A 115,343-nucleotide genomic window follows, 5' to 3' on the forward strand; every position below is an offset into this window, starting at 1 on the left:
CGAACCTCACCTGAGCGCGGTTTCGCAACCGGCTGTGGGTGAGTCAGCGGATGGTTCGGCGTGCGAGAAGTCGCTCCCAGTTGCCGGAGCCGATAGCGTCGCGCTGATCGGGGCTGATCGGGGCGTTGTCGAGGAACCGGCGGGCGGCGCCGCCGGAGTTGTCGATGTAGGGGTAGTCGACAGCGCTCATGATCCGGTCGGCGCCGATCACTTCGATGCTCCAGCGCAAATACCGGTCAGAGAGCAGCCCGCTGCCCGTCACCCACAGGTTTTCGCGGGCGTAATCCGCCAACGGTCGGTCGAGGTGTGCCCCCATGGCGTCGATCATCTGCTGAGTGCGCTCTAAATAGAACAGGATCACTTCGCCCCAGTGTCCGGTGACGACCTGCAGTTGGGGGTACCGGTCGAAGACGCCGGCGAAAATCATCCGCAGGATCTGCATCCCGGTCTCGTAGTGCCAGCCGATGCCGGGGTTTCCCAGAATGAAGTCGACTGCCTGTCCGAAGCCGGAGTAGTACGCCTCGAGCACAGGCTCGGACGGTGTTTGTGGATGGAAGTACAGTGGGACGCCGAGGCGTTCGGCCGTCGCGTAGAGGTTGTCGAACTGTCTCGCATCGGCGTTCGTCGTGCCGGTCCGACCGTTGATCAGGGCACCAACGAAGCCGAGCTCGGTAACTGCTCGCTCGAGTTCGGCGGCGGCCGCATCGGGGTCCGGGGTGGGCAGGGCGGCGAAGCCTTGGAAGCGGTCCGGGTGCTTGGAGATCGCAGCGGCGAGTGCGTCGTTGGCATCGCGGGCCACCGGGGTGGCGTTGGCCGGGTCGAGAGACTGCACGCCCGGGGAGTTCAGTGACAGCACTTGAACGTCGACACCCTGGTCATCCATCGCGGCGATGCGATCCTCCCCAATTTCGAGCAGGTGCAGGGAGATCTTGTCATCATCGGCGCCGCCGCTGATTGTCATTCGCCCAGGCGGCAACGCCTGCCAGGCCTTCACGACGTCGGGTGTGACGAAGTGCTCTTCCAGGGCGATGATGCGCGTCGCCGGGCGGGGTGGCATGTCGGTCATGGGGTGGTTCCTTTCGTGATGGTGTCGACGTCGTACAGACCGAACCAGGCTTCGGCGTTACTACGCGCATGCTCGGTGAGAGTCGAGTAGGGCAGCGGTATCAGACCGGCGGCGGCGACCACCCGGTCGAGGTAGTCGCGGACGAGCCAGACGTCGCGAGGGTCCGTGCCGGCGACATCCAACGCGGAAGTCGTCTGGATCGTGTCCCAGCCGAGAGCGCGGCCGACTTCCTCAAGGGTGAAGCGTGACAGGCGAAGGTTGGCGTGCAACTCGTCCCGTGTCTGCGCCTGTTCAGATCGGTTCAGCGACAAGAGGCCCTCTTTTCGGTCACCCTCAGTGTGCTCCCCACGGTCAGGCAGCTGCTACACGGATCAGGCAGCTGCAGCAACATTGCCAAAAGGCCGGGGGCTCGCCGCGCAGGGCATGTCTTATGACCGGTTCCAAGGTGCCGGGGGGCAGTGGGCTTGAGGAGATCTTGAGCGGCGCCTGACCCCGCGGCAAGGCAGTGCTATGTCAGACCCGAGGCGCCCCTGATACGGGAAAACGGGCTCTTGTGACGTAACCGTGGGTCGTTTCGGGGTGCCTTAACGGCCGCACGCCGCTGTCCGTCTAGGTTTCTGACTGTCAAAAGAACAGAGACTTTAGAACGGAAAAACGGCGTGCGATCTCTCACGATATGGCGGGCTCTGCTCGGTGTCGAGAAAACGATCGTGGAGGGCATCGATCTCGATGTGGTGAGCGGGATTCTGGTTGCCTCGGTGCGGCCGACCGTATCGATGCGGAACCGCTGCGGGTCGTGTCGAAAGCGCAGCCCACGATTTGATGGAGGTGCTGGGCGACGGCGCTGGCGGTCGTTGGATGCCGGGTCGATTCAGGTCGTGTTGGAGGCCGACGCGCCACGGGTGACGTGTTCCATCCACGGTGTGATCGTGGCGGCCGTTCCCTGGGCCAGGCACCAGAGCGGCCATACCCGCTTCTTCGACGATCAGGTCGCGTGGCTGGCCACGCAAACGTCGAAGACCGCGATCACCGTGTTGATGCGGATCGCGTGGCGCACGGTCGGGGCGATCATCACCCGGGTCTGGGCCGATACCGGCCAGCTCCATGACCAGTTCGCGGGGCTGACCAGGATCGGCATCGATGAGATCTCCTACAAGCGTGGACACAAGTATGTGACCTGCGTCATCGACCACGACTCGGGTCGGCTGGTCTGGGCGGCACCGGGTCAGGACAAGGCCACACTGGCGAGCTTCTTCGACGCGCTCGGCCCGGAACGCTCGGCGCAGATCACCCATGTTTCCGCGGACGGGGCCGCCTGGATCGCCGCTGTTGTGGCCCAGCGCTGCCCGAACGCGGTCCGCTGCGCGGTCCGCTGCGCGGACCCGTTCCATGTCGTGAAATGGGCCACCGACGCCCTCGATGAGGTGCGCCGGGCCGCGTGGAATGACGCCCGAAAAGCTGCCCGCACGAACGAGGCCCAGCGCCCTCGGGGGCGGCCCGCCAAAAACGCGCCAGCCCGCCCGGACAGCGCCCGCGCCGCCGGGGTGAAGAACTCCCGCTACGCGCTCTGGAAGAACCCGGAGAACCTGACCGAGAAGCAGAAGGTCAAGCTCGCCTGGATCGTGCAGACCGACCCCACCCTCGGCCGGGCCTACTACCTCAAGGAAGGTTTGCGCGTGATCTTCAAACTGCCCCACCACGAAGCTGCCGAAGCCCTCGACAAATGGGTGGCCTGGGCTCGCCGGTCCCGGATCCCCGCGTTCGTGACACTCCAACGCAGCATCGTCAAACACCGGGCCGCGATCCTCGCTTCCATCGAGCACGGCCTCTCCAACGGTCGCGTGGAATCCATGAATACCAAAATCCGACTGATGACCCGCATGGCCTTCGGATTCAAATCACCCCAAGCACTCATCGCCCTCGCCATGCTCTCCCTCGGCGGCCACAAACCAGTACTCCCCGGCCGGATTTAACCCACGGAAGAGTCAGGAGAGCCTCAAAAACGCTCAAATGCGACTCCTGGCTAGGATCTCCACTTTCCGCGGCGGCGACACCGACGGATTGAGATTGGGGTAACGTCCCCGGTTGTGGTGGAGTTTCTCGCACACCGTGTGGGGTGTGAACTTTACCGCTCTTTGGCGGTGTTCTGGGATCGCAATGTGACGGTCTGTCCCGAGGGTGCCAATTTCGGGGCGTGGCCGCGGGCATTCAGAGTTTGTGGTGTTTGGAGTCCGGTGCCTAGACGGTCGGTTTTTGTCCCTGACAGTAGAAAGTTCAGCCTGTGAAGGCGTCGCTGGCCGGCTGCGAGACGTGTAGGTCATCGGTCCTGGGCGTCACTGCCGTCAGCGGGACGTCCTCTACCTCGGCGAGCAACAATCTGACCGGCGATGATTCCTGCCGCGAGGAGGACGAGAGGTTTCAGACCAAGTTGCGGCGTGAGCAGGGTTAGGGCGAACGCGGCTGCGACGGATGCGGTGCTGATGCTGGCGCTGATAAGTCCGGGGCGGAGGTTGACGTTTTTAGCTTGGAGGGCGGGTGTGCGGTAGACGATCGCGTATTCGACGAGGAGGGCGCTAGAGGCCAGCAGGAGGGTGCCTGCGTATACGGCGGAGTTGGGGAAGATGACGTCGTTGACGGATGCCAGGACATCCATGGGGAAGGGGATGAAGACGATGCTGAGCAGCCAGACCATCTGTGTCCACAGGAGTGCCCCGGTGTAAGCGATGACGTCTCGGTAGAGGCGGTGACTTCCGACCCAGAGGATCGCGATGACGAAGAAGGTGATGAGGAAGGTGATGAATTTCGACTCGTGGTCGGTGATGATCGTGAGGACATTTTCGCCGTGGGACCCGGTGGCGAGGGCGGTGATGGGAAAGATCAGCAGGGTGATGGCAATGGCGACGACACCATCGCTGAGGGCGTTAAGCCTCTCGAATCCGCGTTCGAACACGTTTTGCGCCGGGTTCGGTGTCTTGGTCATTTTCGGAACTCTGGCGCATCCGGGCCGACGGTGAGGGCGTAGCGAACAGCGTCGCTGCGGGAATGCAGGTCGGCTTTAGTGAAAATGTTGTTGATGTGCGTTTTCACGGTGGCTTCCGCGACGGACAGGATCATTGCGATCTCCCCGTTGCGGAAGCCGGCGCCGACGAGATGCAGGATCTCCTTCTCTCGCTTCGTGAGCAGCGAGGGAACGGCGGGGGCAATGGGGGTAAGGGGAGCGCCGATGATGTGCCCGGCAGTCGTGTCGGGTGTTTTCTCGGCGAGTCGGAGCAGACGCAGTTGAACGTCGGTGTCGAGAACGGATTGGCCGAGGTGGGCGCTTCGGATGGCTTGGGCGATGTGCGCGTGGTCGGCGTCTTTGGTGAGGTAGCCGATGGCGCCGGCGCGGAGGGCTTGGAGGATCGATTCGTCGTCGTCGAACGTTGTCAGGACGACCACCGCAATGTCGGGGTGGTCCGAAAGGAGCAGTTTCGTCGCTTCGACGCCTCCCATGATGGGCATGTTGAGATCCATCAGGACGACATCGGGCGCGGTTTGTGCGCTCATGGTTTGCGCGTCGAGACCGTTGGTGGCTGTGCCGACGACTTCGAGGTCATCAACGAGATCGAGGAGAAGCTCGAGGGATTGTCGGATGACGGTCTGGTCGGGTCGGTGGGACCGGCGTTGACGCTGCCGCCTCGCAACCGTGCTCGTTCCCGCATACCTTCCAAGCCCATGCCTGTTCCTTCTCTCTCTTCGTCGATATGCCGAGATGGCCCTGTCGCGGGCCCGTTGCTGACTGCCAGCTCCACGGAACGTGTCTCGGCGTCGGCAGTGCCGAATCCGAGTGCCACGTTCAAGTTCGCGCCGGGCGCGTGCCGGTGGGCATTGGTCAACGCTTCCTGGGTTGCCCGGATCAGCGTCTGGGCGGTGTCTATCCCGACTGACACGGCCGTCCCGGTGACCACGAAGGATGCTCGGTACACCGCCGCGATCGCTTCGATGCTATCCGTGAGAGGGAGGGGGTCTTCCTGAAGTGCGTGGACTGCTCGGCGGGTTTCCCCAATACCGGCCCGTGCCAAAGCGCGTGCACGTCGGAGAGCTGCCACGGACTCTTGCATCCGGCCCTTGGACTGAAGAGTGTCGGCGACGTCGAGTTGCAAGGAGATGGCAGAGAGCGAGTGGCCGAGGACATCGTGGATCTCGCGGGCGATGCGTCCTCGTTCGATGAGGGCGCTTTCTCTGTTTTCGGCGGCTCGGGCGCGCTGTGCTTCCGCGGCGCCGAGGCGCGCTTCCAGCAGAGCCGCGATGCGGTCTCGTCGGGAGATGCCGACATAGACGGGGAGTCCTGCGGCCAGGCCGAGCCACCACGGCCATTCCGCGGGCAAATACTGGGATGCGACCAGGCTCGATCCGGCACAGGTGAGTGATGCGATGACGGCCACCGTGAGAGCGGCGCGGCGCGACTCCAGCAGGCGGCCGGCGGCCAGAGCGGCGATGAAGACGAACCCGGCAGAGAAGGTGCCTGCGGGCACACCGAACAGGATGCCTGCGAGGACGACGTAGAAGGTGAGCAGGGCAACGCGGACTGGAAACGGTTCCGGTTTCGCGGGGATAAGCGTCCAGAGGGCGAGGAGCGCCACCGGTATGAAAAGAAACCATCCCAGGGCGACGGCCGGCCCGTGGCTACCAATCAATTCGGCCGTGACGACGGCGATGTATGCCGCGACCAGGAACGGTTCCCAAAGGCGGTCGCTGTAAGCGGCACGAGACCGATCAGCTGCGGGAGTCGACTTCACCGGTGCCCCTTCGTGTACAAAGCAGCCTGCGAGGTTTTCTGCCAAACCTCACCGTACGGCCACCGCCGTCAGATGGCGTCCCCCGCCTGACCCACTTTTTGGGTGGAGATGAAGAAAGCACCAACGCACGTCACTTCTCCACCCAAAAAGTAGGTTCACTGCACCATGGCCCCACACCTCGCGCTCACCAGAGTTGACCTAGGGCCGAAACGCGGCCGACAGGAGGCAACTAGCATGTCCGATCCCATCGAGATCATTCTCGTCATCGCGTTACTTGCGTACACGCTCGTTCGCCGCTCCGCCGGTCAGCCAGCCCAAGGCAGACAGCTGCTGGTCGCACCCATCGTCTTCGTCGTGATTGGGCTGTTTGTCATCTCCCACACCTGGACAAGCCTGGGAATCGGCGTCGTCGTGGTGTCCACCCTCGTCAGCATCGTCTTCGGAATCGTCCGAGGGTTCAGCATCAAGCTCTACGACAAAAACGGCGTCGTCTGGATGAAATACACCAAGGTGACCATCGCGCTGTGGATTGCAAACATCGTCATCAAATTGGTCGGCGCCGCCATCATCGCCGGCATCGACCCGGCTGCCGCGTCTCAAGAATCCTCGGGACTCTTCCTCCGCCTGGGCCTCGGCGTCCTCATGGAGGGCATCGTCGTCGCCTCACGCGGGACGAAAACAGGTTCGCGTGTCATCTGGAGCCGCGGCAGAGACGGCCAAGCAAATCAAAGCTCCGCATTCTTCAACAACCACCAGCGGCGCGCCAACCGTTCCTCCAGGATTGAACGCCGCCGTGCTGGCCGCCGCTAAACGGGAGACAACTCCCGGCGTCCGGCCGCGCGGAGCGGCCTTGACTCGGCTCGTCATGGTCATCCCGCGGTGGATCCAGTCGCTGGCAATCACACGCGCTCCAGACGCAGTCTCCAATCGCCCGTCACCCAACCTTGTGCAAATACCACCTTCGGACGGGGCATCAGATGAGCGGACGAAGGCTTCATGGGACGCTGCCTCAGCAGAGGACTATCGACAGCGACAGAACAACCTGGGCCTTGTCATCCTCCTTACCGTCGGCACATTCGGCGTCGCATTCGCAGTAGTCGTCATCCTGGCAACCACCTGATTCGCTGCACACGCCAACGACGCGCGCGAGGCGGCAGGCAAACTCGACCAGGGCGATGGGCAAAGTCGGGATCGACACCGAACGCACGCCAATAAGCGGCCGTGCCGCGCTCGGCAAGTACCTCCCGTCCGCCTCTGCAGCCGTAATAGTCAGGCGGTTAACCCTTCCTCGTGCCGCAGCCGAGGAGGCGAAGACAGTCACCGCCCAGAACATGGTGCGGGCTCTCCTCGATCTCCCGCAGCCTGACCCGGCAGCCGCCATTCTGACTGCACTTGCCCTCAACCGGACCGCAATACGTCAGCGGTCGAGGGACGCCCCTAAAGGGCCCTGCGGCCCGCGGCATCACTCAATTCGCTTCTGTCTGGCTAACGGCATTCGGACAAAGTGACTGCCTTGACAACCTAAAGGTTTACAGACGTCTCACCGCGGTCTGACCCAGGGGAGCTATGGCCCGCAGCTAGGCGCATGTGTGGTGTCTTGTGAAGCCGTCTCGCGCCAGGCTAGTGATATCCGTGCGGGTCAGGCTTTTTCGAGACACGCCCATAGGTGGCAGCGAGTCTTCCCGAGGACAGGGACAGGGAGCGGTTGGCCCTACCCGGTCAGCGTTTGAGCATCTCGTGCCAGATCATGTAGCGGGCGCTGGCCGTCATGCCCGGGCTCGTCATGGCGGCGACTTTCCGGATGAACCGGTCATCGTCGAGTTGATCGAGGAGCATCGCGGCGAGATCCTCCCGCGAACAGATTCCGCCCTCGATCTGATCTTCCGCGACCGCGTATCCGATGCCCGGTTGGTTGGTCAGACCGGGCGGGCGGACGATCGTCCAGTCCAGGTCGCTGGCTGACACCGAGCTCTCCATCTCGGCCATGTCGTCATAGACCGTCTTTCCTACGTGGTCCCGCATCAGGACGCGGAAGAAATTGCCGATTACCCCGGAGTGTTGAGGCGGCCCGAGCCCTGACGAGGTCACGACGATCAGCCGTCGCTTCTCGTGGCGGCCGATCGCGTCGACGAGGAGACGGGCACTCGTTGAGTAGACCTTGACCGGCTGCCTGGTGAATGCGGCTCCGATGGTGCAGATCACGGCGTTGGTATTCGCCACGGCGGCATCGATGACGGCCGGATCGGTGGCGTCGCCGGCCGTGACGTGCAGTCGGTCGTGTCGGATAGGGAACGTCTCGGGGTGGCGCGTCAGGGCATTGACGTGATGGCCGCGCTCGAGGGCCTGCTCGACGGTCCGCCTCCCGGTCGGTCCGTTCGCGCCGAGAACAAGAAGCCGTGCGGGCTCCCCGGTCACAGTTCGACGGTGTCGTTGCGGATCGGGTCCTTGTCCGGGTTCTTCTGGACCGCAGCCCGGAGTGCGCCTGTGACGAAAGCGACGGTGCTATTCGGGCCTTCCCAGTAATCAGCACTGTCCGCTTCGACTTTGATCAGCGTGAGCCCTGGGGTGTCGAGACCCTCCGGGAACCAGGCCTGGAGCACCTTCGAATACAACTGCTCGGCCTTGGCACGGTCCTGGACGATGTGGGCGGTGCCGGCGATGGAGGTCCATGAGTGGTTCCCGTTGTCGGAGAAGGACACGTTGACCTCCGGCACGGTGCTGATCTGCTGAACCTTGGCCGAGTTCTCGTAAGCGAAGAACCACAGGTCGCCGTCCAATTCGGCTTCCTGAAGCGCCATCGGACGACTCACGTGCTTACCCGCCGGTGTCATGGTGGTGAGCATGGCGACCTTCGCCTTGCTGACGAGGTCCGCCACGTGCTGGCGGTCGGTGGAGGTTGTGTCGGACATAGCGCACCCTTCAAAGAAGAAACAGTTTTCTGCAAGTTACGCCTTGTGCCTACTGTTGGGACTCAGGAAAGCCGAAAGTTCCAGCGGGTAAACGAGAGGTGGCGCGGGTGCAGGCTGATGAAGACGGTGGACTTGACGACATAGTGACGTGGAACGTCGTCCGGGTGGCTCGATTTCTCGGCGGACGGATGTCCGCACGGCTGGCGGGGCACGGGTTGAACCCGATCCACTTCGGGGTGCTCGCCTACCTCGCCGAACAAGAGGAGATGACGACGGCCGACATTGCCCGCTCTGTCCTTGTGACACCGCAGAGCATGTCGCCCCTGCTCGATGGTCTGGAACAGCGCGGGATGGTCCGCCGGACGGGCGTCCGCGCTAGAGGTCAACGAAATCCCGTCCAAATCACGGCCTTCGGCCGAGAAGCACTCGCCACAGTGTGGGATATCGCACAGGCCACGAACGATCTCACGGACGCCGGCCTTACCGCCGGCGAGAGCACGCAGCTGAACCATCTCTTGAGGAAAGTCCTCGGCGCGACCAACGACAGCGGGCAGCCAGACACTCGATTCGACGCCTCAGCCCAGACGGGGCTTTGAGGGATCCGCGAGACGATGAGCATCACCTGTCGTTCCGAAGAGCGCACCCCTGGGCCTCAGCCCGTAGCGCGGGCAGGTAGGTCGTCGTAGTCAGGAAGGGCCCAGGCGCCGCCCCGGTCAGTCGACGCTCGTGCCGCGATACGTTCCGGAATCCTGAGGGCGCAGGCGACGCGGAATGCCACCTGAAGCACTGCGACGCCGATCCTCGGTTTCGGCAACCCGAGTGCAAGCAGACGCGGTTTGACAGCCGCCTGGATCTCGTCGACGAACGGCCTCAGAGCGGTGTCGTACCGGCCGAGGGCTCCGTCGACGTCGTCCGGCGTTGCAGTGATCTCGCCCGCGAGCACATACGCCCCGACGAGACCTCCGGAAATACCCATGCCGCTGTATGGGGATGCGCAGTGCGCGGCATCACCAAGGAGGACAACCCGGCCCTTCGACCAGGTATCGATCCGGACCTGCAGGACCTCTTGTGAGTAGAAGAACGGCGCCGTGGCCATCCCGTCGATAAAGCGCTGAGCCTGCCAGCCGACATCCCGGAACCGGTCACCCCAGAAACATTGCTGATCCTCGGTGGGGGCGCGGTGAATGGCGGATGCCTCCTCCGACGAGTCTCGGAGCACGAAGTACGCCTGCGTCTCAGAAGGATTGTGGCTGCGACGCATGATCTGCCGCCCCCCGGCCGCCGGGTAGGTCTCCCGAACGTCACCATCGGAAGCAACACGGGGCACAAACCAATGCGCCATGTGCAGCCCAGTCCGCCAATACGGGTCCTCCCCCTCCGGCCTAATGGACCGGCGGATCCGTGACCCCTGACCGTCGGCGCCGACGAGCAGGTCGAATGTCTCCGACGAGCCATCGGAGAAGTGCGCGGTCACGTCGCCACCGGTCTGATCGAAACCGTCAACGGACACCCCGAAACGATAATCGACGTTCTCTTTCGTCGCCCCGTGAAGGATGCGGACCAGGTCGCCCCGCATGATCTCGAACTCCGACGTGAGCGTTTGCTTACCCCGGCCCGTGGTGTTGGCCATGATCGTCCCCAACCTCCTACCCGCTGAGTCCACGAACGCGACACCCGGCTCGTGAACCAGATGCGCCCGGACCTCATCCATCAACCCCATTGCTTTGATCGCCTCAATCCCCTGGCCTCGAAGGTCAACCTGCGCACCCGTCGCTCGAAGCGCCGGGAACCGCTCGGCGACGGTGACCCGGTGCCCGGCCCGCGCCAACCAGAACGCCAATGCGGGGCCCGAGACCCCCCACCCGCAATAAGCACTTTCAGTGACTTCCTCTCTTGCATGACCACGACAAACCCTCTTCCCTATCAGTGATAGCTTCTGCGCACGCAGTCTTTGCCTATCGGTGATAGTTTGTCAACCATGGCGAAGATCGAGAGGGACACTGTTGTGAGCGAGGCACTGGCGCTGCTGGATGAAGTGGGCCTCGATGGTGTCAGCACGCGCGCCCTGGCACGCCGCCTCGGGGTGGAACAGCCTTCGCTGTATTGGCACTTCCACAGCAAACAAGAGCTGATAGCAGCCATGGCCGCAGCTGCTCTAGAGCCCCACGACGAAATGCCCCTGCCGGAGCAGGGGGACGAGTGGAGTTCATGGTTCCGCGACAACTACAGAAGCTTCCGAAGCGCTCTTCTCACCCGCCGAGACGGGGCAAGGCTGCACGCCGGGTCCGTCCCTGACAGTGCATCACGAGAACGTCTGCTGCAGAAGTTCGCGTTCCTTGTCGACTCCGGCGTCCCCCAGGCCGACGCCATTGCAGGGATGCTCGCCGCAAGCAGGTTCACCGTCGGCAGCGCACTCGAGCAACAAGCCAACCCCGATCTCGAAGATGAGAGCGAGATGAACCTGACCGTCCCCAGCCACGAGCAAGCGTTCGAAGCGGGACTAACCATGCTCCTCAACGGGCTCCAGCAAACCGCCTCACCAAAGAGCCCGGCCCGGAGCAAGGGTTTCGCCGGCCGATAGGTGCCAGCAAGATAGTGAACAAAAGCCGTTTATCACAGCTCCACCAGGTACCCCATCGCCCATCTCACTGAGCCCGTCTCGGACTAGACCTGGAAGGCGCGAGCCCGCCGGTAGAACGTCGACCGTGACAGCCCCAGGTCGCGAAGGACACCCTCCGCGGCCTCTCCCCCGTCGATGAGACGTATCGCGTTCTTGATCTGCCGGTCTGAGACCTTGTGCGGGCGCCCACCCAAATCCCCACCCAAGGCACGGCGCTTCGCGACCGAGTCGGTGATCCGTTCTCGTTTGATGTCGAGCTCCATCTGCGCCAGAGCCGACATCACCGTGAATACCATCGACCCCATCGGAGTCGACGTATCGACATCCCCTCCCCCGAGGTTCAACACTCGCAGCCCCGCCGAGCGCGCCCGGAGGCCTTCGGCGAAGTCGAGCATGTTCTGCGTCGACCGACCAAGACGATCCAAAGTCGTCACCACGAGAGTGTCACCGTCGTGAATCGCCTCGAGGGCGCGATCGAATGCCGGCCTCGACGCTCGAGCACCCGAGACACCCTGGTCAACGTAAAGGTCATCCCGACGGACGCCAGCCGCGAGAAGATCCGCTTCCTGCCGTTCAGTTGCCTGCTGCTTCATCGAGACCCGCGCGTAGCCGATCAGCTTCCCCAAGTAGAGCCTCCAAGTGTCCCAAAACTAACGATCAACACCGGAATCTAAGCAGACGCTTTCAGCACATAGATATGGGAACTTAGGTGTGGCGAAAAACTGTGGAGTTGATCGCTCAATGGCGGCGTTCTGTGATCGCTCCTTGGCGGGGCCGCTCACCCGGCGCTGCGTCGCAGCTCCCGGTAAATGGTCGTCCGCGACACCTGAAACAGGTCCGCCAGTTCGGCCTGGGTGTGCTCGCCGGCGTCGTGCACCTTCCGCAGGTGTTTCTGCTGCGCTGTGGTGAGTTTGGGCTGCTTGCCCTTGAGGCGGCCGTTCGCTTTCGCAACCGCCATCCCTTCCCTGGTCCGCATCCGGATCAAGTCGGCTTCGAACTCTGCCACCATGCCGAGGACGTTGAACAGCAGCCTGCCCACCGGGTCGGTCGGGTCGTAGGTGCTGCCGCCAAGGCTGAGGACGACACCCTTCTCGGTCAGCTCGTCGGCAATATCGCGAGCGTCGGGTAAAGACCTCGCGAGCCGGTCAAGTTTGGTGACGACGAGAGTGTCGCCGGCACGGGTCGCCGCCATCGCCTCCCGGAGACCCGGCCTTGCCCGGTTCGTCCCGGTGAGGCCGTGGTCGACGAAGATCTGCTTCTCACCCACACCAAGGGCAAGCAGACCGTTTCGTTGGGCGGTGAGGTCCTGGTCGTTGGTCGAGACCCGGGCGTACCCGATCTTCATTCCCGTCATGAAACCATTGTTGCAGTTATCCCCCCTTCACCGTGCATTTCATCGTACGGGTCATACGTACATGGGTCCACCCAGTACTTTCCTGGACTCCCAAAATGGGTTCGGTGGGAGCGGTGGTCGTCCGGCTTACGGGCACTGTCTGCACGCGCTGCTGCCCCCCGTTGGCCGCAGAGCATCGTCCTAACGACTCGCATAAGGACGCGCCTACGCACCCGGTCACAAGATGGGAGTCTGGCCCAATGACTGAGAAACCAAGCCGCGCGCGCCGCGCGCTGGACTACATGGGCATCACAGAATCGCCGGCCGACAAGGCTGCGCGAGCGCGGAAGTCACGCTCCTGGTGGATTTGGACCCTCGCGACCGCGATCGTCGTCGGAATCGTCATCGTGGCTCTACCTACGCTTCACGTCTTTTAGCTGAATTGGCCATCCGCCCTGGAGTGTCGCGGCAAGCGTTCCCCTCCAAACGCCGACCGAGACGGACGTTGAGGGTTTCCGGTCGTGCTCGGCGAGCGTCCTCCACGGTGCAGTCCGCACACTCCGGGGAACCAAGATGATCCGGACTCCTTGCGGTCAACTCCCGCAACACGGAGGCGGCCGTCTTGACGCCGTCTTCGACGGGAATCGCAGGTCGCCTCGGTCACGTCCTCGCTCCGGATCTTGTTCTGAATGATTGACACAACCAAAGAATCGCGCTTGTATTGGTGAACCGATACAAAAGGGGTTCATGTGATGCAGCCATGGTTTCTCGGGGTGATGGCGATCGTCGCAAGCGTGTTCGTCAGTGCGGGCATCATCCGCGTCCTTCGACGCGCCCACCAGGTGGGTGCCGCCCATACCGGCAGTGCCCTCATAATTCGGCGGGCTATGGCCGTGGGGTTGGCGGCGGGGTTGCTGGCGGCGGTGATATTCGGGATTGCGCAGGTCCGTTCCGACTCCGGGTCGAGCCCGTTCTATCTCCGCTTCTTAGATCAGGGCCCGCCCGATGTATTCGGCTTCAGCCAAGTGTTCGCTCCCCTGATCGGCACGGTCGCGGCCGTGCTGGTCGTGGTGTTCACCCGACCGGCTCAGGGCCGACAGCTCTCCGTCCGGACCACTGACCTCTCGCAACGCAGGCAGAAGCTGTTGTCCTTCGCGAACTTGCTCCCCGTGACGGTCGCACTGGTGCTACTGGTGCTTGTCATCGTGGCGTTGTGGACGACGATGGTCGGTGAGAGTGGGAGTACCTTCGCCTGGTCCCTGGACGTGACCCAGGGCGGCACCACCAACGAGGCCGAGGGATTCGATGGCTGGTTCACCACCGCGGCGATCACAGCCAGTGTGCTGGTCGCCGCCCTTGCTGTCCCCGCCTTGGTCCTCCTGGAACGGTCCCCGGGCCGTGGGAACGACGCCACCCAACACGAGGACGCTCTCCACCGCGACACCTTGGCCCGCGCAGTCGTCGCGATCACCATCACCGGATTGTGCATGGCCATGGGGTCCCTCCTCTGGCACGCCGGGGCCACAACCTGGACGGAGTCGTTCTTCCCCATCGTCGGCGACTGCCACAGCACCGGCCCCGGCTCATCGATGTGCAGGCAGGTCGGGATGAACTACGCCCAACCCGCCCACCTCATCGGCCTCATCGAGATCATCGCCGGCATCGAAACTTTCGGACTCGCCACCCTGATCCTCCTGCGACTGGCACGGGACCCGGCATGATCCAAGTCGACGACACCGACCCCACCCCCGTCTTCGAACAACTTCGGGTGCAGATCTCGAACCAAATCCGGTTAGGAACCCTTCCCACCGACGCTCGCCTCCCCACCGTCCGCCAACTCGCTGCCGACCTCCGTATCTCCCCCGGAACCGTCGCCCGCACTTACTCCCTCCTCGAAGCAGACGGGCTCATCGTGACCCGGCGAAGCGCCGGCACCCGGGTCAGCATCCAAGCAGATAACTACCCGCACATCCTCGATGCAGCCCTCGACTTCACCGCCACCATCCGCCAACAAGGCCTCACCCTTGAACAAGCCATCCTCGCCGTCCGAGCAGCCTGGGAAACCGACAGCGACACGAACGGATGACGTTGGTCAACGTACCCAGCGTTCTGGCCGCGAACCCGGATCGAATCAAGCTCAGGTATGGCCAGTTTCATTCGCTGGTCACCTCGAATGCGTCTTCGGACCGACGAGCAAGCCGGCCCCAGTCCGTAGCTTGGGCGCATGGAGGATGACCGATCGCGCGCTCGCATCCGAGCCGGCAGGGCGATTTCGGCTGCCTCGCTGATATTCGGTGCTGGCACGATCACGTTGCTGTGTCTAGGCACGTGCGCTGACGTCGACGTCTACGTTCGCGGAGCAGCAGGCTGGGACTTTGGAATCATGTCGCTCCTGCTTGCCGAGATCGCTGCATCCGGCCGGGCATTCCTGTGGCTGCGCGCCCGGCGCAATCTCTCCGTGCGGCGAGGTCTGGCTCAAGTCGGAATCATCCTGGCCGTTGTCTCAGGGACGACTGGGGTGATCGGCTATGTCGGCCATCCGGTATTTGTCAATTCAAGTGAGACGTGGTGGTGGGTTCGGGTTTGGCTGGTTCGGTGCGTCGGCGGGCGGGGTCGTTGATGTGCGCGATAGTCGGTAGTTTCGTGGCGTTGGGCCTGCGGGTGAAGCGTTCGGGGTGTTCGGCGTGGGCGGTGTCGAGGGTCGCCTGTCGTCGGTCGCGGACGGTGTCGGCGGTGCCGTGGTGGATGGACGCCGGGGTGTACTAGCCGATGCCGGAGTGGTAGTGCTCGTGGTTGTAGTAGCTGATGAAGCTCTCCATCCAGGCGCGGGCGTGGCCGATGCTGTCGAACCGGTCGGGGTAGTCGGGCAGGTACTTCATGGTCTTGAACTGTGCCTCGCTGTAAGGGTTGTCGTTACTGGTGCGGGGCCGGGAGTGGGAGCGGGTGATGTCAAGATCGGCCAGCAGCGACGCGAGGGGTTTGGACGTCATCGCCGCGCCGCCATCGGCGTGTAGCCAGCCGGGCCGGTGCCCGGTGTCGGTGACGGCCTGCTCGACGAGGTCGGCGGCGAGGCGTCCGTCTTCGACGTTCTCGATGCGCCAGCCCACGACATAGCGGGAGAAGATGTCCAAGATCACGTAAGCGTGGAACCAGCAGCCCTTGGACGGGCCACGCATCTTCGTGATGTCCCACGACCACACGTCACCGACCTGGTGGGCGACGAGTTCCGGGACCGCCCTGGGCGGGTGGGTCGCTTGCCGGCGGCGTTCCCCGGACTGCCCGGCCTGGGCCAGAATGCGGTGCATCGTGCGCGGTGAGCACCAGTAGCGGCCCTCGTCGAGCTCGCGGGTGTAGACCTGCGCGACCGAGACGTTCGCGTACCGGTCGCTGTCCAACACCGCCAGCACGCCGGCGCGTTCGGCCGGGCGGAGCGCCGACGGGTGCGGGCGGGGAGCCTCGGCCGGGCCGTGGACTCGTGGCCGGGGATGCACGATCCGGTGATGCGTCGCCCGTGACAGGCCGATCAGAGCGCACCCGGCAACGACCCCGAGCATGCCAGTGATCGCCGCCACGGACTCGACCTGCCACGCGACCCAGCTCTCACGGCTCATGACGCGTTCCTGGACGAGAGAGCTTCCAAGAACGCGACCCCTTTTCCCAGCACGTCCAACGCTTCCCTGGCCTGGGCGAGCTTCACGTCGCGGTCGGTGACGGTCTTCTCCAACACCGTCACCTGCTTACGCAATCGGGCGATCTCGGTCTGCTCCGCCGTGCGTGACGTGCTGCCCGGACGGGGCCCGGGACGCGAAGCACCCAGCGTGCCCGAAGCGATCTGAGCACGCCACTCCGTGACATGCGAGTCATACAAGCGCTCCCGGCGCAACACGGCACCCTTAGAACCAGTCGGTGCTGCGTCGTACTCGGCCACGATCTTCCGCTTGTACTCGGTCGTGAACGACCGCCTGGCCGAACGGCCAGCACGAGGCGCGTCCTCTGCCGTGTCCGCGATGGAAACGGACGGCGTCGCAATATCAGCCGGCGTCATCGCAGCAGCTGCCGCAGGCGTCGTCATCGTGGTCATGATCATGCTCCTCAGGGACCACGCCCCAGCCAAACTCCCGGGTTCCCCGGCGTCTCACTCAAGTCTGGCGGATAGGGATCTGCTACCGACGTACACCGACGTCGCCGCCTCCTGCCATGGAGAGCCAGGCGTGACCGCTCGGGAAACGAACACGTTCCTCCACGCACGAGGAACCCTCTATACGCGGCAGAGCATTTTCCTCCTGCGGGCGCCGGGGTCTGAATACGCACCATCCATTGGCACGAAGCCTGCCGCTGCCGGGTTCTTCACATCGACTTGTCATTCCGACGGATCCATCACCGTCGAGTTTCCGACATCCGGGTATGCGACTCCCATTCCACCGATCACGATTCGCGGTAGGTAGCTCGAAACGCGCCGGTGTCGGAAAGCGCTGACCGCCTCGAGGCCATTGCCGACAACTACGTGCGCGTCGAGATCGATGGATCCTCCGCCGATGGGGCAATCCTTGCGCCGCCCACGTCATCGCATCCGGTGACCTAGTGGGCGATGAGCGTTGGTCACCGTGCACGCACAAACGGCCACCTATCGACGCGACTCACAGGCCTCGGGATCCAGCCGGCGAGACGTCTTACAACCCTAGCCTTTCAGCACGGATTCCATGGCTGCAGTAGACGCCCGCGGGTGAAGGTGACGATCCGGGCCAAGGGTTGGGTGACCACCGCGCTAGACCACGCTACGGGGCATGACCTCGTGTTCGCGTTGACGTCCAAGAAGACGGTGGCGGGCATTGACCGCGGTACCGCCAGGGATGAAGCCTTGATCTGCTGCGCGGGTGGGTTAAGCGGCGGTGAGTTGGCGCCGCAATGCGATGAGCCCGTCGCGCAGGCTGGTCTTCACGGTATTCACGGGGATGCCAAGCCGTTCGGCGGTCTCGGCACGGGACAGGTTGTGGTCGTAGGTCAACTCGATCACGGCACGGTGCTTGGCGCTCAGACGCGTCATCGCCCGTCGCGCGTCGTGGTACTCCATCGACGTCTGCACGTTTTCTGTCACATGGTCGAAGGGATGGGCGGTGTCGCGGATACCGATGGCCAGGTCACGGTTGCGGGATGCCTGGGATGCTCTGACCCGGTCGATGGCACGCCGGTGAGCGACGGTAAGAAGCCAGTTGATGGGTGAGCCTTTTCCGGAGTCGAACCGGGCGGCGTGCTGCCAGAGCTCGAGATACACCTCCTGCGCCACCTCTTCGGATTGGGCAGAGTCCTTCAGCACGCGTCGGATCAGGTTGAGGGTGCGAGCGCAGGTGTGGTCGTAGAAGGACGCGAACGCCGCCTGGTCGCCGTGTCCGATGAGCGTGAGAAGCTCGTCCGACCCGGCGGTGCGGGCAGGGGTGGCTGACGTTGTCATGGACTGTTCCTGTCGAGATCGGCAGGGTTTAGGCCGAAAGAGTCGGGCAACCCAGTGTCACCCGTCGAGTCGACACTACGAAGGACCTTCCTACTTCTCGAACCCCAGTGCGGGGTACAAAGGGACCGAGGGTGCCGCAAGGTTTACCGGTGGTCTGGATAGGTCATTCCGCGGCGACGGCTTGTGTTGCGTGTGAAGCCCCCCGGAATGGGGGTCCTTAGACAGGTGTCCGCCTTTAGGGGACATCTAGTCTTGATCTACTCCCGGTGCACGATCGAGCCACGTTTGACCGGGTGGGATGACCCGAATTCTTCCCACCCTGACTCGTCCCCCGGGGATGTCACTCCTGACACCCGTGGAGATCCCGAGGACACTGCGCCGACCCGAATCGGTGCAGTGCCCTCGCGTTGAGAAAGCTCACCTATGACCGCGTCAGCGCCCTTCCCTGTCCTGCCTACACTGGGACGCTCCACCACTGGTCTGATGAGGGGGCGCACGGTCACGCGGTCGTCGCTGGCCGGGAATAGGTGGAGCATCACCGAGACCATCGGCACCCTCCACATCGGGCACGGCACCTCGTTGCCGTCAATGATCTCTACGCGATCTCTGCCGTGTCCGGGAACAGTCCCCGAAGTGCCGCCTGGCCGACGCTTCTTGACACACATCTGCACACGGCCGCCTAAACCTCGTCCCCCTTTCCCCCTGTATACGGCTGTCATCTGGGACCGGCTGTGCACCCCACCACTCTTGATAAGCGGGAATTCGCTATGACCCTGACCCACGACAACGTGTCGCCGGGCCCGACCACCGGACAGAAGGCAGGCAATCTTCTTACCGCCATCGCGTCCGGCGACACGGTCGCCTTCGGGTTGCTTCATCAGGCTTGGGCGGGAAAGCTCTCTGGCACGGTCCTGCGGATCCTTCGGGACCGGGCACAAACCGAGGAAGTGATCCAAGACCTCTTCCTGGAGGTGTGGTTGCACGCCGACCGGTTCCAGGCCGACAAAGGCTCAGCCGCCGGGTATCTGCGCCGGCTAGCGACCTCCCGGGCAATCGACCGTGTCCGAGCGTCGCAAACCCACCGCGACTACACCCTGCACGCCGGCACCGAACACTTCTACGCCAACACCGCAGCGCTCACCCGTGTCCACGATGACTGGGCCCTCCGGCATGACGTGCGGCAATCCCTCACCCACCTCACCTTCCTGCAACGTGAGGTCATCGAGCTGGCGTACTTCCAAGAGCTCACACACGTTGAGATCGCGGACCGTCTCCGCGTACCGGTGGGGACGGTGAAGTCCAGGATCAACTCCGCCCTCACGAGCCTCCGACGAAACCGGTGAGTTCTAGCGATCGTGGCAACACCGGCTACTTCCAGGAGTCGTGTTGTCGAAACGAATTACGCAGAAAATGGTCGGGCCGACTGGGAAGACGGACGAGCGCGCCAAGTTCATTGAGTGGATCCTGGTTCCCGAAAGTGGATGGCCCGCGGGTTGGGGGCAACAGCCACCTGTGTTCCTCGTGCCGGCTGATCTACGCTCGCATGCAGGGCATAGGCCCCTGGGGGCAGTAATGGGCATGTTTGGGCACGTCGGACGAATCGTCCGTAACAACCCCGACGAGGGTCCGTCCCGCACCATCACCACCCACCTCATTGAGCAGGTAATCGCACGCGGCTACGCCGGAACCGCTTTCCTGTTCGGCGCCACGAGCATCGGGCCTGCCTTCACAGGGCAGCCCGTGATGAACCAGACCTGGGCATGGGTCTTCGGGCTCACCCTGTTCTCCGCCCTGACTTTCAGTGCGATCGCGGGCCTCGCGATCCGTCAGGTGCGCCTCGCCGCGATCCTCGTGGCCGTCCCGTACCTGCTGATGGTGGTGTCCTGGCCCTTCGCCGCGACCGACATCACACGCGTACAACCCACCACCCCGTGGATTTGGGGACTGTGCGGGCTCGCGATGGCCGCGGCCGCCGTCGGATTCAACGAATGGGTCGCGGGGATCTACATTTTCGTCCTCTCCGCCACCTGGGTTTTCATTCGGCTCACCCCTGCCGGCGGTGAGGTCGGATACGCGCGAGCGTTCCAAGACGCCGGCTACACGTTCCTCATCGGCACCACCGTCCTCACAATCACCATGCTGCTTCGACGCACCGCCACACACGTCGACCACGCCTACACCGCCGCGACCACGAAATACGCTCGAGCGACCAAGGAACACGAGTACGAGAAACAACGAAACACCGTCGACGCTCTCCTACACGACAGCGTCCTGACAACATTGCTCCAGGCCTCCCGCGCCGACACCCCCCAAACCCGCCGGTTAGCAACACAAATGGCATTCCGGTCCCTGAACGTCATTGCCGACACCGAAGACGACTTCGACCGCCACCACGCCCCCCTAACCGCGACCGAAATCACTGACCGGTTCGAAGCCCTGAAAACACACCTCAGCATCCCAGTCACCCTCACCACAACAGGCCCATCCGATCACTCAATTCCCTTCACCGTGGCCGAGGCCCTCTTCGCCGCCGCCGAACAAGCCCTCGTCAACAGTGCCCAACATGCCGGACCCACCGTGACCTTCCGCACCATCACCGTCACCTGGACCCACACCACCGTCACCATCACCATCACCGACGACGGGAAAGGATTCGACACCACACAACGGTGCGACCGGCTCGGCGTCCGAGTCTCGATCATCGAACGAGTCGAGACCATCGGCGGCCACGTCACCATCAACTCCCACCCAGGACACGGCACCCGCACCACCCTCACCTGGACCCCACCCACACCCCAAAACCCCAACAACCCCACCACCACACGGTGACGGTTTGTCACCGCGCCTGCCAACACCGCCACTCAGCGATCAACCCCACATGCTTTCGGCCAGCGAGGGAGATGCGAAACAGCCCCGGGGCGAGGAGACTTGTAGGGCATCCACCTTCAGCGGATCATGATTGGCGGGACCCATATGGCAACCAACTACCGGCTCATCAAAGCCACCCCGGAAGCAGTGTTCCGTGTTCTTGTCGATGGGTGGTTGTTCCCGAGCTGGGTCGTGGGTGCGTCCCGCATCCGGGATGTTGACGCATCCTGGCCGGACCCGGACTCGAAACTGCATCACTCGTTCGGGGTGTGGCCTTTGGTGATCGATGACACCACCAGCAGCGTCGAATGGGACCCGCCACATCACGCGACGTTTCAAGCCCGCGGCTGGCCGATCGGTGAAGCCGAAGTCACCATCGACATCCAAACGCGCCAAGACGGCTGCGTGGTCCGGATGCACGAGGACGCCGCCCGTGGCCCCGGGCGTCTCGTCCCGAAACCCGTCCGCGACATCGGGCTCCTCATCCGAAACCGGGAAGCCCTGCAACGCCTCGCCTGGCTCGCCGAAGGCCATTGACCACAACCTTCCCCTCGGACCCGTTTCACCGGTTCTATGGGCGCCGCCTACTGTGACGGTCGTGACCAACCTGCACCACTTCGACCCGGATGGTTCCACGAACATCATCTTGGACAACAAAGAGCGCCGCGAGAACCTCAGTCACGGGTTAGCCACCGGACGTGTCAGCGAAGAGCCCCACCACGACAGCGACACCACCTCAGGTGGCGACCCGCGTTCGAAGCGGTCACCATCCTCGACCCGCCCATGCTGACGCGATTGCCCCATCGACCCCCGAGGAGGAACCTGATCCCTCGCAGGGGCAACCGCGATGGGTACCCAAGAACGAACGCCAGGTCGCGAACCTCCCGCAGTGCGCGATGAGCGTTCCCCTACGCGCACCCTCCGGCAGTCGAAATTGGCGAACGGTCAACGTCCGGCGTGCGCACCTGCTCAGGCATCGTTCCCCGGGGGTCGAGACGGCCATAGGGGGAAGTGAGTCCTCGAGGGCTCCAGCTCGGACAATCCACCGATGTGAATCGCGAGACGAGAATTCATCTATCGTCGATGAGATGACCGTCATCACCTGGTGGCTCGGCCGCGGGCCCAGGCCCGAGAAATTCCGGGAGCTGTTCGTCGCCCCGTTCAACGCGTCCGGATTCGATATCCGCGTCGATCTCGTCGACAAAGGCGCCGCCGCGCAGACTGCGGTGCTTGCGGCCCTCGAAGACGGCACGGGGCCGGACATCTTCATGATCCCGCGGACCGGGGACTTCGTCTCGCTGGTGAAGTCGGGCCGCGTCCTTGCTCTGGATGAAGCTGCGCACCGGTTCCGCTGGGACAGCCGAATCCTGAAGCCGGCACGCGATCTCGGACAGGTCGACGGGCACCTCTTCGGAGTGCCCCGAAGCCTTGAGACCATGCTTCTTTACTTCGATCGGGCGCTCTTCGCTAAGCACCAGTGGTCTCCCCCGACGACTGCTGTCGAGCTCCGAACCCTGGCAGACGAGATGATGGCTGAGAACATCGTGCCGTTCGGCGCCGGCTCGGTCGACTTCCCCGGATCATGCGAATGGTATTTGTCGCTGATTCTGAACCATGCGGCCGGACCCGCGGCCGTGAGAAAGGTCCTGCGGGGCGATCTGCCCTGGACGTCCCCGACCTTCGTGGAGGCCTTGACTTTGTTGAAAGAATGGTTCGACCGTGGCTGGTTCGGTGACGCGTACTTCACGCGGACGGCGCCCGAGGGCTTTGCCGACATCGCCACCGGCGTAGCCGCAATGGCCCCCACGCTGACCTGGGCATTCGACGACGCACGCACGGTTTTCGCTGGGCGAGAGGCGGACATCGGGGTGGCTCCCTTTCCCTCTCTCGGCCCTGCCGTTCCCACGCCGACATACCTCATGGGTACGGCGAGCATCCTCTGCATCAATTCTTCCAGCGCGCACCCCAAAGCCGCAGCCGCCGTTCTGGATGCCCTCTTCGCCGCCGAGGTACGTCGGCGCTTTGCGCAGCGGCTCCCGGGCGACTGGAATCTCCCATTGACGGACTCCGACACCGTTGCCCTCAAAGAGGTCGCGACTTCGCAGTTCGCTGCGACAACGACTGCCCTGACCGACGCCGTCGCCGACGGGTCATTCGGCTATGCAACCTGGACCTTTCTTTCGCCGACGGCAGAAGCCGCGAGCATCGACAACTTCCGAGGCATGATCGACGGCGTCGTGAGCCCGGTCGACTACCTGCGCGCCATCGAGGCCGCCTCCGCCATCGACGCTGAGAACGGAGTGAGCATCACAATCCCCTAGCCACCATCCATACTCGATCTTCCCTCGTGCACCCACTCCGAACGATGAAGGTTCCTCGGAGTGCGCCGGCCGACACAAGGTCGCGATTCGGACGGGCAGGTCACGCGTCAGCTCGTCGGGCGTAGGCCCGGTGCGCTTTTTCACGGGCGCCGCAGATGTCTGTCGAGCACCAGTGACCCGCATTGTTTTTGGACCGGTCGTAGTAGGCCCAACGACAGATGCTGCGTTCGCAAAGCTTCAGACGCCGCCATGAGCCATCCAGGATCGCGGCACGGATCGCGTCCACAGCGCGGCCGATGACGGCGTCCAGTGCACCCTTCCCCGCGCTGACGACAGCACCATCGCGAACCACGACGGTGAGCCTCGCCGAATCAATAAATGCCGCGACTTGATCTGGAATGCGGACCCCACCTTGAAAGACCCAGTCACGGAGGGCATCGCGGAAAAGCATCAAGCGGAGTCGATCCACTTCGCACGCGCCCGGAATCCCCCACGCAAGGACCCAGGCGCCTGCGTGCTCCTCATCTAGTTCGTCGATACCAAATTCCAGGTCCGCGGTATTCACAAAAGCCTGAACGAAAGCCAGGCCGCCCGGAGCCGGGACCCGCCCTCCCGGCTGACCGTTGCTCATGACAACATCATACGACCGAAACGTCTTTGCTCGCGTAGCGTGCACTTACTATCTAAACCATTTAGCTCGTGAGAGGCATCGGGATGTTCACCGTTCTGCTCGGCTTGTCGGGTGCGCTCACTTACGGCTTCGCGGACTTCCTCGGAGGGCTTTCCGCCCGCCGGACTCGGCCCCTGGCAGTGACCTCGCTGACCGCAACCATCGGCATTGGCCCCCTTCTCCTCGGTCTCGTTCTCCTGGGCGGTCGCTTCACACCGGGCGCCCTCATCTGGGGTGCTGTGGCCGGGGCATCCGGTTCAGTCGGCGTCCTGCTCTTATACACGGCGCTGTCGATCGGGCCCATGAGTGTGCTGTCGCCGGTCACGAGCGTGTTCAGCGCGATCCTGCCCGTGGTTGCCGCGGTCGCGTTCGGAACGCGCCTGTCTCCGGTCGCGATCGCGGCAATCGTCGTCGCCATCCTGGCGGTCGTTCTCGTGAGCGTCAGCCGCAACACCTCAGGGGCCCACGTGACTCTCCGCGGTCTTCTCATGGCCGCGGTCGCCGGCTGCGGGTTCGGTGGGCTTGTCCTTGCGTATGACATGACCTCTCCGGCTGAGGGGGTCGCCCCTCTCGTCGTCGCGAGGGCGGCACAGGCACTCCTGATGGTCGCGGCACTGCTCATCACGAAGCGGCGGAGGGCCCCAACCTCGGCACCCGGGTCGCAGACGCCCACGCTCGGCCGCAGCTTCTGGCTCATGGTGATCGCCTGCGGAGTCCTCGACGCCGCGGCGAACGTCTTTATCCAGGCCGCGCTTCACGTGAGTCCCACGCCGACGACTCTTCCCACCGTCAGTGTCCTCAACGCGCTTTACCCGGTCGGAACCATCCTCCTTGCGAGCATCGTTCTGCGCGAACGCCTCACCATGATCCAGCTCGGCGGCATCTGCCTCGGCATCGCCGCCAGCGTCACCCTCTCACTCAGCTGAAGACGTCGCCCACACCCCGCAGAGAACCTCGCCGGAAAGCATGAGGTTCCCCGCCGACCCGCCCCCTTCATGCACGGTAACCGTTCAGCTTCCGGACAAGGGCAGCATGGTCACGTCCCGTGGGGTGGTGAGCCAATTTCGACGAGCTCCCGTGCCGCTCTCGAGCCGAAAGTTACCGCGTCGTCCCGACCGGGGGCACACTGGCGACCATGAGTGTTTTCCCATCGGGTGACCAGTTCGAGATACGACACGGTGAGCAGAGGGCCACAATCGTCCAAGTCGGCGGCGGAATCCGGTCCTACACGCACTCCGGTAGAGATGTGCTGCAGCCGTACGCTGCGGCTGTGATGCGCGACGGCGCCCATGGGACACCACTGATCCCCTGGCCGAACCGGCTCGCCGATGGGCGGTACACGTTCAACGGAACCGACTACCAAGTTGCTCTCACCGAGCCCACCACACACACCGCAATTCACGGCTTCCTGTCCTGGCGCCCCTGGATCGCCATCGAGCATGAGGAACATCGTGTGGTGATGGCGGTCCGGCTATTCCCCCTCGAGGGGTACCCCTTCGTACTCGACGTCCGCATCGAGTACACCCTCGGACCCGACGGACTGACCGTCACCACCACAGCGCGCAATTCCGGTCAGAACACCCTCCCCTATGGCTGTGGGCAACACCCCTATCTCTCCCCCGGCGCCGCCGGCCAGGTTGACGACTGCATCCTGCAGCTCGAGGCGACCACCCGCATCACAACGGACCCCGAACGGGAGTTGCCCACCGGCACCGAACCAGTCGCGGGGACAGCCTTCGATTTTCGGGCACCCAAAAAGATTGGCGACGTGAAGATCGACTTCGCATTCACCGGCTTAGCCCGCGACAGTGACGCTCGCGCATGGGTGCACCTGACCGGTCAAGACCAACAAACCGCGTCGTTGTGGGTCGACCACACCTACTCCTTCATCGAGCTGTACACGGCGGACACCCTCGAAGAACCCCGACGCCGGAAAGGTCTCGGATCCGAACCCATGACCTGCCCACCAAACGCCTACGCAACCGGCGAAAATCTGATCCGGCTTCCATCAGGAGAGTCGATCACAACAACATGGGGAGCACGACTCTCGGATACCTCCACGCTCGGAACAAAATCCTCTCTCTGACTAGCCTCCAGCCACCGCCACCGGCACGGCCTCGATTCCGATCCCGATCTTCCGGTGAGGGTTCTTTTGCGGTGTCCTTCCTATTTATCTGATGAAGGCGTCCCTCCGGGTGTTCTCCGAGATTGACGCGTCCGCCAACTCCGCCGCCGCCAACTCCGGGCCGGACCGCTACGCCGGGATCGCGTTTCCCCGGTTGACCCGTCTCGCAGCCACCGCACCCGAGGCACCGCCAGGCCCCTCGGTCGTCGGCTGCGTCGCGCTGCTCATGCCCTGTTTCCTGCCTTTTAAGAGCTTGGACTCATTTTTAGGCCCGTTCCCCCTCGAGAACACTCGACCGCCGGGGGACCGATGCCAAAATACCGGCGAAAATAGATTCGATCAGCAGATGGCGGGTTTGTCTCGTTGATTGTGCCGGATGTGAGATCCGCAAGGCCAGCGAGGAGGGTGATGGATGTCCGGTCGTCTGCCGTTCGCTTCGCTGCTCGTGCTTGCTGCCGGAACCTTTGTTGCTTTGTCAACTGAGCTTCTACCGGTGAGCCTGCTGCCTCGGATCGGCCACAGTTTTGGCGTGAGTGAGGGAACTGCCGGGACCCTCGTGTCGGTGTATGCCATCGTGGTGACGATTGGCTCCATCCCGCTGGGCGTCGCCTTGGCCTCGCTATCTCGTCGGTGGACGTTAGCCATCCTTGCGGCAGGGTTCGCAATCGCGAATGTGGGATTTGCGTTCTCGACCAATTTCGTCGAGGCAGTCGTGTTTCGAGCGGTTGGCGGCGGGGTGCATGCCGCCTTTTTCGGCATCATTTTCGTCACTGCTGCAGAGCTGTCCGGGCCAGCACGCAGGGGTGTCGCGTTGGCGATCATCGGGTTAGGGGTCACGTGCGGCCTCGCGTTCGGGGTTCCGCTGGGCACAGCTCTTGGCGCAGTATTTGGCTGGCGCGATATCTTCCTCGTCGCAAGTGGCCTCCTGCTCATTGCCGCCGCCCTCTTTGCCATCCTTCTTCCTCGCTCCAGACCGGAGCCGCAGTCCGGGACTCGCGACCAGGTGAAGACTCTTGCTCGACGACCGGTGGTGGCATCGGCGCTGCTGATCACGCTTCTTCTCACGGGTCACTATCTCGCCTACACCTACATCGCCACGTTCCTTCATCACGTCGGCCTCAACCAGGGTGGGATTGCCGCAGCATTCTTCGCCTTCGGTGTGTGCGCGGCCGCCGGCTCCGCACTAGCTGGCATCGCCCACAAGGTCGCGCCGCACCTAGCCTCGGCAGTCGCAGCACTTCTGATTTCTGGCGCACTCGCCCTCATAGGGCTCGGAGTGCAGCCGCAGTCCTCGTCGGCGCTCGCATTCGTGGGAATGGGGGTATGGGGACTCGGCTACGGCGCGTTGGTTCCGCTGATCCAGAGCATCGGGATAACTTCCTTTGTCGGGGCGGAGCGACTTGCGCCCAGCGTCATCAACTCGAGCTTCAACCTGGCCATCTTTGCTGGTGCGACTATTGGGGCTGCCGCGCTTTCGATCGGACCGCCGACGGTGGTGGTTCTCGCTGGCGCGGTACTCGCAGCATTGTCAGCGGCTTTGCTGGGGCGCCAGTCTCGCACTCGACACGGTTGACGGGGCGGCAGAACCCTGGCTCACCGATAAAAAGGGGGACCAGAGTGTCGGCGACGTTCGAATTTGGGGCCGATGCGGCGGGTGAATTCGAGGCCACTGGTTCTGGTTTCTAGTGTGCCTGTTCTTGGGTTTTGATGCTGGGGAGGCTGTCGATCCCGCGACCGCGGAGACGGTAGCTGGCGCCTTTGAGGGTGATGACGTCGGCGTGGTGGACGATGCGGTCGATCATCGCGGCGGCGACGGCTTGATCGCCGAAGACACCACCCCAGCTGGAGAACGCGAGGTTCGAGGTCAGGATGAGGGAGGCGTGCTCGTAGCGGGACGAGACAAGTTGAAAGACTCCCTGGCCGGGAACACCGGCCATGGGCCCAGGTTCGCCGCGTCTTGCTCGATTGGGAGGTAGCCGACTTCGTCCACGATGATCAGTCCGTAGCGTTTCAACCGGGCCAGCTCGGCGGGGAGGCGGCCCTGCTGGTGGGCGGTGGTGAGGCGTGTGACCCAGTCGGTCGCGGTCGCGAACAGCACCCGGTGCCCGTTGCGCGCGGCAATGATGCCGAGCGCGGTCGCGAGGTGAGTTTTCCCGGTGCCAGGAGGCCCCAAGAGGACCACGTTTCGGGCCTCGGTGAGGAACCCGCCCGAGGACAGGGCGCCGATGGTTTGCCGGATGGTGGGTTGAGCGTCCCAGTCGAAGTCTTCGATCGTTTTGTGGGCGGTGAAACCCGCAGCGCGGATCCGCAGCTGGGCGCCGGAAGCATTCCGGGCGGACACTTCCCGTTCGAGCACGGCAGCGAGGTAGTCCTCATGGGTCCAGCCGGCGTCTCGGGCTTGGTCGGCGAGCCGGGTTGCGGCCTCGAGGATCCGCGGCGCCTTGAGGGCCCCTGCCAGGTAGGTGATCTCTTTCAACGCGTCGGTGGGCGTGGTCATGAGATCGCTCCGGTCCCGGTCAGCCCGAATGCTCGGTCGTAGTCGGCCAGGTCTCGAGACAGGTCCTCGTCCGGGACGACCGCACGAGGCTGTTGGAACTGCTCCCGCAGGATCTTTGCCGTGGCGACGTGGGCGGGGTCGGTGATCGTGGCGCCGCGAGCCCAGACCCGGGCGTGCTGGGTGATCACCCGGCCTTCGAGCCGGACTCGGACCTGGTCCAGGTCCGCGGTGACATCCACGAGGCGACCGATCACTGTCGGGTCGACGGAGTAATCGTTGGAGTCCACTCGGACGTAATAGTCCCGCCCGAGACGGACCCTGTTTCTCCAGCCCACCTGCAACGCGACGGGCGGCAGGGGCAGCATCGCGGCCCGGTCCGCGTCCAGACGATCCACCGGCCGCGTTTTCACGGTCCTCACGATCCTCGAGTTCGCAAGGTTCAGCCAGTCGGTGAACTGCATGTTGAAGTCTGCCGGCGACACGAACGTGCGGCCTGGCATGAACGACGTCTCGAACCAGCCATTGCGGCGCTCCACGATCCCCTTCGATTCCGGATCCCGTGGTTTCAGCAGCACCAGCCTCGACGCCAGCATCCCCATGAATTCCGCCACCCCGGCCGCGCGGCGCGGTCCCCGACCGATACCGGCCTCGTTGTCCCAAATCAGCCGCCTCGGGACCCGACCCAACTGCTGAAGCAATTCCCACGACCCCAACAGAAGATCTTCCGTGTGTCTCGTCGGGATCATCCGGCCCAGGACGAACCGTGAATGCGCGGGCGTGATCACCAGCACCGGCAACAGTTTCGAGGTCCCGTCCTCGAGGGGGATCTTCTTCGGTGGGAACCAGAGGTCGCATTGCGCGGCGTCTCCTGGCTCCCAGACCAAACGATCCGCCGGGTCCACGCGGGCCTGCTCAGGGCGCAGGCCCCGGATGTTGTCACGGAACCAGGTAATCGATCCCGACCAGCCGACGCGTTCCGCGATCACCGTGGCGGGCATCTGCGGGTGCTCGGTCAACAAGGACCGCACCCGCGCCTCGAAGGGCGAGAACGACGTCTCCTGCGGCGGCCGCTCATATTTCGGCGGACTCGTCGACGTCACAGCCCTCGCGACCGTCGCCCGCCCGATCCCCAAATCTTTAGCGACTTGCCGCTGCGGGACACCGTCCGCGACAAGCCTCCTGATCAAGGCCCAATCTTCCAAAGTAATCACCCATCCAATCTGTCTGGGTGGCCTCATTTTCAAGCGTCCCTATGGCCTCATATTCGAACGTCGTCGACATCCGTGGCGAATCCTCAAATACGAGGACTTCCTCGGTCGCGACATGACCCTCGTCCCCGCCAACACCACGGAAGAACCGGGCGACGTCCTGATGACGGGCGGAGCGTGATGACAACGTCACGAATGGCTCCGCCACGCACCTCCGGGGACGATGCGGCAGCTTCGGCGCATGCAAAAACCTATCGGGCCGGCACCGAATCCGCTCCCTACCGGTCACGGCTCCGCTCGTTCGGTGTCCTCTTCGTCGCGGGGAGCGTGGCCGCATTCACCGGGCTTGACCTCCTGCAATGGAGCACCGCCCTGGCGTGGTTCACCGCCACATATTGCGGCCTCCTCGCCCCCGCAGCACTCGTCGCCGCAATCTGCGCCCTCCGCCCCTCCTGGGTCAACATCCACCCCCGGCACTCCCCCGCCCCTCAGGCGGAGAATAAGTTCTGCACACACCGAAGCATCACCACAACCAACCCGTCTGGAAGGACCACACCATGACACCCGCCGATCACAGCCCCCTGACCCGGCTCAAAGACACCGACGAAACCGTCGACACCACCGAGGAAGACATCCGAGGACGACGCGTAATTGACAAGGACGGCCAGGATCTGGGGAAAATCGATGCTCTCTTCATCGACGACAAAGAACAACGGGTGCGCTTCCTCGAAGTCACCACCGGCGGGTTCCTTGGGCTCGGTAAAGAGAAATCGTTGATCCCCGTCGATGCGATCACCCACATCGACCCGGAAACCGTCCACCTGAACCAGACCAGCGACAAAGTCGCGGGGGCACCGGCCTATGACCCGGAGCTGATAGAGGAGCCCAGCAACTTCTACGAAAACACGTACGGGTATTACGGCGTTCTCCCCTTCTGGGGCTTCGGTTACGCCTACCCCTCCTACTCCGGCCGGACGGGTGAGGATCCGCGACGCGCGTGATCCGGCCGGCGCTTTCGCCGGTGGGGTCTGAGATACGGATGCGCCTACTCGGTAGCCCGTACCACCGCCGGTTCCCTCACAGCATTGACAACCAGGCGTATGAGATCGCGCCGATGGGTCATGGTTCGGGTGGGTCTGGTGTCCCAGCGGTAGCGGGTCCAGGCTTCTCGGATGAGTCTGCGGGTGGTGATGATCGCGGCGGCGAGGGCGATGAACGCGTCGATGACGCGGGTGCGGCGCTCGGTGCAGATCTGGAGCTTGCGGAATCTGCGGGTGTGACACGAATTCGTTCTCTCCACGACCCAGCGGGCGCCGGTTTGCAGCGGAGTGCCCTTGGTACTGATCACCCAAGCGCAGCCGAGCGTACTCAGCAGTTCACGGGTCTTGCCGGAGTCGCAGGTGCTGTCGGCGATCTTCACGTACGCGGTGCCGAGTACGAGTACTTGCACGAGCTTGTCGAAGACGACCCGATCTGCGATCCGCGGGCGGTGCCCACCGAAGGGGTGATCATCGATGACTGGCGGAATGAGCGCTTCGAACTGGGCCCAGATGGGCTCGATGAGGAAAGAGTAGGACGGTAGGCACGAGGCACTCCTGAAAAGCCACGGAATCTTGACCGAAACCGTGTTTAACAGGGCTCGTGCCCGCCCCACGTCACCGCCACACCCCACCTATCGGCGCGACCTCTAAGAACGTTTTTCGGTCCCCAACCCCGCACCTGCTCATTGTTGCGGCAAGTGCGTCTTGGTGCCGGCCGCACCCCGCACTAACGCGGAACGCCCCTCCATCCCGCCCGCACAAGTATCAGCGGCCGGCCACACCTGTTCCCGTTTCCCGGAGATGTTCGCTACGAGCATTGCTCGGCCAGGAGAAATAGCGTTACGGTCCAAAGACCGACATCACTGTTCCCGTCGGTCACGTCACGGCCTAGACCTCGCTGTGAGCGGCACCAGCCCTGGACCTGACCCTCTGGCCTGGCCGCCGACACCGGTTCCCGGAGCACGATCAGCGGCCACGGGAACATTCTTCCCGGACGGTCAGGAACTCCTGGAAAGTTCCCTCATGGCGGATAAATTCGTGCACCTCCTCGTCCGCCCACTCGTGGCCTGGTGGCTGATGGCCAGTGCTCACTCGTGGCGACGCGCGGTCGTCGCCGCGGATTCCCCCCACGTCCACGCCCCAGGAACCGACCCCGACCGGATCCTCATCACCGGCGACGGGGCGTCCACCGGTCGTGGGGTCCTCACCCACGACCTCGGCCTCCCCGGCTACCTCGCCCGCAACCTCACCCTCCTCACCGGGAGGGCCACCGACGTCGACATCGTCGTCACCGCCGAGATGACCGCCGCCACCAGCCTCCTCGCGATCGCCGACCTGAACCTGTCCCGGTTCGACGCGATCCTTCTGAGCCTTGGCGCCAACGAAGCCCTCAACCTCACTCCCGTCGCCCGCTGGCGGCGCGACATCACCCGGCTCCTGGACCGGATCAAAGACGGCACCGGCGAAGAAACCGGCACCGTGGTCCTCTCCATCCCGTTCTTCGCCATCAACCCCCACTTCCCAAGGATCCTGGCGCGGGTCGTTGACCGACACGTGCAACAGTTGAACGCCGCCACCCAGGACCTCTTGACGTCACGGCCTCATGCGAGGTTCGTTCTCTTCACCCACGGCGACACGTACGAACCAGACGGCGCCCACGCCTACGAACGGTGGGCAAAAAACATTGCCCCGAAGGTCGCGGAACTCCTCGACGCCCCCAGCATGCACGGCACACGAACCGAAGTACCCGACGAGATCGGCCGACAACACGCCCTCACCCGACTCACACCCCTCACCCGGGACACCGATCACGCAATCACCGCACTGACCGAGACCGCGAAACGGGTATTCGGGACGTCCATCGCCGCCGTGACACTGATCGACACCGATACTCAACGGATGCCCGCCGCCACCGGCATGGAACCCGTCACCCTCCCGCGGGAAGAGTCCCTGTGCGACATGACGATCCGCCGCGCCACCCACTTCGTCATCGAAGACACCACCCTCGACTCCCGCTACGCCCACTACTCCGTCGTCACCGAAAGCCCAGGGGTCCGGTTTTATGCCGGCTATCCGATCGAATCCCCCGACGGGTACCGGATCGGAGCGCTCTGCATCATGGACACCAAGCCCCGCCACTTCACCCCGGACGACACCCAACTACTCCGGCAACTCGCCCAACAAGCCCAAACAATCCTCTGGAAGAGCCACACCCCGAGTCAGTAGCGAGGATCAGACCCCAAACGTGTCTAAAGTGTCGCGAGGTGGACTCCGATATGTTTCACGATCTGCTCGATCGTCACTCCGGGTTCGCCGTTCTTCGCGACGCGCACGACATCCTCACGGAAGTCAGCAGGGTAGGGCTCTGGCACGGGAACATCGTTCCAGGCTGCCCACCCGGGCAACCCAGATCAGATGTCACCCCACCGTGCAGCCGACCCGTCACATCCACCACGATCCACATCGTCGCTGCCGCAATGCATGACCCCGTACGGGGGGTAGCGACAATTTCAGGTTCCCCTATTGTCAGAAGGGAACAGCCGCGCTCACGCACGGTGCCAGCCGAGACCTCGATTTGGGCGAGGTGGACACGCGTCGCTTGCGCCGCGTCGTTACTCTTTTGCCGCTCGAGTCTTCGAGCGATCACACTCGCAGGGGCATTCCGGCAGTGGGCCGATTCCCCGAATCACGACGTCGGCAGGGGCCTTGCGTGTTCACTCGATCATTCTTTCGCCGGACGGTGCCCACCGCCGGAACAGCCATCGTCCTCGGTGTAATCCTCAGCGTCGCTGCTGCTGGGACGGCGCAGGCCGCCACCACCCTCGACGGGCCGATCGATCTCGGAACAGCTGTACCATTCGGCGTTCTCGGTGCGAGCACTATCACCAACACTGGCCCCTCCGTCATCGCCGGCGATGTCGGAGTCTCACCCGGCACGTCGATCACCGGCTTCCCACCGGCAACCCTCACCGGGACCGGGACCCTGCATCAGACCGACGCGGTCGCCACCGGGGCGCAAGCGGACACGACGACAGCTTTCAACGCCGCCGCCAGCCTGACCCCCACAACCTCCGGGCTCACCCAACTCAACGGTCTCTCCCTGACACCAGGCGTCTACTCCGGTGGGGCGCTCTCCCTCTCGAACAACGGGGCGCTGACCCTGGCCGGAACGGCTGAATCGGTCTGGGTGTTCCAAGCCGCCAGCACCCTGAAAATCGGATCAGGCACCAGGATCACCCTGACCGGCGGCGCGTCCGCCTGCAACGTCTTCTGGGAGGTCGGAAGCTCAGCAACCCTCGGCAGCGCCGCCCAGTTCCAAGGCACCATCCTGGCCAAACAATCCATCACTGCCACCACCCGTGCAACCGTCGTCGGCAGACTGCTGGCCAACAACGCAGCCGTGACCCTCGACACCAACACGATCACCACCCCGACAGGCTGCGCACCCGTGAGTACCTCCGGGAGCGCCCCCGTCACCACGCCCAGCCCCGCGATCACCTCCGGCACACCGACGGCCGCGACCGTCGGAACCCCTTACCGCTTCACGGTCACGTCCACCGGCACACCGACACCGACCTACACGGTCACCTCCGGCACCCTTCCGGCCGGCCTCACCCTGAACGCCACCACCGGCGAGATCACCGGCACCCCGACGACAGCAGGATCAACACCCGTCACCATCACCGCATCGAACGGTGCGCTCCCGTCCGTGTCCGCGATCTACACGGTCACTGTCCGCGCCGCAGCCGTGACCTCGCCCACACCCACACCGACACCGACACCACCGGCCTCCGCGACGGTGCCGACATCGACGACCTCCGTTCCCGGGAACTCCTCGAACGGGTCAACAGGCACGAGTGAACTCGCATTCACAGGCAGCAACCCGACCGGCCCGCTCATCGGCGCTACCGTGCTTCTCCTCGCAGGACTCGCCCTCCTCGGAACCTCACATCGGAGGCGCCCCGCGCGGCCGCGGCGACACCGAATGGGTGTCTAAAACCACGAAAGGCCGATGCCAGCAGACTCACAAACCCTGACACTCCGCACCGCCATGCGGGCACAACCTGGAAGCGCCACCGCGACCCTCTCCCAACCCACCACGCACGCACTCACGCGGCAACTAGAAACACACAGTCACAAGACACACCGACCCACGCACCTAAATGAATTGGCTCTCCTGTACTTTCATAGAATAAGCCCAGCCAAGTCCTGTGGGTCCGAAACACCACTGACGGATCCGGCTACCAAACAGCTCACCACCCACTGTTTTGTTCGCGCCCGGCACACCGGCCAGCTACACCGCAGCCTCCCACCATCAGAACCAGCCGGATAATTGCCGTCAGCGTGGAGTCGAAAGACCCTCAGCGACCGCCGCCGCCGCGGCAAGCCATGCCCGCCTCGTCCGGGGTGTGATTTGCTGCGGAGTTTTCGGACGGTGGGCCCTCTTAAAATGTGGGCGCTACTGGAAGAGAGAGCAGCATGTCCGCATCGCGTCGACGATTTACCCAGGAATTCAAGGACGAGTTGTGTCACGAGGTGATTTCCACCTCGAAGCCGATCCGGGAAGTCGCCGAGGCCTACGGGGTCGGTCCCGAAACCCTCCGGAACTGGTTGGTGAAGTACCGAAACGCCCACGGCGGATCGGACACGGAGCTCACGGTGACCGAACGAGCGCGTCTGAAAGAACTCGAGCGGGAGAACCAAGAGCTGCGGTCGGAGACCGCGTTTCTAAAAAAAGCCAGCGCTTGACTATCGCCCGGGAGCAGCGGTAGTGAGCAAGTACGAATACATCGACTCCCAGAAGAACGACCCGTCCGTGGCGCACCCGGTGACGAGAATGTGCCGCTGGTTGCAGGTGTCGACCTCGGGCTTCTATCACTGGGCGTCCCGCCCACTGTCCGTGACCGCGGGCCGCCGCAAGGCCCTCACCCAACGGATCCGGCACTTCTTCGACGCGTCCCACGGCACGTACGGGTATCGGCGTGTCCACGCCGACCTGACCGACGAGGGCACCTGGTGTTCCCCCGAGCTGGTGCGGAAGGTCATGCGCCAGGAAGGCCTGGTGGCCTGCCAGCCGCGCCCATTCCGGGTCACGACCGACGGTGATGATGCCGCAACCCTGCCGGACCTGGTCAACCGGGATTTCACCGCGGATCGGCCCGGGGTGAAGTTCGTCGGCGACATCACCTACATCCACACCTGGCAGGGCTTCATGTACCTGGCAACCGTGATCGATTGCTACTCCAAGAAAGTCGTCGGCTGGTCGATCGCTGACCATATGCGCACCGAACTTGTCGCCGACGCCCTCCGAAACGCGGCTGCCACGACCAGGATCGACCCTGACGCGATCTGGCACTCGGACCGTGGCAGCGTTTACACCTCCGCCGAGTTCCGGGCCCTGGTGACCAGTCTCGGGATGCGTTCCTCGATGGGGAGAACGGGCGTGTGCTGGGATAACGCGATGGCCGAATCATTCTTCTCGGCGTTGAAGAACGAGCTCGTCTACCGCACCGTGTATGCGACGAAGGCGCAGGCCCGGCGGGATGTCATCGCCTACATCGAGGGCTTCTACAACAGCCGCCGGCGCCACTCCGCCCTCGGCTACCGGCGGCCAAACGAAGTCCACTACAGTTACCAGCAGCCAGCCCTGGCAGCGTAGAAAACCACCAAATCCGCTGTCCGAAAACCCCGCAGCAGCTCAGGTCGACACGGAACCTGCTGCGATCGCGATCGCCCACAGCCGGAAATTACCGGCGATCCTGGCAGACGTGTTCAACCCACTCCCCCAAGAAGGCCATTGGGGAACGCTGCTCTTGCTTGATGGGAACATTGGCATCGGAGGAAACCCCGAACAGCTCCTTCGCCGATCAAAAGACCTGATGGCGGTCGGAGGACACATTGTCGTGGAAACCCATCCCGATGCGGCCCGCGATGACGCTTTTCTCGCTCACACCAGCACGGTCGCCGGCCCGGTCGGACACCCATTCCGGTGGGCCGAATCTGGCCACATTGCACTCTCCCGATACGCCGCATTTGCCGGACTTCGAGTTACCGCAAGTTGGAGACATGATGGGCGCCACTTTTGCCGCCTCGGCCACAGCGTGCCTTAGAACCTCAGGCTTTTCCTCTAGTACGACGACGAGGAAAGTTCTTTGGGGACGCTCCGCCCGAGGACCCGACGAAATAAGCCTTAGTCCTTCTCGCCCATCCACAAGTCGATGCTGCGGTGGTCGGGTTGGAACCCGTGCTGGGTTCCCCAAATGACGGCGTCGACCCGGTTTTCGGCTTCGATTTTCCCATACAGGGACCGGATGTGAGTTTTGACGGTGTTCACGCTGAGATGCGTGAGAGACGCGATTTCGATGTTCCGTTTGCCCTGCGTGATCAGTGCCAAGATCTCGGACTCCCGATCGGAGATCCCGATGGATCGGCCCGGCCACTCCACAGCCGGAGCAGGGCGGATACGTTGCTGCGGTGCGCTGACCACCGTCTCCCCGTGCGCAATCCGCTCGAGCGCGTCAACCAGTTCCACCGCAGCCATACTTTTGGCCAGAAAACCGCGAGCCCCGGCAGCCAGGGCGGAGTCGATCAGGTCCTGATCCACCTTCCAGGTGTACAGGGCGATGTGGCGGTTCCTGGGGTTCCCAGCGAGTCTTCTGACCTCGGCCGCGTCGTCTTCCGGCTGCCCGAAGGTGTCGTACAAGGCCACATCCACGGGGACGGTGACCCTCGTCCGGGCATGAATCTCCACCACCTCGATGCGGCTCCGGTACCGGCTCAACATCTGGGACAGGCCGGCGAGGACGACTTCATAGTCATTGATCAACGCCACCCGAACAGGACCCTCAGCTGGCGACATGCAGCCGAATTTATCACCCCCAGGGGTGACACACGCCACCCACCTGTTGCGGTTATCTGGGGGAGGTCGCGTTCCTGCGATGCCCGTTGACCGTTCTGGGAAGGACCTCATGCTCGACAGTTACGCCCCGTGGCAAGTTCACCTCACCTTGGCCGAGCATTCGATCATCATCTACGTCCTCTCCGTCGCGGGTCTGGCGTTGTTTGCGTTCTTCGTCAAATCGTGGACATCCCGTAACGAGGTCACCTCCCGGTTCCGGGGCGGGATCTACGCGGGCATGGCGATCACGGGGATCGCGTTTTTGTCTTATCTGCTTCTGGTGGTCGAGTTCGCGATCGGCTACCACCGTCGCGGGAACACCTGGGTTCCCGATTCGAACGCGATCCTGTCCTGGGCGCCGAGGTACTTCGACTGGACCGTCACCGTGCCGTTGCTGATCATCGAATTGCTCGCCGTCGCCACCCTCGCGGGTGCAGCGGCACGTCGTCTCCGCTTTATTGGTGTGGGGGCCGCGTTCCTGATGATCTCCACCGGCTACATCGGCGGGGTGGTCATTGACTCCGGAACGAACATGGGCGCCCTGTGGCTGTGGGGCATCATCTCCGGCATCTTCATGGTCATCCTGTACGTCCTCATCGTCTACGTCGTCGCGAAAGGGCGCCGGGACTTGGCCGGGACGGAAGCCGCCAGCACCCTCCGCAACGCCGGCATTTTGTTGGTTGTGACGTGGCTGGCGTACCCGGTGATCTTCGGGCTGCAAGGGTGGGGGCACGGGGGTGCAATCATCACTTGGATGCAGGTGATCCTGTCGGTCGCGGACATCATCGCCAAGGTTGGCTTCGGGTCGATGATTCACAAGATCGCGAAGATCCGCTCCTCACAGGACGTCACCCTCGGAATCGACACCCTCCCGGAATCCGTCTGGATCTCCTCCCAGAAACTCTCAGACGGTGTCCTGCCGCCTTACGCCGGCCCCCGGGCATGACCGGCGTCGCTGGCCCGGAGCCCGCACCGTCATCCCCGGCCGTGGACTCGATACCACGCCCTTCGGGTTCCGGAGACGGGTTACGGGTTGCGGCCGCGTTCGCCGGGCGCCTTCTGGTGGTGGGAGCTGCGATCGCGGCCGCGCTCTGGGTCGCGACGCGGTTATCGAATGTCGTTATTCCCTTGATGATCGGGATTGTCGTGTCCGCTTTACTGGTCCCATTCAGTAACTGGCTGCAACGACACGGCTGGCCCAAATGGGTAGCCGTCATCGCCAGCTTGGTCGCTGTCCTCGCCGGTATCGCGGTCCTGGTGTTTCTGGTGCTGTGGCGGGTGCAAGCGTCCCTGCCCCGCCTGCAACACCGCGCCGTAGCGGTGGTCGAGCAACTCCAACATTTCGCCAAGCACAGCACCCTGCAACTACCCACCCTGGACGTTGACACCGTTGGGTCCACGGTGCGCTCGTTCATCGAGGGCCACGCCGCACAGCTCGAAGCAGGATTCGCCGTCGCCGGCGGTGGACTCGTCGACTTCGGTGAAGGTCTGTTCATTGTCATCTTTGTCACCATCTTCACCCTCACGGGTGGACGACGCATGTGGCAGTGGGTGGTCACCTTGTTCCCCAGGAAAGCTCAACCCCGGCTCAGCGTCGCGGGCGAGGCGGGCTGGCAAACCCTCACCCACTTCATACGCATCCAAATCGTCATCGCCGCAACCGACGCTGCCGGCATCGGCCTCGGTGCCTTCATCCTCGGTCTGCCTCTGGCGGCGCCCATCGGCGTCATCGTGTTCATTGGGGCGTTCATCCCCGTCGTCGGCGCGTTCGCTGCCGGAGCCCTCGCGGTCCTTATCGCTCTGCTGTTCAAGGGCTGGGTGGCGGCGCTCGTCATGCTTGGCATCGTCATCCTCGTCCAACAGCTCGAGGGGGGGTCCTTCACCCGTTCCTGACGGGATCGATCGTTGCCATCCACCCCCTCGGCATCCTCCTCGCCGTCATCGCCGGCACGACCCTTGCCGGTATCCCCGGCGGATTCTTCGCCGTCCCCCTCGTCTCCGTCGGCAACTCCATGATCCGAGCCGCCCGACAAGGCACCACCGACATTCAACAAACACTTCCCCTGCCCGCAACAGCAGGGCCCGGCACCACATGATGCCGCCAATCGGTTTCCCTCGTTGCCTCGTCCTGCGCCGACTCGGACCCTTCCCCACTCACCGCCCAACTGGCTGATGCTCCGGGGACATTGACGCTGGGGATTCTGGAGGAATAGTGTCACGCCAGGCTGCCCCCGACCTGCCAGCCATCGTCCCTGCAAAGACGCCGTAGAAAAGGTTCAGAGAAAACCAGTGTGAAAGCCATGCCACCTCATCCCTTTCGAGGCAGGCCTCCTTTAAACCTCGGGCATGTTTCATCAGCCCCTGTTTCCGACTGATTGGCGCAGCAGATGACCACCCACGCCCCCGACCCACCACCGCTTCGTCCACGCCCGGAATGGCAGACGGCCGGTTCGTCACGACCCGCGTCGGCCGCAAGGGCAACCGGATCGTTTCCTGGGCGACATCGACGGATCACAAAGTGATCGGGAACATGTACCTGATCACCTCATTTAGCTACTTTCTGATCGCTGGGGTGCTGGCACTCATCATTCGGGCGCAACTATTCGAACCGGGCCTCTCGGTGGTGGCGACGAAAGAGCAGTACAACCAGCTGTTCACGATGCACGGCACCATCATGCTGCTGCTGTTCGCCACCCCCTCTTTTCCGGGTTCGCCAATGCCCTGATGCCACTGCAGATCGGAGCACCCGACGTCGCGTTCCCAAGGCTGAACGCGTTCGCCTTCTGGTTGTACTTCTTCGGCGCGATCGTCGTCGTGAGTGGGTTCTTCTCCCCGTACGGGGCGGCGTCCTTCGGGTGGTTCGCCTACGCGCCCCTCTCCGACACCACCTTCACACCCGGCGTGGGCGGGGACCTGTGGGTATTCGGCCTCGCACTGACCGGATTTTCCACCATCCTCGGCGCGGTCAATTTCATCACCACCATCATCACCATGCGCGCCCCCGGAATGACAATGTTCCGCATGTCCCAGTTCACCTGGACGACCCTGGTGACCTCGATCCTTGTCATCATGGCATTCCCGGTCCTGGCCGCTGCCCTGTTCGGTCTCGGGTTCGACCGGGTGTTCGATGCGAACGTGTTCAACCCCGCCAACGGCGGGGCGATCCTCTGGCAGCATCTCTTCTGGTTCTTCGGACACCCCGAGGTGTACATCATCGCGTTGCCCTTTTTCGGCATCATCTCGGAGACGATCCCGATCTTCTCCCGCAAACCGATCTTCGGATACAAGACCCTCGTCTACGCCACGATCGCGATTGCAGCCCTCTCCGTGACCGTGTGGGCGCACCACATGTACGTCACCGGCTCCGTCCTCCTCCCATTCTTCTCGCTGATGACGATGCTCATCGCAGTCCCTACCGGGGTCAAATATTCAACTGGGTGGGGACCATGTGGGCTGGGTCCATCACCTTCGAGACGCCGATGCTCTGGGCCATCGGCTTTCTGATCACCTTCACGTTCGGCGGGCTCACCGGCGTGATCCTCGCCTCGCCACCACTGGATTTCCACGTGTCCGATTCGTACTTCGTCGTGGCGCACTTCCACTACGTCGTCTTCGGCACCGTCGTCTTCGCGATGTTCGCCGGGTTCTACCTGTGGTGGCCCAAGTGGACGGGCCGGATGCTCAACGAGCGCCTCGGGAAAATGCACTTCTGGCTACTGTTCATCGGCTTCCACACCACCTTCCTCATTCAGCACTGGCTCGGCGTCCTCGGTATGCCCCGCCGATACGCCACCTACCAGCCCTCCGACGGATTCACCTGGATGAACCAGCTCTCCACCACCGGCGCCATGCTGCTCGGCATCTCCATGCTCCCCTTCTTCTACAACGTCTACATCACCGCCCGCAACGCACCAAAAGTGGAAGTGAACGACCCGTGGGGGTACGGCCGATCCCTCGAGTGGGCAACCTCATGCCCGCCGCCGCGGCACAACTTCACCACCATCCCCCGGATCCGCTCCGAAAGCCCCGCCTTTGACCTCAACCACCCCGAGGCCGGCCGCCCCAAAGGGGTGGGGCCTCTGAAGGACTCCTCCGACGCTGACGTCGATGACCTCTCCGACGGAAAGACAAAATAAATGACTACTCGAGCCACCACCCTGGAAGTCGTCCGCGCCCCGTTGGGGCTCACTGAACTGCTCCTCCCCAACCAGGTCGCAGAGCATCTCCTCGGACATCCCGCCGACGCTCGGGAGCGGATCTTCATCCGAATCCTCGGAGCACGCCACCTCCTCCAAGCCGTCATCCTCCTGATGGCGAAGGATCGGATAGCGCACCGGATCGGAGCCGTGGTTGACGTCATCCACGCCGGCACGATGGTCGCCGTCGCCGCCACGGACCCCCGCCGAAAGACCTCCGCGACCGTCAACGCGGCCATCGCTGTGGTCTTCGCCGGCGGCGAGACACGGTGACCCTCCTCCACGACTACCCTCTATTCGTCCTCCGCGAGTACGCGTTCAGCGGTGACGGAGAACGCGGCATGCTCATCGGCCCCCGCGGGACATCTCCTGGCTTTGCGCGCCCCGCTGGGACTCCCCGGCCGTGTTCTCCCACCTGATCGGCGGCGGCGGAATCTACGCGGTCACCCCGACCGCTGACGCATTTGTGTGGGGAGGCCACTACGAGGACGGGTCCCTTATCTGGCGGAACCGGTGGACGACACCCACCCAACGAATCGAATGCCGTGACGCCCTCGCCTACCCAGGCGACGCTGACAAAGTCGTCCTTCTTCGCCGGATCATCGCTGGGGACCAGGATGTCCAGGTGCATGTTGTCCTGAATCCGCGGCACGGGTTCGGGAAGCACGCTTTCACCCGCGCGGCTCTCAAAGACGGCACGTGGACCGGGCGGACCGGCCCCTTGCATGTGCGGTGGAGTGGCGCCCCACAGGCCACCCGCAGTGATAACGGTTCTCTGACCGCCACGGTCACCGTCAAAGCCGGCCATCGCCTTGACCTTGTCCTGGAACTCTCCGAACAGCCCCTCGAAGACCCGATCGACGCCGACGAGGCATGGCGGACAACTGAAGCATCCTGGTCGATGATTGTTCCGGACGTGACCGGGACCTTGGCGGATGAGGACGTCCGGCACTCGTTGGCGGTCCTTCACGGACTGACGACACGGGGCGGCGGCATGGTCGCCGGGGCGACCATGTCGTTACCGGAACGGTTCGGGGAGAACCGTAACTACGACTACCGGTACGCGTGGATCCGGGACCAGTGCTACGCCGGTCAGGCTGCCGCGTCCGTTGGCGACTTCGCCCTCCTCGACGACGCCGTCACCTTCGTCACCGGACGGCTTCTCGCGGATGGCAAAGATCTGAAGCCCGCCTACACCACGGACGGCGGGCCTGTCCCGGATGAGGAGAAGTTAGGCCTGCCGGGATACCCGGGCGGCACCGACAAAATCGGCAACTGGGTAAACCAGCAATTCCAACTCGACGCGTTAGGCGAAGCCCTCCTTCTGCTCGCCTGCACAGCAGGCCACGACCGACTCCCGCCGGACGGGTGGAAAGCCGTCGAGCTAGCAATTGAGGTCATCCGGGCCAAACAGGGCCAGCCGGAGGCCGGGATCTGGGAACTCGACGACCAGGTGTGGACCCACTCCCGGTTGTCGTGCGTTGCCGGGCTCCGCGCCATCGCCGACCACGCAGGCACAGGTCGCGGTGCGGACTGGAGTGCCCTGGCTGACACCATCCTCGCCGACACCGCCCAGTCGGGCCTGCACCCGTCGGGCCGGTGGCAGCGGACCCCCACCGATGACCGAGTCGACTCCGCGCTGCTCATCCCCGCCGTCCGCGGGGCCCTTCCTGCTGATGACCCGCGAACCATCGCGACCCTTGACGCAGTGTTAGACGAGCTCGGCGGGACCGGGTTCATGTACCGGTTCCGGCAAAGTCCCGGGCCTCTCGGAGACAGCGAAGGAGCCTTCCTGCTGAGCGGATTCATGACCGCTCTTGCCCTGCATCAACAGGGGCGGCCGGTTGAGGCCGCACGATGGTTCGAACGGAACCGGGCCGCCAGAGGGACCCCCGGGGTGTTCTCCGAAGAATACGACGTCGCCCAACGACAAATGCGCGGCAACCTCCCCCAAGCGTTCGTCGACGCCCTCTTCATCGAAACCGCCTCCACCCTCACCCGAACCCCTGAGGAAACGACATGATGCACCAGCCGGATGTAGTCGTCGTCGGGTCAGGACCCAATGGTCTCGCGGCCGCCGTGACCATGGCGCGCGCTGGCCTCGCCGTGCAAGTCTTCGAAGCGAAACCGACCGCGGGAGGTGGGGCGAGAACGAGCGAACTCACCCTGCCCGGGTTTCTGCACGACAACTGTTCGGCGGTGCATCCGATGGCGGTCGCGTCGGCGTTTTTCCGCCAGTTCCGGCTCGCCGAACGGATCCCCCTGGTCACCCCGGACATTTCCTACGCCCACCCCCTCGATCACCGGCAAGCAGGCATCGCTTACCGCGATTTGGAACGCACCGTCGACGGGCTCGGCCAGGACGGTGTTACCTGGCGGCGCCTGTTTGGCCCCCTGGTCGAGCATGCCGACCAAGTTGCCCGGTTAGCCGGGTCCTCACTGCTTCGGGCACCTCGCCATCCGGGCACGGCCCTGCAATTCGCATGTCGCACTTTTCAGCAGGGCACGAGGCTCTGGAGCACCGGGTTCAAAGAGGATGTCGCGCCGGCGATGCTGACCGGGGTGATGGCGCATGCGATCCTGCCGCTCCCCGCCCTTGCCGCGGCCGCTGCCGGGCTTTCACTTGGTACCTACGCCCATGCCCGCGGCTGGCCGGTCCCTGTGGGTGGTAGCCAGGCCATCACCCACGCGCTCATTGACGACCTCGAACAGCACGGTGGAGAGGTCATCACCGACCACCAGGTGGATGACATCGGCTCCCTGGATGGCGCCCGCGCGGTCGTGTTCGACGTGTCACCACGAGAGCTGCTTCGCATTAGCGGGCGCCGGTTCCCCGACCTGTACCGGAGGCGCCTGGAACGGTTCCGGTACGGCAGCGGAACCGCGAAAGTCGACTTCGCCCTCAACGTACCCGTGCCTTGGGCCGTCGCAGAACTCACAAAGGCCGGGACGGTTCACGTCGGCGGCAGCCGCACCGATATCGCCCGCGCTGAACGGGAGGTCGCGCACGGACAACACGCAGCCGCACCCTACGTCCTCGCCGCGCAACCCACCCCGTTGGATCCCAGCCGCACCCCCGCGGGCGGCCATGTCCTCTGGACATACGCGCACGTCCCCACCGGCTCCAACGTTGACCAGACTGAGACCATCATCCGCCAGATCGAACGCTTCGCCCCCGGCTTCCGGGACACCATCCTCGCCACCCATCAGCGGACCGCCGCAGGCACCGAGCAGTACGACGCCAACTACGTCGGCGGTGACATCGCCGCAGGACGTGCGGGCCTTCATCAGCTCCTCGCCCGCCCTATCCTCTCCACAGACCCGTGGCGGGTCCCGGTCGACGGAATGTATCTGTGTTCCTCGTCGACCCCGCCCGGTCCCGGCGTGCATGGGTTGGCCGGCTGGTACGCCGCACGTTCCGCCCTCCGGCACACTTTTGGGATCGCAACGATGCCGTCACTCGCACCAGACTGACCCATACCGCGCACTTCCGGCGCACCCGACACCTGCCACCACATTGGCTCCACAATCTGGAAGGACCCCATGTCCCGCACGACCCTCCTGACACGCTCGGTGAAACACCCGGTTCGCGGTGTTGACCGCCTGATCGGCAATGTCCGGCACGGCCGTTTTGAACGCACCCTGTCCGTCCTGACGGCGGTCGGAGCGGTGGTGACGACCGCGGAAATCTTCTTCGAACACGACAAAGCAAGCTTTGGGAACCGGTGGATGTACACCCCCATCATCGTCGGCCCGATCGGTGCCCTCTCTGGGGTCGCCGGGTTCGCCAGCTACCGCCTCGCCAAGACGGTCCTCCCCGTGGCCAGCACCATCGTCGTCGCCAACGGCCTGCAGGGCACAATCCTGCACGCCCGCGGCATCGGCCAGAAACCGGGCGGGTGGAAGAACTTCCGGTACAACATGGAAATGGGGCCGCCACTTCTTGCCCCCCTGCTGGTCACCCTGGTCGGTGGGATGGGCCTGCTTGCGGCTGTTCTACGGCGCGAGAAATGAGCGACGCTACCCTGCCGTTGCCAGATGAGTCCGGCGGTGGCCGTTTCCCCGGGTTCGACGTCATGGATCAGTCCAAGCATTGGGATGACGCCACTCTCGCTGTCATCGGAAGTCGGCTGCATGACCTTCCCCACGTGCGCTTTTTCACCCCCGCCGAAGAAGCCACGGCGAAGGCCGTCCTTGATCAGTTGGTCGGGCAACAGGCGGCGCCTGGAGAACCCAACATTGACTTGGTCCGCATGGTCGACCGGCGGCTAGCGGAAGACGAGACCGATGGCTGGCACTACGACACAATGCCCCCCGACGAACAGGCGTGGCGCGACACCCTGAAAGCTCTCGACGAAGACGCCGTCGCCGAATCCGGCAGCATGTTCGCGGAGTCATCCTGGGACAATCAACACGCGCTGCTCTCCTCCGTCCAGGGGGGCGAGGGCGATGAGTGGCACGGCATGCCACGAAAGGCCGTGTGGAGTCTCTGGACCAGATATGCGGCCACCGCGTTCTACTCCCACCCGGCGGCGTGGAACGAGATCGGTTTTTCCGGCCCCGCCTACCCCCGCGGGTACAAAAACATCGGCGTCGACAAGCTTGAAGGTTACGAGGTCCGAGACGCCCACCCACAAGACAATCCCGTCTCCGGCGGCCACACATCAGGGAGCAACTCATGAGCTACCGCGACGTTCGAGAACGTAATGAGTCCGCGTGGCTGTTGAAGAAGAACGGCTCCGGGATGGAGCACGGTCTCCGCCGCGACATGCGACGATTCGAGGACACCGACGAGGTCGACCTCGTCATCATCGGCTGCGGTGCCGGCGGCGCCACCTTGATGCAGCGCATGGCCCGGCAGGGCTGGAATGTTGTGTGTCTGGATGCGGGCCCGTTCTGGGATCCGGAGAAGGACTGGGTCAGCGACGAGGCCGGATCGCACAAGCTGTACTGGACCGAACCCCGCCAGATCGGCGGCGCAGACGCCGTCCCGCTCGGGTCCAACAACTCCGGCCGCGGCGTCGGCGGATCCATGGTCCACTACGCCGGGTACACCCCCCGCTTTCACCCGAGCGACTTCCGCACGAAAACGAACGACGGTGTCGGAGCTGACTGGCCGATCACCTATCCGGACCTCCGCCCCTATTACGAAGACATCGAGAACGAACTGCCGGTCGCCGGGGAGAACTGGCCGTGGGGAGACCCGCACAGCTACCCCCACACTGCCCATCCCGTCTCGGGCAATGGGGAACTCTTCCAGCGCGGGGCTCTCTCTGCCGGAATCACTGCGAAGGTGGGGCCTGTCGCAATCCCGAACGGCAGGTTCGGGAACAGGTCGCACTGCATCTACCGCGGCTTCTGCCTCCAGGGCTGCAAAGTGAACGCGAAAGCGTCACCGTTGATCACCCACGTTCCCGACGCCCTCGCCCACGGCGCCGAGATCCGTGCCGACTCGATGGTCACCCGCATCGAAATCGACCAGAAAACGGGGCTCGCTACCGGGGTGCACTACGTCCGCGACGGCCGATCACGATTCCAAAAAGCACGGATGGTCGCGATCGCCGGCTACTCGATCGAGACCCCCCGGCTGTTGTTGAACTCCACCTCGGCTCGCTTCCCGGACGGGCTCTGCAACGACTTCGATCAAGTCGGCCGCTACCTCATGGTCCAAGGTGCCCCGCAAACCGCCGGCCGCTTTGACCAGGAAGTGCGCATGTTCAAAGCGCCGCCGCCCGAGGTCAGCACCGAAGACTTCTACGAAACCGACCCCACCAAGCCCTACAAACGGGGCTTTTCTATCCAAACGGTTTCTCCGCTGCCGATCACCTGGGCAGAACACGTCATGGCGCAGGGCTACTGGGGGGCCGACCTCCGCAACTACATGTCCGACTATATCCACTGGTCATGCCTTGGCGCGCTCTGCGAGTTCCTTCCCCAGCCCGACAACCGGGTCACCCTCGCCGACCAGAAAGACCGCAACGGTCTCCCCGTCGCGCACTTCTCCTACACCCAATGCGACAACGACAAACAGCTCGTGAAAGCAGCCACCGGGGTGATGGAACGGATTCTAAAGGCGGCCGGCGCCGATGAAGTCATCACCATCACCCGCAACGCCCACCTCGTCGGCGGCGCCCGCATGTCTACGGACGAAACGAACGGCGTGGTCGATTCGGATTGCTTCAGTTTCGCGGTTCCGAATCTGATGATCACCGATGGCAGCGTTCTCCCTACCCAGGGGAGCGCCAACCCGGCCCTGACCATCATGGCCGTCACCGCGCGAGCAGCTCACCGTCTCAGCGCAAGGGGCCGGTCCGGCCGGTGACTAATCACCGCCGGCACCTGGTGAGGCGGTACCTGCGAGGGTTGAATGTGTCGGTCGCTGGCAAAACGCAAGCGTTCGGATACTCGATCACCATCACTGCCGCGTACGGGGCCGTATCCGCCAGAAGCCCTCACCCCACCGAAGCGGAAGTATTCGGGTTTGCCGTCATCGGGTCGCCGGGTTCTCAATCCTGAACGTGGTCGTGGCGTTGTTCCTCAGCAATGCACCACCGAAGGCCGAGAAAACGAGGGTTCTGCTGCTGTCCACGGCAACAGACTTTCTGGCCGTAGGCGCAGGTGTCGGATCAGCGATCCTCCTCAGCCTTCTCCTGCACGGGGTGGCCCCGTGGTTGCTGGCACCATTTGTTGCCGGAGTCCTTTACGTCTTGGTTCAGGCGCTGGAAATCAGTGTCGCCCGCAGCCAGGACAGCGACGACGACGACTGATCGCGACACGCGCAGGCCGGCAGCCCCGCCCCAGGAACTCGTCCTCGGCGCACACTGGCCACTATGACTTCCTTTCCCTCAGGTGCCCAATTCGAGATCCGTCATGGTGAGCAAGTCGCCACGATCGTCGAAGTCGGCGGCGGCATCCGCTCCTTCACGGACGCAGGCCGAGAGGTGCTGCAGCCGTACCCGGTGGACGCGATGTGCGACGGTGCCCACGGGGCGCCGCTGATTCCTTGGCCGAACCGGCTCGCCGATGGCCGCTACACCTACCACGGCACCGACTACCAAGTTGCCTTGACCGAGCCCACGAAGAAAGACGCCATCCACGGTTTTCTCCGCTGGCGTCCCTGGCAAATGCTGGAGCACGAGACTTCCCGGGTCGTCATGGGGACCCGGTTGTTTCCTCTTGAGGGGTACCCGTTCCTGCTCGATGTGCGCATCGAATACGCCCTCGGCCCAGACGGACTCACCGTCACGACAACCGCCCACAACGCCGGCCATGACACGCTGCCCTACGGATGCGGTCAGCACCCCTACCTCTCCCCCGGCACCGATCAGACGGTCGATGACTGCATCCTGCAGCTCGACGCGGCGACGAGGATCACCACGGATCCCGAGCGGGAACTTCCCACCGGCACCGAACCGGTGGCAGGAACCCCGTTCGACTTCCGCTCACCAAGGAAACTCGGTAACCAGAAGATTGACTTCGCATTCACGGACCTCGCCCGTGACGACAATGGCCGCGCGTGGGTGCACCTCACGGGCCCTGACCACCGCACAGCGTCACTGTGGGTAGCCAGCAGTTACCCCTATGTGGAGCTGTACACGGCAGATACCCTCGAAAAACCCCGCCGTCGCCAGGGGTTGGGGACTGAACCCATGACCTGCCCACCGAACGCTTTCGCCACCGGTCAAGACCTGATACATCTTTCACCCGGCGAGTCGACCAGCACCAGCTGGGGAGCTAAATTGATGTTAAGGACCAACGGCTAAGGACGTGCCTGCTTCTGGATGCTGCAGGGCCGCTGTCGTCGTCACGAGGCCGGCTCGAGCTTCCTATTGAAGGTCCTCAGTAAGTAGTCGCGTCGCTCGATGGTGCACGTACCGGGGTGTTTAATCAGGAAGCTACTCACGGCGAAGCAGTCATGTCACATTCGGTCTCGGCACCCTGTTCCTGGAGGCTCTGCAAGTCCGACGATACGTCGGTGCCTGGCCTTATCGAGCACAGGCGCAGATGGTCAGACGCGGTAGTCATCGATGATGGCAGGGCGGTAAATGGGTGACGCGTTCGGAGCGGTGTTGGTTGCGCTGAGGCGTACTTCATCGTTCTCGATCGAGGCGATAAGACCGACGGGGAACAGGACCCTCGACTTGCCGTGCCCAAAAAATGTTCCAGAAGCGACTTCGAGGAACGTGATTTGTGAGTCTCTCGGGTCAAGGACAAGGCCCTCGACTCGGCCGATGACGTCGCCTGCCGCGTCTCGAACGCGCAAAAAGCGGATATCGATGTCCGAAGGGTCAATCATTTTGTCGATCTCGTTCAAGCGAACCAGCGCGCCGAACGCACCCGAGGCAGGCTTTCTCACGGTCTTACGCCGGTTATCGCCCCGGAGACAGCTCGTTGCCCATTCATGCGGGCTCCGTTTCGAGGGCGGGGTGGTTGCTGGTGTGGGGGCCTGCGAGTTGGGCTGCGTCGAGCCACCCGACGAGCCGCAGTCCAGTGTCCACCACCGGCAGTCCTGCGTCGCCGCTGTGATTCGGGAGGGCTGCCTGTGCGTCTGCGAGGGTCATCGGGGCTAGACAGACGGGGTACTCGACAACAGCGTCAGCCACGGTCCAGTCATGCTTGGTCGCATCGCTAGCAAGGGACGGGAGGGGTTTGCTAGAGAGGACGCCGAGGTAGCGGCCGTTGTTGTCGGTCACCGCGAGAGCAGGGCGGCCGGAGGACAGCAGCGTGAGGAGCCCGTCGCTAAGCGGCTCCGTGGCTCGGAGGAATGGCGCGTCGGTGCGCATAGCGTCTGCCACCCTGCGTGTTGAGCGATCCACTATTGCGGGTGGCGGGGCTGAGGGCGCCGCGGGTGCGTCGAGGTCGATGCCACGGCGGCGGAGTTTGAGGGTGTAGATGGTGTCTTTGCCGAGAAGCCGTGACGTTCCGGTGGCCAAGACGATGGCTAACAGCAGCGGGAGGATGATGCTGTAGTCGCCGGTGAGTTCGAAGAGCATGATTCCGGCGGTGATCGGTGCGCGGGTTGTTCCGGCCATGGTGGCGCCCATGCCGACGATGGCGAATGCGCCTGCTTGACCGGCGAGGGCCGGGTCGATGAGGCCGATGACCTGTCCGAATGCTGCGCCGAGCATCGCTCCAACGAACAGGGACGGGGCGAAGACACCACCGGAGCCGCCGATCCCGAGGGTGAGGCTGGTCGCGATGATCTTCCCGACAAGGAGCACGAGCAGGAATCCGAGGGCGTACTTTCCGGCGACGCCGTTGTCAAGGACCGGGTAGCCCACGCCATACATCTGCGGCAGCACGAACAACAAGCCGCCGAGGAGCAGGCCGCCGGCGACGGGTCGGAGCCATTCGGGTCCGCGCCAGAGGAAGTCGCAGAGGTCTTCGATCGCGTAGAGAACGCGGGTGAAGCCGACGCCGACGAGCCCGGCGATAATTCCGAGGAGGGCGAAGAGGGCGTACTCGATGTTCGCGTGGACGGTGAACGACGGCAGGGAAAGAAATGGGTTACTGCCCAGGAGTGCCCTTCCGACGACGGAGGCGCTGATGGAAGCGAGGACGACGACGCCGAAGGAGCGGGCGGTGAAATCGCGCAGGATGATCTCGAGAGCGAAGAACACGCCGGCGATGGGAGCATTGAAAGTCGCGGCGATGGCGCCTGCGGCACCGCAGGCGACGAGGGTTTTCAGCCGGTCGTCCGGCATCTTGAGCAGGCGCCCGAGGGTGGAGCCAAGGGCTGACCCGATCTGGATGATGGGGCCTTCACGCCCGACCGAGCCGCCGGAGCCGATGGTGATCGCGGAGGCGAGGGCTTTCACGACGGCGACCTGGGGGCGGATCCTGCCGCCGTTTTTCGCCACCGCGAACATGACTTCGGGGACGCCGTGGCCGCGGGCTTCGGGTGCGAACTTCTGCACGAGGGGGCCGTAGATCGCACCGCCGATCGCGGGGGCGATAATCACGAACGCGCCACCGAGCCACGGCACCCACGGGTTCGCGGGATGCCCGATCGTGGCCGAGTAGTCCGCCGCACCGCTGAAAACCTGGGTGGCGGCTTGGATGAGCCACCGGAACCCCACCGCGGCGAGCCCTGCACCGAGCCCGACGACGACAGCGGGAATGCCGAGGTGGAGGGCAGTCCAGACAAGTTGATGTCCTTCCCACTCCCGGATCCGCTCCGACACGCGGCCACCAGTCGTATGTGTTTTGACGGCTGACACCGCACCCCTTCCATGTACACTTGCAACAGTTGCCGTTATGCATGTAAAGGTATCAGTGTTTGGAGGAGCTGGTGAACGATCCCGAGGTCATTGCCCCGGTGGAGAGCACATTGGTGGCGTCGCGGGCGCTACTAGGGATCGTCGCGCGGTCGGTCGCCAGCGCCCTCGAGGTGGTGACCCTGCCCCAGTTCCGGGTCCTCGTCCTTCTCAGCACGGGAGGCCCGACAAGGGTGGGCACACTGGCGGAGCAGGTCGGGGCGGTCCCTTCCACGTTCAGCCGGTCCGTGGACCGGATGGTCGCTGGCGGCTGGGTGGAACGGAGCCTTCGGGAGTCGAATCGGCGGGAGATTATCCTCAATCTCACTCCCGACGGCCGCCATCTTGTCGACTCGGTCACGGAGCGTCGCCGCCACGAGATCCGCGATGTCTTGAAGACAATGTCTCCCGAGGATCAACAAACGATCGCGTCCGCGTTTCACCTGTTCACGGCCGCGGCCGGAGAGCCGACCGTCGCCGACCTGCTGACCCTTGGCCTATGACCGGCGCGGCGGGCATGAGCGGGCACATGTGGATGCCGAGCGCACCACCGACAGTTGCGCGTCTGCTCACTGTGCATCTTCAGCCGGTCCCGATCCTGCCGACTCTCGCTGTCCTCCTGCTTGTGCTCTACCTGTGGGGTGTCGTCCTCCTGCAGCGTCGGGGCGACCGGTGGCCGGCCGCCAGAACCCTCGGCTGGCTCGCCGGAATCGCGACGCTGCTCGCCGTGACCGCAACGGGCCTTGACGGGTACGGGATGGAGTTGTTCAGCGTCCACATGGTCCAGCACATGGTCATCGGCATGCTGACCCCAATCCTGCTGACCCTCGGCGCACCCGTCACCCTGCTCCTCCGCGCCCTTCCTGCGGGCCGTGGCGACCGGGGTGGCCCGAGGCGCCTGTTGCTTCTGGTGTTGCACAGCAAGGCGGCCGCGGTCATCACGCACCCGGTCGTCACCCTTGCCCTGTTCCTCGGGAGCCTTTACGGGCTGTACTTCACGCCCCTGTTCGATGACCTGATGCGCACCATGTGGGGGCACAACCTCATGCTGGTGCACTTCCTCGCCGTGGGCATGATGTACTTCTGGGGCGTTGTTGGCATTGACCCGACCCCGCGCCGCGGCCACGGCATGTCGATGCTGTCTAGGCCTGTTCTTCGGATCTTCGAGCTCGCCGTCACCGTCCCGTTCCACGCATTCTTCGGCGTCGTGGTGATGATGGCCACCAGCCTCATCGTCCAGTTCTACCGGGTGCCCATTCCCGGCTGGGGAATCAACCCACTCGCCGATCAAGCCGTCGGCGGGGGTATCGCCTGGGGCTTTACCGAGCTGCCGACCCTGATCATCCTCGGCGTCTTGTTCGTGCAGTGGCAGTCCGACGAGAAACACCTCACCCGCCGTTTGGACCGCAAAGCGGACCTCGACGGTGACGCCGAGTTGCGTGCGTACAACGACCGCCTCGCCGCACTCTCAGGAAACGGTGCGACCCACCAGTGATCGGCTACGCGTTCACCCTCGGCCTTCTCGCCGCCGTCAACCCCTGCGGATTCCCGCTCCTCCCGGCCTACCTTGCCTCCTTCGTCGCCCGGGGCGAGGACGCGACTCGGGTGACCAGGGTCGCCCGCGGCCTGATCGCCGGCGGGTGCGTGACGGCCGGGTTCCTTCTGGTTTTCGTCCTTGCCGGTGTCGCGGTCGGCCTCGGCGGCACCCTCGCGTTGGCGTGGACCCCGTGGGTCATGGTCGCCGTCGGCGTTGCCATCGCCGTCTTCGGTGTCGCGACCCTCATAGGTCGCGCTCCCACATTCACCCTGCCGACCCCGGGAATGCGGCCGGGACACGGCGCGACCACCATGATCATGTACGGCATCACCTACGCCATCGGTTCACTGTCGTGTTCCCTGCCACTGTTTCTTGCCAGCGTCACCGAACGATTCACCCACCTGGGTGGTTGGGCAGGCGTGGGCACCGTGCTCGCCTACGGGCTCGGCATGGGCTTCTTCGTCACCGGAACCGGCATCGTCGCCTCCCTCGCCGGCACGAACGCCGCCCGCCGGATCCGGCCGTTGGCACGAATCGTCCCCGTCGTCGGCGGCACCGTCCTGGTCGCCTCCGGTCTCTACCTCGCCCTCTACTGGACGTTCGATGTTCTCGCGCCCGAGACCACCGTCGGCATCGTCGCGATCGGGTCCACCGTCCAACAAGCCGTCTCCACCTGGCTGTCCACCCACTCGCTCCGGGTCGGCATTACCGCCGGCGTCATCGTCCTGACCAGCTTCGTCTTCGTCGCCATCACGGAAGCCCGACGGGCACACACACCGCCGGCCGCCACCCCCGAAAGGACCCCTATTGGCCACGACTGACCTCCCCCCGACCCGGAAACGCCGCGGCCCGGAAAGGTGGCTGATGTGGACCATTGTCGGCACCGTCGTTGCCGTCGTCGTCGCCATTGTCCTGATCGCGTCCTCGATCCCCGCGGTCACGGCAGCCGCCACCGACATCGAACCGCACATCGACAAACGCACCGCCACACTCCTGGAGCTTGACCCGCTGACCGCCGTGAACGTCACCGCGCCCGCGTTCACCCTGACGGACCAGGACGGCAAACCGATGTCCCTTGCGGGCTACCGCGGAATGCCCGTCGTCTTGAGCTTCAACGACGACGAATGCACCGACCTCTGCACCCTCCTCGCCCAAGACGTCCGCGCCGCCGACACCGACCTCGGCACCGCCGCCAAGAAGATCGCCTTCGTCTCCATCAACGCCAACCCGTACTACCCCTCGCCAACAGCAGTGAAGCAGTGGGACGACCAGCACGGACTCGGCCACGAACCCAACTGGCACTTCGGCACCGGAACCCCCTCCACCCTCGCCACTCTCGCCCACCAATACGGGGTCCCCATCGACCTCGACGCCAAGAGCAAGACCGTCACGCACGGTGCTGAGATCTTCTTCATCGACGGAAAAGGCCACGAGCAAGCCATCGGCCAATTCGGCACCGAATCCGCCGATACCGCCCTGTTCAGCCATGCCGTGGCGCAGGCTGCTGACGACCTCCTGCCGGCCAGCGAGCAGACGACAGTCGCTGGCCCGGCCGTCCCCGCACCCACCAGCGCCGGCACCCAGATCGGTGCTCTTCCCACCCCCATAACGCTGCCCTCGCTGAGCGGAGCGACCACGCTCTCCACACGCACCGACAAAGGGAAGTACACGGTGATCGACTTCTGGTCGAGCACCTGCACCGCCTGCATCCGAGGCATACCCGCACTGGAAGCCGAACACGACGCCGTCGGCAAACAGGTCGCGTTTCTCGGCATCGACGTGTCCGACCCGTCCGCCTCGGCACGAGCTTTCGCCACCCGCTACAGGGTCACATTCCCACTCGCGGCCGACACGGCAGGATCAACCGCTGGCCGCTTCGCTATCACCGGGCTCCCGTACACAGTCATCCTCAACCCGTCCGGGAGGGTCGTCATCCGGCACCCCGGCGCCTTCACCACAGAGCAACTCGACTACCTCCTGAAGACGCTCGATACCAAGCTCCCGTCCGCTTCATGACACACAACCAACCGGGCTTGTCAGGTGAGGGAGCGGGTGCACCCAATTCCGACCCCACAACCCCCTGATTCGTGAAACCTGGAGATCACCCCATGACCGAAGCCACCATCGACGCCCTCGCTACCGCTGTCGACCCGACCATCATCGACGTCCGCGAACCCCACGAGTACCGGGATATGCACGTCAGCGGGGCCGTGAACGTTCCCCTCGGCGACCTCCGCGGCCGCCGAGGGCACATCCCCGACGCGCACCCCGTGTACGTCATGAGCGACTGCGGGAAACGCTCTGCCGAGGGCGCCCAGATCCTCACCGAGCACGGTCACGACGCTGTCTCCGTCCGCGGCGGCATGGCCGAGTGGATGACCTCCGGACACCCCACCACCTGACACCCAGCCATAACCACGGACGCAATCACGCAGGCAATGGTTCCGCGTCCCTGGAAGCGACCTCATGGTCTAGAAGGTTCAGCCGTGGACTGTATCAACTCGCAGCCGGCATCATCAGGTGGCGCATTTTAGCCCATCGGCACAGGCAGTCACTCTGTCACGGCGACTGCCAAAATTCTTTCGACGGTCTCATTCCGACGGTCTCATTGGAGCAAAATGCGCATTCCCCTCCCCCTGATGAGCTTCCCTGTGGTGCCGCAATGACATCGACAGAGACGCTCGCGACCGAGATCCTGCTCGTCTCCGTCGCAGTCATCGCGGCCGTGTTCTCCAACCGACTCAGCGCCCTCATCCGCATTCCCGCCCCCGCACTGTTCCTCATCGTCGCCGCCATCCTGGCGAAAATCTTCCCCCTCCTGGGTTCCCTGCCGCGTGACACGGCGGAGTCCCTGGTCACCATCGCCCTCGTATTCATCCTCTTCGACGGCGGGATGCACATCGGCTGGAAGCGGTTCCGCGCCTCGCTGACAGCGATCACCTGGCTGGGGATCCTCGGGACGATCATGACCGCCGCCGCCGTCGCCGCCGCCGCGTATCTCCTCTTCGGCTTCGACCTCCGCCTGGCGCTGCTGCTCGGGGCTGCCCTGTCGCCCACTGATCCTGCCGTCGTCTTCTCCGTCCTCGGCAAAAGGGAAATCAGTGGCCGGACCGGGACGATCCTGGAAGGCGAGTCGGGGGCGAACGACCCAATCGGGATCGCCCTCCTCGTCAGCCTGCTCGCCGCCAACGGGGTCGGATTTCACGCCGTCTCGGCGGGCCTTGGCGAATTCGGCCTGCAGCTCGCCGTCGGTACCGTCGTCGGGATCGCCGGCGGCTGGGCGTTATCGAAACTGATCCGCCATCTCTCGCTCCCCAACGAAGCCCTCTACTCGGTCTGCACCATGGCGTGCGCAACCCTGATCTACGCGGCAGCGACGCTGCTGCAAGGGTCCGGGTTCCTCGCCGTCCTCCTGGCCGGAATTCTGATCGGCGACGCTCGCGCACCCTTCAAACGAGAGATCCGCCGATTCAGTTCGAGCCTGGCAACGATCGGGGAGATGGCGGCCTTTTCGATCCTCGGCCTCAGCGTCCCCCTCGACACGGTCATCCAGCCCGAGGTCATCTGGCCAGGTCTCGCCATCGCTGGACTACTGATCTTCGTCATCCGACCGCTGCTCGTCGGGCCGATGCTGCTCCCGGTGAAACTGCGAATGGGCGAGCGCGCATTCGTCCTTTGGGGCGGCCTGAAGGGCGCTGTTCCGATCCTGCTCGGCATGTTCATCCTCGGAGCACACATCAGCGGAGCCAATAGAATCTTCGGAATCATCTTCGTCGTCGTCCTAGTCTCCGTCGTTCTGCAAGGTGCACTGATCCCCCTGTTCGCGCGTGTCTTCCACGTTCCAACGTCCGTCATCGAACCCGAACCCTGGGCATCCGGGCTGCGCTTCCGACAGCAACCCGAAGGTCTCGGCGAGTACCTCGTCGAGACCGGCTCGTCGGCCGACGGTCACACCATCGACTCTCTGGCTCTCGGCGACGATGGCTGGGTCAGTCTCGTTCGCCGTGACGGTGAACTCGTCCAGGTGCGCGGCTTCACAAAACTTGTCGTCGGCGACGTCGTCCTCGCCCTCGGCGACGACCCCGAAACCGTCGCCCACCTGTTCAAGGCTGACGAGAACCGTCCCACCGCCACTCTCTAGAACACGAAGCACATACAGAACCTGCTGCGAGTCGACAACGAGATACTGAGCAATTAGCGCTGGCAGTTGCGGGACATGCACGTTTTCCGCGAAATCAACGAACCGGCGCCGCCGCTCCTAGCCCGTCCCGAGGTGGCCGCGGAGGACGCTGTCGATATCGCCGGCCTCTTCGAGGAGCTGTTGGATCCGCAAGCCCAGCGCGTCGACATCGTCGAGAACCTCATCCTGCCTGACGGCCAGCTCGCTGCTGGTGAGGCCCCGCAACGGTCCACCATCGGACCGGGCAGGCGTGACGATTTCCACGGTGCCGGTCAGGGCGCGTAAGGGCCCAATGAGCGTCGTCACCGTGCGGGTGCTGAGGGTCGGAACGGTGGGGACCCATCCCCACTGGTCGATCGAGGTGGCCAAATGGCTGACCTGCCGCCAACCCGGGTCGACCTGCTTGTGGCAGTCATGCTCGTCCGGCGTTGCCCTCTGGACGTCGAGCAGGTCCCGGGTGGCACCCCTGTCTCGGCCTATGAGCAGCACGGCGACGACCTGCAACCAGCGCCTGGCCACACACGAAGGGCACCTCCTCGGATCGTCCTCCCACCCTAGAACGGTGTCTCCGACCACCGTCTGGTTTCCCTCTAGGCGCACCTGGTCGGGGTGAGGGTGTGGATTTGTGTCCGGGTCATGCCGAGTTCCCCCGCGAGGAGGATCAGGAACGCGTCCCTTCGCCCTCGCACTCCGATCGGAACCGGTACCGGGGTTGCTGCGCCATCGCCGCCCGGGCGTCCAACCGGCTGTCGTCCTGTCGCCACAACACGGCCGGTGGTGGGCCGGGCCGCTCGAGTACGAGGGGCAAGCCTGCGGCCTCGTGTCGGCTGCGGATCGCTCGAATCCGCTGCGCCCGCGTCGACGCGGCTGCCGGCAGATCTTGCAGGAATCGTTCCACAATCTCCGGTGTCGCAGGAGGGCGCCAAGGTCCCACGATTCGCACCAGTCGGCGAAGAGGTTCCACTCCCGATCCAAGGCTCTCGAGGTGGCCGCGTTAGAGCTACTGGTGGGCATGGGGTTAGAGGCCGATCATGGTGACGGCGTTCTGTTCCAACGGTGCGTTCTCTCGGACATAAATCTCGACTGTGGCGGGGTTTTTGTGCATCGACTGCCGCATGATTTGATGATGCGACGCCCCCGCACGGATGGCTTGGGTGATGAACCCGGCCCGCAACGAATGCCCCGACAGGGCCTCTGCCGGGAGGCCCGCGTTCCGGGCGCGTTCCTTCACGATCTTCGCCACCGCATCCCGGACATGCCCCGCATCAACAATGGATCCCCGCCGGCAGATGCCGGGAACCCGTTCTTCGTCAAGGCCGGGAACAGGGCGACACTCCGCGGCAGGGTCGCTACGAACGGGTCGCGGCAGAGGTGCACGGCAATGTTCTGCGTCCGCAGGGCCCGCATCACCTGGGGACGCCCCTCCCCGCCGCCACCAGGAGCGCATACCAGCGGCGGAACGCACACGGCGGACACGTGGCGGAATTCGCCCCAAACGGCAGGCCCTTGATGGCGCCGTGCTGCTCCTGGTCGGTCTTCGACCTGACGACCCGGACGTGGAGGCCGTCTTCGTCGTGCAGGGTGATGTCGCCCAGGGTGAGGTTGGTCAGTTCGGAACGGCGAAACGCCCCCGCGAAGCCGAGGACGAGGACGGCGATGTCGCGGGTGCCGCGGACCCCGGCCGGGAAACTGGTGATGTCCGTGGCCAACACGGCCTGCCGGAGCCCATCCAGCAGCAGCGGCGCCGACTGGTCCCGGGGTCGGGCGTGCTTGCGGCGGATCCCGGCCAGGACCGCCTGCACGGTGGGGTGCTTCGTCGGGACTCAAAACCGTGCTCAAGGTGGTCGCGGGCGATCGCCGCCAACCAGCGGGTCATCGACGACGGCGCATACCGCCACCCACCCGTCTCCGTCGTGACGAGGGACTTCTCGGTCAGGTACTGCACCACGGTCCCCGGGGACAGCGGGCAGGTGCTGGTGGCCTCAAGGACCGCCGGGTCGGCGGTGTCGCCTTCGATGTACCCGGCAAGCCACCGTTGCAGCTGGCGGATATCGCTGGCGTACGCCCGTCTCGTGTTCTCCGAGATCGACGCGTCGGCAAGTTCCGCGGCGGCCGCGGCGAGCTCTGGGCGGGACCGGTACGCCTGGATCGCACTCCCCCGACTGACCCGCCTCGCAGCCACCGCATTCGATGCGCCGGCAGGACCAGCCGTCCTCGCCTGCGTCGTGCTGCCCATGCGCCGTTTCCTACCTCTCGGGACCCCCGGAACCATCTTGTAGCCCGTTTTCGCTCAAAGAGGCCCTGACGGGTGGTGTTTCCGATAATCCCTATTATCGCTGGCTCAATATTGTGGGTGGAACAGAGACGCCTTTGCCAGGATTTGAGGGTCCCGGAGAGTCCAAAGGACCCATTTCGTCATTCCGGTGAGTTCGGCGGAGCTCGATTCTTCGGCTGGCTTGTCAATTCTCATGAGCCTTGCCACCCCGCACGGCCGCCGATTGCTGCGCTGGTGACAGTCCCGAGGCGAGCCGTGAGCGGCCCACGCAGGCTCGCCGGGCTCCGCTTACCCGACCTAGAGTGGGGTTCAGCGACGACACGGATACGTGAGGATGGACGAGGGTGTAAGTGAGCTCGAGCGTCACCGACTCGCTGCCGACACGACGGAGCACCCTAGCCGCGGGCAAGAAGGTCGACCTCTGGGGGTCCCGTTCCGCTTGCGGGTCGGTAGGAGTTCTCGGCTACATTGCCAATCGGATTCTCACGGCAGCATTGCCTTTTCTCAAGGTGCGCAAGACGCAATCCGGCGGCGGACCTGAACCTCGAATACAAGCCCTCGCGGCCAAACTCCCTGGCGTGCCCTGCCCTCGACTCTGCTGATGCGAACTGGAATCAGGCACTGGAATCCGCGCCACTAGGCAATCTCGACCACCCTTTTCTCGATCGAAATCGGCTGACCCGACCTACGGCATTCTCACGTTCTCCTGCCGCGCCGTCGTTTGGCAATAGAACGTGAGAATTGGCACGAGAACGAGAGAATGACAATTTGCCGTGAGATCACCCAGCAAAAAACCCTGGAACGAGAATCCTTGGACGCAGATAACCCAAGGCCGGAATCTAGCCGCTGAATCCTCCGCAAGGCAACTGGAGACGACTTGGCAGACTGCGGCGAAATCCCGAGTGCGGAGGGCGCGAACAGAGTACCGGCGTGCGGTCGACCTGTGAGGGTTATCCACGAGTCAAAACGATTTTGCGGGCCGCGAACAAAGTACCCAACCAACGCGCATGTACTTTGGTCGCGATTCGGCACTCTGTTCGCGTCGAATCGGTACTCTCCTCGCGCTTCTCGGTACTTTGTTCGCACGCCGATCCACGATCGACATCCCGGATGCGCTCAGGCAGGCCGATCGGCGCGCCTGTGAATAACTCCCCTAGTAGTTCTCCTATAAGACCACCCGTAACAAAATGGCTTCTTAAGGTGACCACAGAAGAAAAATCTCTCGTTCCAAACATGGTAAAAAGCTGCAGGGATGAAGAACACACTCCGCGCGATTCTGAAGCCCGTCTCGAACTGCATGTGGCCCTCAGCGCGTCAGAATCGCACCTCTCGGCGCCGAGGTAGGCCGAGGACGGATCAGCAGTCGATTGGGCGCTCCTCAGGAGCTCTGACAGGCTCGCAGGGATGTGTGACTCGGTCATTGACGTCGGTACTCTGTTCGCGCCCGTAATCGTGGGTACTTTGTTCGCGCGTGGCGGCTCTGCCCTGGCCTGTCGGTACTCTGTTCGCGCGATCATCACTGTTCCGAAGGGTGACACCGTTGTGGGGGGTTCTATTCGCGCCATTGTCGCTCGCTTGGTCGATACTCTGTTCGCGCATCGGGCCGCCGCCGGACAGTCCCCGCGAACAGAATCCCCCACCCTAGATTTCAGAGTGGTTCCTCGTAGGTACTTTGTTCGCGGGGGCATAGGTACTCTGTTCGCACCCTCACGCACCCCTACTCCCAGAAGGCCTGTAACCTGGCTCGATGGTTAGGAAAATAAGCCGCGCGAACAGAGTACCGATAGTCATGGGCGCCAGGTAACGCCGGATCGGTACTCTATTCGCGGCTGACGTCAGACCTTGAGGATGCGCTTGGCGGTTGTCGTGGGGACGGGAGTCGGGCCCGGGAACAGGACGAAGAAGTTCTGGTCGTATTCGTAGCGAAGCGCGGGGAACACGATTTTGATCTCGATGAGAGCCTTCAGGAACTGGATCTTGAAATCGCGTTCCCGCTTGGTCTGCGATCCGAACTGCACGTAGAGGTCCGACCACTTGATCCGGGTCGGCCGCTCGAGGGACCACAGCCGGTAGCCGAGCCAGATGTAAATGTCGATTCGGAGGGGCGCCGAACCAAGAACGCGAAGAGCATCCAGATCAACGGGGATGGGATGCGCCTTGATCGAGTCGTAGAACGGCGTCGAAAGCCTCACCTTCGAGGACCAGAGCCCCTCCATGGTCAGGTCCTCCCGCTCACTGAACCAAAGCTGTACCTCGTCGGCGATCTGGAAGTACTTCTGCGCGACTCCGTAGCCGGCACCCGCCTCGCCGAACGCGATGCCTTCGACTGACAGCTGCGAACCGAAAACGCGCTGCATCTGGTCGCGGAGGCGGGCGCGATTCTTCCCTCCCGCGGTGACCCCCAGCTTCTCCATGAACGCGTTCATGGAGGCACCCAGCTCGAGCTCCGGTGAATTCGTGCGGTAGGCCTCGGATGCCATCCACGTCATGATGTGGCGGGGCAGGATCCCGAACGGGTAGGCGTTGATGTCGCGTCCGTCTGGCGTCGACATGGCTGCGGGTCGCACGCGGAGCGTGATCGGTCCGTTGCGGCGGACCCAGAAGCTCTGATCGCCCGGGTCGTTGTAGGGCAGGGTCACTTGGGCCCAGACGCGCGCGGAGAAGCCCACGTTGTAGTCGATCTTCTCTGTCATCTCGCGGTTGCCGGCGAAGTTCAGCCGGTCCACCTTCCCCCGTGACATCTCGGGCATTGCCGACGACCCGACAGCGCCAAACCCGGCCGCCTCTATGGGAATGTCCTCGTACCTGCTGGCCAGTTCGGTGCCGGGAGTACTGTCGTCGGTGTCGCTCATCGGGGTTCCCCTCCGGGACGTCGTCACGGTTCACGCAACCGCTCCCCCGCGGTGCTTCGCGGGTCGTTGGCGTACAGCCAGAATGGCTCAGATCGCGCGAAATCCCGCGCAATCATGCGGCGTGTTCTAGCCTCTTCGCGCCCAACGATGCTACGAATGCGCGAGGCTTCCTTGGTCGCCTCGAGCGAGCCCTTTCCGGCCTCCGTCGAACCTTTTTCCGTTGTTGTATGTCTCCTCGAGACGGCGGGTTTCGTTGACGATCAGCTGCATTCCCAGCTCCCTGAGGGACGAGACGCCCTCGAAGGCGCGGGCAGCGCCGAACGCAGCTCGGAATGCGTCCCGATCCTCTCTGCGTAGGTCGAAGGTGAATTTGACCAGGTCGTCCGCCGCCTCTCCTGGAAGGAGTTCCGTGGCGGACCGTCGCTGGGGTGAAGGTGCACCCCGGCGTGCTGTCGGCACCGGCGGGACTTCGACAGCGGCTCTAGAGGGTTCGTCCGTGAGAAGCCCGGGGTCAGCGGTCAGTTGCTCTGCGGCGGGCGTGGTCGGCGCCGCCGTTCTATTCGATCGAAGAAGCGTGCTGGTCGCACCGGCGGCGGGGGAGGCCACGCGTCGCGGCGGAGGACCGCCTACGCTGCGGTTCACGGGTGTGTCAGACATGAGCTTCCTCCGTCGCTGCTTCGGCTTCCTTGGCCATGAGTCGCGCGATCATCTCGCTTGTGACGGCTTGCAGGCTGTCCGCGACGGACTGGGCCGACTGAGGTCCGGGTGATTCGACGGCCTCGCCCTTCTTGAGGCGCTCGTACCATTTCGGGCTCTTCCGCACCTTGTCGTCGAGCTCATGCACTAGCAGTCCCTTGTCACGTGCGGAGGCGGCGGTGGCTTCCGCGTGCCGGACATAGTTTTCGAAGACGACGTCTCGTGCGGCCTCTCCCCCGAGGTCGGCGACGACCTTCGCTGCGAAATCTGCACGGACTCGACTCGCCGACGCTCCCGAGGCGAAGAGAACTACTCCGAGGAGATCCAGATCCGGGTTGAGGTCGATGACCTGGTCTAGCCGCTCGGCGGTGAGTTTCAGGCCCTTTCGCGAGGCGTCCTCCGTCTTCGCGGGGATGAGGATGTAGCGGGCTGCGGCGACAGCGGCGGACTGGATGATGTCGTTCCCGGGCGGGCAGTCCAGGAGGATGACGTCGTATTCCCCCGCTATCCGGTCGAGGACACGCGCCAGGCTCAGTCGTGCTTGCTGCAGGGAATCGCCGCCTCGGGTCGACTGACTGACGAGGGTCGCTGCGGCGTTCTCGATGAATCGTCCGCCGACGAGGACGTCGAGGTTCGGTCGAACGTTGCTGGCGGGGTGGGCGAGGTCGTCGGGGTAGGTGAGCGCTTTGGACAGCGCTTGGCCGTCGTCGTCGATGGCTGTGCCTGAATAGCCGAGGTCCAGTCCGAGGTTCCCCTGGTGGTCCAGGTCGACCACGAGTGTGCGCCAGCCGCTTGCGGCGAGCATTCCGCCGATATTGGCGGTGAGGGTGGTCTTCCCGACTCCCCCTTTGCCGTTGATGACCGCGATCACCCGCTGGAGGTTGATGCGTTCGAAGGGCTCAGCCATGTGTCTCTCCAAGATCAGGTGTATTACGCGTCCAAGGCTAACTGGGTAATCCGGGCACCGTGGGTAACCCGGACAGTGCACCTTGGAACCAATTGATGCAAGGTGTCGCTATCCGGGACGTCCGGGTCACCTGAAAGTATAGGCAATGCAGGACTCCCCGGAGAAACCGGGAAACCTGGCAAACCCGGATAGCGAGAATATCCGGCTAACCAGGAAACCCGGGCAACCGGGATAGCGCCGACAACTGAGGCCAATTACTGTCCGGGACACCCAGAGATGCCAGACACCCCAGGTTCCCCGGCATTCCCGGACAGCGTGAAATCGCGCAGAATCGACGAATCAGATGTGCTAAACCATCCGGGTCGATCTTGGGGTTCTCGCCTCAGCGGCCCGCACAGGGCCCGTGGGACGCTAGCGTGATTCTGAGGTGAGGGAGAAAACGATCGGTCCCGAGATGCGCCGCGACCTTCCACTGCAGGTCGATCATTGAGTTGTGGCATGGAAGATCGGGTGCAGTCCTCACCCACATCGCCCGCTGTGGAGATCGTTGTCGACTCGCCTACTCCGTGGGAGGCCGTGAAAACGGTGCGGTCGCAGAAGGAGGGGCGATCCCGCAGGGAGGGTCATCTTCGTCAAGGCGAGGAAATGACCCCAGCGTTCACCCAACCAGGCGACTACTCGCTGGCGATCTCACGAGCCCGCGCCCGCTCCCGACGAGAGGGAGCCGAGGTAGCTCAGTGGTGCAGGTAGGCGAGGGTGTGTTCGTCACACAGCGGCCACGGGAATGTGTCCCCGTCGTCAAGGGTGACGTATTCGGGGGCGGGGAAGGATGCGCGTCCGCCGCAACCGTCAACCGTGCATTGGTCGACCATCGGCCACCGGCGCCCGTCGACCCCTAGTTCTTCCTCACGACGAACGTTGACGATGGTGCCGGTCTCCCCGTCGATAGCCGTCAGGGCAAGGGACGAGTCACTGGTCGTGGTGACGGGTGTGGTGCGGGGAGGACGGTTGTCACGGCAGCGCAAGGACATGCCCCCATTTTTCCACCTTTACCTGCACGGCCTGTCACCGCCCGTCGCCGCGAAGGAAACCCACCACCCGTGGTCCCTGCCATCCGCAGCCTCTTCTCGCGTCCACCCCAGTTATTCGACCCCCGGAAGTGGTGATTCCAGACGCGGGGTGCTGAGTACCTCGAGCGGGGGTGTGGGGGATCGTTGGTTCGGCGGAGTAGCTTCCAGGGGGTGCGGCAGGGGGCTGCACAGGACGGGACGCCTCATGCTTTTAGTCGGTAAGACCATCATCGTGACCGGCGGGAATTCCGGGATTGGCGAGGCGATCGTGATCGCTGCCGCTCGGGAGGGCGCGAACATTGTGATCGACTATGTCGCACACCCGGAGGCGACGACGTCTCTGATCGAGCGGATCGAGAAGGAGGGCGGTAAGGCCGTTGGCGTTGACGCGGATGTCAGCAAGGCCGAGGGCCTGCACCGGATGGTGCAGACGGCGGTCGACTCGTTCGGCCGACTCGACGTGATCGTGAACAACGCCGGAATCGAGACCCGAACGGGGATCCTTGACACGACCGAGGAGGACTTCGAGAAGGTCATGGCGGTCAACCTGAAGAGCGCGTTCTTCGGCACCCAGTTCGCAGCGAAGCAGTTCATCGCCCAGAAGACAGCCGGGCTCGTGATCAACATCTCCAGCGTGCACGAGGACTGGCCGATGCCCGGCAACATCGCGTACTGCGTCTCCAAGGGCGGCACGCGGATGTTGACCCGGACCGCGGGCGTGGAACTCGGGCCGCACGGCATCCGCGTCGTCAACGTCGCACCCGGCGCGGTGGACACTCCGATCAACACCTCGACCACGTCGGATCCTGCGAAGTTGAAGCAGCTCGATGCGGCGATCCCGGTGGGTCGTCTTGCGGAGCCGGATGACATTGCGGAGATGGTGGTGTTTTTGGCGTCGGGGAAGTCGTCGTACATGACCGCGACGACGGTGTTCATCGATGGCGGCATCATGCAGGGCAGCGTCGGCCTGTAATCCGTCCGGCCCGGACGGTAAAGCAGGCCAGGCTAAAGCGCCCGGGTCGGGGCGGGCCCGCTCCGTGGGTGGTGTCTGCCTGTGGGGAGGGAGGTGCCCATGGTGGAGTGGTACCTCGGGTCGTGGAACAGTTTCGTGGTGAGGACTTCGGTGTGGCGGGCGAGGGAGAACAGGGCGGCGGCGGTGGCTGCGCCGAGGAGGGGCCCGAGGACGTAGATCCAGTAGCGGCCTAGGTTTCGCGCGATGAGTGCCGGGCCGAGGCTGCGGGCCGGGTTCATGCTGGTTCCGGTCACGGGTGCAAGCTGCCAGACCAACACCGTGATGAGTAGCCAGAGGAGCAGGGGTGTGAACCGTGCGGTGCGGTGGTGGCTGGTCATGAAGAAGATTGCCAGCAGCAGGCAGGCGGTCATCCCGGCCTCCACGGCGACAGCGAGAACATCAGGGACACCCGCCGCGGGTGTGGTGAGCCCGTCGGAGACGCTGACTGCTTGGTTCCGCCACAGTGCGTGGGCGGCGAGGGTGCCGGCGATCGCGCCGGCGAACTGGGACACGAGGTAGCCGAGAAGATCATGCCAGTGGACTTTTCGTTGCGTCCAGAAGGCCAGGGTGACGACCGGGTTCAGGTGTGCGCCGGAGCGCCGCCCGAGCGGGCTGATCGCTATGAGGCTACCGGTCCCGGCGAAGATCAGCCCGGTCAGCAGCAGCCTCTCTGATATCGGCAGGGCCCGTATGGGTGAGGCGGAGCCGAAGTCGAAGCAGATGGCTGAGACACCGACGAACAAGACGATGGCGGTGCCGAGAAGTTCGCAGAGCCACTCAACAGGGTGAAGACCCGATTGCGGTACCGTCGCACCGGTCCTCGGCGATGTCGAGGCGTGTGGTGTCGTCACGTCGTGGTTGCACCTCGGGCGGTGTCATGGCGGGGGTCGTGTGCGCTGGCGGGCTTGGCGTCGTCGTGGGGGTGTGTCTGTCCGGCGAGGCGTCTGCGGCGGTTGCCGCGGGAGTGGTCAAGGGCCGCTTCGATGGCGTCCGCCGCGCGGACGAGGGCGAGGTGCGAGAGGGCTTGGGGGGTGTTGCCGACGTGGTGCCCGGTTGCGACTTCGATCTCTTCGGAGAGCATGCCGACGTCGTTGCGGTAGCCGACCAGGCGATCCATCAAAGCGGTCGCATCGTCGAGGCGCCCACTGCTGGCGTACTGCTCGGCGAGCCAAAACGAGCAGGTCAGGAACGGGTTCTCGGTGCCGGTGAGGCCATCGATTCCCGACTCTGTGCGGTACCGCACGAGCAGGCCGTCTTGCAGGAGGTCTTTCTCGATGGCCTTGACGGTGCCGAGCATTCGCGGGTCGCGGGCGTCGACGTAGCCGACCTGTGAGAGCTGCAAGAGTGACGCGTCGACTTCTTTGGACCCGTACGACTGCGTGTAAGTGTTGCGCTCCTTGTCGAAGCCGTTGGTCTCGATCTCGTCGCGGACCTTCTCGCGAAGTTCCATCCACCGCTCGACCGGGCCGTCGAGGTGGAACTGCTGCACACCGCGCACGGCCCGGTCAAGGGCTGCCCAGATCATGACGCGGGAGTGGGTGAAGTGCTGGGCGGGCCCGCGGATTTCCCAGATGCCGTTGTCGGGGCGGTCCCAGTTGTCTTCGACGTACTGCATGAGAGCGCGTTGCAGCGCCCACGAGTCGCCGCTTTCTTCGACGCCGAGTTCGCGGGCGTCGTGCAGGGCCACCATGACCTCACCGAACACGTCGCCCTGGTACTGGGTGTAGGCGCCGTTGCCGGTGCGCACCGGCTTCGAGTCGCGGTAGCCGGGCAACTCGTCGATGGTGTTCTCGAGCAGGTACCGTTCGCCGCTGAGGCCGTACATGATCTGCACGTCTTTCGGGTCGCCGGCGATCGCCCGCAGCAGCCACCCGCGCCAGCCGGCGGCCTCGTCGGCGAAGCCGTGCAGGATCAGCGCCTGCAGGGTCATCGACGCGTCGCGCAGCCACACGTAGCGGTAGTCCCAGTTGCGCGAGCCGCCGAACTGCTCAGGCAAGCTCGTGGTCGCCGCCGCGACGATGCCGCCGGTGTCCTCATGGGTGAGAGCACGCAAAAGCAGCAGGGACCGGTGCACTTCTTCGTCGTAGGTGGCGGGGGCGTCGGAGTGGGACGCCCACTCCTGCCACCAGGCGACCGTCTCATCGATCCGCTTCCCGGCGTCGATCGCGGCCGGCGGTTCGCGGTACGACGGGTACCAGGTAAGCGACAGGTCGACCGTCTCGCCCTCCCGCACCTCGAACGTCGCCTGGTGGGTGTGGTCGGACGCGGTGAGCTTGGGCCCGCGAACGATCACAGCGTCCGGGCCGGCGGCGGCGATGAGGGCGCCGTAACGGTCCGCGTTGACCGGGTCCTCGGTCGACACGGAGGCGTTCGCACTCCAGTCATCGAGTGCGTCTTCGGTGATCTGCCGGATCCAGGGCATCGCAGTGGTGTACCCGAAGCGGATGCGGAGGTCTTCGACCATCGTCACGGTCCCCGAGATGCCCTTCACCCGGCGGATGACGTCGGCCCTCCGGTCGCCGTAGGGCATCGTGTCGGTCACCTCGACCACGCCGGTCGGCGTCGTCCACGTCGTGACGAGCACGAAGGTGTCATCGACGTACGCACGCGTCGAGGTGGCGTTCGCGTCTTTGGGTGCGACGAGCCACCGCCCGGAGTCATCAGTGCCGAGGAGCCCCGCAAACATGGAGGCGGAGTCGAACCGGGGCAGGCAGAGCCAGTCGATGCTGCCGTCGTCTCCGACGAGAGCGGCCGTGTGGCAGTCGCCGATCAGTGCATAGTCTTCAATCGCGAGGGGCATGCACTCATCCAAGCATCGCCTCCCAGTCGACGTGAGCAGACACGGAAGCTGTCACACAGATCAGCCGCGCCTGACCGGGTCGTGTCACTTTCACCCCTTCGCTGTGACCGGCGACAATTCTCATTGGCGTGGTGGCGCTGCGCGGCGCATGAAATTGGGGGGGGGCCCTTTTTGCGTCCGGGTTTACGTGTGATGGGCTGCGTGGTGGAGCCTGTTGGGGCAACGCGTGGGCAGTTGGCGGACGTTGGGGTGGGGCCTTGTGGCGTGCGTGTTCAGGTTTCGTGGTGGTGTTTTTTCCAGGTGAGGGTGACGGTGGTGCCTTCCCCGGGAGCGGAGGTGATGGTCGCGGTGCCGCCGATGCTTGTGAGCCGTTCGATGATGGATGTACGGATTCCGAGCCGCGGGCTGGGTTGGGTGGTGTCGAATCCTGCTCCGTCGTCGGTGATTGTCGCGGTCAGCTCGTCGTGTTGCCAGCTGGCGGTGACGCTGCGGTGGATGGGGCCGGGGCCTGCGTGTTGGACGCTGTTCATCAGGGCCTGCAAAGTGGCGGCGAAGAACACTTCCGCGACGGTGGCCGGGACCGTGTTGCCCTGGAGACCATGGGAGGTGAGTGTGGCGTGGATGCCGAGTTCCTGGCAGATGCGGGTGAAGCGTTCGGTGACTTCGCGGAAGGAAACAGGTTCCGCGGTGGGAGCGTCCGTGTTGGCGGCGATGACATCGAGGGCGGTTCGGGCGAGGGCGGTCGTGTAACGGTACTCCGCGGGGGAGTGGGCGCGGCTTGCCGCGAGCAGGCTCGACATGACGTTGTCGTGCAGGAGAGCGTCCACGTTCATCCGTTCCACTTCCATGGCGTGTTCGGTGGTCACGGCGGCGTACCGGATGATGGCAGCGGTTTCGGCGCCGTCGACGCGAGCGGTGGAGCGTCGGAGGATCGCGATGATCAAGACGGTCGCGATACCGACGATGAACGCGTAACCGGAATCCAGGGCGGCTTGCCCAGCGCCGGCGCCTCCGCCAGAGGGTGTCAACCTGACGAGGAAATAGGTCGTGGCGATGAGCAGGGTGTAACCGGTGGCAATGAGTTCGGAGAAAGCGATCGCCGCGGCGGCGGTGGCGACATTGCAGAGATACCAGGGCCAGGGCTCCGTCGGTAGCACTGCCCAAAGGCTGACCGGGGCGAAGGGCCAGGTGGTCAAGATGGCGAGGAAAGAGGCGGCGACGGCGATCGCACCGGTTCGGACGTACCGGCTGAGTGCTCCAGCGGCGACCGCCCAGATCAGGGCAGCGTACAAGATCAGGCCGAAAGTCCACGCCCACCGCTGATCCATCGTGCTCGCGCTTCTCAGGGACACGGGGATCGTTAGAGCGCCGAACACCAGACAGACGCCGGCGAAGGCGCGGCCGATGACCCGCTCCAAGCGAAACGACCTCGTCGCCTGCTGGCCCGTGAAAGATTTCCTGCCACGCACAACCGGAGCCATCGTGTTGAAAGCCATGTTTCCGTGATCCACCTGGTCCCTCGTTCTCCGTCTGAATGGCCGCAACTCTCAACCGGAACTGGTCAGGACGGTGGCAGTGGCCGTGCTGACAGCGCCTGACCATCGTGATCGTCGTGCGTCCCTGATCCTCAAGTGCACCCCAGCTGGGCGGCGGAAGCCAGAGGCCGGCCGTACCCCATTCGGGGACCGACGAATTTCGAGGAAGCGGCATTTGCGCTACTTGCAAAGAGGTACACGCGTCGCTTCCACCCCCACTATCTGACCCCCGATAATGGTCCTTATCGGAATTGACCCCTAATAGCTCCTCCTGAACAAGAATTAGCGTCCGGACGACGGTGGTGCCGGGCTGAATGCCGGGGGAGCGGGTGACGTGACCGCCGTCGTGGTGGGGCTGGCGGACTTTTCCTCGGCGATGCTTGTGCCGCGACCCGCATCCAGGCGGCGGGAAACGGCGGGCGTTTCAGTCCGGCGTTGGCCGTTGGTTCGCGTCTCGGTCTTTTACGAGTTCGTTGATTTTGTGTTTGAGGGTTTGGGTCTCTTTGGTTGTGAGGCCTTTGTCGTCGGCTTCGTTGTCGGTGAGGTGGGTGCGGTCCTCGGCGGAGGATTCCCGGTCGGTTTTCGAGTCTCGACGGTCCAGGGCTGCGGCGCGACGTTTCCCCGGGCCGGCATACACGGCGTCAGGTCCCGTGAAGGCGTCACGGTCCGACACGAGTGCACGCTCGTCCGCGACGTCGTCCAGGGCGGTCGCCTGGTCGTCTCGCGTGTCAGCGTCCCCGAGGATCTTTTTCACCTTCTCGGTGAGGCGCCCCCGGTCAAGGGCGCGCGCTTCCTCCTCCGTCAGCGTGCGGAGTTCGGACTCGACCCCGGGATTGTTGTCATCCTCGGGGTTGGGAGGGGTGTTCACGGGCCACAGTCAATACCTGACCCGAGGGGGTGTCGAATCACGCTGACGGTTTCTTACCCGGCATCCCCTCGGAAGTCGTTCTTACCAGCGGTCCGGGGTGAAGAGTTAGGCCGTTACTTCTGCTCCTCGGGGCGGTGCCCTCGGGGTCGGGCGTGTAGAGGTCGTTGATGGTGATGTTGACCGCGGTCACTTCAAAGCCCACGATCGTTTCGACGGCGAGGATCACGGCGGAACGCACATCGGTGGCGACTTTCTGCAGGTCGACGGGGTACTCCGCGGAGAATGTCACGTCGACCTCAACTTTTTTGTCGGTGATGGTGACCTGTGTTCCTTGGCGGGGTCGGGGTTGTTCATCGCGGTTCGGACGGCCCCGATGACGCGTGCGGCACCGCCGCCGAGGGCGTGGACGCCTTGGACCTCTGCCGCGGCGCGGCCGGCGACCTCGGCGACGACACTGTCTTCGATGGTCGTCGTTCCCGGGTCACCAGTGCCTGTCGTGGCGGCGGCGGTGCGGGTATTCGTGGTGGTGGTCATGATGTGCTCCTTTTTTGGACCGGCGTCGCCGGTGGCCGTGACGGTTGACCGTGAGCCTTATCGGTTCCCACGGTCAGCTCGGTTCGCTGCCACCTGAAACGTAAAGCCCACGGCCGTGTCCCACAGGTGCCAAAGGTCCTTGGTGCGGCCCGCACCGCGGCGGTGCTGTGTAGGTCGTGAAGACGCTGAGTTTTCAGTGAAGCTCCCAGCAGTTCGTGTTTAGGAGGGGTTTGCGTGTGTGGTGGGGGTGAGGCCTGGGCGGTTCTGGATGAGGTCGTGGAGTTCGCTGATCATGGTCTTGTGCTGCTCGCAGAGTCTGATGAGCCGGTCGATCTCGACTTTCGATGCAACGTTCGTGTCGAGGTCGTGTTGTGCCATCGCGGAGTTGATGCCGTCTTGGCGTTTCGCGGCGATGAGAAGGATCGCACCTTGGAGGCCAGCGAGCATCGAGAGGAACAGGTTCAGCAGGATGTACGGGTAGGGGTCGAATGCACCGGTGCGAAGGATCAGCGTATTCAGCGTTGCCCACACGGCCATGGCTAGGATGAACGTGCCGATGAAGGGCCAGCTCCCCATCCCGTTTCGCAACGCGTCCGCGGCCCGCTGACCGCGAGTCAAGGTCTTTTGGTGGGCGGTATGCCAGGTCTGATTCGTCATAGAGGCGATGATCCGCCGCCAACCACCCCCACGCAAATGAGGCAGTCAGACACTCACGAAGTGCGATCTGACAGGACAGCGGTGACGTTTCGAGGTTTTTTGGGCGCCATCCGTGGGGCTGCCGTTGCCGACGTGACGGTCCCCGGACGAGACGTACTCGGTCGCGCCTCACTGACAGGACGCGTTCGGCACCGGATATAGGAGCCTGCGGTACTCCGCTCAAGGCTTGTTTTCGGCTCGGCCCGGCGCGGGTGATGCCCGCCTTGCAGAACGTTCGTGCGCCCGACGCTGCTCCGGGCACCGCGGTCATGCCCAAGGGTTCCTCGTCGTGTGGTGCACCTGATCGGCCCTTATTCCAGGCCGGAGTGCTTCACGGTGCGCTGGCGGATCTCGTGGAACGTGTTCTTGAAGGTGCCATGCTCCGTTCTCGCGCGCGAGGGCCCTGTCCGTGTGGGGGTGGGAGCGTAGGTTGTGGGCATGCGCATTGTCGCTCTTGAAGAGCATTTCGTGTTCCCGGAAGTCGTGAAGGCTTGGGAGGCTCTGCCGCCGGGCCGCATGGCGATCATTGGGGGCAATGGCGACGATCCCATCTCACGTCGGCTTCTCGACATCGGTGAGGAGCGTATCGCGGCGATGGACGATCAGGGCGTCGACGTCCAGGTGCTGTCGCTCAATTCCCCGGGCGTGCAGTCCCTCGACCCTGCAGACGCTGTCGCGGTCGCCCGGGATGCCAACGACTTCCTCGCCGAAGCTATCGCCGGGCACCCGGATCGCTTCCAGGGCTTCGCGGCTATTCCGACACCCGATCCTGGGGCTGCCGCAGCGGAGCTTGAGCGGGCGGTCACGCAGCTCGGCTTCGCGGGTGCCCTGCTCAACGGCCGGACGGGCTCGACGAACGCCGACGCTATGCAGTTCGACGATCTGTACGCGACTGCGGAGCGTCTGGGTGTTCCTCTGTACTTCCACCCGCAGACGCCCGTCGCCCCGGTCGTCGAGGCCTACTATTCGGGATTCGGCGATCCAACGGACTTCGTCCTCCGGAACGCCGGGATCGGCTGGCACTACGAGACTGGCATGCAGATCTTGCGCATGGTCTTCGCCGGCGTCTTTGACCGACACCCCGACCTGCAGGTGGTTGCGGGGCACTGGGGTGAGGTCGTGCTCTTCTACCTGGAGCGCACCCAGCAGATATCGGACGCGACTGGTGTGCACCTCGAGCGGACTCTTGAGGAGTACGCCCGGAACAATGTTTGGGTGACGGGCAGCGGGTTGCTCTCGCAACGTTACCTGCGGTGGAGCACCGAAGTGCTGGGTGCTGACCGCATCATGAGCGCCGTCGATTACCCCTTCATCGACAATTCCGGTGGTGCCGCGCGCCGGTTTCTCGAGGAGGCGCCGTTGTCGGTGGACCAGCGCGACGGGATCGGATCCGGTAACTGGGAGCGCCTGCTCACACGCCGCCAAGCCTGACGCCCGGAGAGACGGGGTGGCCCTCGGTGATGATGACGACGCCAGAGCCTCCCGAGCGAAATCTTCGAGGTGTCATCCACGAGAGCGGGCCAGCACGGGAGGTCCCACTCGGGTATGGGGAGCATCGCTCCCGGCCGCCAGACCAGGGCAAGCCAGATCAGATGTCACCTAACCGTGCAGCAGACCCTTTCGTGGACGGTCGCCGGCGCGCTCTACGTCGCCGGGGTCACCGCCTACGCCGCGGTTCGCGCCGTCGGTGTGAAAGAGGGCGACGTGATCGCCGTCTCGGCCGCCGCAGGGGGAGTGGGCCGCATCGTCACGCAGCTCCTCACGGCCCGGAGGGCGAAGGTGCTCGGCATTGCCTCTGCGTCGAACGGTGACTGGCTGACCGAGCACGGGGCCGTGCCCGTGGCGTACGGCGACGGCCTCGAGCAGCGCCTGCGTGAGGCTATGCACGACGGTATCGACGCCTTCATCGATCTGCACGGGCCTGAGTACCTCGACCTCGCGGTGGCCCTCGGGGTAGTCCCCGAGCGGATCGAGACGATCATCTCGTTCCAGAGGGCCGGAGAAATCGGTGCGAAGGCCGAGGGCAGTTCTGACGCCTCGACGCGCGAGGTGCTGACCGAGTTGGCGGGACTCGTCGCCGATGGCGCGGTCGAGATCGACATCGCTGCGACCTACCCGCTCGACGAGGTCAGGGCGGCGTTCACCGAACTCGAGCAGGGACACACGCACGGCAAGATCGTGCTGATCCCCTGAGCCTTACCGTCCCACGAGTCGCGATTCGGCGAAGGAGTCACACCTAGCTAGTGCTGCAGTCACGTTTAAGGGTTGTGTCCGCGGGCCCGGTAGTGGTGGCGTTTCGCGGTTTGTTGATGCCGTCGTCGCCAGCGTGACCGGTTCAGGACGTGTTCGGGGTTCGGCGGGTTGGTGAAGATCAGGCTGACGAGGAGGTGTCTGATCTCGGGCAGGCTCAGGCAGATGAGGTCGGACTGACCGATGTCGCGGCCCCTTTTTTGACCGGGTCACGATCAGGAAGGCGTGCGCGAGCATGGAGAGGGTGATGTGCCGGTACCAGCCGATGTGTTGCCTTCTCGGAAATACATTGTGCCTGGTCCGTTTTCTGCGGAACGGGGTCCGGACGGTCGCGCCGGTGATCATCGTGCGGAGCGGCTGGAGGAGCGGAGGGTAATCGGTGGTGCGGCTTATCTGTGGACGCCGGACGACTTCGCGGTTGTGGCGGGGGTTGAGGGCGGGGGAGTGCGTGAAGTGTCTCGGGCCTTGCCGTGCAAGGGAGCTTTCCGCGGCTGGCATCCTGGTCATGCCCCGTAGCGTGGTGTAGCCCGGTGGTCGCCGCGTCGCTATGACGTAAGCGCGGTCACCATGTGAACCTTCGAGTCAACCTTCTATCGAATCCTCGAAATGGAGTCATCACGATGACTGACCGCACCCCATATTCTCGACCCTGCAGGCCTCCTCGGCGAAGCCCTCGGCGACGCGTCGCCCGATCTGATGCGAAGCCTGCTGCAGACCATGATCAACGCCCTCCTCTCCGCCGACGCGGACGCTGTCGCCGGCGCTGAATGGGGCAAACCCAGCCCCGACCGTGTGACCCAGCGCAACGGTTACCGCCACCGCGACCTCGATACCCGGGTCGGGACGATCGACGTCGCCGTCCCGAAACTACGGACGGGAACCTACTTCCCGGAGTGGCTCCTCGAACGCCGAAAACGGGCAGAGACCGCGCTGATCACGGTCGTCGCGGACTGCTACCTCGCCGGCGTCAGCACTCGTCGGATGGACAAGTTGGTGAAGCAGCTCGGCATCCACTCCCTCTCGAAATCGCAGGTCTCCCGGATGGCCGCGGACCTCGACACGCACGTCGATCAGTTCCGCCACCGCCCCCTCGGCGACGCTGGCCCGTTCACCTTCGTCGCCGCCGACGCCCTCACGATGAAAGTTCGTGAAGGCGGCCGCGTCACGGGCGCCGTCGTCCTCGTCGCGACCGGAGTCAATGCCGACGGGCGCCGGGAAGTGCTTGGCCTGAAGGTCGCCACTTCCGAGACCGGGGCGGCGTGGAACAGCTTCTTCGCCGACCTCACAGCACGCGGTTTGAGCGGGGTTCGCCTGGTCACCTCAGACGCCCACCGGGGTCTCGTCGAGGCGATCGCCGCGAACCTGCCCGGCGCCGCCTGGCAACGCTGCCGCACCCACTACGCAATGAACCTGATGTCCGTGACGCCGAAGAGCATCTGGCCGGCCGTGAAAGCGATGCTGCAGAGTGTCTACGACCAACCCGACGCCGACGCCGTTCACGCCCAATTCGATCGACTGTTGAACTACGTCGACGAGAAGATTCCCGAAGCGTTCGAGCACCTCGACGCCGCGAGAGCTGACATCCTCGCGTTCACGACCTTCCCCGACGGGCTCTGGCAGCAGGTGTGGTCGGGCAACCCGAACGAGCGCTTGAATCGTGAGATCCGCCGCCGGACCGACTCCGTGGGGATCTTCCCCAACCGGGACGCGATCACCCGCCTCGTCGGCGCGGTCCTCGCGGAACAGACCGACGAGTGGGCCGAAGGGCGCCGCTACCTCGGCCTCGACATCCTCGCCAAGTCCCGCCTCACCCTCGTCACCAGCACCGGCCAGGAGGTGACCGAACTGCCGGCCCTCGAACTCAGCGCCTAACCCAACCCATCGAAGGAAACATGGCTACACACGCCGGGACTTGACCCCGCACATCCATAATGGGCGTTACAGTGTTGCCCCGATCGAGGGAAAGTACGACTTGAGCATCATCGCTTTGATGCTGTGCATCCGGTTTTCGGCCTGGTCGAAAACGATCGACGCCGGTGAGCGGAATACGTCGTCCGAGACCTCGATACCGTCGAAACCGTACTTCTGCTTGACCGTCCGACCCACGCTTGTGGCGTCATCGTGGAAGCTGGGTAGGCAGTGCAGAAACCCAACGTCGGGATTGCCGGTTGCGGTGACGACGGCCGCGTCGATGCGGAAATTGCGCAGGTCTGCGATTCTTTGGTCCCAAAGAGATTCCTTCTCGCCCATGCTTATCCAGACATCGGTGTAGAGGAAGTCCACCCCGCGGACGGCGCTTTCGAGGTCGTCTGTGACCGTCACACGCCCTCCGAGGCCCCTCGCCGCATGTCGAGCGGCTGAAATTGTTGCTTCTTCTGGCTGGTAGCCGGCTGGGGCTGCGATGCGGACATCCATGCCGACCAGTGCCCCGGTCACGAGGAGACTGCGGGCGACGTTGTCGCTGGCGTCGCCGACAAAGCAGACGGAGATCTCCTGGAGCGGGCGTCCGAGGGCTTCGCGCATGGTCATGAGATCGGCGAGAGCCTGCGTGGGGTGCCAGGTGTCCGTGAGGCCGTTCCAGACGGGAATGCCCGAGTGTTCGGCGAGGAGTTCCACATCATGGTGGGCGTATCCGCGGAAGCCGACCCCGTCGAAGAGTCTTCCGAAGACTTTTGCGGTGTCCTCGATCGATTCGCCCTGACCCATGTGGCTGCTCGTCGAGTCGAAGTAGACCGCCGCTCCGCCCTGGTCCCGGAGGGCCACTTCGAAGGCGCTGCGGGTTCTGGTCGACGGTTTCTCGAACACGAGGGCAACATTTTTGCCGATTAGTTGCGGCTTCTCGGATCCTGCACGCCGCTCCGTTTTGAGGCGATCGGCGAGGTCGAGGGTGGTGAGGACCTGCTCGGCGGTGTGGTCGCCGTCTTTGAGGAGGCCGAGCAGTGCCGGGGATGTATCCCGGGTGTCGTCGAGGGGATCATGAGGTGGCCGTGTCGCGCTGGATCGGGCAGGTCATGCAGCGGGAGCCGCCTCGGCCGCGGCCAAGTTCGCTGCCGGACACGGTGATGACTTCGATACCTCGGTTGCGGAGGTAGGTGTTCGTCACGACATTGCGGTCGTAGCCGATGACGACGCCGGGGGCGACGGTGAGGAAGTTGGTGGCGTCGTCCCACTGCTCGCGGGCTGCCGCTCGCGCGTCCTCGTCGGGGACGAGCACACGGATCGCTTCGACTCCCGTGGTCAGGGCGAGAACATCGAAGAGTAGTTGTGGGGGGCCGACGACGACCGGTGAGGAGTTACTCGTGGCGTTCGCCCCGTCGCTGGGCGTCAGGACCCAGGCGTCCAGCTGGGACGGATTCAGGGAAGGGGTCAGCACAAACGTGTTGACGTCGATCATGGTCATCACGGTGTCGAGGTGCATCATCGCGTGTGATCGCGGTAGCCGGACGGCGACGACACGGTCAGCTTGTGCGGTGGCGAAAAGTCGTGCCGCAAGGTTCTCGACGGCGGCGGCGCTGGTGCGTTCGCCCATGCCGATCAGGACGAGGCCGTCGCCGAGGACGTGAATGTCGCCGCCCTCGATGTTCGCTCGCGGGTGGAGCCCGTCGGCGTTGTCGTAGCGTTCGAATGGCTGGCCGGCGAAGAGGGGGTGGTGTTCGTAGACGGCGCGGACGTGAACGATTTCACGTTTCCGGGCCGGTTTCGCCATCGAGTTCACCGAGACACCCCCGTAGATCCAGGCCGAGCTGTCACGGGGAAAAAGAGTGTTGGGAAGTGGCGGAAGGAGGAATCCGTCTGTCCCAGCTGTTGCCAGTGCGAGGCTGCGACCGCCGATGAGGGAGACATCGGTGGTGAGCAGACCGCCGATCAGGAATCGTGCCAGGTGCGCGGCGTCGAACGAATCCAGCGCGATGCGGAGTTCGTCTGCGAGAGTGCCCCGAGGAGTTCGCCGGCGCAGACGTCGTCGAGGATCATGTCCCGTGCTGCGGGAATGGCGAGGGTTTCGGCGAGGAGGTCGTCGAAGTGGTGGACGAGGACGCCGTGGCCTTCCAGGGCGTCGACGAAGCCGTCGTGTTCGCTGCGGGCCCGGGAGGGCCAGAGGACGTCGTCAAAGAGCATGGCTTCCCGGTTCTCGGGGTGAGGCGTTCAAGTTCGAGTCCGGGGCGGTGCACGATCGCAGTGTGGAGAACCCCGATCTCGGAGTGGACACCGAGTGCTGGTGTTGCTTGCGTGGTCGGCGGTGCCTCGTGGACACGGGTTTCTGTGGTCGAGGTGGTCATGGGACGAGCTCCTTGTTAAGGGGTGGGACGTCGGCCGGTGTGACCGAGTCGGTGGGATCGGAAGTGGTCGGGGAGGTTTTCTTGGCTTTACTGGTGCGCAGCCAGACGTAGAGCGGCACTCCGAGGAGGAAGCAGAACACGCCGTAGTAGCAGGCCTGCTGGCCGCTGCCGGCAAGGGCCCAGAACGTAAAAGCGAGAGCTACCACGGCCACCGTCATGTCTTTGGCGAAAGCACGCCAGGCCATCGCCCGTCGGCCGGAGATCAGCCAGTAGCACTGGGCTGCGGCAGAGAAGAGGTAGGGGACGACGGAGGTGAAGACGGTGAGCAGAACCACGGTGGTGAAGACCTGCTGAAAGCTCGTATATGCCACGACGGTGAGGAGGGTCGCCAAGACGGTAGAGACCAGGATCCCGAGCACAGGCACCCCGTGCCGCTCGCGCGCGAACACGGCCGGGAACATGCCGTCTTTCGCGGCGGCGTTCGGCATCTCGCCGACGATGAAGGTCCAGGCGACCAGGCAGCCAATGCCGGACACGATCGCGGCGAGGGCGACGATGTCGCCAGACCATGCCCCGCCGAAAATCGAGTTGGCTGCATCGCTGAACGGGGCGGTCGAAATGCGGAGGTGCTTATTGCTGACCGTGCCAAACACCGCCAAGGTGCCGAGTAGGTAGACGACGGCGCAAATGATCGTCCCCCACACCGTTGCTCGAGGAACGTTCTTGCCCGGGTTTTTGACGTGACCGGCAGCTACCGACGCCGTCTCGATGCCCAGGTAGGCGAACAAGGCAATCGCCCCGGCTCCGGCCAAGGCACCGATGACGCTGGTGCCCGAGGCATTGAACGGGCCGAAGTTCGCCGGGTTCAGAAAGAAAAGACCGATAAGCGCTACGAGGGCGAGCGGCACGATTTTCAAAACAGTGAGCACCAGCTGGGCTGCTCCCATACTGCGCACGCCTGACAGGTTGATCAACACGGGGATCCAGAGCGCGATCACCGCAATCACGATGGAGCCGAGGATGCTGTGGTCTCGGTTGACGAACACCTCAACGTAACCGGTGAGGGCCACCACGATCGCGGCGTTACCCGCCCACGCGGTCACCCAGTAACTCCAGGCATTCAGGAAGCCGGCGAAGTCGCCGAACGCGGCACGGGCGTAAAGGTAGGGGCCACCGGATCCGGGTACTCGCGTGGTGAGGCGTCCGAAGACGAGAGCGAGAGCGAGAGCTCCCACTGTCACTAAGGCGAACGCGATCAGGCTGATGGGCCCAAAAGATGCCAGGGCGGACGGCAGGGCGAAGACACCGGTACCGATGACGGAACCGACCACGAGCGCGGACGCGGCCGGCAGACCGAGGAGCGATTTCGAGTTCCGGCGATCGGCGGTCAAGGTCGGCTTGGCTGAGGACATGAAATGCACTCTCGCCCGCCCGCGTCCATTCCGGGAGGGCCTTAAGTCCCGCCTACCAAAGTGTCACCACCGGATCCTGCACGGGACCTTCGGCCCTGACCTGCCGATGACGCCGATCTACCCTGACATGAGGGACCGGACGTTGGCCCATGGGCGACCCCATGTTTCAGACTGTTCCGCAATTTGTCGGGCGTCACTGGGTGGAGGATCAGATGGATTACAGCACTTCGCACGAACGGGCGGCTGGCACGAAGGCGAAAGCGGATCGCTACACGGTGGTCATGGTCCTCGTCGCGCTCGGCATCAGCTTTTTTGTGGCCCCGTTTGTGCCCATCGGTTTCCTCGTCCTTTTGCCGATCCTGCTGCTGTTGACGCATCACCTTTTTGTTCGCCATGCCTGGAAAAGAGAACTCAACACATTGTTGAGCGACGTCGAGAAAATCACATAACGGAAGAGCCGCCCACCATCCGGTGAGGACTTGCCTACCACATCGGCCGCGTTCTCTTGGCGTGTGTGCCGGTCACGTCCGGCTGAGTGTGGAGTTTCTCGGCACCGTGCGGTCGGTTCGGCGATCTCGACGGAGTCCTGGCCGTCTTGGCATGTGTTGGCGAGAGCGCGTAGCTGGCTATCTTGCATGTCCTGATGAAGTCCTGCTTTGCGGTCGGCGAGACCCGCGACCGGCTGAGGCCGTCCATCATGAGAAGGTACGGGTGTTCTGAGTCATGAATCCTGAGGATTGAGGGCAGCTAGTAGTGCGTTATGGACGCGTTGAGCTGCCGCTTCCATGTCCGGGCACTGAAAGGCTCATGACGTATTGATCGTTCTCGGCGCTTGGTATGCGGTGATCGCCGCCATCAGGTCGTGGGTTGGCTGCAGTTTCCTCGGCGGCGGGAGCTTCGCCATCATGAGTTCGCTGCAGATACCGTGTGACGGCCTCCGGTCGCCATCGATGTCAGCAGGGAGTCGGCCGAGATCTGGGTGCCAGATTGTCCGGCGACGATCTTTTCGATGTCGTCGAGGGATCCGATCGCTGCTCGTTTTCCGGAGGCGGTGACGAAGGATGCCACGGCGTCGGCTTTTGGCCTCATCGAACCGGCCGGTAAGGACAGTGCAGCTAGCTCGGTTGGAGTGCTGGAGCGGAGCACTTCTTCTGCCGGAGTCTCGAATCCGGTCATGATTCCGTCGACGTCGGTGAGGACGAGGAGCAGGTCGGCTTCCAGCTTCCAAGCGATTATCGACGCGACGGCATCTTTGTCGACGATGCACTCGGCGAAGTCTGGTCGTCCGTCATGCAGGGTGAAGGGGATGCCGCCGCCACCGGCGAGGATGATCGTGTTGCCCTGGTCCAGCAGATGGCCGGCGAGGGCCGTGGCCGGGATGGCGACGGGCGCGGGGGAGGGGACGACTCGCCGCCAGGCGGAACCGTCTTGGGCGACGGCCCAGTCGAGGGTTGTGGCGAGGTGGTGTGCGGTCTTTTCGTCGTAGGGCAAGCCGACAAACTTGGTCGGCTTGGTGAACGCCGGATCGTTGGCGTCGACGAGGGTCCTGCTGACGAGGACGACGACGTCTTTGGTGAGTCCGCCCTGCTCCAAGGCGCTCTGGATCCAGGATCCGATGAGTCCTTGGGTTTCCGCGACAAGGTCACTCAGGGGGTATGGCCGTGACAGGGCGGGGTCGTTTTGGCTCTCGAGGGCGAGGAGCCCGACTTGGGGTCCGTTTCCGTGAACGATCACGACCTGGTGTTCGGTGGCTAGTCGGGCAAGGGCGGGGCCGGCTTCTGCAAGGCGTGTCACTTGGGTGGCCGCGTCGGGGTGCGCACCCCTGGGCAGGAGTGCGTTCCCGCCGAGGGCGACGACGATCCTCATGATGCGCATCCCGCGCCGGGGTTGAGGGAGTTCGGCACCATGGCGTGAATGATGGCTATCGGGGTCTCGAGGCCGGACTTTGCGAATGTTGTGGTCGTTCGTGGCGGGAGCAGTGAGGTGGGCATGTGTGCACTCTTGCCCGCCTTCGTGGAAGCGGTAAGGGTCCAAGGTCCCGTGACGACAAGGGCGCACAGCACCCGAACTTGGGGACTAGCTGGCGGGCTGGGCGAATATTGTCACGCCGAGCATCACGAGCGCGAGGAAGGCGAATCCTGTTTTCCGGAGGACGCCGGTGGTGGTGCGCATGGCGATCACTGCTTGGAGGGCGTAGTAGGCGGCGAACGCCCGGGAGGCGATCGCGACGATGGTCAGGGTGGGAACGGTCGCTGCGAGTGCGATCGCTGCGGCGCCGCTGATGAGGTAGGGCCGGGGGCCTGTGAACCATTTGTTCAGGCCGCGCAGGTTCCCGTCGGCGGCGGCCGTGTCGGCGATAGCGGCACTGAATTGGCTGAGGACGGCGGAGAGAACCAGCGGTAGCGCCAGCCAGGGGGCGATGCGACCGGTGATGTTCAGCAGTGTGGTGTCGGCGCCCGCGTGCGTGCCGATGCCCATCACGGGGGTGGCGACGGCGACGAAGCCGATGTAGATCGATGCCGAGACGATCTGGGCGAGGCGCGACGCCCACACCCGTGTGGGTGCGTCGTACTCGTTCCCGAGGTAGCGGACGGTTTCGAATCCCTGAACGGTGATCACGATCCCGCCGAGGATCAGCAGCACACTCAGCGGAGGAAGCGACGGGACCGGTGGAAGTCGCAGGGACCCAGACGACGCCGTTGTCAGGTCGTGTAGGAGCAGGACCCCGCCGAGCACCGTCGTCAGGATCAGGACCGCGATCAGGGAGACCCGGTCGAGCCTGTTGAGGCCGGCGAAGCCGCGGATCGCGCCGATCGCGACGATGAGAGCGACCGCGACGCAGGCGATGACGGGTTCCCACAGCGCGGACCCGGCAGAGTCGACGAACCCGACGAGGTATTGCGCCATGATCCTCAGATACAGGGCCACCGAGATGACGTAGGCGATGACGATGACACCATCAGCCCCGGTACCCAACCGTGCCGTGAGGGTGTCAAGGGTCCCGGCTGCTTCCCTCTTTTCGACGACGATGACGTTGTGGCGGATGACCGTGCCGATTAGCCACGCGACCGCGCAGATCGCTACCACCCCGACCACCGACAAGGCCCCGAGGGTGCTCTCCAACACGGGGACGATGATGAGTAGGCCGGAGCCGAGGATCGACGCCAATGGCGTCACCGAGGCGACCACTATGGCGCGGCGGCGCACCGGCTTTCTGGGGGCCGTCATGTTCTGATTACAGCAGCCCTCGTCTGATCCGCCTAACGTCGGGCCCATCTTCCTGCGGCGTTGCCTACTCGCCGTGGCATGGGCGGGACCTTCGACCCTGGTCCGCCGCCAGACCCCCGGCTTGACTGCCGCCATGACATATCTCACCGTCGCCATCGTCGTCGTGGTGATCCTCGCCCTGATCACCCTGGCGTTAGCCGTCCACGTCGTCACCCAATACGAGAAAGGCGTCGTGTTCCGGTTCGGACGGGTCCGCGGTGTGAAGGAGCCGGGTCTGGCTGTCATTGTGCCGATCGCGGATCGGATGACGAAGGTGAGCCTTCGCATCGTGACGATGCCTATCCAGTCGCAGGGCATCATCACCAAGGACAACGTGACGGTCGATATCTCTGCGGTCGCCTATTACCGGGTGGTCGATGCCGTGAAAGCTGTCGTGGCGATCGAGAATGTGGTCGCCGCGATTGACCAGATCGCCCAGACGACGCTTCGCAAGGTCGTCGGCCAGCACAGTCTCGACGAGATCCTCGCCGAGACCGATGTCATCAATTCGGGCATCCGAAAGATCCTCGATGTCACCACCGTGGAGTGGGGCGTCGAGGTGACTCTGGTGGAGCTGAAGGACATTCAGCTGCCCGACTCGATGAAAAGGGCCATGGCCAAGCAGGCGGAAGCGGAGCGGGAGAAGCGGGCGAAGATCATCGCCGCTGAGGGGGAGTCTCTTGCGGCAGCCGCGTTGGGTGATGCGTCGGACACGATGATGGCGCACCCGCTCGCCCTCCAACTTCGGAACCTGCAGACGCTGATCGAGCTCGGCGTCGACAAGAACACCACCGTGGTGTTCCCGGCCCCGTTGATGAGCACGATCAGCGAACTGGGTTCGTTCCTGTCACGGGAGGCAGAGCAATCCAAAACCGTGATGGCAGCTGCCGCTGCTGCAGCTGCTGGCATGGAGGAAGATAACGATGCGCTGGCGAAGCATCTCGCGGCCGCAGCTGCATCCGCATCCGTTGCCCCGACGAGCCCCCTGTGACCCTACGGCCACGCCTGCAGCGATCGGCGCGTCCGCGTGCTGACCGCGCAGGCTGAGTCGGTAGGTCCACGATGATCAAGCATCCTGACTTCACGGCTGAACCTTGGTGTCTGCGGGCGACGGGTCTTGACCTTGATGTCCTGGCTCAGGTGGAGTCAGTGTTCGCCCTCTCGAACGGGCATGTCGGGTGGCGCGGCAATCTGGACGAGGGGGAACCCCATGGACTCCCAGGTTCCTATCTGAATGGGGTCTTCGAGCTGAGGCCGCTTCCCTACGCGGAAGCTGGCTTCGGTTATCCCGAGTCAGGCCAAAGCGTCATCAACATCACGAACGGCAAAGTCATTCGTCTTCTGGTCGACGACGAACCGTTCGATATCCGCACCGGGGTGCTGAAATGTCACGAACTATTCCTCGATTTCCGGACGGGCCTTCTTCACCGCACGGTGGAATGGGTATCCCCAGCAGGGTCCACCATCAAACTCACCTCGACCCGTCTCGTATCGTTCACACAGCGGTCCATCGCCGCGGTGGACTACGAGGTCGAAGTCATTGGTGCACCGGCCCGTGTGGTGCTGCAGTCAGAGATGATCACCAACGAACCGCTCCCGGTGTCGTCCGCGGACCCGCGAGCCGCCGTCGAACTGGCTGACGCCCTGAAGGGCGTCGAGCATCGCGCCGACGGTTTAAGAGTTGCGCTGGCCCACGTCACCCGGCTCAGCCGGCTGATCGTCGCCGCAGCGATGGACCATGTCGTCACAGGGCCCCCGGGTACAACATCCCGCGCTGAGATCGCACCGGATCTGGCCCGGGTCAGCGTGTCGGCGAATCTCGCGCCCGGGGAACGGCTTCGCCTGGTCAAAATGGTGGCGTACGCCTGGTCGGATTCACGCTCCCTGCCGGCGGTGCGTGATCAGGCGGACGCCGCACTGACCGGGGCTATGTCCACCGGATGGGACGACCTTCTGGTCGAGCAGCAGGTCTACCTCGATGATTTCTGGGACCACGGTGACGTGCAGGTCGACGGGGATGTGCGTATTCAGCAGGCGGTACGGTTCGCCCTGTTCCATACGCTCCAGGCGGCCGCCCGTGCCGAGGACGTCGCCATCCCCGCGAAAGGGATGACGGGTCCGGGTTACGACGGGCACGTGTTCTGGGACATGGAAAGCTGCGTCCTAGAAGCGCTGACCTACCTGGTGCCGGGTGCGGCCGCGAACGCCCTGCGGTGGAGACACAGCACGATTCCCGCCGCCGTCACCCGAGCCACGCAACTCGGTCTTTTGGGGGCGACGTTCCCGTGGCGCACGATCCACGGGGAAGAGTGCTCGGGCTATTGGCCGGCAGGAGTTGCCGCGTTCCACATCAACGCCGACATCGCCAACGCGGTCCTACGCTACGTCCGGGCTGCCGGCGACGCGCCATTCGAAGAGTCCGTCGGCGTCGACGTGCTCGTGCAGACGGCACGACTCTGGGCATCCCTGGGATATTTCGACGGCACCGGAGGGTTCCGGATCGACGGGGTGACAGGCCCCGACGAATACAGTGCCGTCGCTGACAACAACGTGTACACCAACCTCATGGCGCAGCGGAACCTCGCTTCAGCCGCCGCCACCATCCGACGCTATCCCGCTCGAGCGTACGACCTCCACGTCACTGACAAGGAGACCGCGGCCTGGCTTCGTGCTGCCGAAACCATGTTCATCCCCTACGACCGCGCACTCGGCGTACACCCCCAATCGGAAGGGTTCACTCACCATGAGACCTGGGACTTCGAGAACACGGCCGCCGATGAGTACCCGCTGCTGCTGCACTTCCCCTACTTCGACCTGTACCGGAAACAGGTCGTCAAACAAGCCGACCTCGTCCTGGCCATGCACGTCCGTTCGGATGCGTTCACCGCCGAGCAGAAAGCCCGGAATTTCGCCTACTATGACGCCCTGACGGTTCGGGACTCGTCTCTTTCTTCCAGTGCGCAGGCCGTCATCGCGGCGGAAGTCGGCCACCTGGATCTCGCCCACGACTACGTCACCGAGTCGGCGTTCCTGGACCTGAACGACACAGAGCACAACACCCGCGACGGTCTGCACATTGCCTCCCTCGCCGGAATCTGGAGCGCTCTCGTCGCCGGTTACGGTGGCATGCGCCACGACGAGACGGGCCTGAGGTTCCGGCCGCGGCTCCCCTCCGCACTGTCCCGGATCAGTTTCGGGATGCGACTGGCCGCAGGCACCCTCTGGGTTGAGATCGACCACACCGAGGCGACCTACGCCTTAACGTCCGGAGCGCCGCTGCCTCTTCAGCACTTCGATACCGCCTTCCTATTGACGAGCGGAAGTCCGCAGACTCACCAGATCCCGCACGCTGACCCCGCCGGCGACCGACCCGTTCAGCCGGCCGGCCGTGCGCCCGAGCACGACGTGGACGGCGAGCAGTCCAACCCATGACCTGGGCGGGACCTTTGGCACTAGGGAGTGCCCCTCGCCGGTGGCACCGTGGCCGTCATGACTCAGACGACGATGACCCGACCGGCGGATGCTGCCCTCTCGGCAGAAGAGCTACATCTGATGGATGCGTATTGGCGGGCCGCGAACTACCTCTCCGTCGGGCAGATCTACCTCTACGACAACCCGCTGCTGCGGGAGCCGCTCACCCTCGCGCAGGTGAAGCCGCTGGTCGTGGGCCATTGGGGGACGACTCCTGGTCAGAACTTCATCTACGTACACCTGAACCGGGTGATCAAGAAGTACGACCTGGACATGTTCTACATCGCCGGCCCCGGACACGGCGGACCCGCCCTTGTCGGCAACACCTATCTCGAGGGCTCTTACAGCGAGATCTATCCGGACATCAGCCAGGACGAAGCCGGGATGAAGCGCCTCTTCACCCAGTTCTCCTTCCCCGGCGGGATCTCCAGCCACGTCGCCCCGACCACCCCCGGCTCCATCCACGAAGGCGGGGAACTCGGCTACTCCCTGTCCCACGCGTTCGGTGCGGCGTTCGACAACCCGGACCTGGTCGTCGCCTGCATCATCGGCGACGGCGAAGCCGAGACCGGACCGCTCGCCACCGCTTGGCAGTCGAACAAGTTCCTCGACCCGAAAACGGACGGGGCCGTGCTGCCGATCCTGCACCTGAACGGGTACAAGATCAGCAACCCCACGATCCTCGCCCGGATCGAACCCGACGAGCTCGAGCAGTTCCTCCGCGGTTGCGGGTGGGACCCGATCTTCGTCGAAGGCGACGACCCCGACACGATGCACGAACTGATGGCCGAGGCCACCGACCGTGCCATCGAGCGGATCCGCGAAGTTCAAACGGAGGCGCGAACGGGCGGCACCTCCGGCCGGCCCCGATGGCCGATGATCGTGCTGCGCTCCCCGAAAGGATGGACCGGCCCCAAAATCGTCGACGGGCTCCCCATCGAAGGGACCTTCCGCGCCCACCAGGTCCCCCTGCTCGTCGACCCCGAGCACCCGGAACACGTCGCACAGCTAGAGAGCTGGATGAAAAGCTACCGGCCGGAAGAACTGTTCGACGACAACGGCCGGCTGCGACCCGAGCTGGCGGCCCTCGCCCCGATCGGCAGCAGGAGGATGGGGGCGAACCCGCACACGAACGGCGGCGGCCTCCTCGAAGACCTGAAGATGCCGGACTTCCAGCACCACGCCGTCGAGGTCACCTCACCCGGTGTCCTCGACGCCTCCGACATGAGCGTCCTCGGCGAATTCCTGCGCGACGTCATTACCGAAAACGAGACCAACCGGAACTTCCGGATCTTCGGACCCGACGAGACCCTTTCCAATATGCTCGGCGCCGTGTTCCAGGTCACCGACCGGCAATGGGACGCCCGGACGGTGCCCGGGGACGAGTTCCTTGCCTCATCGGGGCGGGTTCTCGACTCGATGCTCAGCGAGCACCAGTCCGAGGGCTGGCTGGAGGGGTATCTCCTGACCGGTCGTCACGGCCTGTTCAACTGCTACGAAGCGTTCATCCACATCATCGACTCGATGTTCAACCAGCACGCCAAATGGTTGAAAGTCACCTCGCAACTGCCGTGGCGGCGGAAGATCTCCTCCCTGAACTACGTCCTGTCATCGCACGTGTGGCAGCAGGATCACAACGGGTTCACCCACCAGGACCCCGGGTTCCTCGACCATGTGGTCAACAAGAAAGCCGACATCGTCCGCGTCTACCTGCCGCCGGACGCCAACTGTCTGCTGTCCGTCGCCGACCACTGCCTGCGCAGCCGCAACTACGTCAACGTGATCGTCGCCGGAAAACACCCGATGCCGCAATGGCTCAGCATCGACCAGGCCGTCGTGCACTGCACCGAGGGCATCGGCATCTGGGAGTGGGCCAGCAGCGACCAGGGCACCGAACCCGACGTCGTGATGGCGTGTAGCGGCGACACCCCCACCCTCGAAGTCCTCGCCGCGGTGTCCATCCTCCGCGAGTACCTCCCCGAGGTGAAAGTGCGTGTGATCAACGTCGTCGACCTCATGAAACTGCAACCCGCCACCGAGCACCCGCACGGGCTCAGTGACACCGACTACGACTCCCTCTTCACCATGGACAAGCCGATCGTGTTCGCCTTCCACGGCTACCCGTGGCTCGTGCACCGCCTCACCTACAGCCGCACCAACCGCAACATCCACGTCCACGGCTACGAGGAGGAAGGCACGATCACGACCCCGTTCGACATGCGCGTGCAGAACCGACTCGACCGGTTCCACCTCGTCCAGGACGTGATCGACCACCTCCCGAACCTCGGCGCGAGGGGCAGCTACCTGAAGCAGATGGCCGCCGACAAACTCATCGAGCACAACGTCTACATCGACAAGCACGGCCAGGACATGCCCGAGATCCTCACCTGGAAATGGGCGAACACCCCATGAGCGTGCCCAACCTCGCCGATACCGCCCAGCAGCTCATCGTCGGCGACAAGGGTCTCCTGGCGATCGATGAGAGCACCACGACGTGCAACAAACGCTTCGTCGCTGCCGGCATTCCCCGACCGTTGAAGCGCGTCGCGCCTGGCGCGAGTTACTGATCACGACCCCCGGACTGTCTGACTCCATCAGCGGCGTCATCCTCTACGACGAGACCATCCGGCAGCAGACCACTGCCGGCACTGCTTTCCTGGATGTCCTGTCCGACGCCGGGATCCTGGCGGGCATCAAAGTCGACACAGGAACTACCCCGCTCGCCGGCCACCCGGGCGAAAAGGTCACCGAGGGCCTCGATGGACTCCGTCAACGTCTCAGCGACTACGCGAGCCTGGGTGCCCGGTTCGTGAAATGGCGGGCCGTCTTCACCGTCGCCGACGGCCTGCCCACTGGCGCTTGTCTCACCGCCAACGCCGGCGCGCTGGCTCGGTATGCGTCCCTCTGCCAAGAAGCAGGGCTCGTGCCCGTGGTCGAACCCGAAGTGCTGATGGCCGGCCGTCACACGCTGACCGACTGCGCCGCAGCCACCGGCCGGGTTCTCCAAGCCGTGTTCGAGCAGCTCACCGACCAGGACGTGCTGCTGGAGGGGATGCTCCTGAAACCCAACATGGTCCTCCCCGGACGAGACGCCGAGCGGCACGGACAGGACTCCGTTGATGAGGTCGCCCAGGCCACACTGACCTGCCTCCTGAGAAACGTCCCCGCGGCGGTCCCCGGCATCGTCTTCCTCTCCGGCGGTCAACCCCCGGCGGACGCCTCCGAACGGTTGAACGCCATGAACATCCCGCACCGCACAGCGCCACTGCCGTGGGCGGTGTCATTCTCGTTCGGGCGCGCCATCCAACAGCCCGCCCTCCACACCTGGAAGGGCCAGCAGGGTCATTTCGCCGCCGCACAGCGGGAGCTCGCTCACCGCGCCACCTGCAACGCTGCGGCTCGACGAGGCGAGTACACCGCCACCCTTGAACAGGTAGCCGCGTAATCATGAACACCCCTGGCACCGTATGCGTGTATTTCGTCCGCCACGGCGAAACGAACTGGTCCCTGACCGGCCAGCACACCGGCCGCACCGACATCCCTCTGACCGGACCTGGTCGGGAGCAGGTGACGTCGACCCGACGGCTGCTGGAGGGCATCGCGTTCACGGCAGCGTTCAGCAGTCCGATGCTGCGGGCCCGCCAAACCGGGACCCTCTCGATGGTGCATCCGTCGCCCGTTATCGACCCGGACCTATCCGAATGGGATTACGGCGCCTTTGAAGGACGAACGACCCCTGACATTCGACGGGACGATCCGGGATGGAACGTCTTCCGTGACGGTTGCCCCGACGGGGAGACGACAAGCGACGTCGCGGATCGTGCCGACCGCCTCATTGACCGGCTGCGCCTCCTGAGGGGAAACGTCGCCCTGTTCTCCCACGGACAATTCGGCTCCGCCCTGGCGGCCCGCTGGATCGGGCTCCCGCTGGCACAAGGGCAGCACTTCCCCCTCGGCGCAGCGTCAGTCAGTGTCCTCGGCTATGAACCCGGACACCCGGAAGTGCCCGTGATCAGCCTCTGGAACGACACCACCCCACTCGCCCCGCAGTGAACGTCCCACGCGCCGGCCACCGTGCTATCGCCCCTCGTCTTGGCCCTGACGGCAGGATGCCCGAATTGTCGACACAGAAAAGACGAGAACATGACCACCGACAAAGCAGCCCCTGAAAACCAGCACGCCGACCCCAAGCAGACGGCGACAGCAACCACAACACCCGAGACCGGAACCGACGACCTGAAGAACCTTCCACTGGACCAGATGGAGACGAAGCTCACCTCGTCCCCGAACGGGATCAGCCAGGATGACGCCACCACACGCCTGACGACATACGGCCCCAACGAAATCACCGAGAAGAAAACCAACGCGCTCCTGAAGTTCCTGGGCTACTTCTGGGGTCCCATCCCGTGGATGATCGAAGCAGCGGTGATCCTCTCTGCCGTGCTCGCGCACTGGCCCGACTTCATCATCATCCTGGTCCTCCTTCTGGCGAACGCGATCGTCGGATTCACGGAGGAACGCCAAGCCGGTAACGCCGTCGCTGCACTCAAAGCGCAGCTGGCGGTCACGGCCACCGTGAAACGAGACGGACACTGGAGCGATCACCCCGCACGGGAACTCGTCCCCGGAGACGTCATCCGTGTCCGCCTCGGCGACATCGTCCCCGCCGACGTGCGCCTCCTCCAGGGGGACCCGGTGCAGGTCGACCAGTCCGCACTCACCGGGGAATCCCTGCCAGTGAGCCTGAAAACGGGTGACGCCGCCTATTCCGGATCGATCATCCGCCAGGGCGAAACCGACGGGCTCGTCTACGCCACCGGATCCGACACCTACTTCGGGGCGACCGCCCGCCTGGTGCAAGAAGCCCACAGCGTCAGCCACTTCCAAAAAGCCGTCCTCAAAATCGGCAACTACCTCATCGTCCTGGCCGTCGTCCTGGTCGCCGCGATCGTCGCCGTCGCCACGTTCCGAGGCGACCCGATCCTGACCACGGTCCAGTTCGCCCTGGTCCTGCTCGTGGCCGCGATCCCCGTCGCGATGCCGACCGTTCTCTCGGTGACGATGGCGGTCGGGGCACGCCTGCTGGCGAAGAAGAAAGCGATCGTCACCCGGCTGTCAGCGATCGAGGAACTCGCCGGAGTGGACATTCTCTGCTCCGACAAGACCGGCACCCTGACCCAGAACAAACTCACCCTCGGCGACCCGTTCGCCGCCCCCGGCATCGACGCCGCCGATGTGGTCCTCTTCGCAGCCCTCGCGTCCCGCGCCGAAGACAACGACACCATCGACCTCGCCGTCATCGGCGGCGTGAAAGCCGACCAGAAAATCGCGGACTACACGGTGACCAAATTCACCCCGTTCGACCCGGTGCACAAACGCACCGAAGCCGCGATTGCTCCTAAAGCCGGGGGGCGTTCACCGTCACGAAGGGCGCACCTCAAGTGATCCTGGGCATGTGCGACGACGCGACGACCGTGAAACCCGCCGTCGACAAGACAATCGCCGACTTCGCCGCCCGCGGCTTCCGCTCCCTCGGCGTCGCCCGCGCCGACACGGACGGCAAATGGAAATTCCAAGGAGTGCTCCCCCTGTTCGACCCGCCACGCGACGACGCGAAAGAGACGATCGCGGAAGCCCGCAAGATGGGCGTCGCGATCAAAATGGTCACCGGCGACCAGCTCGCGATCGCTACCGAGACCGCCAAGAAACTCGGCCTCGGCACGAACATCCTCGAGGCATCGGCCCTGGGTGATTCCAAGCACGACGAGTCCGACGCGGTCGTCACCTCGATCGAAACGGCGGATGGTTTCGCGCAGGTGTTCCCCGAGCACAAGTTCCACATCGTCGACGTCCTGCAAAAAAGCGGACACATCGTCGGGATGACCGGCGACGGCGTCAACGACGCCCCCGCATTGAAAGAGGCAGACTGCGGCATCGCCGTCTCCGGCGCCACCGACGCAGCCAGGGCCGCCGCCGCGATCGTCCTGACGACGCCAGGCCTGTCGGTCATCATCGACGCCATCAAAGAAAGCCGCCGGATCTTCCAACGGATGAACAGCTACGCCATCTACCGCATCGCAGAAACCCTGCGCGTACTCCTATTCATGACGGCAGCGATCCTGATCTTCAACTTCTACCCGTTGACGGCGATCATGATCGTCATCCTGGCCCTGATGAACGACGGTGCGATCCTCGCCATCGCCTACGACAACGTCCGCTACAGGAACACACCCGAGAAATGGAACATGCGCCTCGTGCTCAGCATCTCCACCGTGCTGGGAATCGTCGGCCCGATCGCCGCCTTCGGGTTGTTCTTCCTCGGCGAAGAAGTCTTCCACCTCGGCCGGCCTGCCCTGCAGACGATGATGTACCTGATGCTCTCCGTCGCCGGGCACCTGACCATCTTCCTCACCCGCACCCGCGGCCCATTCTGGTCGCAGAAACCCGCCCGGATCCTCGTAATCGCGGTCTTCGGCACCCAGGCCATCGCCACCTGCTTCGCCTTGTTCGGGGTCCTCATGTCTCCGCTGGCCTGGGAATGGGTCGCCTTCGTCTGGGGGTACGCACTGGTCTGGGCAGTGATCAACGACCGCATCAAACTCCTCGCCTACCGCATCTTCGACCGACCTCAGAAACGATCAACCAGTACAGGCACCCCACCCCCGGCCGCGGTGAAAGCCGTCAAGCCTGTTGCCGCGGTCCAGCCATGACAGGGACGATGCCGGCCTCCAAGAAGATTCGCGCGGCACCGGGAAGAAACGCGTCCGTGGGACTCGCATCCACGATCCGAGGATGCCTTTTCGATCTCGACGGTGTCTTGACCGACACCGCCCGGCTGCACGCCGCCGCCTGGAAAGACACGTTCGACCCGTTTCTCCTGAACCATGCGCGACGCACCGGCGTGCCCTTCGTGCCCTTCGACGCGATCACCGACTACGACCGCTACGTCGACGGAAAACCTCGAGAGGACGGAATCCGCTCCTTTCTCGCCTCGCGACGAATCGTTCTGCCCGACAGCGACCCGGACGACTCCGCGGGCATCGAGACCGTCGAGGGGTTGAGCCGGCAAAAGAACCAACTGCTTCTACCGCGCCTGAAACTCGGCTCCCGCTCTTATCCCGGATCCGAGGCCTACCTTCGCGCCCTCGCGACCACAGGCTTGCCCTGTGCGGTGGTGTCCTCGAGCACGAACTGCCTCACCGTCCTTACTGCGACCGGACTCGAGCACTTCTTCTCGGTCCGCGTCGACGGAATCACCGCGCACCAAGAGCACCTGGCCGGCAAACCCGCACCCGACACCTTCCTGTTCGCCGCGAGGCACCTTGATCTCGACCCCACCGAATGTGTGATCTACGAGGACGCCCTCGCCGGTGTCGCTGCCGGTCGCGCCGGACGATTCGGTCAAATAATCGGCGTCGACCGCGTCGGCCAGGCAGCCGCCCTGCGGGCAGCAGGCGCGACCACCGTCGTCTCCGACCTCGCACAGCTCCTAACCCCTCAAAATGCCGGCCCACAAGCACGCCGCGTCGCTCTTCCTGCGCAATAAATACCCCTGTCGACCGTCGCAAGATGGCCGACACCAACGAAAGGACCACATAGTGACCTCCACCGATCGCGGCAACCTCATCAGGCTCAAAGACACCGACGAAACCATCGACACAGCCGATCAGGACATTCGAGGACGACACGTCCTGGACAAACACGGTAAAGACCTGGGAAAGATCGATGCGCTGTTCATCGACGATGCGGAACAACGAGTGCGATTCCTCGAAGTAGCGACCGGCGGGTTCCTGGGAATCGGCAAGGACAAATCCCTCATCCCCGTGGACACCATCACGCATGTCGACCCGGAGAGAGTCCATCTCAACCAGACCAGCGACACCGTGGCAGGGGCACCGACCTACGATCCTGGTCTCATGGAAAAGCCGAGTGAATTCTACGAGAACACCTACGGGTACTACGGCGTCTTACCGTTTTGGGGCATCGGATACGCCTACCCGTCATATTCGCGAACGTCGGGCGAGGACCCGCGGCGAGCCTAGGACGCCCCGACCCCCCGAGGCAGCAGGGCTGGGCCCGGGGAGCCAAACCTCGACCGAGCTGTGCTCGATGGACGAGACCCGGATCCGTTCGCGCGATCCTGGTGGTGTCCGATCTTGCGGCGTCGTTGCGCGGCCGTCAAGGGCGCTTCGATCAGGCGGAAGCGGCGCTCTCCGCTTCATCCCTCAGGGATCGATCGAACACGCAGAGTCTCCAGGCCAGCCGGCACCTTGGAGGATCAGGCCAACGGTGGTCGAGCTGCTCCGCGCGGGTCACTTGGGTAAGTTGCGCTTGTTTCATGGAGTTCCTCCCTCTTTATGGCGACTGCGAACAAGGCACCCAGCCCGGTAGGCCGATCCTGGTGGCCGAGACGTGGAAGCGCCTCGCGCCAATCGCACCTCCAAGGGCGATGACTTGGATGTGACGGCTTGAGACGGTGTATGGCAACGTCGGGGTCGTCGTCGATGGACCTTCTGGTCTCGAGGGTTGGGATCGGCGGAGAGAGCGTTTCTTGAGGTGCTTTGAGACCAGTCGAGCCGGTGAGCTGAGTTCCCGGCAGAGTGCAATGACCCCCTTTCGTCCTGATGAGCGACTTTATGGCGTGTTACTCCTGGGTGGCGAGCAGGTGGGTGACGGTAGGCGCCCCGGTGGCCAAGAGCGCGGCTGCGTTGAGTAGCGCCCGGTCGTAGCCGGTGAGCCGGATGCGGTGCTGCTGCAGGTGTTCCCGCCATGAGCCGACGTCGAACACCTCGATGAAGCTGTCGGCGCTGTTGCGGTCGATGTAGAGCTCCCAGTGTCGGGCGCCGGTGCGCCGGCGGCTGGCTTCGACGAGTTCCATCTGGTCGCGGAACTCGACGTGCCGTTCGAAAGGGACTTCCCACCGGGCCAGTACGAGGGTCGACGCGTCGTCGATGTCCGTCATCTGCCCATCGAGAATCCCGAGCGGCTGAGTGATGGGAAGGAGCGCCTCGGATCGGTCGGCGTTTTCGGAGCGTGCGAGGGGCCAGAGTAGATAGCTCGCCGCAACCAGGAGGAGAATGCCGCCTGCTGTCAAGTCAACAGCCGGCGTTCCTGTCGCCTGAGCAATGGCTCCGGCCACAGCCGCTCCCGCGGCCGTGCCTCCGAAGAAGATCATCTGGTAGGTCGACAGGCCTCTCGCGCGAACCCAGGCGGGCAGGAACGCTTGGACGGCGCCGCTGAGGCTGACGACCACCGCGATCCAGGCGATTCCTGTGACGACGAGCACGACTGTCGTCACGACGAAGGAGGTGGAGAGGGCGACACTCATTGACCCGAGACCGAACACCGCTGTCCCGAAGGCGACGGTCGCGCTGAGGCCGATCACCTTTCGGATGACGGGCAGGAGGAACGCGCCAGAGATCGACCCGAGGCCGAGGGCGGCGAGCAGAAGTCCGTAGCCATCGGATCCCAGGGACAGGCGGTCGCTCGCGATCAGTGGCAGGAGCGCCCACAGCGCGTTCGCGGGCACGATGAACACGGCCAGACGGATGAACAGGTTGCGGACGACGGCCGAGTTGATGACGTAGCGCACCCCGGCACGGGTCGCGTCAGAGAATGGCTCCGGCTGGTGCGTCGGACTTTTGTATCCGCGCCAGCGCAGCAACACGACGAGGAATACCGAGCTGGAGAGGACGTTCAGCGCGAACACGAAACCGATGCCGAACTGACTGATCGCGATGCCCGCCAGGGCGGGTCCGATGGCGCGGGCGATGTTGACGCCGATCGCGCTGGCGGAAGCCGATGCGGGGATCATCGGTCGGGGGACGAGATCGGGTACGAGGGCTTGATAGGCAGGTATCTGGAGGACGTCGCCGGCTCCAATCATGAATGTCAAGCTCAGAAGCAGCGCCGGCGTCATGGAGTCGAGCATGGTGAGGACGAACAGGACCGTTCCGACACCGACCTGGAAGAACTGGACTGCGATCAGCACGCGACGCCGGTCGAGGAACTCAGCGATCACTCCCGCAGGAAGACCCAGGATGAGGAAGGGGACCGCCGCAGCCGCGGAGACGAGCGCGACGAGCAGAGTTGAGTCGGCTCGCCCGATGAGCAGCCACTGCGCCCCGACTGTCTGCATCCAGCCGCCGACGTCGCCGACGATCGCGGCGATCCAGAGCGCGCGGAAGAGCGGGATCCGCAGTGGCGCGAGTGGTGAGGTGCTGGTCGGTGTTGGGGCGATGATCAGCGGATGTCCAGGTGGCGCGGGCATCAGGGGCGCGGCGTCGCAATCACGAGCGACCCGGAGGCGCGACCCGCCCTGAGGTCGTCGAGTGCCACGGAGACGTCACTGAAGGAGTAGGTCGTCACGTGCGGCCGGAGGGGGAGCTGGCGTGCAAGGCGGAGAAAGGCATCCCCGTCCGAACGCGTGTTGGCCGTGACTGAGCGGAGGTCCCGCTCGTGGAAGAGGCTCGCCTCGTAGTCGAGGGCAGGGATGTCGCTGAGGTGGATGCCTGCGAGGACGACGGTTCCGCCCGGGGCCGTTGCTGACAGAGCCTGTGGCACGATCGGGCCGGCCGGGGCGAAGACGATCGCCGCATCGAGCGGCTCGGGCGGGACTGCGCTCTCATCGCCGACGAAGGTGGATTTCTGAGTGCGCGCGAGGGCCTGGTTGTCGTCGCCGCGGGTGACGACGTAGATCTGAGCGCCCGCGGCGGACGCCATTTGGGCCACGAGGTGCGCGCTGGAACCGTAGCCGTAGAGCCCTAGCCGACCACCCGGTGGGAGGTTCGCGCGCTGAAGAGCCCGGTAGCCGATGATGCCCGCGCACAGAAGCGGCGCCGTCTCGACGGGATCGACGTCCGCTGGGAGCGGGTACACGTAGGCCGCGGGGGCGGTCATGTATTCGGCGAACCCGCCGTCGAAGTCCCAGCCGGTGAATCGTGCGACAGGGCAGAGGTTCTCGCTCCCGGACCTGCACCACTGGCACACCCCGCAAGTGCTTCGAAGCCAGGCGACGCCGACGAGGTCGCCGACTTCTAACCCGGGAGCACCGTCGCCGACTTCCAACCCGGGAACACCGTCGCCGAGTCCCGCAATGCGACCGACGACCTGATGCCCAGGAATGACGCCTGGCCGGTGCTCGTCGAGATCGCCGTCGATGACATGAAGATCCGTTCGACATACCCCGCACGCGATCACCTCGATCAGGATCTCGCCGCGGGCGGGTGCGGGACGTTCCTCCTCGACCAGCTGCACGGTATGCGAGGTACGGGCGGATCGCCAGGCTCTCATGGTCACCACGCGGGGTTCCTTCCATCGGTAAATGAGGGCATCGGCGGCAGTTAGGGCTACCGCCGATGCCGGGCCGTGGCGGAGAGGTCACGCCGGGTCAGGAGACATGTTGTCTCTATCGATGCTCGCTTCTCCCGGTCTGCTCGTGAAGGGTCGAAAGTCCCGGGGCGGTGCCAGAAGCGCGGTCGGCGCGGGGACGGCGAGAAGCAACCCTCGTCGCAATCGCTCCCCGCGATGCGGTTGTCGCGGATCGTCCTCGAGGACGACGAGAGAGCAGCCGACGCTGAGGTGGCGGAACGACTCCACCGGCTCGCCCCGAAGAATGCAGTTACTTACCTGGACTACCGCTTTTTCGGACCTGAGGCTGGCGGCGAGATCGGTCAGGATCGATTGCAGAAACGTCTCGTGCTCACGCCGGTGCACCGACTCGTCCTGGACAGCGACGAGGCGCAGGCCGACGCCGAGCAGTATGGCCTGCCTGCTCGCCCAGTCGGCACTTCTCGCGGATACTCCGTTGGGCGTGACGATCAGAAGCACGTCTCCGTGGGCCGCCGCGGACGGGACGACGACGGTGGATCGGACACCCCGGGCCCACAGCCGTTCGGCCAGCGACGTGATCACGAGACGCGGTTCGGCCCCCGATCCCACCACGACCAGGTCCGCCGAATCCGCTCTCGTGCTGAAGCTCTCGACGATTTCACCCACAACGACATCGGCAAGCACCGTCGTGTCGGGCAGCGAAGCGCGCGCGTCGCCTGCGGCTGTCGCCAGCTCAGCCCGGCGCTCTTCCTCCCAGCGTCGATGAGCCCTCTTCGCGGGCACCGCGAGCAGCAGTTCGAGCCTCGACGTCTCGGGCGAAAACCCCCGGCAGCGCGTCGCCGCCCACGCGAGGGCAGCGACCGAGGTGGGAGACCCATCGAAAGCCACAAGAGTGAGGTCTCCGTCTTTCGGGTCGGTGGACTCGGGCTGGATCGTCGGATTCGATTGTCGTCGGTTCATGGCTGGCTCCTCCTCGAGGAGTGAAGCCTGGCACCCGCTCGTGCCGCGCCCCAGAGCACAAGGTCCTCCCGACTGGGCTAAGCCTCACGCGACCACGAACAGGGGACCTTGTGCTCTAGATGGTGCCCGGTCCGAGGCCGAGACTCAGCAGCTATGACAACCAGGCAGCGTCGGCCGTCCGAGAGAATCGAGCCCCAGGGCGCGAGCCGACGGCGTCACCGACCGAGGTCTCCAAACGTGCGGGGGTGGACGGCAACCGCGGCGCTGGCCGTCGGCGCTCTGACTCTCACCGAGTTCGTCATTCAGTCACGTGTGGGGAACTCGCCGGCCCTCTGGCGTGCAGCGGCTCTGATCTCGTTCATGTCTGCGCACAGCGACGCGATGCTGGCTATTGTCACCGTCGACACCGCCCTGATGGGGTTTCTGATCGTCTTCCTCACCGGCTTCCGTCAACTCGTCGTCCGTGCGCGGAGCGACCTGCAGTGGCTCGCCGACCTCGTCTACGGGGCGGGTCTCGCCTTCGTCGCCGTCACTCTCGTCGGGGACTCGCTCGAAGGTGGGGCGGCACTCGACGCCGCAGGATCACATCCGAACGCGGTCGTGCTGCAGGCCCTCACCGAAGCTCACACCCTCCTGTTTGGGGCGACCGGCTGCCTCCTGACGGCTTTGATCTTAGGGGTCGCCGGTTACATCAGCCGCATCTCGCGGGTCGTGCCCCGATGGACTGGGATCCTCGCCTACGTCGTGGCCGGGTCGAACCTGGTTGCCGCGGCAGCCGTGTTCATCCGGCCCGCGGACACAGTTGCGTTCTCAGAAGCCGGGGTCGCTGTCACCGCCCTGTCGACGTTCCCCTGGCTGGTGTGGGTCGTGACGATCGGTATCTGCACGATTCGACACGCGCCACGAGGGCCAGAATCTCCGTGGCGTTGCTCTCGAGCCGGGGCGGGCTGTGGCAGCCGCCGACGGGTCACTCGGCCTTGGCGGGCGCGACCGTGAAAGAGAGCACTCTCTGCAGCTCGTCGAGCATCGCCAGTTGCCGGTTGTTGATCTCCAGGAGAGCCTCGATGTCGATCTTGGCGGCCGCGTTCGTGTCGAAGTCGTGCTGGGCCAGCGCGGCCGATATGCCGTCCTGTCTTTTCGCCGCGATGAGGAGGATGGCGCCTTGAAGCCCAGCCAGCATGCTGAGGAACAGGTTCAGGAGGATGAACGGGTACGGATCCCACGAGTGGCCAAGCGAGTTGACGAGCGCCCACACGATCATGAAGACGATGAAGCCGGCGACGAAACGCCAGCTTCCCATAACATTCCGCATCGTGTCCGCTGCCCGTTCGCCGCGGGTCAAAGTCGAGTGCTCCTTCTGGTGCCACGTGAGGGTGGGGAGGCGCCGTGCGCTGAGCCCCGGTCGGCCGTTCTTCATGTGTCTCCTTGATCGACTCGCACCGCCTGACGGCATGCTCAGTCAGGATGACGTGCGGTGCGTGGGCCGGGAAAGTGCCGAACGTCCCGACCGCCCGCATGTGACCTTCTGCCCTGTTTCGACGGGCGTCGCGGTGTGAGCATCGGGTCATGACCAACCACACAGCACCCTCCCGTCCCGACGCCACGGCCACCCCCGTCGGCGCCATCGTCGTCGGCTATGACACCTCGGCGTCGTCCCTCGCCGCAGTCAGGCGTGGCATCTCGCTGGCCACGCAGCTGCACCGCGACCTCCGGGTCGTCATGGCGTGGACCATGCCGATCTCCTTCTCTGGCTTTCCCTTCACCAGCTGGTCACCTCAGGAGGACGCGCAGCAGATGTTGGCTCACCTCGGCGGCATCCTGTTCCCGCAAGGTGCTCCGGCGTTCTTCTCGGCCGTCAGCATTGAGGGTGAGGCCGCACGGGTTCTCATCAATGAGAGCAGGGGCGCCGAGATGCTTCTGGTCGGAAGCCGGGGCCATGGCGGGTTCGCTGGTCTGTTTCTGAGCTCGGTCAGTTCGGCGTGCGCCGAGCATGCCACGTGTCCGGTGCTAATCATGCGCGCGCACTTCAGCGAAACCCACGAAGTCGAGAGCCGCATGCTCGTCAATGCATCACGATGACGACGCCGACGAAGCATCCGGCTTTCGACACGCCCGCAGCCGTCGAACGAGGTGAGGGTTGGTGTCGAGCCATGACTCGGTCATCAAGCGCTCATCCCGCCGACTGGGGCAGGGCGATCGCCCTTGCCCTCGAGTACCTCGCCGTTCAGGTGGCTTACACCGTCCGCGAACCCGAGTCAGGGGTCCTCGTCGGCCGTGATATCCGCCTCCACTTCGACGCCCTCGACGACGGCGTCGAAATCACGGCGGAGCTCGACGCACCACGTCTGGATTCGCGGCCCGGGCCAGACAGCCACGAGAGTGAACGGGACCTGAGGATCTCAGTCGGCTATGGCTACGGTGAGAGCCCCAACGCGGACGACGAATGAGCGACGAGCATGAAGAAGGCCCACTGGTAGCTGCCAGCGGGCCTTCGTCATGAAACCGCCGGAGTCAATCGACGGTGGCGGTCAGCTCACGGTCGCGGGCACGCGGCTGTACTCGAAGACGAGACGGGCCGGGATGCTGCCCGAGAGCACTTCGGCGATGGCCTCGTTGATGTCGTCGAGGGCGCGGGTCTCGGCGATGACACGAGTCTTGCCAGCGGCGTGGAGGGCGAAGACCTCGGCGAGATCCTGCCTGGTGCCGACGATCGAGCCGATGATCGAGATGCCCTTGATGACGGTGTCGAAGATGGGGATGCTCATGGTCCCGTCGGCGGGAAGGGCGACGCAGACGAGGCGGCCGCCACGGCGAAGCGAGGCGAAGGCCTGCTCGAACACTTTCGGTGACGCGGCGAGAACCACGGCGACGTCGAGACCGCCGAGCGCCTGGATCGCTTCGACCGGATCGCTGGTCGCTGCGTTCACGAGGTGCTCAGCACCGAGCTCGGCCGCCAGGTCGAGCTTGGGTTGTTCGATGTCGATCGCGACCACCGTGCCGCCCATGATCCGGGCGTACTGCACGGCGAGGTGCCCGAGGCCGCCGATGCCGAAGATGCCGACGTGTTCGGTGGGCTGGACCTGCGCGACCTTGAGTGCCTTGTAGGTGGTGAGGCCGGCGCAGCTCAACGGCGCGGCGTCGAGAGACGTGATGCCGTCGGGGACGGCGACGACGTACTTGGCGCTGGCGACGGCGTACTCGGCGAACGCGCCGTCGATCGAGTAGCCGCTGTTCTCCTGCTTTTCGCAGAGGGTCTCGCGGCCGTCGATGCAGTAGCGGCACTCGCCGCACGCTTCGCCCAGCCACGCAATGGCAACGCGGTCGCCGACGGCGCGGTCGGTGACTCCATCGCCGAGTTTCTCGACGATGCCGATTCCCTCGTGGCCAGGCACGATCGGGAGCGGCGGCTTGACGGGCCAGTCGCCGCCGGCGGCATGGATGTCGGTGTGACACAAGCCGCAGGCCTCGAGCCGGATGAGCACCTGGCCCGCTGCCGGCTCGGGAATCGGCCGGTCGACGATCTCGAGCGGTGCGGAAAAAGCGGTGACGACTGCAGCCTTCATGACGGAACCCTTTCCAAGGTGGCGGCGGTCCGACGTACCCGCTCGGTCGAGGGGTGAGGCGCGGAATCGCCGGGTCTCACCGTCGCAGGAACCGGGTCGCCGAGGCAGTGCCGAAGGTCCCGTGCCTCGCGGGACCTTCGGCACTGTGGGCCATCGCCCGACGGATCGAGACTCAGGGCATGACCTCAACCACTCCCTCCGCGAAGCCCCCGACGCTCACCGTTGGCGCTCTCCGCGAGACAGCAGACCGCGAGCGACGCGTCGCCCTCGACCCCGAAGCGGCGGCGGCCTTCATCGCCAAGGGCTTCGCGGTCAGTGTCGAGAAGGGTGCCGGATCCGAGGCGAGATTTCCCGACGCCGCCTACCTGAAAGTCGGCGTCACCATGTCCACCCGCGAGGACGTCATCGCGAAGAGTGACATCCTCGCCGTGGTCCGGCCGCCGGACGCAGCCCTCGCCGCGGCCCTGCGATCCGGACAGATGCTTGTCGGCCTCGTGGAGCCGCTCGCGAACACCGACCTCACCGCTGATCTTGCCACTCGCGGAGTGACGGTCGTCGCCTTCGAGCTGCTGCCGCGCACCATCAGCCGGGCACAGGCCATGGACGCGGTCAGCTCGCAGGCGAGCACGGCCGGCTACCGAGCCGGCATCCTTGCGGCGGCGTCGTTCGACCGGTACTTCCCCATGATGATCACGGCCTCCGGAACGGCCCGCCCGGCCAAGCTCATCGTCATCGGCGCCGGAGTCGCCGGCCTCCAGGCCATCGGCACGGCGAAGCGCCTCGGCGCCGTCGTGACCGGCTACGACGTCCGCGCCGCGTCGCAAGGCGAGGTCGAATCCCTCGGTGCCGAGTTCCTCACCTCGTCGATTGCCGCAGGTGCGGCCGCGGGGGGATATGCCCGCGCGATGACAGCCGACGAGGCCGTCCAGCAGCAGGACGAGCTCTCCACGCACCTCGAATCGTTCGACGTGATCATCACGACCGCGAAGGTGCCCGGGCGCACTCCGCCCCTTTTGGTGACCGCCGCGACCCTGACCGCCCTTGCGCCGGGATCCGTCTGCATCGACCTCGCTGCGACCGACCAGCGCGGGAACGTCGCCGGCTCCATCGACGGGAAGCGCCTCGTCACCGACGGGGGAGTGATCGTCGTCGGCGCTGGGAACCTCGCCTCTGACCTCGCGACCTCCTCGTCGCACATGTACGCCCGCAACGTCCTTGCGATGGTCACGTCGCTCACGAAAGACGGCGTCGTCACCATCGATCCGACCGACGAGGTGCACGCGGCTGTGGTCGTCAGCCACGACGGGCACCTCACCACCGCTCCTTCCGCAGCGCCGACGAAAGCACCCGTCTCATGACCGAAACCCTCTACTCGAACCTGGCTATCTTCATCCTGAGCCTGCTCGTGGGGTTCGAGGTGATCTCGAAGATCCCCTCGACCCTGCACACCCCGATGATGTCGGGGGCGAACGCCATCCACGGCGCCGTCGTCGCCGGCGCGATCGTCGTCGCGGCCCTGGCCGACAGCCCCATCGGCTACATCCTCACAGCCATCGCCGCGGCCCTCGCGGCAGCGAACGTCGTCGGCGGGTACGTCGTCACCGACCGCATGCTCCAGATGTTCCACCGCCCCGATGCCCTGCGGCTCCCGCCATCACCTCGGAGAAAACCTCATGACCGTGTTCGAATTCATCGTCGGCGTCGCCTACCTCGTGGCCGCCATGCTGTTCGTCATCGGGTTGCACCGGATGCGCACCCCGTCGACGGCCCGCTCGGGCAACCTCGTCTCCGCTGGCGGCATGGTCGTCACCGTCGTCGTCACCTTCATCTACGCCGTGGCGACGAGCCACGGATCCGTCTGGGGCTGGGCGGCTCTGGCGGTCGGCCTCGCCGCCGGCGCGGTTTTCGGAGTGGTCCGAGCCCGCACCACCAAGATGACCGACGTTCCCCAGTTGGTCAGCCTCTTCAACGCCGTCGGCGGTGGCGCTGCAGCGGCGGTGGCGCTGGCCGACTTCGTCCACAGCACTCCGGGAGCCCTGGTCTCGCTCGACTCTTCGATCCCCATAGTCCTCGACGTCCTCATCGGTGGCGTCACGCTCTCCGGGTCCCTCGTCGCGGCGGGAAAGCTGCAGGGGATCATCTCCGGCAAGCCCCTGCAGTTCCCCGGCGGCCGCATCGTCAACGTGATCGTCGTCCTGATCGCGCTGCTGGCCGCCGTGCTCGTGGTCGTCGAACCCCGTAACGTGACGATGCTCGTGATCCTGCTCGTCGCGGCTCTCGCCGTCGGCGTCCTGATGGTCCTGCCCATCGGCGGCGCGGACGCTCCCGTCGTCGTCTCCCTGTTGAACGCGTTCACGGGTCTCGCCGTCGCCTTCGCCGGATTCGCGATCGACAACCAGGCCATGATCATCGCCGGCGCTCTCGTCGGTGCCGCGGGCACGATCCTGACCCTCCAGATGGCGCAGGCGATGAACCGATCGGTCGTCAGCATCATCCTCGGCGGATTCGGCACCGCCGACTCCGTTGCACCCGCGGTCGACGGACCAGGTGCCTCGGCGGCGAACGTGCGCCAGGTCACCGCGGACGACGTCGGACTGCAGCTCGCCTACGCGCAGCACGTCATGGTCGTGCCCGGCTACGGTCTCGCCGCAGCCCAGGCGCAGCACGAGGTCGCCGATCTCGCGAAAATCCTGACCGATCACGGCATCGACGTGAAGTACGCCATTCACCCGGTCGCCGGCCGGATGCCTGGGCACATGAACGTCCTCCTCGCCGAGGCGAACGTGCCCTACACGCAGATGCTGCAGCTGGACGAGGCCAACGCCGCCTTCGAGACTTGCGACGTCGCCCTCGTCATCGGAGCCAACGACGTGACGAACCCGGCGGCCCGTCGGCCGGGGAACGCGGTCTCGGGCATGCCGATCCTCGATGTCGACCACGCCAAGTCCGTCGTCGTCATCAAGAGGTCCATGAGCCCCGGCTACGCCGGCATTCCGAACGAATTGTTCTCCGACCCCAAGACGGGGATGCTTTTCGCCGACGCGAAGAAGGGCATCACCGACATCGAGGTCGCCGTCAAGCAGTACGTCACCGCCGGATCATGACCGCCACCAGCTCTCGTCCTCCGGGCCTTGCCGACACCCTCGCCTCGTGGCGAGGTCTGACCTTTGTCGACCGGAGCCGGCGCGTCGCCGAAGCGTCGCTGCAAGCGGCGGCCACGGTCCTGATCGGCCATCCTGCTGGTCGAGATGCGTTCCCCGTCTCGGCTGCCGATACTCTCATGCAGATCTGCTCCGAGCGCCGGAACTGGGCGCCGACGTGGTCGGTCGAACGGCTGGGGGCGTCACTGGAATTCAGCGAGGGCCTGGCAGTGCCCGTGGCGATCGTCCCCGAAGCGCAGTGCACGGTCGACTGGATCGCCAAGAACGTCAGCGTGGCTCTGGCCGTCGGCGACATCGTCTCCCTTCACCTTCCCGGTCCCACGTCGCCTGCCGTTCGCCTGTACTTCACCGCCTTGGAGAGGCGGCTGGCCCGAGGCATCCTGGCTGTCCAGACCGACACGGCCGTGCCCTTAAGCGACACGGATCCGTCGGGCATCACGATCATGCGTGGCCTCGATCCCCCAACCAGGTGACGGGCGAAATGACCATTGACTGGACTGCTGCCCTGGCCGCCCAGTACCTGGACTGGACTCGCGTCCGAATTCCGTTCACCACCGATAGACACGAGAAGACGACGTCATGACCGTTCCCTCCAGCGACGCTGCAGAGGCTGCCCTCGTCCAGCGCGTGATCCAAGCGATCCGGGAGTGCCCTGGAATCGACACCTCAGGAATATCTGTGACGCTCGTCGCCGGGGGAGTCGCCCTCAAGGGTCCGCTACAGACGATGGATCACCGCGACGCGGTCGTCCGCACGGCCTTGCGAGTCCACGGCGTCACCTCAATCGCCGACGAACTCGACATCGCTCACTACCGTGAACACCCGTCCAGGCCGACATCCGTGTGACCTTCGGCACTGTCGGCAGGTACCGTCGGCCGCGACTACGCCGTCGACGTGCCGAGCCCCGGCGCGACGTCCAGCTCGGCCACCCAGGTGCTCGGCACGTGGCTGCGCGACGTCATCGTGCAGAACCCCGAGAATTTCCGGATCTTCGGCCCCGACGAGACGGCGTCCAATCGCCTCCAGGACGTCTTCGACGTCACCGACAAGCAGTGGGACGCCGGCCACGCCGACATCGACGACCTCGACAACCACCTCGCGCGCAGCGGGCGGATTGTCGAGATGCTCAGCGAGCACCAGTGCCAGGGCTGGCTCGAGGGGTATCTTCTCACCGGCCGACACGGCCTCATCAATTCGTACGAGGCATTCATCCACATCGTCGAATCGATGTTCAACCAGCACGCCAAGTGGCTCGAGTCGTCGAAGCGCATCCCGTGGCGACGCACTGTCGCGTCGCTCAACTACCTCCTCAGTTCGCGCGTGTGGCGGCAGGATCACAACGGCGCCTCCCACCAGGACCCCGGCTTCATCGACCTCGTCGTCAACAAGAAGGCAGACATCGTCCGCTTGTACCTGCCGTTTGACGCCAACACGCTGCTGTCGACGTTCGATCACGGCCTGCGCAGCGTCGACTATGTGAACGTCGTCGTCGCCGGCAAGCAGGTCGAGCAGAACTACCTGACCATGGCCGAAGCCGTCGACCACTGCACCCGCGGCATCGGCCTGCTCGACTGGGCCGGGACGGAGGTCGAGGGCATCGAGCCCGACGTGGTGCTCGGCTGCGCCGGCGACGTGCCGACCTTGGAGACGCTCGCCGCCGTGTGGATCCTGCGCCACCGCGTCCCGTGGCTGCGCACCGGGTGGTCAACGTCGTCGACCTCATGCGACTGCAGAGCGAGCAGCAGCACCCGCACGGGCTGTCCGACCTGGAGTACGACGCCCTATTCACGACCGACAAGCCGGTGATCTTCGCGTTCCACGGCTACCCGTGGCTCATCCATCGCCTGACCTACAGCAGGCACGGCCACGACAACCTCCGTGTGCGCGGCTACATCGAAGAGGGCACCACCACGACGCCGTTCGACATGGTGATGCTGAACGACCTCGACCGGTACCGGCTGGTCATGGACGTCCTCGACCGGGTGCCCGGCCTTGCCGCGAAGGAGGGCCGACTTCATCAGGAGATGCAGGATGCCCGGACCCGGGCCCGTGCCTACACGCGCGAGCACGGCGAGGACTCACCGGAGGTCGCCGACTGGACCTGGAACACGAAGGGCAGCACGTTGCTTCCGTAGCCGCGAGCAGGGGTGCCGAAGGTCCCGGGACCTTCGGCACTCGTTCGCGAGGCACGCTCACGGTTGACTGCTCCTGGGTCGTTCACAAGCGCCCCGCATCTCGCCCTCCCGACGACTGGACACCACCATGAGCGCCATCGCTTCCCCTTCTATCGCGCACCTCCAGAGAACATCGCCCGTTGCGCGGCCGTCGTCAGGGCTTTCCCGGGCAGACCCCGCCAACATCGATCTGCCTGGCACGGAGCCGATCGATATCACCTCGATGATGCAACTGCTGCTCGACCGGGGCATCTGAGTATGCGGGACGTCGAGGGATCGGTCAGCATGCTCACCGATGGCGATTGCTGGCAAATGCTGCGCGACGCGCCGGTTGGCCGGCTCGCGCTGTCGGCAGGCTCCGACATCGACATCTTCCCGGTCACCTTCCGCGTCGACGGTCAGTCGCTCTACTTCCGTACCTCACCAGGCCTGAAGCTGGCCGAGGTCGGTATCCGCTCACGGGCCACCCTCGAGGTTGACGGCTACGACGACACGACAGCCTGGAGCGTCGTCGCGAAGGGCAGCGGCCGCCACCTCATCTCCCTCGCCGAACTCGACATCGCCGCCGAGTTACGACTGACCACCTGGCTCCCGACCCCAACGCCCGACATCGTGCGAATCGACGTCGAGTCGCTGAGCGGCCGACGCTTCTCGCGCGCCAGCTGACACTGAGCACATCGCGGCAGGCACGCGTGGCATGACGCGCGGCCAGCGGGACTTTGGCCTCTGTTCCGCCTCGCCGGGACCTGTGATTGTCAGATCATGACCTCCACACTGATCTCACGGGCCGTCCCGGACGCGGCAGGCCGACGCTTGACCATCGTCGTCGGTTACGACGGCTCCACACCCGCCTTCTCGGCCCTTGAACGAGGAATTCGCCTCGCGACCGTCCTCGACACTGATCTTCTGCTCGTCACGACCTGGAGTTACCCCCAGGTCGCCTCGGCAACAGGATTCGGAAGCTGGTCTCCTGAAGAGGACGCCCAAAATCTTGTCAAGGCCGTGGTCGCCAAGGTCTTCCCGGCCGGATCTCCGCCGTGGTTCCGGACGTCTGTCCTCGAGGGGCAGTCGGCGAGCATCCTTCTCGAACAGAGCAAGGGAGCCGAGATGCTCATCGTCGGCAGCCGTGGCCACGGCGGCTTCTCAGGGCTCCTTCTCGGGTCCGTCAGCTCCGCGTGCGCCGAACACGCCGACTGCCCCGTGCTCGTCATGCACGGCGAATCAACCCGACCGCTGAACCTCGCCGCCGGCACTCATCTCGCGTCCGTCCCCGCGTGAGTGGTATTTGCGGGACCTTCGCCCCTGCCGAGTTCTCCTCCGCTGATGTCAACTTGATGCCAGTGCCGATCCGGCATTTGTTCCCCTCCTCATCCAAAAGTCGCCACCTCATGTCCATGACCGAGCAACGCCCCTCCGAGTCGGAGGCCAGCACGAACGGCCCACTCTCCCGCGCACACCCCGCGAAAACCGACCTCTGCCCGACCGAGCCGATCGACATCACCGAGATCGTGCGTCTGCTCGGGGAACGCTCATGACCGTCGTCCTCGCCATCGTGGTCGTCGTCATCGTGCTTATCCTCGTCGCTCTCGCGATGTCGCTGCATGTCGTTACCCAGTACGAAAAAGGTGTCGTCTTCCGCTTCGGCCGTGTGACGGGCACCAAGGATCCCGGGCTTGCCGTAATCGTGCCGATCGCCGACCGGCTCACCAAGGTGAGCCTACGAATCGTCACCATGCCGATCCAGTCGCAGGGCATCATCACCAAAGACAACGTCAGCGTCGACATCTCCGCAGTGGCGTACTTCCGGGTCGTCGACGCGGTCAAGGCCGTCGTCGCGATCGAGAACGTGACAGCTGCGATCGACCAGATCGCCCAGACCACGCTCCGCAAAGTCGTTGGCCAGCACAGCCTCGACGAGATCCTCGCTGAAACCGACGTTATCAACGCGGGCATCCGCCAGATCCTTGACGTCACCACACTCGACTGGGGTGTCGAGGTGACGCTCGTCGAACTCAAGGACATCCAGCTGCCGGACACGATGAAGCGGGCCATGGCCAAGCAGGCCGAAGCGGAACGCGAAAAGCGGGCCAAGATCATCGCCGCCGAAGGGGAATCCCTCGCGGCCGCAGCCCTCGGAGACGCGTCCGACACGATGATGGCGCACCCTCTCGCCCTCCAGCTGCGGAACCTGCAGACTCTAATCGAACTCGGCGTCGACAAGAACACCACCGTCGTCTTCCCGGCCCCTCTCATGAGCACGATCAGCGAGCTCGGCTCGTTCCTTGCCCGCGAGACGAAGACGTCCGAATCCGTCGTCGCGCAGGCGGCGGCATACGCCGCGGCGGCCACGGGGGTAGGAGCGGCGCCGGGTACCGGTCCTGCGCTCGTCCCTTCGGGTGCGCCGGCTGCGCCCGTACCGGCCAGCCCGCTATGAGCCGGCAGGAGCAGCTCTCATGAGCGCGGATGACAGCACTCCTGGCCGGGATCCCTCCTGGTCGTTGCCCGGGGGGCCTACTCCGAATTCAGCCCGTTTAGGAGCGGTTCATCCGTACGCCCCCTGGGAAGACCTCCGACCTACACGGATTTCTTCGGTGAACGCCATCCCGAGCCCGCCAGCGACGGTCACGACCACTCGGAGCCGTGCCGCTGCCTGGTGGATCGGCGATGACACGAGAAAGCGCCACCCATGGGGCGCGGACCCGCGAGGTCGTCGGCATCCTGGCCCGGCAAGGGATCGATTCAGTCCGACAGCCAACGGCCGTCGAACTGCGGCTCGCCCTCGAAGAGCTGGGCCCGACGTTCATCAAGCTCGGCCAGCTCCTGTCGACTCGACCCGACCTCCTCCCGCCGCCCTACATCCGCGAACTCTCGCTCCTGCTCAGCTCGGTCCCTCCCGTTCCCGGCACGGAGATCGTGACGATCCTCGAAGAAGAACTCGGCTCCGACATCACCGAGATCTTCGGATCGTTCGACCTCGACGCACTCGCCAGTGCCTCCATCGGTCAGGCCCATGCCGCAACCCTTCCCGATGGCACACCCGTCGTCGTCAAGGTCAGAAAACCCGGCGCGGTCGAGACCATCCGGCAAGACCTCGAGATTCCACAGGTCGCGGTTGGGAAGCTAGGTCCAGGCCAGACATCATACCTGCCGATCGGGTCGATGACGACGAGGCCGGGGGCGATCAGGTCGTGATGGCCGGTTCGTGGCTGAGCCGGTGCCGGGCAGCATGTTCGACAAGATTCGGCACGTAGATGCGAATCGGCTTGCCGGCGAGGGCGTCGTATTCCTCGGTGACGTGACTGATGGTTTTCAGAGGAAAGCGTCGCGTCAGGAGAGCGGTGACCTGCGCGACGGTGAGCTCACGAACGGTGGCGGCCATGCGTCTGGTCGATCACTTGAACGCTGATTCGATGGCGTGGAGATCGACGCTGGGGTGGAAGGCCCCGTGATAGATGCCAGGGATGGCGCGGTCGACGTCGAGCAACGTGTACACGGCCTGCATCGCGCCGTGGATGGAGTACTCGACAGTGAAGACGACGTCTTCGGGGATTTCGGTGAACTGGCCCAGGAACCCGAAGTTCGTCGAACCGTCGGGGATCACGAGGGGTCGGTCACCCGGGGCGCGGGGGCTAAAGACGGCGGATGCGTACGGCATCATCACCGTCGTCACGTCGGTCGTCTCCAGCACGTGGTCGAGGATGCTGTCAAACTCGAGCTGCCCGATGAGCTCCGTCAGGATTTCGCGCCCTGAGGAGGCGGCCATGGTCTTGGGGACGTGGTCTCCGAGCTTGTCGACAAGCAGCCCGTACCCCCACAGGGTGGAATCGCCGGCGGGCAGGTGGGGAAAATGCGGCTGGTGGGGGACGACGATGGACATCAACCACCCCGAGTCGACCCACGTCATGAGGGCACCGGTACCGGGCTTGTTGTCGGCGAGGTTGACGATGCGGTCGAGGAGGACGCTGTCGTGCATGGTGAGGGTGAAGGACTCCCACTTGTTCTCATCGACGTTGAGGAACACCTCCGGGTGCCCGAAATCGGGGGCTTTCTGGGCAACCGTCTCCCAGAGCGACCAGCCGTGATCGCGGTGCGACCGGATCAGTTCCGGTGGTGTGTCCTGCCCTCCGTAGGTGCTGTCGGAGGTGATGGATCCGAGGGTGAGGAGGGCGATGTCGTCGTCGCCGAGGTCGATATCGGCGTGACCCTGATCGGTTTCGACGGAAAGGCGGGCGATTCGGCGGTCCACGCCGTTGGTGAAGGCAGCGTCGACGACTCGCTGGCCGAATCGGAAGTCGACGTCGTGAAGGCCGAGCCACAGGTGGAGGGGGAGGACCATCGAGTCGTACTGGTCGTAGACGGTTCGTCGGACACCGGACAGGGTGTTGATGCGGCTGAACTCCTGGACGAAACGCAGGAAGTACCGTCGCAGCTCGATGGCGGAGTGCCAGTTCTGGAAGGCGAACGTGGTGCGCCACATCTGCCAGAAGTTCGTGCTGAAGAAGTGCTTCCCGAACATCTGGTCGATGCGCTTGTCGGCGAGGGTGCTTTCCGGCGAGGCGATCAGCCGCCCGAGTTCGAGGCGGTCTCGCGTGTCGAAGCCGTAATCGGCGGCAGGGAGGATCGTGTGGTCGCGTCCGAAGAGACGGGCATTCGCGTGCGTCGGGACGTGTTTGTTGAACGCTGTGATCTCGTCGCGGACGGATACTTGCGGGTTGCCCTGCGAGGGGATCGATGAGAATAGGTCCCAGGTGCAGAGGTAGGCCTCGTCCTCTAGCATCCGGCCTCCACGGGTGACCCAACCGTCGGTCAAGGTGGGGGATTTGGCTCCGTCGAGTGACCCGCCGGGAAGCCCTGACTCTTCGAGGATGTGGACGTTCGATCCGGCAACCCCGGCGTCACGGATGGCGAAGGCGGCGGCGGCCATGCCGGCGATGCCTCCTCCGACAATCCAGAGGTGCTTGCCGGAGGCTGTTCGTGAGTTGTCGTGTGCGGTCATGACGTCGTCTCCGAGAGGTGATGAGTGTCGATGGTGACGGTGTTGTCGGGCTCAGCCGATACGGAGGTGGCTTTGATGCTGGCGTCGTGACGTTCGTACCCGAGGGGGGTTACTTTCGCCTCAGGGGAGTGGAGCAGGTCGGTGAGCTTGTGCAGGCAGCGGGTCTTGATCTCGGCCGCCTGCGGGTGCCCGTCTTTGTCGACGATGTTCTTGTCGAGAGAACTGTCCGAAAGCTGGCGCGCCTCGGGCTCGACCCACGTGGTGCTGAAGGTCAGATTCATGCGGGCGACGCCGTCGAGCTGCAGTCTGTCGTGCACCAGCTGGTGGATCTCGCGCGGCTCATGCTCGTCGTCGGCGTTGCGCAGCGTGGGGGCGCTGGTCTCGAGGGGTTTGCTGGCAAGGACGTCCTCCATCGGGTCGTCGACGGTGGGAGAGATGAGGTCGGTCACGAGGTGGCTTCTTTCGTGAGGGTGCGCGGGGTGGAGTAGAGGTTGAGAAGTGCGCGGGTGGAACCCTGGCCTGGTGAATTGGCGCCGTGCCGATGGCGGTCCTCTGCCACGACGATGTGAAGGGCGGTGAGAACGGCGACCACGTGCGTGTCGGGGAGGATGAGGTTCCAGGGGCCCGCTGAGGTCTTCAGACACTCGAACGTCGTAGTCGGCAGGGCGGCGGCAAGAGCCGAGAGGAAGAACCTCAACGACGCGGAGGGCTCCTCGACGAATCCGACGACCACGCTGTTACCGGTGGCGAGGGCGGCGCCAAGGTGGTCGGTGACGAGGGCAGTGCTGCAGCCTGGTCCGCAAAAGAGCACGATCGTGCCGAGGGGTGCACCCGTTTCGCTGACGATGGCATCGAGGTGGAACTGATGGAACCGTTCCGTGAGTCGAGACATGAGCCGGTTGGTCGTCTGCAGGTGAAGGACACCTGGGCCCTGTGTCGTTGAAGTGGTCATGAGGACAGCGTTGGCGATATCTGGCACTGCCCCCAGGGGCAAAGGTCCTACAACATCGAACGATTTGTTGTGGCGGCGGGACCTCCGCCTCTGGTCGGGTTCAGAGGCCGAGGGGAAGCTCATGGGGCGTCCGCGTGCACACGGCTTCGTGACGTCGACACCTGAAGGAGTACTGGCTATGAAGGACACGGCGATTGTGGGGTGGGATGGGTCAGCTGCGGCATCCCACGCATCCGATTGGTTGGCTGACCGGCAAGCCGGCACGGGACGGCGGATGGCGATCGTGAGAGTCGTGCCCTTCCCTGCGCACCCGGAGAACGGGACCCGTGAATC

The 115,343-nt window shown here is 64.5% G+C and carries 105 protein-coding genes and 9 pseudogenes; 64 read left to right on the forward strand and 50 right to left on the reverse strand.

Translation table 11 applies throughout. The features are described 5' to 3' along the window. Positions 1–43: 43 nt before the first annotated feature. Positions 44–1,066 carry an amidohydrolase family protein gene (locus tag AX769_RS20955; RefSeq protein WP_239452096.1) on the reverse strand — a complete coding sequence of 341 codons (1,023 nt, stop codon included), beginning with the start codon at positions 1,064–1,066 and terminating at the stop codon, positions 44–46. Next, complete coding sequence (locus AX769_RS20960; RefSeq protein ID WP_066284230.1) at positions 1,063–1,377, reverse strand: DUF2316 family protein; 315 nt, start codon at positions 1,375–1,377, stop codon at positions 1,063–1,065. Before AX769_RS20960 ends, AX769_RS20955 begins: the two co-directional genes overlap by 4 nt. 348 nt (positions 1,378–1,725) lie before the next feature. Here AX769_RS20960 and AX769_RS20965 point away from each other — a divergent pair, with 348 nt between their 5' ends. Next, a complete protein-coding gene (locus tag AX769_RS20965; RefSeq protein WP_066284231.1) occupies positions 1,726–3,039 on the forward strand; it encodes an ISL3 family transposase in 1,314 nt (437 codons plus the stop codon). 344 nt (positions 3,040–3,383) lie between these two features. Here the strand turns inward: AX769_RS20965 and AX769_RS20970 are convergent, their stop codons facing one another. Genes AX769_RS20970 through AX769_RS25535 form a run of 3 tightly spaced genes read right to left on the reverse strand, consistent with a single transcriptional unit; the run spans position 3,384 to position 5,844 of the window. Beyond that, entirely contained in the window at positions 3,384–4,046 is a 663-nt protein-coding gene (locus tag AX769_RS20970; RefSeq protein ID WP_066284232.1) for a TMEM175 family protein, read from the reverse strand. Beyond that, complete coding sequence (locus AX769_RS20975) at positions 4,043–4,699, reverse strand: response regulator transcription factor (RefSeq protein WP_066284234.1); 657 nt, start codon at positions 4,697–4,699, stop codon at positions 4,043–4,045. Before AX769_RS20975 ends, AX769_RS20970 begins: the two co-directional genes overlap by 4 nt. Beyond that, positions 4,609–5,844 (reverse strand): histidine kinase, encoded by a 1,236-nt coding sequence (locus AX769_RS25535; protein WP_066284235.1) that lies wholly within the window; start codon positions 5,842–5,844, stop codon positions 4,609–4,611. The genes AX769_RS20975 and AX769_RS25535 overlap by 91 nt, the downstream gene beginning before the upstream one ends. Before the next feature lie 234 nt (positions 5,845–6,078). Here AX769_RS25535 and AX769_RS20985 point away from each other — a divergent pair, with 234 nt between their 5' ends. Continuing rightward, the gene (locus tag AX769_RS20985) at positions 6,079–6,654 is read left to right on the forward strand and encodes a CcdC protein domain-containing protein (RefSeq protein ID WP_066284236.1); all 576 of its coding nucleotides are present in this window, start codon (positions 6,079–6,081) and stop codon (positions 6,652–6,654) included. A 199-nt stretch (positions 6,655–6,853) separates the two neighbouring features. Here the strand turns inward: AX769_RS20985 and AX769_RS20990 are convergent, their stop codons facing one another. The 3 genes from AX769_RS20990 to AX769_RS21000 all read right to left on the reverse strand — a co-directional run bounded on the left by AX769_RS20990 (position 6,854) and on the right by AX769_RS21000 (position 8,753). After that, positions 6,854–7,177, reverse strand: coding sequence for a hypothetical protein (locus AX769_RS20990; protein ID WP_066284237.1), 324 nt, complete (start codon positions 7,175–7,177; stop codon positions 6,854–6,856). Between the two features lie 386 nt (positions 7,178–7,563). Next, complete coding sequence (locus AX769_RS20995) at positions 7,564–8,259, reverse strand: NAD(P)-dependent oxidoreductase (protein WP_066284241.1); 696 nt, start codon at positions 8,257–8,259, stop codon at positions 7,564–7,566. Next, entirely contained in the window at positions 8,256–8,753 is a 498-nt protein-coding gene (locus AX769_RS21000; protein WP_066284242.1) for a pyridoxamine 5'-phosphate oxidase family protein, read from the reverse strand. Before AX769_RS21000 ends, AX769_RS20995 begins: the two co-directional genes overlap by 4 nt. Positions 8,754–8,860: 107 nt before the next feature. Between AX769_RS21000 and AX769_RS21005 the strand changes: the two genes are divergently transcribed. Further along, a complete protein-coding gene (locus AX769_RS21005; RefSeq protein ID WP_157887848.1) occupies positions 8,861–9,349 on the forward strand; it encodes a MarR family winged helix-turn-helix transcriptional regulator in 489 nt (162 codons plus the stop codon). Between the two features lie 56 nt (positions 9,350–9,405). Here the strand turns inward: AX769_RS21005 and AX769_RS21010 are convergent, their stop codons facing one another. Then, the gene (locus AX769_RS21010) at positions 9,406–10,593 is read right to left on the reverse strand and encodes an FAD-dependent monooxygenase (protein ID WP_369824122.1); all 1,188 of its coding nucleotides are present in this window, start codon (positions 10,591–10,593) and stop codon (positions 9,406–9,408) included. 138 nt (positions 10,594–10,731) lie between these two features. Here AX769_RS21010 and AX769_RS21015 point away from each other — a divergent pair, with 138 nt between their 5' ends. Further along, positions 10,732–11,334 carry a TetR/AcrR family transcriptional regulator C-terminal domain-containing protein gene (locus AX769_RS21015; protein WP_066284246.1) on the forward strand — a complete coding sequence of 201 codons (603 nt, stop codon included), beginning with the start codon at positions 10,732–10,734 and terminating at the stop codon, positions 11,332–11,334. A gap of 83 nt (positions 11,335–11,417) precedes the next feature. Here AX769_RS21015 and AX769_RS21020 read toward each other — a convergent pair whose 3' ends face one another. Beyond that, positions 11,418–11,999, reverse strand: a complete 582-nt coding sequence (locus AX769_RS21020) for a recombinase family protein (protein ID WP_066284247.1) — start codon at positions 11,997–11,999, stop codon at positions 11,418–11,420. A gap of 152 nt (positions 12,000–12,151) precedes the next feature. Beyond that, entirely contained in the window at positions 12,152–12,718 is a 567-nt protein-coding gene (locus tag AX769_RS21025; RefSeq protein ID WP_066284248.1) for a recombinase family protein, read from the reverse strand. 248 nt (positions 12,719–12,966) lie between these two features. Here AX769_RS21025 and AX769_RS24340 point away from each other — a divergent pair, with 248 nt between their 5' ends. From AX769_RS24340 to AX769_RS21035, 3 genes are all read left to right on the forward strand, one after another. Beyond that, positions 12,967–13,143, forward strand: coding sequence for a hypothetical protein (locus AX769_RS24340; RefSeq protein ID WP_157887849.1), 177 nt, complete (start codon positions 12,967–12,969; stop codon positions 13,141–13,143). 312 nt (positions 13,144–13,455) lie between these two features. Continuing rightward, the gene (locus AX769_RS21030; protein ID WP_066284249.1) at positions 13,456–14,427 is read left to right on the forward strand and encodes a hypothetical protein; all 972 of its coding nucleotides are present in this window, start codon (positions 13,456–13,458) and stop codon (positions 14,425–14,427) included. Continuing rightward, complete coding sequence (locus AX769_RS21035) at positions 14,424–14,792, forward strand: GntR family transcriptional regulator (RefSeq protein WP_066284251.1); 369 nt, start codon at positions 14,424–14,426, stop codon at positions 14,790–14,792. Before AX769_RS21030 ends, AX769_RS21035 begins: the two co-directional genes overlap by 4 nt. Before the next feature lie 676 nt (positions 14,793–15,468). On the opposite strand, the gene AX769_RS21040 is transcribed toward AX769_RS21035, so the two are convergent. The 3 genes from AX769_RS21040 to AX769_RS21050 all read right to left on the reverse strand — a co-directional run bounded on the left by AX769_RS21040 (position 15,469) and on the right by AX769_RS21050 (position 18,155). Continuing rightward, complete coding sequence (locus tag AX769_RS21040) at positions 15,469–16,317, reverse strand: DDE-type integrase/transposase/recombinase (RefSeq protein ID WP_082764147.1); 849 nt, start codon at positions 16,315–16,317, stop codon at positions 15,469–15,471. Further along, a complete protein-coding gene (locus tag AX769_RS21045; RefSeq protein ID WP_239452097.1) occupies positions 16,314–16,787 on the reverse strand; it encodes a hypothetical protein in 474 nt (157 codons plus the stop codon). The genes AX769_RS21040 and AX769_RS21045 overlap by 4 nt, the downstream gene beginning before the upstream one ends. Before the next feature lie 798 nt (positions 16,788–17,585). Beyond that, positions 17,586–18,155 (reverse strand): sigma-70 family RNA polymerase sigma factor, encoded by a 570-nt coding sequence (locus tag AX769_RS21050; RefSeq protein WP_082764148.1) that lies wholly within the window; start codon positions 18,153–18,155, stop codon positions 17,586–17,588. A 731-nt stretch (positions 18,156–18,886) separates the two neighbouring features. Here AX769_RS21050 and AX769_RS21055 point away from each other — a divergent pair. The 5 genes from AX769_RS21055 to AX769_RS21070 all read left to right on the forward strand — a co-directional run bounded on the left by AX769_RS21055 (position 18,887) and on the right by AX769_RS21070 (position 23,344). Then, on the forward strand, positions 18,887–19,498 hold the full coding sequence (locus tag AX769_RS21055; protein ID WP_157887850.1) for a sigma-70 family RNA polymerase sigma factor: 612 nt from the start codon (positions 18,887–18,889) through the stop codon (positions 19,496–19,498). Positions 19,499–19,667: 169 nt separating this feature from the next. Further along, positions 19,668–20,984 carry an ATP-binding protein gene (locus tag AX769_RS21060; protein ID WP_157887851.1) on the forward strand — a complete coding sequence of 439 codons (1,317 nt, stop codon included), beginning with the start codon at positions 19,668–19,670 and terminating at the stop codon, positions 20,982–20,984. Between the two features lie 144 nt (positions 20,985–21,128). After that, positions 21,129–21,560: an SRPBCC domain-containing protein gene (locus AX769_RS21065; protein WP_066284466.1), complete on the forward strand. Its 432-nt coding sequence runs from the start codon at positions 21,129–21,131 to the stop codon at positions 21,558–21,560. 61 nt (positions 21,561–21,621) lie between these two features. Further along, positions 21,622–21,813 carry a hypothetical protein gene (locus tag AX769_RS24345; protein ID WP_157887852.1) on the forward strand — a complete coding sequence of 64 codons (192 nt, stop codon included), beginning with the start codon at positions 21,622–21,624 and terminating at the stop codon, positions 21,811–21,813. Positions 21,814–22,111: 298 nt separating this feature from the next. After that, positions 22,112–23,344, forward strand: a complete 1,233-nt coding sequence (locus tag AX769_RS21070; protein ID WP_066284259.1) for an ABC transporter substrate-binding protein — start codon at positions 22,112–22,114, stop codon at positions 23,342–23,344. A gap of 100 nt (positions 23,345–23,444) precedes the next feature. Here AX769_RS21070 and AX769_RS23365 read toward each other — a convergent pair whose 3' ends face one another. Next, positions 23,445–23,975 (reverse strand): CGNR zinc finger domain-containing protein, encoded by a 531-nt coding sequence (locus AX769_RS23365; RefSeq protein WP_082764150.1) that lies wholly within the window; start codon positions 23,973–23,975, stop codon positions 23,445–23,447. Positions 23,976–24,043: 68 nt separating this feature from the next. Between AX769_RS23365 and AX769_RS21075 the strand changes: the two genes are divergently transcribed. The 3 genes from AX769_RS21075 (at position 24,044) to AX769_RS21085 (ending at position 27,712) form a co-directional block, all read left to right on the forward strand. Beyond that, positions 24,044–24,940, forward strand: a complete 897-nt coding sequence (locus AX769_RS21075) for an EamA family transporter (protein WP_157887853.1) — start codon at positions 24,044–24,046, stop codon at positions 24,938–24,940. Positions 24,941–25,149: 209 nt separating this feature from the next. Then, positions 25,150–26,100, forward strand: coding sequence for an aldose 1-epimerase family protein (locus AX769_RS21080; RefSeq protein ID WP_066284261.1), 951 nt, complete (start codon positions 25,150–25,152; stop codon positions 26,098–26,100). Between the two features lie 451 nt (positions 26,101–26,551). Continuing rightward, positions 26,552–27,712 carry an MFS transporter gene (locus AX769_RS21085; RefSeq protein ID WP_082764151.1) on the forward strand — a complete coding sequence of 387 codons (1,161 nt, stop codon included), beginning with the start codon at positions 26,552–26,554 and terminating at the stop codon, positions 27,710–27,712. Between the two features lie 109 nt (positions 27,713–27,821). On the opposite strand, the pseudogene istB reads toward AX769_RS21085, so the two are convergent. Both istB and istA read right to left on the reverse strand, forming a co-directional pair. Further along, positions 27,822–28,636: pseudogene (gene istB, locus AX769_RS21090) on the reverse strand (IS21-like element helper ATPase IstB). Beyond that, positions 28,633–29,847: an IS21 family transposase gene (gene istA, locus AX769_RS21095; protein ID WP_066284264.1), complete on the reverse strand. Its 1,215-nt coding sequence runs from the start codon at positions 29,845–29,847 to the stop codon at positions 28,633–28,635. The pseudogene istB and the gene istA overlap by 4 nt, the downstream one beginning before the upstream one ends. A gap of 554 nt (positions 29,848–30,401) precedes the next feature. On the opposite strand from istA, the gene AX769_RS21100 reads away from it, so the two are divergent. Further along, on the forward strand, positions 30,402–30,845 hold the full coding sequence (locus tag AX769_RS21100) for a PRC-barrel domain-containing protein (RefSeq protein WP_066284266.1): 444 nt from the start codon (positions 30,402–30,404) through the stop codon (positions 30,843–30,845). A 44-nt stretch (positions 30,846–30,889) separates the two neighbouring features. Here AX769_RS21100 and AX769_RS21105 read toward each other — a convergent pair whose 3' ends face one another. Further along, entirely contained in the window at positions 30,890–31,456 is a 567-nt protein-coding gene (locus AX769_RS21105; protein ID WP_239452099.1) for a hypothetical protein, read from the reverse strand. A gap of 451 nt (positions 31,457–31,907) precedes the next feature. Here AX769_RS21105 and AX769_RS21110 point away from each other — a divergent pair, with 451 nt between their 5' ends. Beyond that, the gene (locus AX769_RS21110; RefSeq protein ID WP_066284268.1) at positions 31,908–33,110 is read left to right on the forward strand and encodes a GAF domain-containing protein; all 1,203 of its coding nucleotides are present in this window, start codon (positions 31,908–31,910) and stop codon (positions 33,108–33,110) included. Positions 33,111–33,133: 23 nt separating this feature from the next. Here AX769_RS21110 and AX769_RS25820 read toward each other — a convergent pair whose 3' ends face one another. Then, complete coding sequence (locus tag AX769_RS25820; protein WP_255359435.1) at positions 33,134–33,256, reverse strand: hypothetical protein; 123 nt, start codon at positions 33,254–33,256, stop codon at positions 33,134–33,136. 338 nt (positions 33,257–33,594) lie between these two features. On the opposite strand from AX769_RS25820, the gene AX769_RS21115 reads away from it, so the two are divergent. Both AX769_RS21115 and AX769_RS21125 read left to right on the forward strand, forming a co-directional pair. Continuing rightward, positions 33,595–34,881, forward strand: a complete 1,287-nt coding sequence (locus tag AX769_RS21115) for an ice-binding family protein (protein WP_162269027.1) — start codon at positions 33,595–33,597, stop codon at positions 34,879–34,881. A gap of 482 nt (positions 34,882–35,363) precedes the next feature. Then, positions 35,364–36,543 (forward strand): IS3 family transposase gene (locus tag AX769_RS21125; protein ID WP_369824123.1). Its coding sequence is split into 2 segments (ribosomal slippage): positions 35,364–35,630 and positions 35,632–36,543, totalling 1,179 coding nucleotides; the frame shifts between segments, so codons are not numbered across the junction. A gap of 208 nt (positions 36,544–36,751) precedes the next feature. On the opposite strand, the gene AX769_RS24535 is transcribed toward AX769_RS21125, so the two are convergent. Further along, positions 36,752–36,982: a hypothetical protein gene (locus AX769_RS24535; protein ID WP_162269028.1), complete on the reverse strand. Its 231-nt coding sequence runs from the start codon at positions 36,980–36,982 to the stop codon at positions 36,752–36,754. A 92-nt stretch (positions 36,983–37,074) separates the two neighbouring features. Beyond that, positions 37,075–37,716, reverse strand: coding sequence for a DNA-binding response regulator (locus AX769_RS21130; RefSeq protein ID WP_369824124.1), 642 nt, complete (start codon positions 37,714–37,716; stop codon positions 37,075–37,077). A 136-nt stretch (positions 37,717–37,852) separates the two neighbouring features. Here AX769_RS21130 and AX769_RS21135 point away from each other — a divergent pair, with 136 nt between their 5' ends. The 11 genes and pseudogenes from AX769_RS21135 (at position 37,853) to AX769_RS21185 (ending at position 49,741) form a co-directional block, all read left to right on the forward strand. Next, positions 37,853–38,728, forward strand: coding sequence for a bacteriorhodopsin (locus AX769_RS21135; protein ID WP_066284275.1), 876 nt, complete (start codon positions 37,853–37,855; stop codon positions 38,726–38,728). A 119-nt stretch (positions 38,729–38,847) separates the two neighbouring features. After that, the gene (locus AX769_RS21140) at positions 38,848–39,675 is read left to right on the forward strand and encodes an AI-2E family transporter (protein ID WP_157887854.1); all 828 of its coding nucleotides are present in this window, start codon (positions 38,848–38,850) and stop codon (positions 39,673–39,675) included. A gap of 637 nt (positions 39,676–40,312) precedes the next feature. Next, a pseudogene (locus AX769_RS21145) lies at positions 40,313–41,918 on the forward strand (cytochrome c oxidase subunit I). After that, complete coding sequence (locus AX769_RS21150) at positions 41,919–42,251, forward strand: hypothetical protein (RefSeq protein ID WP_066284278.1); 333 nt, start codon at positions 41,919–41,921, stop codon at positions 42,249–42,251. It begins immediately after the preceding pseudogene. After that, positions 42,248–44,001: pseudogene (locus AX769_RS21155) on the forward strand (glycoside hydrolase family 15 protein). The gene AX769_RS21150 and the pseudogene AX769_RS21155 overlap by 4 nt, the downstream one beginning before the upstream one ends. Continuing rightward, complete coding sequence (locus AX769_RS21160) at positions 44,001–45,452, forward strand: NAD(P)/FAD-dependent oxidoreductase (RefSeq protein WP_066284281.1); 1,452 nt, start codon at positions 44,001–44,003, stop codon at positions 45,450–45,452. Before AX769_RS21155 ends, AX769_RS21160 begins: the two are co-directional and overlap by 1 nt. Before the next feature lie 69 nt (positions 45,453–45,521). Next, on the forward strand, positions 45,522–45,992 hold the full coding sequence (locus tag AX769_RS21165; protein WP_066284282.1) for a hypothetical protein: 471 nt from the start codon (positions 45,522–45,524) through the stop codon (positions 45,990–45,992). Then, positions 45,989–46,660 (forward strand): gluconate 2-dehydrogenase subunit 3 family protein, encoded by a 672-nt coding sequence (locus AX769_RS21170; protein ID WP_066284283.1) that lies wholly within the window; start codon positions 45,989–45,991, stop codon positions 46,658–46,660. Before AX769_RS21165 ends, AX769_RS21170 begins: the two co-directional genes overlap by 4 nt. Beyond that, a complete protein-coding gene (locus AX769_RS21175) occupies positions 46,657–48,300 on the forward strand; it encodes a GMC family oxidoreductase (protein ID WP_066284284.1) in 1,644 nt (547 codons plus the stop codon). Before AX769_RS21170 ends, AX769_RS21175 begins: the two co-directional genes overlap by 4 nt. A gap of 202 nt (positions 48,301–48,502) precedes the next feature. Continuing rightward, the gene (locus AX769_RS21180) at positions 48,503–48,745 is read left to right on the forward strand and encodes a hypothetical protein (protein WP_157887855.1); all 243 of its coding nucleotides are present in this window, start codon (positions 48,503–48,505) and stop codon (positions 48,743–48,745) included. 63 nt (positions 48,746–48,808) lie between these two features. Next, on the forward strand, positions 48,809–49,741 hold the full coding sequence (locus AX769_RS21185; RefSeq protein ID WP_066284287.1) for an aldose 1-epimerase family protein: 933 nt from the start codon (positions 48,809–48,811) through the stop codon (positions 49,739–49,741). A 245-nt stretch (positions 49,742–49,986) separates the two neighbouring features. On the opposite strand, the gene AX769_RS21190 is transcribed toward AX769_RS21185, so the two are convergent. Together AX769_RS21190 and AX769_RS21195 are read right to left on the reverse strand one after the other, a co-directional pair. Then, a complete protein-coding gene (locus tag AX769_RS21190) occupies positions 49,987–50,334 on the reverse strand; it encodes a PRC-barrel domain-containing protein (RefSeq protein WP_157887856.1) in 348 nt (115 codons plus the stop codon). 43 nt (positions 50,335–50,377) lie between these two features. Next, complete coding sequence (locus tag AX769_RS21195) at positions 50,378–52,150, reverse strand: chloride channel protein (protein ID WP_239452102.1); 1,773 nt, start codon at positions 52,148–52,150, stop codon at positions 50,378–50,380. Positions 52,151–52,269: 119 nt separating this feature from the next. Here AX769_RS21195 and AX769_RS21200 point away from each other — a divergent pair, with 119 nt between their 5' ends. The 6 genes from AX769_RS21200 (at position 52,270) to AX769_RS21225 (ending at position 57,912) form a co-directional block, all read left to right on the forward strand. Then, positions 52,270–52,737, forward strand: coding sequence for a MarR family winged helix-turn-helix transcriptional regulator (locus AX769_RS21200; RefSeq protein ID WP_157887857.1), 468 nt, complete (start codon positions 52,270–52,272; stop codon positions 52,735–52,737). After that, complete coding sequence (locus AX769_RS21205; protein ID WP_239452087.1) at positions 52,734–53,729, forward strand: cytochrome c oxidase assembly protein; 996 nt, start codon at positions 52,734–52,736, stop codon at positions 53,727–53,729. Before AX769_RS21200 ends, AX769_RS21205 begins: the two co-directional genes overlap by 4 nt. Further along, positions 53,726–54,592, forward strand: a complete 867-nt coding sequence (locus AX769_RS21210; protein WP_066284292.1) for a cytochrome c biogenesis CcdA family protein — start codon at positions 53,726–53,728, stop codon at positions 54,590–54,592. The genes AX769_RS21205 and AX769_RS21210 overlap by 4 nt, the downstream gene beginning before the upstream one ends. 43 nt (positions 54,593–54,635) lie before the next feature. Next, positions 54,636–55,787, forward strand: a complete 1,152-nt coding sequence (locus AX769_RS21215; RefSeq protein ID WP_066284294.1) for a redoxin domain-containing protein — start codon at positions 54,636–54,638, stop codon at positions 55,785–55,787. 92 nt (positions 55,788–55,879) lie between these two features. After that, complete coding sequence (locus AX769_RS21220) at positions 55,880–56,173, forward strand: rhodanese-like domain-containing protein (protein ID WP_066284296.1); 294 nt, start codon at positions 55,880–55,882, stop codon at positions 56,171–56,173. Between the two features lie 260 nt (positions 56,174–56,433). Next, positions 56,434–57,912 (forward strand): potassium/proton antiporter, encoded by a 1,479-nt coding sequence (locus AX769_RS21225; protein WP_066284298.1) that lies wholly within the window; start codon positions 56,434–56,436, stop codon positions 57,910–57,912. Between the two features lie 117 nt (positions 57,913–58,029). Here the strand turns inward: AX769_RS21225 and AX769_RS21230 are convergent, their stop codons facing one another. The 6 genes from AX769_RS21230 to AX769_RS21260 form a co-directional block, all read right to left on the reverse strand. Then, entirely contained in the window at positions 58,030–58,455 is a 426-nt protein-coding gene (locus AX769_RS21230; RefSeq protein WP_157887858.1) for a hypothetical protein, read from the reverse strand. A gap of 514 nt (positions 58,456–58,969) precedes the next feature. Continuing rightward, the gene (locus AX769_RS25540) at positions 58,970–59,194 is read right to left on the reverse strand and encodes a tyrosine-type recombinase/integrase (protein ID WP_066284300.1); all 225 of its coding nucleotides are present in this window, start codon (positions 59,192–59,194) and stop codon (positions 58,970–58,972) included. Between the two features lie 163 nt (positions 59,195–59,357). Next, positions 59,358–59,753, reverse strand: a complete 396-nt coding sequence (locus AX769_RS21240) for a hypothetical protein (protein WP_066284302.1) — start codon at positions 59,751–59,753, stop codon at positions 59,358–59,360. 2,308 nt (positions 59,754–62,061) lie between these two features. Continuing rightward, on the reverse strand, positions 62,062–63,078 hold the full coding sequence (locus AX769_RS21250) for a replication protein RepA (RefSeq protein ID WP_082764158.1): 1,017 nt from the start codon (positions 63,076–63,078) through the stop codon (positions 62,062–62,064). A gap of 150 nt (positions 63,079–63,228) precedes the next feature. Further along, entirely contained in the window at positions 63,229–63,735 is a 507-nt protein-coding gene (locus AX769_RS26160; protein ID WP_157887859.1) for a hypothetical protein, read from the reverse strand. Continuing rightward, on the reverse strand, positions 63,728–64,762 hold the full coding sequence (locus AX769_RS21260; RefSeq protein WP_239452088.1) for a ParA family protein: 1,035 nt from the start codon (positions 64,760–64,762) through the stop codon (positions 63,728–63,730). Before AX769_RS21260 ends, AX769_RS26160 begins: the two co-directional genes overlap by 8 nt. Positions 64,763–65,956: 1,194 nt before the next feature. Here AX769_RS21260 and AX769_RS21270 point away from each other — a divergent pair. Further along, positions 65,957–66,724 carry a glucose 1-dehydrogenase gene (locus AX769_RS21270; protein WP_066284310.1) on the forward strand — a complete coding sequence of 256 codons (768 nt, stop codon included), beginning with the start codon at positions 65,957–65,959 and terminating at the stop codon, positions 66,722–66,724. A gap of 32 nt (positions 66,725–66,756) precedes the next feature. On the opposite strand, the gene AX769_RS21275 is transcribed toward AX769_RS21270, so the two are convergent. The 7 genes from AX769_RS21275 to AX769_RS21300 all read right to left on the reverse strand — a co-directional run bounded on the left by AX769_RS21275 (position 66,757) and on the right by AX769_RS21300 (position 73,157). After that, positions 66,757–67,506: an MIP/aquaporin family protein gene (locus AX769_RS21275; protein WP_157887860.1), complete on the reverse strand. Its 750-nt coding sequence runs from the start codon at positions 67,504–67,506 to the stop codon at positions 66,757–66,759. 104 nt (positions 67,507–67,610) lie between these two features. Further along, positions 67,611–69,563, reverse strand: a complete 1,953-nt coding sequence (locus tag AX769_RS21280) for a glycoside hydrolase family 15 protein (protein ID WP_082764159.1) — start codon at positions 69,561–69,563, stop codon at positions 67,611–67,613. A gap of 272 nt (positions 69,564–69,835) precedes the next feature. Beyond that, positions 69,836–71,059 carry a sensor histidine kinase gene (locus tag AX769_RS21285; protein ID WP_066284315.1) on the reverse strand — a complete coding sequence of 408 codons (1,224 nt, stop codon included), beginning with the start codon at positions 71,057–71,059 and terminating at the stop codon, positions 69,836–69,838. Between the two features lie 463 nt (positions 71,060–71,522). After that, entirely contained in the window at positions 71,523–71,966 is a 444-nt protein-coding gene (locus tag AX769_RS21290; protein ID WP_066284318.1) for a hypothetical protein, read from the reverse strand. 37 nt (positions 71,967–72,003) lie between these two features. After that, entirely contained in the window at positions 72,004–72,255 is a 252-nt protein-coding gene (locus AX769_RS25545; RefSeq protein ID WP_239452089.1) for an Asp23/Gls24 family envelope stress response protein, read from the reverse strand. Next, the gene (locus AX769_RS25550) at positions 72,252–72,500 is read right to left on the reverse strand and encodes an Asp23/Gls24 family envelope stress response protein (RefSeq protein WP_239452090.1); all 249 of its coding nucleotides are present in this window, start codon (positions 72,498–72,500) and stop codon (positions 72,252–72,254) included. The genes AX769_RS25545 and AX769_RS25550 overlap by 4 nt, the downstream gene beginning before the upstream one ends. Before the next feature lie 219 nt (positions 72,501–72,719). Continuing rightward, the gene (locus tag AX769_RS21300; RefSeq protein WP_066284319.1) at positions 72,720–73,157 is read right to left on the reverse strand and encodes a DUF1003 domain-containing protein; all 438 of its coding nucleotides are present in this window, start codon (positions 73,155–73,157) and stop codon (positions 72,720–72,722) included. A 477-nt stretch (positions 73,158–73,634) separates the two neighbouring features. Here AX769_RS21300 and AX769_RS21305 point away from each other — a divergent pair, with 477 nt between their 5' ends. The 3 genes and pseudogenes from AX769_RS21305 (at position 73,635) to AX769_RS21315 (ending at position 77,318) form a co-directional block, all read left to right on the forward strand. After that, positions 73,635–74,627: an amidohydrolase family protein gene (locus tag AX769_RS21305; protein WP_066284320.1), complete on the forward strand. Its 993-nt coding sequence runs from the start codon at positions 73,635–73,637 to the stop codon at positions 74,625–74,627. 186 nt (positions 74,628–74,813) lie between these two features. Next, positions 74,814–75,389: pseudogene (locus AX769_RS21310) on the forward strand (zinc-binding dehydrogenase); the annotation flags it as partial. A gap of 681 nt (positions 75,390–76,070) precedes the next feature. Then, a complete protein-coding gene (locus AX769_RS21315; protein WP_066284321.1) occupies positions 76,071–77,318 on the forward strand; it encodes an IS256 family transposase in 1,248 nt (415 codons plus the stop codon). Between the two features lie 66 nt (positions 77,319–77,384). On the opposite strand, the gene argF is transcribed toward AX769_RS21315, so the two are convergent. The 3 genes and pseudogenes from argF to AX769_RS21330 form a co-directional block, all read right to left on the reverse strand. After that, positions 77,385–78,386 (reverse strand): ornithine carbamoyltransferase, encoded by a 1,002-nt coding sequence (gene argF / locus AX769_RS21320; protein WP_066284325.1) that lies wholly within the window; start codon positions 78,384–78,386, stop codon positions 77,385–77,387. Between the two features lie 34 nt (positions 78,387–78,420). Further along, positions 78,421–79,639: pseudogene (locus tag AX769_RS21325) on the reverse strand (arginine deiminase). A gap of 80 nt (positions 79,640–79,719) precedes the next feature. Then, positions 79,720–81,135, reverse strand: coding sequence for an amino acid permease (locus AX769_RS21330; RefSeq protein ID WP_066284326.1), 1,416 nt, complete (start codon positions 81,133–81,135; stop codon positions 79,720–79,722). A 149-nt stretch (positions 81,136–81,284) separates the two neighbouring features. Here AX769_RS21330 and AX769_RS21335 point away from each other — a divergent pair, with 149 nt between their 5' ends. Next, the gene (locus AX769_RS21335; RefSeq protein WP_066284329.1) at positions 81,285–81,584 is read left to right on the forward strand and encodes a hypothetical protein; all 300 of its coding nucleotides are present in this window, start codon (positions 81,285–81,287) and stop codon (positions 81,582–81,584) included. Between the two features lie 454 nt (positions 81,585–82,038). On the opposite strand, the gene AX769_RS21340 is transcribed toward AX769_RS21335, so the two are convergent. Next, entirely contained in the window at positions 82,039–83,010 is a 972-nt protein-coding gene (locus AX769_RS21340) for a carbamate kinase (protein ID WP_369824117.1), read from the reverse strand. A gap of 201 nt (positions 83,011–83,211) precedes the next feature. Then, a complete protein-coding gene (locus AX769_RS21345; protein ID WP_157887861.1) occupies positions 83,212–84,363 on the reverse strand; it encodes a hypothetical protein in 1,152 nt (383 codons plus the stop codon). A gap of 133 nt (positions 84,364–84,496) precedes the next feature. On the opposite strand from AX769_RS21345, the gene AX769_RS21355 reads away from it, so the two are divergent. From AX769_RS21355 to AX769_RS21390, 8 genes and pseudogenes are all read left to right on the forward strand, one after another. After that, a complete protein-coding gene (locus tag AX769_RS21355) occupies positions 84,497–85,393 on the forward strand; it encodes a slipin family protein (RefSeq protein ID WP_082764161.1) in 897 nt (298 codons plus the stop codon). 71 nt (positions 85,394–85,464) lie between these two features. After that, a complete protein-coding gene (locus AX769_RS21360; protein ID WP_066284335.1) occupies positions 85,465–87,834 on the forward strand; it encodes a glycoside hydrolase family 65 protein in 2,370 nt (789 codons plus the stop codon). A gap of 57 nt (positions 87,835–87,891) precedes the next feature. Beyond that, positions 87,892–90,285 carry a phosphoketolase gene (locus AX769_RS21365; protein WP_066284475.1) on the forward strand — a complete coding sequence of 798 codons (2,394 nt, stop codon included), beginning with the start codon at positions 87,892–87,894 and terminating at the stop codon, positions 90,283–90,285. Continuing rightward, positions 90,282–91,318: pseudogene (locus AX769_RS21370) on the forward strand (class I fructose-bisphosphate aldolase). The gene AX769_RS21365 and the pseudogene AX769_RS21370 overlap by 4 nt, the downstream one beginning before the upstream one ends. A 2-nt stretch (positions 91,319–91,320) precedes the next feature. Then, the gene (locus tag AX769_RS21375; protein ID WP_066284337.1) at positions 91,321–91,926 is read left to right on the forward strand and encodes a histidine phosphatase family protein; all 606 of its coding nucleotides are present in this window, start codon (positions 91,321–91,323) and stop codon (positions 91,924–91,926) included. Positions 91,927–92,133: 207 nt separating this feature from the next. After that, positions 92,134–94,583, forward strand: a pseudogene (locus AX769_RS21380) (plasma-membrane proton-efflux P-type ATPase). Positions 94,584–94,591: 8 nt separating this feature from the next. Beyond that, complete coding sequence (locus AX769_RS21385; protein ID WP_082764162.1) at positions 94,592–95,419, forward strand: beta-phosphoglucomutase family hydrolase; 828 nt, start codon at positions 94,592–94,594, stop codon at positions 95,417–95,419. Between the two features lie 52 nt (positions 95,420–95,471). Beyond that, the gene (locus tag AX769_RS21390; RefSeq protein WP_066284338.1) at positions 95,472–95,915 is read left to right on the forward strand and encodes a PRC-barrel domain-containing protein; all 444 of its coding nucleotides are present in this window, start codon (positions 95,472–95,474) and stop codon (positions 95,913–95,915) included. A 602-nt stretch (positions 95,916–96,517) separates the two neighbouring features. Here AX769_RS21390 and AX769_RS21395 read toward each other — a convergent pair. The 3 genes from AX769_RS21395 to AX769_RS21405 all read right to left on the reverse strand — a co-directional run bounded on the left by AX769_RS21395 (position 96,518) and on the right by AX769_RS21405 (position 100,164). Continuing rightward, positions 96,518–98,143: an MFS transporter gene (locus AX769_RS21395; protein WP_066284339.1), complete on the reverse strand. Its 1,626-nt coding sequence runs from the start codon at positions 98,141–98,143 to the stop codon at positions 96,518–96,520. Beyond that, positions 98,143–99,165: a zinc-binding alcohol dehydrogenase family protein gene (locus tag AX769_RS21400; RefSeq protein WP_066284478.1), complete on the reverse strand. Its 1,023-nt coding sequence runs from the start codon at positions 99,163–99,165 to the stop codon at positions 98,143–98,145. Before AX769_RS21400 ends, AX769_RS21395 begins: the two co-directional genes overlap by 1 nt. Before the next feature lie 87 nt (positions 99,166–99,252). Then, on the reverse strand, positions 99,253–100,164 hold the full coding sequence (locus tag AX769_RS21405; protein ID WP_066284341.1) for a universal stress protein: 912 nt from the start codon (positions 100,162–100,164) through the stop codon (positions 99,253–99,255). A gap of 360 nt (positions 100,165–100,524) precedes the next feature. Here AX769_RS21405 and AX769_RS21410 point away from each other — a divergent pair, with 360 nt between their 5' ends. Then, positions 100,525–101,160: a hypothetical protein gene (locus tag AX769_RS21410; RefSeq protein WP_157887862.1), complete on the forward strand. Its 636-nt coding sequence runs from the start codon at positions 100,525–100,527 to the stop codon at positions 101,158–101,160. Here the strand turns inward: AX769_RS21410 and AX769_RS21415 are convergent. After that, positions 101,132–101,581: a DUF1003 domain-containing protein gene (locus AX769_RS21415; RefSeq protein WP_066284345.1), complete on the reverse strand. Its 450-nt coding sequence runs from the start codon at positions 101,579–101,581 to the stop codon at positions 101,132–101,134. The two genes, AX769_RS21410 and AX769_RS21415, sit on opposite strands and share 29 nt — an antisense overlap. Before the next feature lie 149 nt (positions 101,582–101,730). On the opposite strand from AX769_RS21415, the gene AX769_RS21420 reads away from it, so the two are divergent. Further along, a complete protein-coding gene (locus AX769_RS21420; protein WP_066284347.1) occupies positions 101,731–102,243 on the forward strand; it encodes a universal stress protein in 513 nt (170 codons plus the stop codon). Continuing rightward, positions 102,240–102,611, forward strand: a complete 372-nt coding sequence (locus tag AX769_RS21425; RefSeq protein WP_157887863.1) for a hypothetical protein — start codon at positions 102,240–102,242, stop codon at positions 102,609–102,611. The genes AX769_RS21420 and AX769_RS21425 overlap by 4 nt, the downstream gene beginning before the upstream one ends. Before the next feature lie 81 nt (positions 102,612–102,692). Here the strand turns inward: AX769_RS21425 and adhP are convergent, their stop codons facing one another. Beyond that, entirely contained in the window at positions 102,693–103,727 is a 1,035-nt protein-coding gene (gene adhP, locus AX769_RS21430) for an alcohol dehydrogenase AdhP (RefSeq protein WP_066284350.1), read from the reverse strand. Between the two features lie 179 nt (positions 103,728–103,906). Here adhP and AX769_RS21435 point away from each other — a divergent pair, with 179 nt between their 5' ends. The 12 genes and pseudogenes from AX769_RS21435 to AX769_RS21475 all read left to right on the forward strand — a co-directional run bounded on the left by AX769_RS21435 (position 103,907) and on the right by AX769_RS21475 (position 112,254). Next, entirely contained in the window at positions 103,907–105,085 is a 1,179-nt protein-coding gene (locus AX769_RS21435; RefSeq protein WP_066284352.1) for an NAD(P) transhydrogenase subunit alpha, read from the forward strand. Continuing rightward, positions 105,082–105,360, forward strand: a pseudogene (locus AX769_RS24360) (NAD(P) transhydrogenase subunit alpha); the annotation flags it as partial. The gene AX769_RS21435 and the pseudogene AX769_RS24360, both read left to right, overlap by 4 nt. Positions 105,361–105,400: 40 nt before the next feature. Continuing rightward, the gene (locus AX769_RS24365; RefSeq protein WP_066284353.1) at positions 105,401–106,831 is read left to right on the forward strand and encodes an NAD(P)(+) transhydrogenase (Re/Si-specific) subunit beta; all 1,431 of its coding nucleotides are present in this window, start codon (positions 105,401–105,403) and stop codon (positions 106,829–106,831) included. Continuing rightward, complete coding sequence (locus AX769_RS21445) at positions 106,828–107,361, forward strand: hypothetical protein (protein ID WP_066284355.1); 534 nt, start codon at positions 106,828–106,830, stop codon at positions 107,359–107,361. Before AX769_RS24365 ends, AX769_RS21445 begins: the two co-directional genes overlap by 4 nt. 106 nt (positions 107,362–107,467) lie before the next feature. Further along, positions 107,468–107,734: a BON domain-containing protein gene (locus AX769_RS21450; RefSeq protein ID WP_066284357.1), complete on the forward strand. Its 267-nt coding sequence runs from the start codon at positions 107,468–107,470 to the stop codon at positions 107,732–107,734. Between the two features lie 30 nt (positions 107,735–107,764). Further along, positions 107,765–109,023 (forward strand): annotated as a pseudogene (locus tag AX769_RS21455) (phosphoketolase); the annotation flags it as partial. 127 nt (positions 109,024–109,150) lie between these two features. After that, the gene (locus tag AX769_RS24370) at positions 109,151–109,318 is read left to right on the forward strand and encodes a hypothetical protein (protein WP_157887864.1); all 168 of its coding nucleotides are present in this window, start codon (positions 109,151–109,153) and stop codon (positions 109,316–109,318) included. A gap of 29 nt (positions 109,319–109,347) precedes the next feature. Beyond that, positions 109,348–109,728: a pyridoxamine 5'-phosphate oxidase family protein gene (locus tag AX769_RS21460; protein WP_157887865.1), complete on the forward strand. Its 381-nt coding sequence runs from the start codon at positions 109,348–109,350 to the stop codon at positions 109,726–109,728. A 96-nt stretch (positions 109,729–109,824) separates the two neighbouring features. After that, positions 109,825–110,340: a universal stress protein gene (locus AX769_RS21465; protein ID WP_082764165.1), complete on the forward strand. Its 516-nt coding sequence runs from the start codon at positions 109,825–109,827 to the stop codon at positions 110,338–110,340. A 116-nt stretch (positions 110,341–110,456) separates the two neighbouring features. Next, positions 110,457–110,597 carry a hypothetical protein gene (locus tag AX769_RS24375; RefSeq protein ID WP_157887866.1) on the forward strand — a complete coding sequence of 47 codons (141 nt, stop codon included), beginning with the start codon at positions 110,457–110,459 and terminating at the stop codon, positions 110,595–110,597. Then, entirely contained in the window at positions 110,594–111,496 is a 903-nt protein-coding gene (locus AX769_RS21470; RefSeq protein ID WP_082764166.1) for a slipin family protein, read from the forward strand. Before AX769_RS24375 ends, AX769_RS21470 begins: the two co-directional genes overlap by 4 nt. Before the next feature lie 230 nt (positions 111,497–111,726). Further along, positions 111,727–112,254, forward strand: a complete 528-nt coding sequence (locus AX769_RS21475) for an AarF/UbiB family protein (RefSeq protein ID WP_066284363.1) — start codon at positions 111,727–111,729, stop codon at positions 112,252–112,254. Here the strand turns inward: AX769_RS21475 and AX769_RS21480 are convergent. The 4 genes from AX769_RS21480 to AX769_RS21495 are packed head-to-tail and all read right to left on the reverse strand — an operon-like array spanning position 112,244 to position 115,010. Continuing rightward, positions 112,244–112,441, reverse strand: a complete 198-nt coding sequence (locus AX769_RS21480) for a three-helix bundle dimerization domain-containing protein (RefSeq protein WP_066284365.1) — start codon at positions 112,439–112,441, stop codon at positions 112,244–112,246. The genes AX769_RS21475 and AX769_RS21480 overlap by 11 nt on opposite strands. A 12-nt stretch (positions 112,442–112,453) precedes the next feature. Further along, positions 112,454–114,058: an oleate hydratase gene (locus tag AX769_RS21485; protein ID WP_066284367.1), complete on the reverse strand. Its 1,605-nt coding sequence runs from the start codon at positions 114,056–114,058 to the stop codon at positions 112,454–112,456. Beyond that, entirely contained in the window at positions 114,055–114,507 is a 453-nt protein-coding gene (locus AX769_RS21490) for a hypothetical protein (protein ID WP_066284369.1), read from the reverse strand. Before AX769_RS21490 ends, AX769_RS21485 begins: the two co-directional genes overlap by 4 nt. After that, positions 114,504–115,010: a hypothetical protein gene (locus AX769_RS21495; RefSeq protein ID WP_157887867.1), complete on the reverse strand. Its 507-nt coding sequence runs from the start codon at positions 115,008–115,010 to the stop codon at positions 114,504–114,506. The genes AX769_RS21490 and AX769_RS21495 overlap by 4 nt, the downstream gene beginning before the upstream one ends. Positions 115,011–115,343: the final 333 nt, after the last annotated feature.

The organism is Frondihabitans sp. PAMC 28766, from assembly GCF_001577365.1.
Taxonomy (GTDB): domain Bacteria; phylum Actinomycetota; class Actinomycetes; order Actinomycetales; family Microbacteriaceae; genus Frondihabitans.

Bases quoted from the DNA above. Each gene is read 5' to 3' on its own strand.
- AX769_RS20955 (WP_239452096.1), bottom strand. From the start codon at position 1,066: ATGACCGACATGCCACCCCGCCCGGCGACGCGCATCATCGCCCTGGAA.
- AX769_RS20970 (WP_066284232.1), bottom strand. From the start codon at position 4,046: ATGACCAAGACACCGAACCCGGCGCAAAACGTGTTCGAACGCGGATTC.
- AX769_RS20985 (WP_066284236.1), top strand. From the start codon at position 6,079: ATGTCCGATCCCATCGAGATCATTCTCGTCATCGCGTTACTTGCGTAC.
- AX769_RS20990 (WP_066284237.1), bottom strand. From the start codon at position 7,177: ATGTTCTGGGCGGTGACTGTCTTCGCCTCCTCGGCTGCGGCACGAGGA.
- AX769_RS21000 (WP_066284242.1), bottom strand. From the start codon at position 8,753: ATGTCCGACACAACCTCCACCGACCGCCAGCACGTGGCGGACCTCGTC.
- AX769_RS21015 (WP_066284246.1), top strand. From the start codon at position 10,732: ATGGCGAAGATCGAGAGGGACACTGTTGTGAGCGAGGCACTGGCGCTG.
- AX769_RS21025 (WP_066284248.1), bottom strand. From the start codon at position 12,718: ATGAAGATCGGGTACGCCCGGGTCTCGACCAACGACCAGGACCTCACC.
- AX769_RS24340 (WP_157887849.1), top strand. From the start codon at position 12,967: ATGACTGAGAAACCAAGCCGCGCGCGCCGCGCGCTGGACTACATGGGC.
- AX769_RS21035 (WP_066284251.1), top strand. From the start codon at position 14,424: ATGATCCAAGTCGACGACACCGACCCCACCCCCGTCTTCGAACAACTT.
- AX769_RS21040 (WP_082764147.1), bottom strand. From the start codon at position 16,317: ATGAGCCGTGAGAGCTGGGTCGCGTGGCAGGTCGAGTCCGTGGCGGCG.
- AX769_RS21045 (WP_239452097.1), bottom strand. From the start codon at position 16,787: ATGACCACGATGACGACGCCTGCGGCAGCTGCTGCGATGACGCCGGCT.
- AX769_RS21050 (WP_082764148.1), bottom strand. From the start codon at position 18,155: ATGACAACGTCAGCCACCCCTGCCCGCACCGCCGGGTCGGACGAGCTT.
- AX769_RS21065 (WP_066284466.1), top strand. From the start codon at position 21,129: ATGGCAACCAACTACCGGCTCATCAAAGCCACCCCGGAAGCAGTGTTC.
- AX769_RS21070 (WP_066284259.1), top strand. From the start codon at position 22,112: ATGACCGTCATCACCTGGTGGCTCGGCCGCGGGCCCAGGCCCGAGAAA.
- AX769_RS23365 (WP_082764150.1), bottom strand. From the start codon at position 23,975: ATGAGCAACGGTCAGCCGGGAGGGCGGGTCCCGGCTCCGGGCGGCCTG.
- AX769_RS21080 (WP_066284261.1), top strand. From the start codon at position 25,150: ATGAGTGTTTTCCCATCGGGTGACCAGTTCGAGATACGACACGGTGAG.
- AX769_RS21085 (WP_082764151.1), top strand. From the start codon at position 26,552: ATGTCCGGTCGTCTGCCGTTCGCTTCGCTGCTCGTGCTTGCTGCCGGA.
- AX769_RS21100 (WP_066284266.1), top strand. From the start codon at position 30,402: ATGACACCCGCCGATCACAGCCCCCTGACCCGGCTCAAAGACACCGAC.
- AX769_RS21110 (WP_066284268.1), top strand. From the start codon at position 31,908: ATGGCGGATAAATTCGTGCACCTCCTCGTCCGCCCACTCGTGGCCTGG.
- AX769_RS21135 (WP_066284275.1), top strand. From the start codon at position 37,853: ATGCTCGACAGTTACGCCCCGTGGCAAGTTCACCTCACCTTGGCCGAG.
- AX769_RS21150 (WP_066284278.1), top strand. From the start codon at position 41,919: ATGACTACTCGAGCCACCACCCTGGAAGTCGTCCGCGCCCCGTTGGGG.
- AX769_RS21160 (WP_066284281.1), top strand. From the start codon at position 44,001: ATGCACCAGCCGGATGTAGTCGTCGTCGGGTCAGGACCCAATGGTCTC.
- AX769_RS21165 (WP_066284282.1), top strand. From the start codon at position 45,522: ATGTCCCGCACGACCCTCCTGACACGCTCGGTGAAACACCCGGTTCGC.
- AX769_RS21170 (WP_066284283.1), top strand. From the start codon at position 45,989: ATGAGCGACGCTACCCTGCCGTTGCCAGATGAGTCCGGCGGTGGCCGT.
- AX769_RS21175 (WP_066284284.1), top strand. From the start codon at position 46,657: ATGAGCTACCGCGACGTTCGAGAACGTAATGAGTCCGCGTGGCTGTTG.
- AX769_RS21185 (WP_066284287.1), top strand. From the start codon at position 48,809: ATGACTTCCTTTCCCTCAGGTGCCCAATTCGAGATCCGTCATGGTGAG.
- AX769_RS21205 (WP_239452087.1), top strand. From the start codon at position 52,734: ATGACCGGCGCGGCGGGCATGAGCGGGCACATGTGGATGCCGAGCGCA.
- AX769_RS21215 (WP_066284294.1), top strand. From the start codon at position 54,636: ATGTGGACCATTGTCGGCACCGTCGTTGCCGTCGTCGTCGCCATTGTC.
- AX769_RS21220 (WP_066284296.1), top strand. From the start codon at position 55,880: ATGACCGAAGCCACCATCGACGCCCTCGCTACCGCTGTCGACCCGACC.
- AX769_RS21225 (WP_066284298.1), top strand. From the start codon at position 56,434: ATGACATCGACAGAGACGCTCGCGACCGAGATCCTGCTCGTCTCCGTC.
- AX769_RS21250 (WP_082764158.1), bottom strand. From the start codon at position 63,078: ATGAGCGACACCGACGACAGTACTCCCGGCACCGAACTGGCCAGCAGG.
- AX769_RS26160 (WP_157887859.1), bottom strand. From the start codon at position 63,735: ATGTCTGACACACCCGTGAACCGCAGCGTAGGCGGTCCTCCGCCGCGA.
- AX769_RS21270 (WP_066284310.1), top strand. From the start codon at position 65,957: ATGCTTTTAGTCGGTAAGACCATCATCGTGACCGGCGGGAATTCCGGG.
- AX769_RS21280 (WP_082764159.1), bottom strand. From the start codon at position 69,563: ATGCCCCTCGCGATTGAAGACTATGCACTGATCGGCGACTGCCACACG.
- AX769_RS21285 (WP_066284315.1), bottom strand. From the start codon at position 71,059: ATGGCTTTCAACACGATGGCTCCGGTTGTGCGTGGCAGGAAATCTTTC.
- AX769_RS25550 (WP_239452090.1), bottom strand. From the start codon at position 72,500: ATGACCACCACCACGAATACCCGCACCGCCGCCGCCACGACAGGCACT.
- AX769_RS21300 (WP_066284319.1), bottom strand. From the start codon at position 73,157: ATGACGAATCAGACCTGGCATACCGCCCACCAAAAGACCTTGACTCGC.
- AX769_RS21305 (WP_066284320.1), top strand. From the start codon at position 73,635: ATGCGCATTGTCGCTCTTGAAGAGCATTTCGTGTTCCCGGAAGTCGTG.
- AX769_RS21330 (WP_066284326.1), bottom strand. From the start codon at position 81,135: ATGTCCTCAGCCAAGCCGACCTTGACCGCCGATCGCCGGAACTCGAAA.
- AX769_RS21335 (WP_066284329.1), top strand. From the start codon at position 81,285: ATGGGCGACCCCATGTTTCAGACTGTTCCGCAATTTGTCGGGCGTCAC.
- AX769_RS21340 (WP_369824117.1), bottom strand. From the start codon at position 83,010: ATGCGCATCATGAGGATCGTCGTCGCCCTCGGCGGGAACGCACTCCTG.
- AX769_RS21345 (WP_157887861.1), bottom strand. From the start codon at position 84,363: ATGACGGCCCCCAGAAAGCCGGTGCGCCGCCGCGCCATAGTGGTCGCC.
- AX769_RS21355 (WP_082764161.1), top strand. From the start codon at position 84,497: ATGACATATCTCACCGTCGCCATCGTCGTCGTGGTGATCCTCGCCCTG.
- AX769_RS21360 (WP_066284335.1), top strand. From the start codon at position 85,465: ATGATCAAGCATCCTGACTTCACGGCTGAACCTTGGTGTCTGCGGGCG.
- AX769_RS21365 (WP_066284475.1), top strand. From the start codon at position 87,892: ATGACTCAGACGACGATGACCCGACCGGCGGATGCTGCCCTCTCGGCA.
- AX769_RS21375 (WP_066284337.1), top strand. From the start codon at position 91,321: ATGAACACCCCTGGCACCGTATGCGTGTATTTCGTCCGCCACGGCGAA.
- AX769_RS21385 (WP_082764162.1), top strand. From the start codon at position 94,592: ATGCCGGCCTCCAAGAAGATTCGCGCGGCACCGGGAAGAAACGCGTCC.
- AX769_RS21395 (WP_066284339.1), bottom strand. From the start codon at position 98,143: ATGCCCGCGCCACCTGGACATCCGCTGATCATCGCCCCAACACCGACC.
- AX769_RS21400 (WP_066284478.1), bottom strand. From the start codon at position 99,165: ATGAGAGCCTGGCGATCCGCCCGTACCTCGCATACCGTGCAGCTGGTC.
- AX769_RS21405 (WP_066284341.1), bottom strand. From the start codon at position 100,164: ATGAACCGACGACAATCGAATCCGACGATCCAGCCCGAGTCCACCGAC.
- AX769_RS21410 (WP_157887862.1), top strand. From the start codon at position 100,525: ATGTCTGCGCACAGCGACGCGATGCTGGCTATTGTCACCGTCGACACC.
- AX769_RS21415 (WP_066284345.1), bottom strand. From the start codon at position 101,581: ATGAAGAACGGCCGACCGGGGCTCAGCGCACGGCGCCTCCCCACCCTC.
- AX769_RS21420 (WP_066284347.1), top strand. From the start codon at position 101,731: ATGACCAACCACACAGCACCCTCCCGTCCCGACGCCACGGCCACCCCC.
- AX769_RS21425 (WP_157887863.1), top strand. From the start codon at position 102,240: ATGACGACGCCGACGAAGCATCCGGCTTTCGACACGCCCGCAGCCGTC.
- adhP (WP_066284350.1), bottom strand. From the start codon at position 103,727: ATGAAGGCTGCAGTCGTCACCGCTTTTTCCGCACCGCTCGAGATCGTC.
- AX769_RS21435 (WP_066284352.1), top strand. From the start codon at position 103,907: ATGACCTCAACCACTCCCTCCGCGAAGCCCCCGACGCTCACCGTTGGC.
- AX769_RS24365 (WP_066284353.1), top strand. From the start codon at position 105,401: ATGACCGTGTTCGAATTCATCGTCGGCGTCGCCTACCTCGTGGCCGCC.
- AX769_RS21445 (WP_066284355.1), top strand. From the start codon at position 106,828: ATGACCGCCACCAGCTCTCGTCCTCCGGGCCTTGCCGACACCCTCGCC.
- AX769_RS21450 (WP_066284357.1), top strand. From the start codon at position 107,468: ATGACCGTTCCCTCCAGCGACGCTGCAGAGGCTGCCCTCGTCCAGCGC.
- AX769_RS24370 (WP_157887864.1), top strand. From the start codon at position 109,151: ATGAGCGCCATCGCTTCCCCTTCTATCGCGCACCTCCAGAGAACATCG.
- AX769_RS21460 (WP_157887865.1), top strand. From the start codon at position 109,348: ATGCTCACCGATGGCGATTGCTGGCAAATGCTGCGCGACGCGCCGGTT.
- AX769_RS21465 (WP_082764165.1), top strand. From the start codon at position 109,825: ATGACCTCCACACTGATCTCACGGGCCGTCCCGGACGCGGCAGGCCGA.
- AX769_RS24375 (WP_157887866.1), top strand. From the start codon at position 110,457: ATGACCGAGCAACGCCCCTCCGAGTCGGAGGCCAGCACGAACGGCCCA.
- AX769_RS21470 (WP_082764166.1), top strand. From the start codon at position 110,594: ATGACCGTCGTCCTCGCCATCGTGGTCGTCGTCATCGTGCTTATCCTC.
- AX769_RS21475 (WP_066284363.1), top strand. From the start codon at position 111,727: ATGACACGAGAAAGCGCCACCCATGGGGCGCGGACCCGCGAGGTCGTC.
- AX769_RS21480 (WP_066284365.1), bottom strand. From the start codon at position 112,441: ATGGCCGCCACCGTTCGTGAGCTCACCGTCGCGCAGGTCACCGCTCTC.
- AX769_RS21485 (WP_066284367.1), bottom strand. From the start codon at position 114,058: ATGACCGCACACGACAACTCACGAACAGCCTCCGGCAAGCACCTCTGG.
- AX769_RS21495 (WP_157887867.1), bottom strand. From the start codon at position 115,010: ATGACCACTTCAACGACACAGGGCCCAGGTGTCCTTCACCTGCAGACG.